A 114,131-nucleotide genomic window follows, 5' to 3' on the forward strand; every position below is an offset into this window, starting at 1 on the left:
GCTGGAGGGCGCTGGTCGTGTCCGCGCGACGTGCACGCCGCGACCGGACGGCCACGCTCGCAGCGATCGGCAGGACCGACACGAGGACGACGATGACGGCGAGCAGATCGATGTGGTTGCGCACGAGGGGAAGCCCGCCGAGCAGCGTTCCCGCGAGAGTCAGCCCGCCGGCCCAAAGGATGCCGCCGAGGGCATTCCACCGCAGGAACCGCTGGTGGTGCAGCGCCCCGACGCCGGCGGTGAGGGGGACGTACGTGCGCACGACGGGCACGAACCGGCCAAGTACGAGCGCGGCCGGTCCGTAGCGGGTGAAGAAGCGCTCCGCATCCTCGAGCCGGGACGTGCGCAGGACCCGCGCGCCCGGGCGGAACAGGCGGCGCCCGAGGCGGCGCCCGATGGTGTAGCCGACCTGGTCGCCAGCGATCGCGGCCGCCGTCGCGACGGCGGCGATCGTCCAGGGCGAGAAACCGAGCCCGGGCGCGAGGATCGCGGCGGCGACCAGTAGAGAGTCCCCGGGAAGGAACGGGAAGAGCACGCCGGACTCGACGAACACGGTCAGAGCGACGCCGAGCAGCGCCCACGATCCGAACGAGTGGAGCAGGGCGGCGGGGTCGAGTGGTCCTGCGGCTGGCAGAAGCGTGGCAGCGAGCATCGGATGGGGTTCCCTTCGTCACCGCGATGGTCTCGGACGGCGTCCGAAGAAACGTCGAAGGATGCGGCGTGGGCGACCCGCGCCGGGTTCACGCGGACGGGACGGTCAGGACGATCGTCGTGCCGGCGGCGGACGTGCTCGCAACGGCCACTGTCCCTCCGTTGCGAACGGCAAGGTCGCGTATCAGTGCCAGGCCGATCCCGAACCCCGGCCGACGCCCGGTGGTGCCCGGCCTCGACGGCGGTTCCGCATGGGCGAACCGGTCGAACACGCGGGACGGGTCGATCCCGCTGATACCCGAGCCGTGGTCGATCACCACCAGGTCGACGACGCTGCCCCGGCTTGTCAGGCTGACCACGACCTGGGCCCCGTCGTTCGAGTGGTTGACGGCATTGTCCACGAGCGCCGTGACGCAGCGGCGCAGACTCGTCGCGGGCATCGCGACGGCGGCCGCGTCGTCGTGCTCGACCAGGATCGAGATCCCTCGCGGCGCAGCGAGGGCCCGCATCGACTCGACCGCAGCCGTGACCGTGGCTACGGCGTCGGTCGGGGCCGCGGAACCCTCGGCGGTGTCCTCGCCCGCCGCCAGGAGCAGGTCGTTCACGAGATCGACGAGCGTGCGCGAGTCGGTTCGCAGCTCGGCGACGGACCGGCCGACGTCGGTCGTCGGGTCGGTGCGGAGCTGCAGGAGCTGAACGCGGGCGTCCAGCGCCGCGAGCGGCGTGCGCAGCTCGTGGCTCGCGTCAGCGACGAACGTGCGCTGGATGCGCAGCGCGTCGCCGAGCGGGCGCACGGCCCGGCGGGCGATGAGCCAGCTCAGGACGCCCGCCACGACGATCGCGCCCGCCCCGAGAAGCATGAGCGCCACAATCAGCTCCACGGAGTCGACGTAGATGCGCCCCGCGCCGGGCCGTACCGGCTCCAGGAGCTCGCTGGGGCGCGACTGGCGAACGACCACGAGGACGGCACCCGCGACCACGGCCAGCACCAGGACGGACGTCGCGACGGTGATCTGTCGTGTCACTGTCCACGCCGCGCTGCGGACCGCAGCGGCGTCGCCGTCCGTGGCCCGACCGCGACGGAATCGGCGGATCACAGCGTCCCCAGCCGATAGCCCTGGCCACGGACGGTGACGACGATGCTCGGCTCGGTCTTGCGGCGCAGGTAGTGGACGTAAGCGTCGACGGCGCCCACCTGCGCCGCGCCCGCGAACACGGCCTCGGCGACCTGCCCGCGAGAGAACGTGCGGTGCGGCTCGCCGACGAGCAGGCGCAGCAGGTCGTTCTCCTTCGGCGTGAGCACCACGGGCGCGCCATAGGGGGAGTACAAGCAGCGGCTGGCCGGGTAGTAGTCCCAGACGCCGATCGGGACGGCATCGGACTCCTCGCCGAACGTGCGCCGCAGCGCGCGCAGGCGCGCGAGCAGCTCGTCGAAGTCGAACGGCTTGACCAGGTAGTCGTTCGCACCGGCATCGAGGCCGGCTACCTTGTCCGGGACGGTGCCCAGCGCCGTGAGCACAAGGATCGGTGTGGCGATGCCGGCCCGCCGGATCGCGGCCACGACCTCGATGCCGTCGAGGCCCGGCAGCCTGCGGTCCACGACCATCGCGTCGAACACCCCGCCGAGCGCCGCGTCCAGACCAGCCGCGCCGTCGACGCACAGGGTGACGTCGTACGTGTCCGACAGGTAGTCGGTCATGACGGGACCCAGACGCGGGTCGTCCTCGATCAGCAGCAAGCGCGGTGCCGGGCCGGCCGTTCGGGGAGTGACGTCGTTCATGGGGCCGAGCGTGCACCATCGCGTCGAAGAAACAACGAAGGACCATCTGTGACGCGGGTGGACCATGAGCCACCCTCCTTCGAAGATTCTTCGCGCCCGGCCGCGAGGCTGACGCGCATGAATCTGCTGTCCGCGATCCTGCTCGGCGTCGTCGAGGGTGTGACCGAGTTCCTCCCCGTGTCCTCCACAGGCCACCTGACGATCACCGAGAGGCTGCTCGGTCTGCCGATCAACGACGCCGGTGTTACCGCGTTCACCGCGATCGTGCAGATCGGGGCGGTTGCCGCTGTCGTGTCCTACTTCCGGCGCGACATCGTCCACCTCGCCGCGACAGGGGTGCGCGGTCTGCGGGATGCCAGCGCCCGCGGGACCGACTACCGGCTCGCGTGGTGGGTGGTCGTCGGGTCGGTCCCGGTGGGTGTCGTCGGGCTCGCGACCCGGCACGTCGTCTCTGGACCGCTGCGCAACCTGTGGGTGGTCGTCGCGGCGCTCGCCGGCTGGAGCGTCGTCATGTGGCTGGCCGAGCGTGCGGCGACGCTGAACCGGACCGAGGGAGACCTCACGCTCACCGACGCCGTCGTGATCGGGCTGGTGCAGTGCCTGGCCCTGGTGCCGGGTGTGTCCCGCTCGGGCGCCACCATCAGTGCCGGACTCTTCCGTGGCCTGGACCGCGTGGTCGCCACACGCGTCTCGTTCTTCCTGTCGATCCCTGCGCTGGTGGCCGCCGGCGGGTACGAGGCAGCCGCCAGCGCTTCAGACGTCGGCGCGTCGGTCGGCTGGGGTGCCACCGTTCTCGCGACGCTCGTGAGCTTCGCCGTCGCCTACGCGTCGATCGCGTGGCTCCTCCGGTTGGTCGTGCACCGCCCGATCAGCGTGTTCGCCGGGTACCGGGTCGGTCTTGCCACCGCGGTCGCGGTGCTGCTCAGCACCGGCGCCCTCAGCGCGACATGACCCGACGCACACTCCACCCCCGGCGCACGTCGGCGTACCGACCGGCGTCAGGATGTGGCCATGACTGAGACGCTCGTCCGTGCCGTGGCCGGAGTAGCACTCCTGGTCGTGATCACGGCGACGGTGCTGTGGTGGGCGCGGGTGCCGCGACCGTGGGCGCCTGGCAAGGCCGTGCTGCGCGGCACCCTGCAGCTCGCCGCGATCAGCCTGGTGCTGCGCGGCGTCATCGGCGACGCACGCTGGGTGGCCCTGGCGATGACCGTGATGTTCGCCGTCGCGTCCGTCACCGTGGCACGCCGTCTCGGACTGGGCCCGTCACGAGCCGTTCCCGTCGTCGCAGCGATGGGCGTCGGCGTGGCCGTTGCACTCGGCACGGCGTTCGGCACCGGCGCCATCGACGCGACACCCCGGTACACGCTCGCGCTCGGAGGCATCGTCATCGGCGGGTCCATGACGACGGCCACGCTCGCGGGACGCCGGCTGGCATCGAGTCTCCGCCTGCGCTGGGCCGAGGTCGAAGCCTGGCTCGCACTCGGGGCCACACGCCGACAGGCGACGGCGGTCATCGCACGCGAGTCTGTCGCCGAGGCCCTCGTCCCGGCCATCGACCAGACCCGCACCACCGGGCTGGTCACCTTGCCGGGGGCGTTCGTCGGCGCGATCTTCGGTGGCGCATCTCCGGTCGAGGCCGGACGCTTCCAGATCGTCGTGCTTGCTGCCATTCTCGCTGCAGGGGCCGTGACTGCCGTCCTGCTACTGACCGCCATCGCGCCGACCCCGACCAGACCTATGGCACCCCCGGGCTGAGCAGGCCCACTGCAATCTGGACAGCGCCTCCGCGACGCACACTCAGCCCAAATCCACCGCTCGGCGGCTGTCCGGGTGGGTCTGTCTTGTGCCCGAGAGCCGCGGGTGTGGCCGCTGATCTGCGAAAATGGGTACCTCTGGCATGGACTGGTCCGCGGTGAAGCCCTGTCACCTTGTGGGTGAAGAGGCTTCGGGCAGGCGATCGCGGCACTGGCGGTGCGGCAGGCTCTCGCCTCAGGTTGCCCAGTCGCTCTTGACGGATCATCTGAAGGCCGAGGTCGACCAGCGCGAGCGGACAACTGGCTGACCGCCACCGCGCCCGAGCGATCTCCCGCTTGTCGAACCGTTCGGTCAGCGTCAGCACGGCATCGGGCGGGCCGCGTGTCGGAGACTCGACCATGCTCCGTTCGATGCGCCGTCCGCCCATCCGCCTTCCTCGACTCGCCGCAGCCCTGCTTGTTCTGTGCACGCTGTCGTTCGGTCTTGCCTCCCCTGCGGCGGCATCTGCGCCGGAAGTGATGCCCTTGAGTTCGGCTTCGTGTGCTGCCGGTCGCTTCTGCCTGTGGTCGGGCAGCATGTATGCCGGTACGTTCTACGGCACGACTGGCAACCAGAACGTGACTGGATTGTCGAGCGCAAAGTCGGTGTGGAACCGGTCTGGGCGAGCCGTCCGCGTGTTCTCGGGTGCTGCGGGCACCGGCACGTCCCAGTGCTTCGCGGCCGGGGTGCAGTCTGCGTCGGTGTCGGTGCCCGCCGGATCGGTGCGGTTCTTGACCACGACGTCGTGCTAGATCGCTTCCGTCACGGCCCTGGTCCTCAGACTGAGTTCGACGGTTTCGAGGAGTTTGCGCGTTGCGTGTACTCCTGTCTTCACGGGTACGTGCTGCGCCAGGTCGGCCCGAACGATGTCGACGACGTCGTCTCTGAGGCACTCACGGTGGCGTGGCGTCGCTGGGGCGACCGCCCGCCAACGGGGGACCGGTGCCGGGCGTGGGTGTTCGGGATCGCCCACAAGAAGGTCCTCGAGTTGTACCGCGCCCGCGACCGGGACCGGTGCGTCGTGGATGCCGTCGCGGCCCAGCCGCCTGGCGCGTCTGCGGCCGTCGACGACGTCGTGGCCACGGACCGGGTGCAGCGCTGGCTCGGCGAGTTGCCCGTGCATGAACGGGCGTCGGTGTACCTGGTGGCGATCTGCGGGTTCACCCTCGCCGAGGTGGGGATGATCCTGGGGCACCCGACCTCGACGATCAGTGCGCGGGTCACCCGCGCGCTGCGGCGGATGCGCCCGCTCGCCGACACCGAGATGGCATCCGGCGACACCGAGATGGCGCTGGTCAACACGCAGATGGAAGGGAGCGGTCGTGGCCTCGGACGATGAGCAGGTTGTCGCCGAGCTGCGCGCGCTCCTTCGCGAGCAAGGCGTGTTGCCGTTGCCTGCCGAGCACCTCCCGGACCCCGACGACGTCGAGCGGATGCTGTGGCGGATCCGGGCCGCCGATCGGCGCCGCAAGGTCACGCGGGGGCGTGGCTGGCGTCGGCGGCCGCCGTGGTGACTGCGGTCACGCTCGCGATGACCATGGTGTTCGGGTCGGCTCCTGCGATGGCGTTCCCGGCGCCCCTGGAGTACACCATCGCTACCCCGCAGGGCGCGGCTGATGCTCCCGGCGCACACGAGGAGCTCCGCGAGGCGGCGCTAGCCGCACGGAACTACCCGCTGTCGGGCACGGGCGACGTGCACTATGTCGCACGTTCGGGATGGCTGATGTCCGTGGACGCGGGCGACGACGTCGAGGCCGACCTGGTCCCGACCGTCACGCAAATGTGGCTGGGACCAGACGGGTCGGCCCGCATGGACCAGTCACGCGGCGCCCCCTCGACCTGGACGGTCTGCTCAAGTCGACCGACACCCCAGCACCGGGTGTCCTGGAGTCCACCGACACCGCCGAAGCAGGGACCTTCGACCCGCACCTGCCCGACACGCTGCCCCGCGACCCGCAGACCCTTCGAGTAGCCCTCCTGGACCGTTCGGCGTTGCCTGCCACCGCAAGCGCTGCGGAGCGAGCCTGGACACTCGCCGCCCAGATCGCGGACCTTCATGGTCTTTACGTCATCCCGTCCGACCTCGCCGCCGCCATGTGGGAGGTCCTCGCCGACGAGCCCGCTGTCCGTCTCCTCGGGCTCACCACGGCACGCGACGGGCGACCCGCTCACGGGTTCGCCATCGCCTGGGACCGGCCCGACACGGGCGCGCACCAGGTCTTCGTGCTCCACGTCTCGACGACCACCGGTCAGCTCATTGGCACCGAGACCATCACCGTCACCGACCCGGCACTCGACGTCACGGAACCCACGGTGACCGGGTTCGAGGTCTGGCTGAGCACCGGGATGGTCGACACGATCGGGACACCCGGCCCGTGATGTGACGCACGCCATACGGAATCCTGCGTAAATCCGAGGCCCAGATGTCACGTACAGGGTGAGCGGGCCAACCGGCCACGCTCACACCGGGTCAGATACCCGGCGTCACTCGGCAAGGAGGGACAGCAATGAGCACCATCAAGAGACCGCTGCTCCGGAAGCCCCAACTCGTCGTTCTCGATGGAAGTCAAACTCTCCACCTCCCGCAACAAGATCAACTCCATCGTCAACAACGGCACCAAGAAGATGGCGTACTTCTACGACAACTTGGACTACAGCGGAGCCGTCGTCTTCCTGGGCAACCCGGTGATCGGGGGCCAGTGGCGGGATCCGAACCTCTCGAACGGGACGGACGCGACCCCGATCGCGTTCGCCAACCGGATCGAGTCTGCCCGGTTCCAGTAGGAGTCGGCCCAGGAAGAGGACAAGCAAAGACATGACACGGCACAGAGTCCCGGCCATTCTCGTGATGGCTGGGGCTCTGCTCGCAGGCGGTCTGATCACCGCGTGCGAGCAGAGTCCCGCATCGAGCAGCGAAGCTCTCACGGCCCAAGAGGTGGCGGCCCGCTACGGCTATGACATCGACCGTGAGACGACAACCCCCGTGTACGCGCTGGTCCCGCAGTTTCGTGATCCTGACGACATCTACGCCCGGGAGTTGCTCGGACGCGAGTGCCTGGCCGGGGTGGTCGAGTACCGTCCCTCTCGGCCCGGTGAGGACACGAACCCCACATTCGACGAACGCACGATGCAGATCGTGTTCACCGAGGAGATCGCACAGCAGTTCGGCTACCCGCAACTACGGACGATCCCGCAGCCCGACACTGCCATACCTGACTCGGTCACGATCACCGCTGAGATTCAGGCCCGGATGGTCGAGTGCGGGCAGCGAGCCGATGAGCGACTTGGCGTCGCTCCGCAGCGACTGCTCAACGCCATCGAAGCCACGGCCTGGATGGGGGTCGAGGACGACGACGCTGTGGCTCAGGCGACCACCCGATGGCGCGAGTGCATGGCTCCCGTTGGCCTGATCGACCTTCCGGATCGGCCTCAGCTCATGCCTACTGACTCGATCAGGAACGCTGCATCGCCGACGGGTCAGGACGAGTCGGACAGCGGTTCGGTCGCTGCCTCCGAGTGGGAACGCGGCATCGCAGTAGCTGACGCGCACTGCCGCACTACAAGCGGATACGACCGGGCGGTGCACGTCTCGCGGACAACCGCGGAACTGGCGGCCATCGGCGCCGACATCGAGGGGTTCGAGGCTGCCCGCGCGGAGTATGTCGAGTATCAGAAGGGCGTCGACGCCGTCATTGCGGAGCTCGGTGGTTGAGCTGTGGGCGACCCGGGCGGGCCCTGTCGGCGTGACGAGGGAGAGTTGAGTGCGTAGGTGGTTGGTGGCGCTCTTGGCGCTCGTCGTTGTCGGGGTGGGGGCGTGGGCTGCGGCGGCCCGCTTGGAGTCGCCTGATCAGGCGGCGGCGAACGCTCAGCCGCCTGCCCCGGCCCCGCTGACTGCCGTCGTGCGGGCCGGGTACTTGCACGGCGCGGTCACGATCGCGGTGACGGTGGAGCCGCAGCAGGTGCGTTCGCAGGTGGCGCCTGCGGCGCTCACGGGAGTGGTCACCGCCCAGGTGGTCGCCCCTGGTGATGTGCTGCGGCCCGGTGCTCCTGTACTGCGGGTGGATGGTCGGCCGTTGTTCGTGCTGCCGGGCGACTTCCCGTTGTACCGCGACATCGAGCCGGGTGATCAAGGCGATGATGTCGCCGCGTTGCAGGAAGGGCTGCGTGCTGCCGGGTTCTTCGCGGGGCGCACCGACGGGAGTTACGGGCCGCGGACGCAGGCGGCGGTCAAGGCGATGTACCAGGCTGCGGGGTACGAGGTGCCGCGGGCCACTGTGGAGGTCCCCGTCCCGCCCGCCGCTGACCCTCAAGCCGGCGCTGCGGCGGGCGGCGGCGACGCCGCGGAGGCCGAGGGCGTTCCGGCTGACGCCGTCCCGGCCGACGTCCCGGACCCGGCCGGGACGCGCACGGTGCCGGGCGGGCCGCGGGTGCTGCGCTCTGAGGTGCTCATGGTTGGCGGGCTGCCCGCGACGGTGCGGTCGTTGGCCGCTGTGGGCTCACAGCTGGCTGAAGGTGCCGCGGTCTTCGACGTCACCGTCGGGGACCTTGTCCTTGCCACGACCGTGCCGGGGGCGTCGGCTGGTGTGCTCGCTGTCGGTGCCGAGGCCGTGTTCGCCGGCGACGAGGGGGATGCCAGGGCGAGTGTCACGGCTATCGACCACGACGCGGAGACTGGTGATGCGCGCATCGTGCTGACCGTGTCCGAGGGCGTCATCAGTGCGGGCATCACCTACACGGTGACCATCGAGAACCCCGCAGGTGAGGATGAGGCCGGGTTGCTCGTGCCTGTGACCGCCGTCGTCTCGCGCGGCGGGGTGTCCAGCGTGTACGTCGCCGACGGGGACTCGTTCCGGGAGGTGGCCGTGACGGTCGCGGGGCAACAGGGCGGGGTGGCCGCGGTGGAGGCGCTCGACCCGGATGCCGGGCTGGTAGCGGGGGCGAGCGTGCGGATCGGCCCGGAAGCCGCAGGTGCTCCCGCGGACACGGCGGACGCCACCGATGGGTGAGGCACGCGGCGCCGACCTCGGCGAGGGTTGCCGCCAGGTACGGGCGGTGGACCAGGCGAGCGAAGCACTGATCCGGCTCGACGGTGTCACACGGCGCTTCGGGCAGGACACGGTCGCGCTGGACCGCGTGAGCCTGACAATCGCCCCTGGTGAGACCGTGGCGATCGTGGGGCGCTCGGGCAGCGGGAAGAGCACTCTGCTCAACATCCTCGGCCTGCTCGACGCCCCGGACGAGGGCACGGTCGTCGTCGACGGGCAGCCGCTGACCCGCACCGACGACGCGACCCGCACCGCGTGGCGGGCGGCGGCGCTCGGGTTCGTCTTCCAGCGCTCGCACCTCATCGGCGGGCTCAGCGTCCGCGAGAACGTCGCACTCGGGCTGCGCTACGCCGCCACCTGGGACGGCGACGAACGATCCCTCACCTCCCGCGTCGACGCCGCACTGGCCGACGTCGACCTCGGCCACCGCGCCGACGCGCGCGCCTCGACCCTGTCCGGTGGGGAGATGCAGCGGGCAGCCATCGCGCGCACGCTGGTGCGCGGAGCCCGGCTGTGGCTGGCCGACGAGCCCACCGGGAACCTCGACACCACGCAGTCCGCCGAGATCATCGAGCTGCTGCGCCTGCGCGCCCGCCAGCACGGCGCAGCGCTCGTCGTCGTCACCCATGAGCCCGACATCGCCGCCCTGCTGGACCGTGTGATCACGCTCAGCGACGGACGGGTGGTGTCGGACACCGGTGACCGCACCGGGGGCGCGCGGCACGAGAAGGTGCTGGCCTCATCGGGCGTCGTCCCCGAGCGCCACGCGGCCCTGCCCGCCGGTGCGAGAACGTCTCGCAGGATCCGTCGGCAGGTCGCCCGCACGGCACGCTTCGTGCGGCAGGGCTTCGCGGCGGGGCCGGGACGGACGCGGGCCGGGATGCTCGCCGCTGCCCTCGCCGTCGCCCTCACGGTGACCGCACTCGGGCTCTCGCAGAGCGCGGCCACCCAGGTCACGGCCATGTTCGACGCTCGCCGCGCCTCGCAGGTGACCGCGACGTTCACCCACGACACCGGCACCCCGCGCTGGGACCTCGACATCGACTCGGTGCGCGCCTTCCCCGGCGTGACGGCAGCCGAGCGGTGGCGGCAATGGGACTTCATCGCGATGAGCAACGGCGAGGTAGCCGCCACCGACGCCCAGCTCAACGCCGTCGACGCGACCCCGGCGTCGGGCTCGGACGCGCGGATCCGCTGGGCCACCTCGGCCGACACGCATCTGCGGCCCGGGGAGGTCGTGCTCGGCAAAGTCCTGGCCGAACGGCTCGGCGTCACACAGCTCGACCTCAGCCCCGAGATCACCATCGCCGGCCAACGGCTGCGCGTGTCCGGGATCCTCACCGAAGCCCGTCCCGGGACCGCCGTCGGCGCCGCCTTCGTCACCCCGGACACCGTCTCCGGGCTGCCACCGTCCTACACCACCACGGTGTTCGCCCTCACCGAGCCCGGCGCCGCCAGCCTGCTCGCCACCCGGATCGGCCTGCTCGCCGACCCCTTCGAAGAGCATCGCCTGACCGTCGACCCCGTACTCGGCGCAGACGCCTACCGCGGCCAGCTCGAAGCATCGGTGTCCGTGGCCCTGCAGGTGCTGGCCGTCGTCGCGTCCCTCGCCGGACTCGCCGGGGTGGTCCTCGTCAACATCTTGTCGGTGACGAGCCGAATCCCGGAGTTCGGGCTACGCCGAGCACTGGGATCCAGGCGCGGCGAACTCGTCGGGCTGGTCGTCGCCGAATGCGGGGTGCTCGGGCTGCTCGGTGCCGGACTCGGGTTCGCGGTCGGGTTCGCCGCCATCATGGTCGTCACCGCCGTCGCCCGCTGGCAGCCGGTCTTCGACCCCAAGTTGGCGCTCATCCCCCTCGCCGCGGTGCTTGTCTTCTCGCTCGCCGCTGCGTCCTTCCCGGCCGTCATCGCCGCCCGCACCCAGCCCGCCGACGCCGTCCGCATCTGACCGTCGAACCGGACGGATTGCGTTAGCTTCAGCCCCGATCCGCGGCGGGTCCGTGGACGGTGTGGCGCGCCGGGCCTAGATCGCCGGAGTGCCCCGCTGACTGGGATGATGTTGGTTGCGAAGACAGCATCAGTCCAAGCAGAGGGGCACCCGGTAAGTGAGAGCATGCCACGGCGTCGTGCCGGTGTTCGACGATCCCAAACTCGTGTCCGCAGCAGGCCTGGTACCGGTGCTGGAACTGGCCGAGTCGGCCGGGTTGTCCGAGGCGATCGACGAGGCGTGCACGCTGCCGGCCGCGAACCTGGCGGCGAAGGTGCGCACGGTGGTTGCGGGGATGCTGGCCGGGGCGGACAGCATCGATGACCTGAACCTGCTGCGCGCGGGTGGCACCGCCCGGGTGCTGGGTCCGGTGCGGGCGCCGTCGACGATCGGGACTTTCCTGCGTTCGTTCACCCACGGGCACGTGCTGCAACTGCACGCCGCGCACCGTCGCCTGCTGGGCGGGCTTGCCGCGAAGGTCCCCGCCCTGGTCGGGGAGGACGACCTGGTGTTCGTCGACGTGGACGACACGATCCGCGAGGTCCACGGGTACGCCAAGGATGGTGCCGGGTTCGGGTATTCCGGGGTGCGCGGGCTGAACGCGATGATCACGACGATCAGCACGCCGTCCACGGCGCCGCTGATCGCGGAGTGCTCGCTGCGTCAGGGGTCGACGAGGTCGGGCAAGAGCGCCGACTGGCACCTCAAGCGAACCCTGACGACCGTCAAGGCGGTGACCGGCCCCGCCCAGCGGGTGTGGGTGCGCGGGGACTCCGCGTTCGCCACGGCCAAGAACGTCGCAGCCGCGCTCAAGGCGGGGGCGTGGTTCTCCTTCACGATCCCGGCGTGGAGGACCGTGACCACGGCGATCTCCCAGATCCCCGAGCAGGCGTGGACCGCGATCCAGTACCCGAACGCGATCCTCGACGAGGAGACCGGGCAGTGGGTCTCCGAGGCCGAGGTCGCCGAGACCTCGTTCACCGCGTTCGTCTCCAAGAAGAAGTCCGAGCAGGTGGTCTGCCGGCTGGTCGTGCGGCGTGTGAAGCGGCTCGGGCAGGCGCCCGCCACCGGGCAGGGCGAACTGTTCGACGTCTACCGCCACCACGCCTTCATCACCAACACCACCCTGCCCGCGGTAGAAGCAGACCGGTATCACCGAGGGCATGCGATCGTCGAGCAGGTCATCGCCGAGCTCAAGGCCGGCCCCCTGGCCCACCTGCCCTCGGGGAAGTTCGCCGCGAACGCCGCCTGGCTCGCCTTCGCGGCCATGGCGTTCAACATCTCCCGCGCCGCGGCCGTCGCCGCCGGCACGGGCAAGGCCCGCATGGCCACCATGCTCCGCACGATCATCTCCACCCCGGCCCGCCTCGCGGCCACCGGGAGGCGGCTGGTCATGCACCTCCCCGACCGGTGGCCCTGGCAGGCCGCGTGGACCAGCCTGTGGGACCACGCCGTCGGCCCACCCGCCCCAGCAACGTCCTGACCACCCAGCCCCGACGGGCACGACCGGAGAACCGCAGTGGAAGAGCCGTCCAGAGCGGCGGGTTCCGCACGCCCATCTCCGGTTATCCACAACCACGCTCCCCGAAACGCCACCGACGACCATCAAGAACCATCGACGGTGGATTCAGGCTCAGGTCGAGGCGCGTCCTGCGCGAGCACCTCACGTACGGCGCCTGACCTGCACTGACGCCAGTCGGACGCTCCGTACGTGGTCCGTACGTGGTGCCGTACGCCGTGCGTTCGCGGTAACGGTGGCGGCCGAGCGTGGTGGGCATGTCAACACCGGCCGACCTCACCTCGTCGCGGCTCTCACCGCTGCGTCGTGCCGCCGCCGCGCCCTCGCTGCCGGCGGCCGCGGCCTCGCTGGCGCGGGCCGGGGTGCCTGTGTTTCCGTGCGCGCCGACGGGTAAGCAGCCGCTGACGCAGCGCGGGTTCCTGGACGCGACCACCGACGTCGACCAGGTCGCGGCGTGGTGGCGGCGTCGTCCGGACGCGAACATCGGCGTGCCGACCGGTGAGCGATCGGGGTTCGACGTCGTCGATGTGGACCTGCACCCGGGTTCGTCGGGGTTCCCGGCGTTCGAGCGGGCCCGCCGCGGCGGCCTGGTGGCGGGGTGGTCGGTGGTGGTGCGCACGCCCTCGGGCGGGATCCACGCCTACTTCCCGCACTCTGCGGGGGTTGAACAGAGGTCGTGGCAGTCGCCGCGCACGCACATCGACTTCCGCGGGGACGGCGGGTATGTGGTCGCGCCGCCGTCGTGGTGCCTGACGCCGGTCGGGCCGCGTCGGTACGAGCTGGTCGCGGTGTCTGGCCGCGACCCGCATCCGGTGGACGCCGGCGCGTTGCGGGCGTTCCTCGATCCCCCGCGCCCGACGCCGTCACCGTCGGGTGCGGGCGTACTGCCTGGGGTGGGTGCCTCGCCGGATCGGTTGGCGGCCTGGGTCGCGAGCCGCCCGGAGGGCGGGCGCAACGCCGGGCTGTTCTGGGCGTCCTGCCGGATGGTCGAGGGCGGGTTCGACCTGCCCTCGACGGTGGGCGCTCTTGCCGAGGCCGCGCAGCACGCCGGCCTTCCGCGGCGGGAGGTCGAGGCGACGATCCGCTCGGCCTTCCGCCGCACTGCTGCCCTGCCCGCTCCGGGCGGTCTGCGCCCGGCCCCGACCCCGGAGGTGTCGACGTGATCCCCGCCCCGTACCAGCCTGGCCGACCACCGCAGTTCCAGCCCTTCCCGACGATGACAGCCCCACACGCGGCGTCGAAGGTGAGCCTGCCCGACCCGATGGCCGTGCACCGCGACCCGTCCCGCCGCCGCCTGACCGGTGGGACGCTCGCGTCCCATGCCCGTGTCACGGGCGACTACCAGTGGACCCGGCTGGCGGACCTGTCGGTGCTCGGGTCCCAGGCGCTCGTCGGGCGAGGGATCTCGCTCGAACGGGCCGTCATGCGGCACGCCTACGCCATCCCCCGCACCTCCGTGCGCGCGATCCGTCAGCACCGCGCCGCCCGGACAGCACCGCAGGCGACGCCGTCGCCGTCCGCCGCGACCCGTTCGACGTCGGCGGTGGACCTGTGAACGGCGACGACGCCGGCCTCGCCACCGTGGACCGCGTCGGCGTGGATAGCGTCGGCGTGGATGGCGGCGGCGTGGACCTGACCGACGCCGAGCAGCTGCGGGTGGTGCTGGCGGACCTGGGCCGTGATGGTCGCCGGTCGTGGGCGTCGGATCCGCGGGCGGCAGAGCTGATGCGGGTGTGCGAGCGAAAGTATGCGTGGCTGGCGCGCCGGTACGGGCGGACCCCGCACGACGCTGTCGTGGCCGCGTTCCTGCAGCTGCGCAACCCGGCGACCGTGACCGCGACGAACCCGTGGGCGCTGGTGACGACGGCGGTCGGGTCGATGCTCAAGGCCGACGCGCTCGCCGAGGAACGCCTGTGCTCGGAGCGGTCCGCCCGCCACCGCAGCGAGACGCCCGTGCATGCCGCGCAACGCTGGGACGAGACGGCCTGGGACCTGCTCGGCGACAGCATCGCGGCCCCCGCCCTGGAACCGCAGGTGCTGCGCTGCCGTGTCGGGGATGTCGAGCCCGATGAGGTGCGGGCCGCGCTCGACACCGCCGTGAGCGTGCTCGTCGCGCACGGATGGCCGGCGGGAACCGCGGGGCTCGGCATCGACTACGTCGCCGAGCGTCTCGCGACGCTCCCCGACCGCAGAGGCGCGTTCGCGAAGCTGCGCCGCGACAGCCATGCTCTCGTCCTGCTCGACCTGGCCAAGCCGTCGTGGGTGGCGCTGCTGACCGCCGTGCTGGGCGACCCGCGCCGCCCCGAGGTCAGCGCCGCGGGCCGTGGGCTGCTGCTGCGGTGCCTGCTCGGCGAGAGTGTCGAGGAACTGGCTGCCGATCCGATCATCGCGGCCGTCTTGACCGGTTCTTCCCCGGCCCCGGCCACGCCGGGGGTGCGTCGTGGTTGAGGTGGTGCCGGGGATCGAGCGGGCCATCGACTCGATCCGGGTCGGGCGCCGGTACCGGGTCGACCTCGGCGACATCGACACCCTGGCCGCGTCGATCGGCCGGCTCGGGCTGATCCAGCCGATCACGATCACACCGGACGGCGTCCTGGTGTGCGGGCAGCGCCGCCTCGAGGCGCTCAAGCGGCTCGGGCACCGCACGGTGCGCGCGTGGGTGCGGTCGGGGATCTCCTCGGACCTGACCTTGTTGCTCGCCCAGCGTGACGACGTCGCCACCGTCAAGCCGCTGACCGTCCTGGAGAAGGCCGACCTGTACCGGGAGGCCAAGGCCGTGTTCGAGGAGGACGCCGCCCGACGGCAGGCCGCCACCCGGTTCGGCACCACCCCACACGCACCGGACCACGGCGACGACGCTCGCGGCGACGTCGTTGCTGGTGGCGGCGGTTCCGGCGAAACGCCGGAACCGCACGGGCACCTCGACTCGCGCCACAAGGCGGCCCACCTCGTCGGCGGCACCTCCGGGTACAAGCGGTACGAGCAGATCGCCTGGCTCACCGACCTGCGTGAGGACACCACCGGCGACGTCGTCGTCCGTGAGCATGCGGGCGAGGCGCTGCGCCGCATCCAGGCCGGCGCCCCGGTCGGGCCTTTGTACGAGCGGGTCAGGCGGGAGGTCGCAGGGATCGTCACCAGCCCGCGCCCCGCACCGGCGCCGTCGAGGCCGGCGTATCGGGCGGGGCGCCCGCGTCCGCCCGCAGCGCACCCGGCGAGGGTGCTGGGGCCGCGGGCGGGCACGATCCGGCAGTTCCTCGACACGATCACCGCTCTGGACGGGTGGACCGAACGGTTCGACGCCGACGCGATCGGGCGAGGCATGTCCGAGGTCGAGTGGGGCACGTTCGACCGGGTGCGTGAGGCGTTCGACAAGTTCGCCGTCGTCGCCCGCGCTGGCCGGGAGGCCGCCGACGCGCACCGGGTCCGGCCATGAACACCACCACCGGGCTGGGCACCCGCCGGGTCATCGTCGCCGTCGCCGCGGCCGTCGTCGTCGTGCTGGTGTTCACGGCCGCTGTCCTCTTGTGGCACAGCCACAGGGGCCACGTCCCCGCGGCCGATGCCGCCGCCACCGGCGCCCCCGACGGCAGCGTCGTCGACGGCGCGCCCGCCCCGGGGACCCCGGCCTTGGAGGTGGCGTCGTCGCCACCGGCGATGACGCCACCTCCCTGTCGCTGCCGCCGGTCGGATCGTCCACGGACCCGGTCCTGTTCGCCAGGACACTGGCGGCCGCCCTGTTCGCGTGGGACACCTCGGCGTCCGTGCCGCGGGAGGCGTACCGGCAGCGGATCCTTGACGTCGCCGACCCGTCCGGCATCGAGACCCCGGGGCTTGTCGATGACCTGATCGCCTACCTGCCTACCGCCGCCGCGTGGGACTTCCTCGCCGGGTACGCGACACGCCAGTGGCTCACCGTCACCGACGCCGTGATCCCCGCCTCGTGGGCGGGCATCGTCGCGAACGCCCCGCCCGGGTCGCTCGCCGATGGGACGAGCGCGGTCACCCTCACCGGGGTCAGGCACCGTGCCGGAGTATGGGAAGGCGACCCGGTGCAGGAGAGGTTCTCGGTCGAGCTCACCGTGTTCGTGGTCTGCGAGCCGACCTACCCGACCTGCCACGTGCTGCGCCTGAGCGCACCCGGCACGGCACTGCGGTGACCACCGTGCGCCGCCTCCTGCTTGCCACCGCCACCGCGGTCGTCCTGCCCCCGGCCCTCCTGATCGGGCTGCTCCTCATGGCGGCAGCCCAGGCCACCCCGACCTGCGGGCGCGGGCAGACCGTGACGGCGGTGCCGGACATGCTCGCCGCCCGCACCACGGACGGCACCCCGATCACGATGGGGCGGGTCCAGCTCGAGCACGCGGCCACCCTGATCGACGTCGGCGCCACCGTTGCCGGTGTCGGACGTGACGGCGTCGTGGTCGCACTGATGGCGGCCCTGACCGAGTCCGGGCTGCGCAACTACGCCAACACCACCGCCTACCCGGCCTCGGGCACCCTGCCCCACGACGCGGACGGGTCCGATCACGACTCGCTCGGCATCTTCCAGATGCGCCCGGCCGCCGGGTGGGGGTCCGTCGCCGAACTCATGGACGTCACCTACCAGGCCCGCGCGTTCTACGGCGGGCCTACCGGCCCGAACCACGGCACCCCGCGCGGGCTGCTCGACCTCCCCCGCTGGCGCGACCTCTCGCCGGGGCAGGCAGCCCAGGGCGTCGAGGTCTCCGCCTTCCCGGACCGGTACGCCCGATACGAGCCCGTCGCCGAGGCCATCCTCGACGCCCTCACCACCGCGTCCCATGCTCCAACTGCGACGTCGGGGGACACCGTGGCGGCGGGGCCGGCGCCGGTCCCATCTGTCGGGGTCGTGCGCTACCCGCTGCCCGACAACACGGGGGTGCGCACCAGCGGGTTCGGGATGCGCACCAACCCGGTCCTGCACGTGCGCCGCCTGCACGAGGGCGTCGACCTCGCCGCCCCTCAGGGCACCCCGATCCTTGCCACCGCGGCAGGCCGGGTCGTCGCCGCCGGGCCCCGAGGCGGGCTGGGCAACGCCGTCGCGATCGAACACCACCTGCACGCACAGGCCGTCGTGTCCGTGTACGGGCACATCGCCGCCGACGGCACCCACGTCCGCGTCGGGGACCTCGTCGCGGCCGGGGACTGGATCGCCGACGTCGGCTCGACCGGCAACTCGACCGGCCCCCATCTGCACTTCGAGATCCGCCCCGGCGGCCTCGACCACCCGGCCATCGACCCGACCGCGTGGCTGGCCTCCGCCACCGGCGGCACCACCCCCTCCCTTCCCGCCGGCCTCGCGGCGTGCACGACCCCAGCGGTGCGCGCATGAGCACCGGGGCGGGCGTCACCGGGGTGCCCGCGGGGAGGGTGAGCCCGGACTTCACCGCCGTCGCCGCCGACGACCAGCTCGTCTCGATGCTCGGCGCACTGCTCACCGTCGCCCTCCTCGTCGCAGTCGCGGTCCTGATCGTCTCGGCGACCGCGTGGGCCATCGCCACCGCCGCCGGGTCCTGGCAAGGCGCGGCGCGGGCCAGGGCCGGTGTCCTGGTCTCCCTGGCCGGTGCCGCGCTGACCGGCGGGGCCCTGGCCTGGACCAACTGGCTCCTTGACACCGGCGCCCACCTGTAGCCCGACATCCGAGAACGGAGTACCGCCATGACCCCCTCCCGTGCCACCACCGTGCTGGCCGACATCTCCATCGACCCGAACACCACCGGCCTGCCCGGCATCTCCGCGCTACGCGACATCGTCGGCGCCGTCATGACGATCGGCCTGATCCTCGCCGTGCTCGCGGTGATCGTCGCGGCGATCGTGTGGGCTTTCGGGTCCAACACCTCCAACCCCACCTACGCCAGCCGCGGCAAGACCGGCGTCATCGTCGCCGTCGCCGCAGCCGCCGTCTGCGGGGCAGCGGTCACCCTCGTCAACTTCTTCTGGGGAGTGGGCCAGACCGTCTGAACCCCGACCGCCTGAGAGGAGCTTTCATGGACCTGTGCTCGATCCCCGGGGTGGCGTCGGTGTGCGACGCCGCCGCAACCGCCGCCGCCGGCACCGTCGAGTCCCTCCTGATGGGCCTGACCGCAGCCGTCTCGACCGGAGCGGCCGACCTGATGCGCGGCATGTGGGCGGCGTTCGAGACGACGACGTTCGTCGACCTCACCACCGACGGCTTCACCCGCGTCTACAACATCGTGTTCGGCGTCGCCGTGTTCGTCATGCTCGCGTTCTTCCTGCTCCAGCTCATCACCGGCATGCTGCACCGCGAACCCGCCGCAATGACCCGGGCCGCCCTCGGCCTGGGCAAGTCGATCCTGGGGTCGTTCGTCGTGGTGACCGTGATCGCCGCCGGGCTGGAGATCACCGACCGGGTCGCCACCGCCATGATCGACGCTGCGGGCACCACCTTGACCGAGGTCGGCGACCGCATCACCCTGCTGACCACGGGCACCGCCCTGACCGCGGCCAGCGGTCCCGGCGGTGCGATCCTCGTCGTCCTGCTGCTGTCCAGCGTGACCCTGTGCGCGGGGCTGATCCTGTGGCTCAGCCTCCTGATCCGCAAGGCCCTCCTGCTGGTCGCCATCGCGTTCGCCCCCGTCGCCCTCGCGGGCGCCACCTGGGACTCGACCCGCGGATGGGTCGGGCGGTGGGCCAACGTCGTCATCGCGCTGATCGTCTCGAAGATCGTCGTCGTCGTCTTCCTCCTGCTCGCCACCGCGCAGATCACCGCCCCCGTCTCCGCCGACCTGACCTCCCTGTCCGACCCGCTGAGCGGGATCGTGCTGCTCCTGGTCGCCGGGTTCGCGCCCTACATGACCTACAAGGCCATCACCTTCATGGGCTTCGACATGTACCACGCCATGTCCGCCGAACAAGAAGCCAAGCAGGCCCTCAACCGGCCCGTTCCCGTCCCCGCCCGGTTCCTGAACCGCGCCGAGACACCGCGGATCCTCGGCACCCCTGGCGCAACCGCCGACGGCGGCCCGACCCCCACGCCACGGCCCGCACCCTCCTCACCGGGCGTGCCCACCGGGCACGCGGCCGCGCACGCCGCAACCACCGGGGCGAGCGCGGCGCCCGCCAGCGGCGGGACCTCGGCCGCAGCCGCCGGCGGCGGGGCAGCCGCGGCCGGTTCCGCAGGCCCGATCGTCGCCGGGGCGATGGCGGCCAAGGCCGCCGCGGACGCCGGACCCCGGGCCGGCGCGTGGGTCGCCGGGCAGTCCACACGCGGGGCCGACGCCGCACAGGACGGGGCGCACCGGTGAGCACCGAGCCCGAGATCCGTCCGGTCACGTTCTCCCGACTGCCGCGCCGCGGGATCATCCTCGGCCTGTCCGGACCCCGCCTCATCGCCGCCGGGACCGGCGCGACCCTCCTGGTGCTGGCCCTGTACACCGGCGGCGGCGCCCCGCTCCTGGCCGCACCCCTGGCCGCCCTGCTGGCCGGTGCGGCCATGGTCCCGGCGGGCGGGCGGACCGCCGTCGAGTGGGCGCCCGTGACCGCCCGCTGGATCCGGCGCACCCTGACCGGGCAGACCGCCTACCGCGCCCGCATCGGCCGCCCGCGCCCCGCCGGAACCCTCGCCCTGCCCGGGGACGCCGCAGCCCTGCGCGAGGTCACCGACCCCGACACCGGCGCCGTCTACGTCCACGACCCCCACCGCGGCACCCTGACCGCCATCCTCGAGGTCCGCCACCCCGCGTTCGTCCTCCTCGACCCCACCGAGCAGAACCGCCGCGTCACCGCCTGGGCCCGCACGCTCGCCGCCGCGTGCCGCTCCGGACGGATCGCCGACCTGCAGGTCCTCGAACGCACCCTCCCGGACTCGGGCAAACCCCTGCACGACTGGTGGCACGCCCACGGAGCACGCGACGGATCCTGGGCCGCCCAAACCTACGAACAGCTCATCGAACGTGCCGGACCCGCCGGGCAACGCCACACCTCGACGATCTCGCTCACCCTCGACATCCGCGCCGCCGCACGCACCATCCGCACTTCCGGCGGCGGCCTGAGTGGCGCCGCCGCAGCCCTGCGCCACGAGGTCGACGCGATGATCCTCGCCCTGAACGCCGCCGACATCACCACCACCGCCACCCTGACCCCCGGCGACCTCGCAGTGTCGTTGCGCACCGCGTACGACCCGGCCGTGGCCGCCACCCTCGAACGTCACGGCACCCTCGGGCGCGACCTCGCCACCGCCGGACCCCTCGCCGTCACCGAGACGTGGGCGCACCTGCGCTCCGACTCCGCGCACCACGCCGTGCTCTGGATCAGCGAATGGCCCCGCTCGTACGTCTCGCCCGGCTTCCTGCAACCCCTGCTCGCCGCCACCGGCGTCCAGCACACCTTCACCATGCACTTCACCCCCGTGCGCGCCGACGTCGCCGCCCGCACCATCCGCCGAGCCAAGACCGGCCACCTCTCCGACGCCGCCCAACGCGCCCGCCTCGGACAGACCGAAGACGCCGCCCACACCGCCGAATACACCGACGTCCTCCAACAAGAAGCCGACCTGACCGCAGGGCACGGCCTCCTGCGCGCCACCGGACTCATCACCGTCAGCGCGGCCGACCCCGCCGACCTCGAACACGCCGTCGCCGTCGTCGAGCAGGCGGCCATCCAGTCCTCGTGCGAGACCCGCCGCCTATGGGGCCAGCAAGCCCAGGCCTTCGTCTGCGCTGCCCTCCCCCTCGGACGCGCAACATGACCGCGCCGACGCACACCACGCCCGCCGCACACGACCCGGTAATGTGTACACATCGGTACACAGCCTGGGAGGCCCTCATGTCCGTCACCCCCGTCGGGATCCGCCGGTTCCGTGCGGACCTGGCCACCTACGTCGACTCCGACACGCCCGTCGCCGTCCAGCGTCACGGGCACACGGTCGGGTTCTTCATCCCCGTCAAGGTCGACCTGACCGCCGAGCGGGCCGTGTTCGCCGCCGCGACCGCGAAGCTGGACGCGCTCCTGGCCGACGAGGACGTCGAGGCCGCCCTGCGCGACTTCGAGGACCTGCGCGCATCGGAGACGTGATGGAGGCCGCCACGGCGGTCGTCCTGGACGCCAACATCGCCCTGCGTGCCGTGCTCGGCGCCGGCGCACGACGCATCATCGCCGAGCACGCCGGGCCGACCTGGATGTGCGCGCCCGCCGTCGCGTTCGCCGACGCGCGCCGCCACCTGCCGGTGATCGCAGGTCGGCGCGGCTGGTCACCAGACGCGCTCAAGGCCGCCCTCGACGCGCTCGACGCCCTGGAGCACCTCGTCCACCCGATCGACGCCGAGACCTACCACGGCGCGCTCGGCGAGGCGCACCTGCGCATCGACGTGCGCGACCCAGACGACGCGCCCATCCTCGCGACCGCGCTCACCCTGGCCTGCCCGGTCTGGACCGAGGACCAGGACTTCTTCGGCACCGGCGTCCCGACCTGGACCACCGACCGCGTCGAGCTCTACCTCTCTCCCGACCGCCCCGCCACCACCGCATAGCAGACGACCACGGCCGCACGACGCTCCGGGCCGACGGCGCGCCTGCCCATGCTCCCGACGGCGGTGTGGCGGGCGGCGCGTCGCCGGCGGGACCGGTTCGCGTTCGCGCCCGCGCTCGTCGCCGGGCTCTACCGCGCCGTCGCCGTCATGCACCTGACCGGCTGACGTGCTCACGGGCTGACGCGGCCGCTGGCAGGCACACCTTCCTGGTGACCACACCCTGGAGGCCGTCATGAACTACCCCGAGAGCCCCGTCACGTCCGCGGAACAGGCCGCGACGGCGATGAAGGCGCTGGCCCGCGCCACCCGCACCTTCGAGGACCCGGCAGACACGCACTGGACCGTGGGGAACCTGCTCTCGATCGCCGGGTCGTTCATCGAGGTGCTCGAGAACCTCGCCCATGCCCACCGTGCGAGCATCGAGGCAGCCCACGACGACGCGGGCCGCCACGCCGCCGGGCTCGCGTTCTGCCTGACCGCCGCCGACGACCTGCACAAGGCTGCCCTCGCGCACGCCGACGCCTACCGCAGGCTCGACGAGGCAGCCAGCGCGTCGAGCCGCATCGCCTGGCACACCGACCCACCCATCACCCACGGCGTCGACCACGCCCCGACGGCGACGATCACCCCCATGCGCCCCTACCGGCCGAACGTCACGGCGGACGCGACGGGGCCCATGCCGTGACCGAGGACCGCGTCCACGCCTCCGTGCTCGTGACCCCTGCCGGAGAACGCCGCGGCCGGCGACGAGCCCGCCGGGCCGCAGCCGACGCCGTCGCAGCCCGCAGCCTCGCCCAGACGCGAGCCGCAGCGCGCACCACTCACGCGGCCGACCTGGCCGCCCGACGCGCGACCCGCTACCTGCCCGCAGCCGGCGAACCCGGCCCCGCCGCGCTGCGCACCCCGGGCCGCTTGCGCCTCCCGCAGCACCAAGACACCTCCGCCACGTGGGCGGGCGCGTACCCGTTCCTCGCCGAGGGCGGCCTCGGCGCCGACGGCGTGTTCATCGGTCAAGACCACAACTCCGGGTCCGCGTTCGTCTACGACCCCTGGGTCCTCTACCAGCGCGGCCTGATCACCGCCCCGAACATGGTCATCGCGGGCATCGTCGGCGCCGGAAAGTCCGCCCTCGCCAAGTCCCTGTGCACCCGCTCGATCCCGTTCGGACGCCGCGTCTACGTCCCCGGCGACCCCAAGGGCGAGCACACCGCCGTCGCCCGCGCCGTCGGCGGCATCGCCATCGAGCTCGGCCACGGCACCACGAACCGCCTCAACCCCCTCGACGAAGGCCCCCGCCCCACCGGCCTCGACGACGAGCAGTGGCGCACCCAGGTGGCCGCGCGCCGCCGCGACCTCGTCGGAGCACTGACCGAGACCGTCCTCGAACGACGCCTGACCCCGCTCGAGCACACCGCCCTCGACGTCGCGCTCACCGACACCGTCGCCGCCGCGACCGTCCCGATCCTGCCCATGGTCGTCGACCGGCTCCTGACCCCCGACGACACCACCCTCACCGAAGACGGGCGCCTCGCCGGACACGCCCTGCGCCGCCTCGTGGCCGGCGACCTCGCCGGCATGTTCGATGGCCCCTCCACCGTCCGCTTCGACCCCACCGCCCCGATGATCACCCTCGACCTGTCCGCCGTCGCCGAGAACACCACCGCCCTGTCCCTGCTCATGACGTGCGCGTCAGCCTGGATGGAGTCCGCGCTCCTCGACCCCGACGGCGGCCAACGGTGGGTCCTGTACGACGAGGCCTGGCGGCTCATGGCCCACCCCGCCCTCCTGCGCCGCATGGACGCCCACTGGCGGCTCGCCCGCCACTACGGCATCGCGAACGTCCTCGTCTTCCACAAGCTCTCCGACCTCGACAACGTCGGCGACCACGGCTCCACGGCACGCGCCCTCGCGTCCTCACTTCTCGCCAACGCCGAGACCCGCGTCATCTACCGCCAAGAGACCGACCAGCTCGGCCCCACCGCGACCACGCTCGGACTCACCCGAACCGAGCGCGGACTCCTGTCCGAACTCGGGCGCGGGCAAGCACTCTGGCGGATCCGCGACAGATCCTTCCTCGTCACTCACCAGATGGTCCCCGACGAGCTCGCACTCTTCGGCACAGATGCACGCCTCGGCCAAGAACTCCGCAAGTTCCCGTGATTCTCGACGGTTTCCGGGCGAACATGAGCGTGGGCTTGCGGGGATCGGTGATCAGTCCTCACGTTCCCCCGAATACCAGTTCTGGGTATCTGCGTGAGTGAAGTCAACCGTCACCTGGTCCACGGTGGCGTTCGAAGAACCGCGCCCGTAGGCCTGTCCACAACGAGCCCGCATGTCACGGCATCGGCCGGTCCCGTGGCGGGTTGACGACCAAGGTCCACCACGCCGTCGACGGAAAGGTCGACCGCTGGCCGCGGTCGTCGCGGCCGGACAGTGCCACGACGGCAAGCAGCTCGAACCGGTGCTCGCCGACATCTGGGTCCCCCGGGTCGACGGCGGGCGCCCGCGGACCATGCCCGACGCGCTGCTGGGCGACAAGGCGTACTCCTCCGCAGCGATCCGGTACGAGCTGCGCGGGGCGCGGGATCAAGGCCGTGATCCCCGAACGGGACGACCAGAAGGCCAACCGCAAACGCAGAGGCTCGGCCGGCGGAGGCGACCAGGCCTGAACACCGAGAAGTACAAGAAGCGCAACGTCGTGGAGCGGTCCTTCAACCTGCTCAAGCAGTGGCGCGCCCTGGCCACCCGCAACGACAAGCACGCCACCATCTACCGCGGCGCCGTCGTCCTGGCCGCCATCATCGTCTCGCTACGCAGTGAAGAGACACGGCCTAGTGGCTGGGTGCGGCACGATGGTGCAATGCCAGCCGTGACACCCGGTGGCGTCGCCGTCCGTTGTGCTACGCCTGACGACGCGATCGCCTGCGCCTCGGTCCACTACACCTCATGGGTGGAGACCTACTCCGGTCTCCTGTCGGTAGCGCACTGGGAGACCGACACCCTGGAGCGCCGGATCGAGAAGTGGTCTCGCCGCCTTGACGACGGCGCGGTGGTCACGATCGCGGAGGTGGACGGCGCAGTAGTCGGGTTCGCCATCGGTGGGGCTGGGCGGCAGATCGGAGATCACTCGCCCGTGCGCGAGCACGAGTTGCAGTCGCTATACGTCCTGGCCGACCACCACGGCACAGGTGCCGGGCAAGCGCTGCTCGACGCGGTCGTCCCACCTGGCCCCGCGCAGCTGTGGGTCGCTGAGAAGAACCCCCGAGCGCGGCGGTTCTACGAGCGCAACGGCTTCTTGCCAGACGGCGAGCGCTTCTTCGACGAGCGGCTGGGCATCGCGGAGGTCCGCCTCGTGCGCTGAGCGCATGCCTGGTCGCGAACTCGGGCAGCCGAGCGGAAGTCGGTTGGCCGGGAGTCAGCGAAGGTTCTGCCGGCTGCTCGGCTTCGTGCCGAGATGGAACGCCGCGGTCAGGACGCCGATGAGCAGGAGGGCGGCGGGTCGCCCGTCGTTCGATGCGGCCAGCCGCCCGGGGAGGTCGTCCACCTGGTCCGAGATATGACCCAGGTACGCGATGGTCGTCCAGCCGTTGACTACCTGTTGCTGGGGCGCGCCTTCGGTGCGGGCGTTGTTGGCGTTGTCGTCTGCCTCGATGGCCGCGATCGTTGCATCATGGCGCGTCGCTTCGGGCTCGGCCGGGGCGCCTGCGACGAACACGACAATTGCGGCGAGGGCGGCCACGGCGAACCCGATGCGCCGCACAAGTTCGATCAGATGGGTCCCGGCGCCACGCGCGGATCCCCCGCCGTCCTGCTGCACCGAATGCGTGGCGTGATCCGTCGCCTGCGGAGCAGGCGTCGACGCGGCGTCCCCGGGCAACGGCTCAGGCTTGGGCGCTGTTGCCTTGTCGCCCTCGGGTACGGGGGTCGGCTCAGCCATCGCGGTTGTCCTCACTTGTCCGGGCCGTGCGCGAAGGTGCGCTGACCTCGCCGTCAGTGTCTCGAACACTCAGACCTGGTCCGGTCCTTTGGCGCCTGTCGCGTTCGGTTGCGTCGCTAAGAGGCGGTTGCCTGCACCGGGCGGCGCGCAGCAGCGCGGGCTTCTGCATGATCGGGCCCTGGAATGTGATCGGCACACCTACATGACGTCCCCGATCGTGGAGGCTCGTCATGGAGTTCGACCGTTCCTCGCTCTCGGAGCGTGATGCCAAACTCGATGCCGTTCACGAGCGTCTCGCGCGGGCTGTCGAGGACCTGACGTCGGCTGAGGACTGGCGTCGTATGGCGGTGTTCGCGGCGAGGTGGCCGGCCCGGTCGTGGGCGAACAACCTGCTGATCCTGGTGCAGCATCGCGCGGCGTTCGAGGCGGGCCTGGTCCCGTTCCCGGATCCGGTGTACCCGGCGGGGTACGGGCAGCTGAAGGCGATGGGGTATCAGGTTCGCCGCGGGCAGCATGGGTACGCGATCCTGGCGCCGGTCACGCAGCGGCTGGTGGCCCGTAATCCGGACACAGGCCCGTGGCGGGCACTGGAGCGTTCCGAGAAGCCTGCACCTGGGGAGACGGTGCGGACCCGGCTGGTCGGGGTGCGTCCTGCGACGGTCTTCGATGTCACGCAGACGGACTTCGACGTCGACTCGCTGCCCAAGCCTCCCCCGTTGTTGGTGGGAGCGGCTCCGCCCGGGCTGTGGGACGGCCTGGCCGTCCAGGTCGCCGAGCGCGGGTTCCGGCTCGCGCTCGTGGCGGACGCTGACGCGCTCGGCGGAGCGAACGGCCTGACGAGCTACCGCGACCTGGTCGTCTCGGTGCGCGGGGACATGGACGGTGCGGCGAGGGTCAAGACGCTGGCGCACGAGCTGGCGCACGTGATGCTGCACGGGCCGGACAACCCGGACGGGCTGGCGCACCGGTCGGTCGCGGAGGTCGAGGCGGAGACGGTCGCGCTGATGGTGGGTGCGGCGCATCAGATGGACACGAGCACGTACACGGTGCCGTATGTGTCGACGTGGGCGTCGCGGGTCGAGGGCAAGACGCCGGTCGAGGTCGTCCTGGAGACCGCGGAGCGGTCCCGCAGGGCCGCCGCCACCGTCCTGGACCGCCTCGACACCGTGCAGGTAGGCCGCATCGAGCTTCCCGCCCGGCGCCCGGCACCCCGGCCGCCCGATCCGGCGCAGGCACCGGCGGTCGCGCCGGCACCTGTCGTGGACGGAGCACAGCCATGAAGCACCCTGAGCAGTCCGCTGTCACGTTGCGTCGTGCCACGATCACGGTGCTCGACGACGGCTCCCTTGCCGTGACCCTGGACGGTGAACCGTTCGACGGGGCCGCCGAGTGGCTCGCGGTCGGGGAGCCCGCGATCCGTGCCGTGCTGCCCGCCCTGGCGGGCGCGGCCGGTCAGACGGTGCGGGTCGACATCCACCTGCCGGGCGGGCGCCACCTGGTCGAGTACCTCACCCCCGACGACGTCGGCGACGGGGATGCCCCGGCTTCGGCGTCGCCACCGGCCGGGGCGCAGCCTGTGCGCCGTTCGGGTGGCGGGACGGTGTTCGGGGTCGCGGAGCAGGGTTTCCGGCCGGGTGAGGTGGTCTCGGTCGCCGTTGTCGTCGCCGCGACGCACGCCGACGCGACAGGTCTGGCGACGTTGCGGATGCCGCCTGGGCTCCTCGCGGGTCGCCCGCTGGAGCTGATGCTCCTCGGGCACACCTCGGGTGTCGTCGTCGTGCACGACCCGCACGCCATCCCTCAGGTCGCGGCGTGAACGCCGGGCGGCCCGTGCCGGGCGGGAACGGCGCGCTGGGGAACGTCGCGATCGGCGTCGTGGTGGCCGGGCTCGCCCTGGCCGCGCTGCTGCGCGCGGCGGCATCAGTGGCCGCGTTCGTCACCGGTCGGGAGCCGCCGAGCGGGGGTCTTGCCGAGAGCCTGCACGTCCTGACCCGGCCCGGGGTGCCCGGTCAGGTGTTCGACGTGGCCGGCCTGGACCCGGTCACGTACTGGACGTCCGTCACCCTTCTTGCTCTGGCCGCGGGTGCCCTGCTCGCCGCCGGGTGGCGGGTCGTAGGCCCCGGTGCCCGGGCGGACGGGTTCGCGACCCGCGGCGACATCGCCCGGCACGCCTCGGCCCGCGCCCTGTTGAAGCGGTCAGCGCACCTGCGCCCCTCCGTGCACCGCCCGTCCCCGGGCGACGTCGGGTACCTGCTGGGGCGGGTGAACGGGAGGCGGGTGTGGGCGTCGGTCGAGGACTCCTTCCTGGTCATCGGCCCGCCACGCATGGGCAAGGGCGAGCACCTGGTCATCAACGCCGTCCTGGACGCACCGGGCGCCGTGGTCACGACCTCAACCCGCCCCGACACTCTCGCCGTCACCCTCGAGGCGCGCCGCCGTCGCGGCCCCGTCGCGGTGTTCGACCCGCAGGGCCTCGCTGCGGGGCTGCCGGCCGGGTTGCGGTGGTCCCCGATCCGCGGGTGCCAGGACGAGGCCGTCGCCTCGTTGCGGGCGCGCGGGCTCGCCTCGACGACGGGGTTCGGGGGAAACGACACCGACAACGGCGGGTACTGGCAGGGCCTGACCAAGACCGTCCTGGAGTGCCTGCTGCACGCCGCCGCGCTCGCCGGGCGCACGGCCGCCGACCTGTACATGTGGTCCAAGACGCCGTCCGCGGCAGCCGAGGCCGTCGCGATCCTGTCCGCGCACGAGCATGCCGCACCACGGTGGGCGGCAGCGTTGAACGCGCAGATCAACGCCGACCCGCGCACCCGCGACTCCGTGTGGGGCGGGGTGTCCCTGGCGTTGGCGTCCTTGAACACGCGCGCGGTCATGGACGCCGTGACCCCGCCGGCCGGGCAGGAGTTCGACCCCGAGACGTTCCTGGGCGCGAACGGCACCGTCTACCTGCTCGCCACCTCGGCCGGGTCCGGTGGGGTCGCCCCGCTGGTGGCCGCGTTCATCGAGGACCTCACCGAGACCGCTCGGCGCCTCGCGGCTCGCTCCCCCGGCCAGCGCCTCGACCCGCCCCTGCTGCTCGCGCTCGACGAGATCGGCAACCTCGCCCCCCTGCCCACGCTGCACCAGCTCATGTCCGACGGCGGAGGGTCCGGGATCACGGTCATGCCGGTGCTGCAGTCCTGGGCGCAGGCCCGCAACGCGTGGGGTGAGCACAGGGCCGGAGCGATCTGGGACGCCGCCATCGTCAAGATCCACCTCGGCGGTTCCGCCGTCGCACGCGACCTGCAAGACCTCTCCGCCCTCCTCGGCGACCACGACGAGACCACCCGGTCGCGCACCTTCGGCCCCGACGGCACCACCTCCTCCCAGGAGTCGGTGCGCCGCGTACCGGTCATGTCCCCGCAAGCACTGCGGGCCATCGAGCGCGGCAAGGGGCTCATCCTGCTGCGCTCGGTCGCCCCGATGATCGCCACCCTGCGCCCCTGGCGCCGCCGGCCCGACGCGAGACAGCTCCTGGCCGACCAGGCCGCCACCGAGGCCGCGCTGCGCGCACCCGCGTCATCCACAACCCCGTCCCAGCCCACCCCGCACCCCGTCACACGTGCGCTCACTGGACCTCGAGAGGACACACCATGACCCACCCGCTGAGCGTCGAGCACTACGCGACCTACGCCCGCGCCCGGTCCGCGCTGCGCGCCCTCGACCTCGGCGCCCCGACCCGACCCCTGGGGTGGGGGTACCGGGACGTCGTCCAGCTCCTCGACCTGCTCCACCTCGACGAGGGCATCACCCACATCTTCGAGGTCGACGCGCCCCGCCCCGACCTCGTCGCCGGCGCCCGCACCGCGATCACCGCACTGACCGCGTTCGGCAAGCCGCCCGCCGCGCTCGACGCCGTCGTCGCCGCGCTCGACGCCGCCTACGCCGCCGAGCTGGCCGCCCAGGACGCGTGATGTACGGGCAGCGCATCGACGAGCTGCTCGACGCGCTCGACGCGCTGACCCACGACTTCCGCGATGTCGGGCAGGACCTCGGCGGGCCGGGGAACCCCGTGCCCGGCCGCGCGGACCTCATCGCCCAGGTCACCCGGCTGCACCAGCCCATCGCGCGCGCCGTCGCGCTGCTGGCCCACCACGCCGCCGAGGAAGATGCCCGCCTCACCGCCGACGACACCTACCAGCGGCTCGCCCGCGCGGCTGCCGCACGTCACGGCGCCAGGGCCGCCGCGGGGGTCGCCGCCCGCCAGGCAGCCCCCGCCCCCCGCGAACCCGTCCGTGACCGAGCCGTCCCGGGCCGGGCCGTGGGTGCGGTCCCCGAGCACGACAGACCACCGGCACGCCCCGCGATCACCGATGAAGCCCGGATCGACGAGGCCCGCAAACGGGTCACGAACCAGTTCCTGACCGGGTCGGACCTGACAGCCGCGAACGCTGCCGCACGCACAGTGCGCGCCTACCCGTCCCTGGCCGCCAGGTCGACGACACCCCTGGCCGGCGCCGCCCGCGACCTGCGCACCGCCACGAGCAGCCCGGACCGGCCCGCGCTGCACGCGGGGGACCTCGACGTCGTCGTGCACCCGATGGTTGCCCGGTGGCGCGACGCGGCCCGCGCGGCGATCCTCCTGACCGACCAAGAGCTTCCCGCCCTCGGGCCCCTGACCAGCACACAGGTCGCCGCTCTCGCAGCCGACGCCGCACTCCTACGCGACGCCCTGACCTCCCTCGCCGCCGGGTGGGAGAAGAACCTGCACGACCACGGCGAGACCCTGACCTGGCCGGACCTGCCCGCCGTCCCGGCCCTCTCGGCCAGCCCGGACTGGGGCATCGACCGGCTCGGCTGGACCCCACCACGACCGCCGCGAACCCGCCCCGGCCGACGCGACGGCGTCGCCGAGACCCTCTGGGCGCTCGAGACCCTTGCCGCCGGCCTCCACGCGGCGACCCCGCACGCCCGCGCCGCCACCGAGGCCGCCGCATCCCTGACCCGCATCAGTGAGCACGCCACCACCCTCGGCCGGCACCCGCGCGTGTGGTCCGCCCGCGTCGGAGTCTTCGAGTCCCTGTGGCTGCGCCTCCAGGACGTCCACTCCGGGGCCGGCGCCCAGCAAGGCGTCCTGCTGGCCATCGACGCCGCCAACGCCTTCGCCGACGTCCGCGCCCTGGCCCCCGACGAGGAGACCGCACTGCTCGACGCCGTCGCGGCCACCAGCGCCGCCCTGCACGCCGCGGTCAGCCACGCGACCCGCACCCACCTGTACGCCGTCATCACCGACTACCGCATCGGCCCCGTCGTGCGAGCCACCCGGCAGCTGCTGCCCGTCTACCAGCTCGCGACCCCCGAACACGCCCCCGACCTCAACGACGCCATCGACGCCCTGCAACCCCTCCCCACGGTCGACCGCCCGAACCCCGACCCCACGGCAGGCCGAGCCACTCCGCAGGGAACCCGCGTCGCGGGTGGCGTCCGCGACCGCCTGAGCCGACGGCTTCGCACCTACGCCGAAGCCGTGCCACCGGCCCCCGTCCCGACCTCGCCGCCCACCGACCCTGCCGTCGCGCGCGCCTACCGGCGGATCCGCACGCGCATCGCCGACAACGCCCACCAAGGCCCGCTGCCTCCGCTGGCCACCCTCGCGCGCGACACCTCCGGGCGTCGTCCAGGCCGGAGCGCGGCGACGCTCGCTGTCGCCCACCTCGTCGCCGACGGCCACGCCACACTCACCGAGCACCACGCCCCCGACGGCGGCGCACTGGCCGTCACCATCGGCGCCCGCACCACCAAGGCCACCTACGCGACCATCTACACCCAGCTGCGCACCCAGATCGAGAACGGCCTCTACACCGGCCGCCTGCCGCGCACCAAAGACCTCGCGGCCGAGCACGGCGTCACCACGACAGTCATCCACCACGCCGCCGCAGCCCTGGCCCGCGACGGGCTCGTGTACCGCGTGCGCGGGTCCGTCGGCGGCGGCACCTACGTCGCACCCCGCCCCACCGCCGCCCCACCACCACTGTGGCGCATCATCCGCGACGACCTGCGCACCCGCATCACCACCGGCACCCTCACCGGCCAGATCCCGAGCCTGGACCAGCTCGCCCGCGACTACGGCGCAAGCACCTCGACCATCCACCGGGCCATCAGCCACCTGACCACCGACGGCCTGCTCTACCAGCGCCTCGCCGGCCCCGACCACGGCGGCACGTTCGTCATCGGCCCCGACGACCCTCTCCCCGAGCCGCAGTGGCGCCCACTCCACGACACCCTACGCACGGCGATCCTCGACCAGACCCTCACCGGAGACCTGCCCACACCCGCCACCCTCGCCCGCCAGCACGACGTCGACCCGCTCGTCGCCGCGACCGCCGTCGCCCGTCTCGCCGCCGAGGGCCTCGTCTACCACCGCATCAGCGGCAACCGGCGCGGCCTGGCCATCACCCCGCGCACCGACCGGCCGAACACCACCCGCGCCCACGCGATCTACACCGACCTGCGCGCCACCATCATCGACGGCACCGCCACCGGCCGCCTGCCGTCTCGCACCCAGCTCGCCCGCGAGTACGGCACCAGCACCGGCCCGCCCGGCGAAGCCATCCGCCGCCTCGTCGCCGAGGGCCTGGCCCGCACCGTCACCGGAACCGGCCCGAGCGCCGGAACGTTCGTCGCGACCGCACCACCCGAACCGCCGCGACCCGGCACGCCCTGGACAAAGATCCACGACCTCATCCGCGACCGCATCACCGACGGCACCTACACCGGCCGCCTCCCGCGCCCGCGCGACCTCGCCGCCGAACACCACGTCAGCACCACCACGATCTACAAGGCACTACGACGCCTGGCCGCCACCGGCCGCGTCCAGACCGTCAACGACGGCGCCCGCTCCGGCACCTACGCCATCACACCCGACGCCGAACCCGCACCGACGACCCGGTGGCGCATCTACGACGACCTGCGCGCCCGCATCCAACGCGGCGACCTCACCGGCCGGCTCCCCACGCACGCGACCCTCGCCGCGCACTACGGCACGAGCACCAAACCCATCGCGTTCGCCGTGCACGCCCTCGCCCACGAAGGCCTCCTCGACGTGCGCCCCGGCCACGGCACCTCCGTCGTGCCCCGCACACCACCGCGGCCCGGAACAACGCGCGGCCAGGCCTCACCGCACGACGGTCTCCCCCCGGCACCCGCTGCGGGTCCAGACCTGTGAGTGGCGAAACGACTCTGCGGTGGCTCTCAGCGTGTCTGTGAACGTGGTCAGCGGGTCAGGCGGCTGAGCTGCCAGGTGGAGGCGGCCCAGACCATGGCTTCATGGGTGACGGGGAGTGCTTCGAAGTCGCGCACGAGGCGGCGGTGCTTGACCAGCCACCCGAAAGTGCGTTCCACGACCCAGCGGCGGCGCAGCAGGACGAACCCCTTGCCAGCGTCTGGGCGGATGACCGGCCATGGTCAGCCCCCAGGTCAGTTTGGCGCCCTCGACGAACCGGCCGGCGTACACGCCGTCGGCTCAGACGAGCTCGATCGTGGAGAACGTCTCGCGTAGTGCCGCGGTGATCCTGAGCGCGCCGTCGCAGTGACCCGCCACTGTGCTTCGCCGGGCGAACCGTCCCCGGCGAGGGCGTCACGTAGCCGGGCGGCGTGGGCTGCCGGCGTGCAGAGCGCCGCGACAAGGATCGACCCCCGCACCGGCGAACTCGTCGAGCTGGGCCGACGGCGTGTCGATCGCACGCTCGCGGACCGGCTGGGGCAAGTCGATGAGCCGCGCGCGGACGGTGTCGAGGTAGTCCTTAGCCACAGGTCATCCCTTCCTCAGGATGTCGGGCATCGCGAAGCTCAGGTGGGACCACGCCGCTGCGCCGTCGGCCAGCAACGCGTCGCCATCGGCGGTCAGCCGGTAGTACTTGCGCGGCGGCCCGCCGGGCGACTCCGACCATCGGGTGCTCACCAGCCCCGCCTTGTCGAGCCGGGCGAGCAACGGGTACACCGTGCCCGGCGTCGCACTGAGCGCCGGATAGGCGCCGAGGCTCTCGATGATCTCGATCGCATAGCGCCAAGCGGACACGTCGCACGGTGATCGCACGTCGCCCGGCGATGACGGCGAGGGTGGCCGTGGTGGCCGGCGGGTCAGGACTGAGCGAGCGGGTCGCCGGCCCGGGCTGCGAGGAGTGCCGCCTCGACCCGGTTGCGTGCGCCGGTCTTGCGCAGGATCGCGGTGACGTGGACCTTCACGGTGCCCTCGGCGAGGAAGAGCAGGTTGGCGATCTCTGTGTTGGAGCGCCCGTCACCGATCAGGGCGATCACCTGCTGCTCGCGGTGGGTGAGCCGAGCGACCAGGCGCACGGCCTCCTCGCGGCGCGCGAGACCTCGCCCGAGTCCAGCGTCGAGGATCTTGCGGGAGATCGACGGGGAGAACCAGGCGCCACCGGTGGCGACCGCGTGGACGGCCAGGAGTAGCTCGCGCGGGTCCCCGGACTTGAGTACGAACCCGTCGGCCGCGTGACGCATCGCCCCCGCGACGTACTCGTCCTCGCCGAACGTGGTGACCATGAGGCAGGGCAGCGCGCCGAACAGCCGCCGGACCTCGGCCAGGGCCGAGAGCCCGTCCGCGGAGGGCCCGTCTTCCGAGGATCCACCGCCCATGCGCACGTCGAGCAGGACGACGTCGGGGCGGTATGCCTGGATCGCCGGGACCACCTCGGCGCCCGAGGCGCACTGGGCCACGACGCGCAGGTCGTCGTCGGTCTCGAGGATTGCGACGATCCCGGCGCGCACGAGCGGTTCGTCGTCGGCGACCAGGAGGCGCAGCGTCATCGGGCGGCTCCTTCCACCAGGGCCGTCGAGACGACCAGGTCCTGGTCCCAGCAGATCTCGTAGGCGTCCTCGAACTCGTCCGCGAACGGGTTGGTGGTGATGGCGAAGTAGTCGCAGCCGGGGCGGCCGCCGTCCGGCCGCGGCAAGGTGTACCTGGGCAGCAGGTGGCCGATGTCGGTGCGCGCGTCGCCGACGCGGATCTGCCCGAACTGTTCCGCCGTGAGCAGCGCGCGGTCGGCTTCTCGGCTGTTGGCCACCGCGAGCCCGACAGTCACCGCACCGAGGGTCACGGCCGGGATGGCGATCGCGGCGCCGACCAGGATCGTCCCGCGTCGTCGCGCCCGGCTCAGGCCCGCCACCAGCCCGCGCGCCGAGTCCGGGGCCGGAGACTGCACTTGCCGACCGGTCTCGCCGAGCATGCGGGGAACCTCGCTCGAAGAGTGAACCGGCCCTCACGGGCTTCGACGTCGAGCATGCCGCCCGCCGCCATGACCCGGGACTGGAGCGAACGAAGCCCCGTGCCACCCGTCCGGGGCGCCTGCTCCCCTCTGGCCGCTGAGGTCGGATTCGACACTGTGACCACCACCCACGGACCGTCGTCCTCGACCCGCACCGTCACGGGCTGCGACGGAGCATGACGCAGCGCATTCGTCAGGCCCTCGCGCACGACGGACGCGGCGAGGACTGCGGCCTGCTGCGCGACCCCGCCGAGCCTCTTCTGACCGGTCATGGTGACGTCGGCACCGGCGAGGCGGGCGTCACAGACCAGCCCAGCGACGTCGGGAGGATCCGCTACGACGCGACCCACCCGCCCCCGGGCTCGGAGGCACCGCGCAGGCTCCGCACGGACACGCCGAGCCGTTCGACGGCCTCGCCCACCTGAGACCGGGCCAGCCCGATCGAGCTCCTCGTGGCGCCTGTCAGAGCACGGTCGAGCTCGAGCCGTCCCAAGTTCAACGCCACCAGGCTCAATGCGTGTCCCACGTCGTCGTGAAGCTGCTCAGCGAGCCGCAGGCGCTCGTGCGCGAGCTGGGACTCCAGACGCTGCTCGCGCGCCTCATGCTCGCGCACGACGGCAGCCGCCGCGCTCGACTCCAGGTCCCGTCGCCCGCGCCACGCCACCGCCACCAGCCAGGGCAGCACCCCGGCGCACAACCCGCGGGCCACGGCGATCAGCACATCGCTGACCAGCACCGTGCCGCTCAGCGCGAGGACCGCCCCCGCCATCACCGCCACACCGCAGGCCGCAAGCCCCCATCGCAGGCCGGTGCCGAACCAGCCGATGACCACAGCCACGAAGGCCAGCGGCACAAGCCACCACGGCGCGACCCCCGCGAAGATGAACAACACGACGAGGGCGGCCGCCCCCCAGGGCTCGGCACGCGTCATAGACCCACGACTCACACCCCCATCGTCGGCGCCCGGCACCCACACTGCGTCATCCCGCGGCACGACATGACCGGCCAGCTGATACCACCACGGTCATACCCGGTTCCTGACCAGCGGCAGATGGATGCCCCGCGGACGGTTCCTAGCGTCGTTGACATGCCCAGATTCGCTGCTACCGCTGCCCCCGACACGGGCTTCGCGGCCCGCTCGCCTCCGCCGCCGTACTCACAATCCTCACCGCGATCACCTACGCGCCCCGGGCTTCGCTGTTCACCCATCTCACCGAATCGGTCAACGGGTCTCGCGTCGAGGATCTCGTCGTACGGCTCGCCGACAAGGGGTTGCTGCTTCTAGTTGCCACCGCCGGAATCCTCGCCGTGGTCACCTGGCTGCGCGACCGTCCCGGGTTCCTGCGGCTCGCCGTCGGCGGGCTCGGCGCGATCGTCTCCTACGCCACCAGCGAGGCCGTCAAGACCCTCGTGGCCCAGCCGCGCCCCTGTCACACCCTCGACGTCGTCACCGCGCTCACCTGCCCAACGGCCACCGACTGGTCCTGGCCCAGCAACCACGCCACGATCGCAGGGTCGATCGCCGTCGCGTGCCTCCTCGTCGCACCCCGCCTCTGGCCACTGCTGGTTCCACTCGCCGCAATCGTGGCCACCGCACGCGTCGGCGCAGGAGTCCACTACCTGCACGACATCACCGCAGGCCTCGCCCTCGGCACCCTCATCACCGCGCTCATCAGCACCTACGCCACCCCTGCGCTCGCCCGCATCCCCTTGGTGCAGCGGGCGACGCGTCGATCAGCGCCCCGCGCTGATCCTCCTCGTCGCCGCGCGATCTCGACAGGTGCACTGCACGTGCCACCCACCGCCCACCCAGAGGAAGGGTCGACGAGCCGGGGGCTGCTCGGCGGGTGACAGAGCCTGCCGCCGGAGGCTGACGGCTCGCGTCGCCCAGCCAACCTAGGGATGCCCGTGGCCGGATGGGGAGCAGCCTCCGGGGCGACGCCGGCGGTTGCCTGCAGTTCGCAGTCTCGTACCACCTTCACCCTTCCTCCCATTCCACCCGGAGCTATCTGTGGACACCACCGTGTTCGTCCCGTTCGGCGAGACCCTCGCCAGCAGCCGCGGCCTCGCCGCAGTCCGAGCCCGCTTGCTCGCCAAGACCTATGGTCATGGCGCCGCCGAGGTGCGTGCGCTCGACGCCGTCGACGTCGACTTCGAGGCCGGCAAGTTCACCGCGATCATGGGCCCCTCAGGCTCGGGCAAGTCGACCCTCATGCAACTGCTCGCCGGCCTCGACTCCGCCACCAGCGGGCAGGCGTTCATTGGTGCCACCGAGCTGACCGGGCTGGGCGACAAGCAGCTCACCCTGCTGCGCCGCGACCGCATCGGGTTCGTGTTCCAGCAGTTCAACCTGCTGCCGATGTTCACCGCCGAAAAGAACATCACCCTTCCGGTCGAGCTCGCGGGCGGCACGGTGAACCGCCAGTGGTTCGACACCCTGGTGCGCAAGCTCGGCATCGAGGATCGCCTCACGCACCGCCCCTCGGAGATGTCCGGGGGACAGCAGCAGCGCGTCGCCATCGCCCGTGCCCTGATCGCCAAGCCCGACGTCGTCTTCGCCGACGAACCCACCGGCAACCTCGACTCGCGCTCAGGCGCGCAGGTGCTCGCGTTCCTGCGCCGCTCGGTGCGCGACCTGGGCCGCACCATCATCATGGTCACCCACGACCCCGCTGCGGCGGCCTACGCGGACCGCGTCGTGCTGCTCGCCGACGGCCGGATCGCCGGTGAGGTCAGCGACCCGACCCCTGATGCGGTCCTCGCAGGCCTGGACGCCCTGCGCTCGCTCGAAGCCCCGCTGGACGAGTCCGCCGCGGGAGCCGTGGCCTGATGCTGACCCTGACCCTGGCGCAGATGCGCCGCTCGCTGCCCCGCCTCACGGCCGCCGGCATCGCCATCGTCATCGGCGCAGCGTTCGTCGCCGCCACCCTGCTCGCCGGCAACCTCATCACCCGCGCCACCTACGACGCGATCGCCGCGCAGTACGCGCACGCCGACCTCGTGATCGAGGTTCCCGACGGGGCAGCACTGACCGACGCCGACGTCGAGGCGGCCCGCACCACGCCCGGCGTAGCCGTCGCGGCCGGCACACTGCAGTCCCTCCAGTCGCTGGCGAGCGGCGCGCGCACCATCTATCAGGCCGTCATCCCGACCGCGCCCGACCCCCGCCTGATACCCCTGACGCTCGCCGACGGCGACTGGCCGGCAGGCCCAGGGCAGATCGCACTCCCGCCGGACGTGGCCGACCGGCTCGGCGTCGACGTCGGCGACGCCGTCAAACTGGACTCGACGAGCCAGGCCCAGGACTCCCAGGTGGTCACGGTCACCGGGCTGGTCAACGACCCGAGGAACGCCTACGGCGGCCAGGGCGGAGCCGCGGTGATGGACGCCGCCGCGCTGCACGCGCTGGTCACCGCTCAGGCCGGCGGCTACCCCGACGCCGTCGCCTACACCGACGTCGCCGTCGTCCTGGCGGGCCGCGCCGACATCGAGGCCGTCCGTACCGCGCTGCGCGACGCCGTACCGACGGCAAGCGGTGTCGTTACCCCCGACGAGCACGCCCAGGCGAAAGCCGACGCGATGACCGGGGCGACAACGTCATCTTCGTGGTGTTCGTCCTAACATTCGCTGCGATCGCGCTCGTGGTGGCCGGGCTGGTGATCGCCAACACGTTCCAGGTGCTAGTCGCTCAGCGCACCCGGACCCTCGCGCTCCTGCGCGCGGTCGGCGCCAGCAAGCGCCAGGTCGGCCAGAGCGTCCTGGTGGAGGCCGCGGCGCTCGGTCTCGCGGCATCGGCGCTCGGCGTGCTGGCCGGCTGCGGCCTGGGCCAGACCGCTCTGTCCATCGCCCGCCGGAGTGAGGCCGCGGTCTTCATGCCTGCCACGATCAATGTCACCTGGCAGGTGGTCGTCGCCCCGCTCCTGGCGGGTGTCGCCGTGACCGTCCTCGCTGCGCTCGCGCCCGCACTCGCCGCCACCCGAGTCGCGCCGCTGGCCGCAATGCGTCCCGACGACGGCCCCGCTGCCGACAAGAGGACGTCCGGCCGCGTCCGGCTCGTGGCGTCGCTGCTGGCGGTCGTCGCGGGGTTGGCCCTCCTGGGCCTGGGCGCGTGGCTCGGCACAGCGCGAGCAGAGGTGAACTCCGGGCTCGTCGCCGGTGTGACCGGCGGCACGATCTCCTTCGTGGGCGTCGCCGTCTCGGCCGTGTACTGGCTGCCACACGTGGCCTCATGGTCGGGGCACCTCATCGGCCTGACTGGGCCGACAGCCCAGCTCGCCGCCGCGAACACCCGGCGCAATCCGCGACGCACCACGGCGACGTCGACGGCACTGCTCATCGGCGTCACCCTCGTCACCACGATGTCCACGGGTGCCGCCAACGCCCGCGCGAGCCTGGACGGCGTCCTCGACAAGAGGTACCCCATCGACCTGCTGGTCCAGTCGAGTGGCTACGAACTGGACGGCGCGCTCACGGCGCTGCCGCCGGACGTCGTCGCGGCGGTCAGGAGGACCAACGCTGTGACCGCGATGGTGCAACCGCTCGACGCCACCCTCACGCTCGCTGGTGCAACCGCGATCGGTCGCGACCCAGCCGATATCACGGCGATGGGCATCGACCCAGCCGCCGGGCAGACGACGCTCACGGACGACTCGATCATCGCGGGCCTGGCACCCGGCGTCGTCGTCGTCCCGCCCTCCCAGGCTAAGGCGTGGCGCATCACGGCCGGTGACGACGTCACGCTGAGCGGGCCGGACGGGACGATTACGCTCACCGCTGCGGTGGCCGGCGAAGACGGCCCAGGCGCCTGGATCCTGGATCCGGCAGACCTCAATGTCGTCGCCGCACAAACCGCCTCCAGCCAAATGTGGGCGTCGCTGCGCAACGGCGCCGACGACGTCGCGGCCATCCAGGACGCGATCTCCGAGACCGGCAAAGCCGTCGTCGTCGCTGGAGTCGCGGTCCAGCGCGAGTCGTTCCAGGACGTCATCGACACTGTCCTCGGCGCGGTCCTGGGCCTGCTGGCGGTCGCCGTCGTCATCGCCCTGATCGGCGTGGCCAACACCCTGTCGCTGTCGGTCTTCGAGCGACGCCGCGAGTCGGCCACGCTCCGAGCCATCGGCGTCACCCGCGGCCAGCTACGCCGGATGGTTGCCGTAGAGGGCATGCTCATCTCCGGCGTCGGCGCAGCCCTCGGTATCACGACCGGACTGCTCTATGGGTGGTGCGGAGCAATGGCGGCACTCGGCGCCTTAGGAGACGTGCGCTTCGAGACACCGTGGCGCGACATTGCACTCACGATCGTCATCGCTCTGGTCGCGGGCCTTGTCGCCTCCGTACTGCCCGGCCGCTCAGCGGCCAAGCCCTCCCCCGTTGAGGCACTCGCCACCGAGTAGCACGCCCGGGCGGTTGGTACTGGTGTCAACGGCTGGTGAATCCGGGTTCGTCCTGCTGCGCCGCCGCTGGGTCGTGGAACGCACCTCTGGGTGGCTGGTCAACCAACGCCGCCTCCTGCGTGTTCACAGGCACGCTCTCAGCGGAGCCGCGCTCGCGCCGCGGACGCGAACCACGGGACCCCGGCAAGGTCGAGTGCCGTTCACACGTCGGCGACGCTGGCCGGCGGGCGTCGCATCACCGCGGCCTGCTCGACGATCACCGCCAGGCTGCCACGCGGATCCAGGTCGAGCTGATCGAGCAGGAACTCGTCCGGCGAGAGCGGATCGATGCCCAGCGGCGCGAGCGCCTCACGAGGGAAGTCGTCAAGGTTGCGCGTCACCACAGGGTCGGTGCGGCCCCGGACGGCGGCAGCCACACCGTGCCGGTCGTCCGGGTCGGGCACCGCAAGCCTGCCGCGAGCGGTTCCCATCCGTGCACGCACGCGTCATCGAAGACCTCGGTCAAGGCGCGCAGACGGGACTCGGTCCGGGACGGGGCCAGGTCCGGGCGCACGGCCCGCATCGCGCGCCGCACGTCATCAAGGACCTTTTCGCTCCACACCGGGCGGAACAGGTCCCGCGCGGCAAGCCGCAGAGGTGTGTCGGCGAGCGCGACGGGGACCAGGACGTTCGCGTCTAGCAGCGCGGTGAACGACGCCACGCCTCACCCCCGATGCCGGGCGCGGTCCAGGGCGTCCGCGTAGTCGCCCGCAGACTGACCGGAGAGGTCGTCCTCGCCCGCCTGACGCGTCATCTCCTCCAACCCGAGCCGGCGCGCGACCCGGCGCCGGTCCCGGAACTCCGGCACATCGCTCAGCCGCAGCCGGCGATGCCGCCCCACCCCCGCCGGAGGCAGCACCGGACGTTCCAGCCGCGCAGCGTCCTCGACGACACGAACCCACCCCAGCCACAACTCGCAAGAATCGAACCCCCGGTGCTGTCACCGGCATCGCGCCGCGTCCGCCGTCGCCTCGCACACCTGAAGCGCAACAGCGGCCGTCCGTCCTGGGCGCCGTGTGGCATCCAGGAGGTCGCGGTGTCCATCCCGACCAGGCAGTGCATCGTCGGCGAGATCGCCTCCGCACCGCACATGTCCAAGACCACCGACGGCGGTGAGCGGTACTTCGCCCGCATCAAGATCAAGGCCCGCCGACCGCGCCCCGACGGCACCTACGGACCCCCGGCCGAGACGTTCCACAACCTCGTCGCGTTCGGCCGCGCCGCCCAACGGGCCCGCACCCGCGTGCGCGAGGGCGACGTCATCGTCGCCGCCGGGTACGTGCGCGAGTACGTCCACACCGTGGCCGGCGTCGAGCGCCGCGACGAGGAGTTCGTCATGCGCTGGTTCGGGCACGACGCCTGGCGCACCACCTACCGCATCGCCCGCACCGGCCACCACCGCTCCGAGGCCGCTGCACGGCGCACCACCGCCCCGGCCGAGGTCGGGTACGCGACCCTCGCCGAGGGCCTCGCCGCCGCCGCCGAGGACGCCCTGCACGCCGGTGGTGCGCGATGAGCGGGCACCCGTTCGGTGACGACCTGCCCCCGGGCCCGGTCAACTGGAACGAGCTCCTCCCCGAGCAGGCCGAGGAACAGTGGTGCGCCCTGGACGCCTGGGTGACCTGGCTGCGCCGCGCCTACGGCCTGTCCCCCATGGAGATCCCGCCGTTCTGGCACCGCCACGACGAGCTCGTCTGGGAACTCTCCGCCCTGCACCAGCACTGGCTCGCCTGCTACGGCGACGGCGCCGCCCTGTCCGCACCCATCCAGTGGCACCGTGACTTCCGCGAGGCCCGCACCCGGCTGCGTGAATGGGTCGCGGCCTGCGGCACCGACATCGCCTCCGACCGGCCCACCCTCAACCCGACCTGGCCCGGCGAACCACCCACCGACGCCGACGCCGACGCCGACCCCACCCGGGTGCTCACGGACCGCGCCGCGGACTTCCGAGCCACCGTCGAGGCCGACATCGCCGTCCGTGAGGCCACCCTCGAGGTCTACCTCACCGCAGTCCGCGAAGCGGACGCGTGATGGAGCTCCACGCCGGCCAGTACCAGGCCCTCATCGCGGACCTCACCGCCATCACCGACCACCTGCAAACCAGCGCCCACGACGCCTACCGGTCCATCCACGGCCCCCTGTGGCACGGCCTGCACACCCTCGGCTTCACCGGCGGGCACGTCCTGGCCCAGGGCGACGGCGCCTCGACCCTCCTGCTACGCCCCGACGCCGCCGAACACCAGCAAGAGGACTACAGCGCCCGCATGACCACCCTCGACGACGTCGAGACCACCACCGACGCGGCCACCGTCATCCGCGGCGGGCAAGGCGACTACGACCTCGTCATCAACACCCTGCCCATCGCCGACGTCCACCTACGCGACCCCGCCCGGTGGAGCACCCGACTCCACCTCCACTACGCCCAGGCCCTCGCCTCCATCCGCCTCACCCGACCCGGCGGCATCGCCGCCATCCTGGCCACCCACGACCTCCTCGACGTCCCCAACGACGTCCTGCGCAGACACCTGAACCGCGACGCAGACTTCCTCGGCGCCATCCGCTTCCCCTCCGGGTTCTGGCGACCCCAAGCCGGGACCGACAACGTCGTCGACCTCATCCTGCTCACCCGAACCAACGACGGACCCCACCGCGCCGGACAGTTCCCACCGTCAGCGCCCGTGACCCTGCACGGGCACGAGATCGCGATCACCCGGCACTACACCGACACACCCCTGCACCTCCTCGGCACGCACGACGCCGAAACCACCCCCTGGGGCCGCCCCACCATCACCGTCACCCCCAACACAGGCCGCACCGTCGTACCGCGCCTGCACGAAGCGCTCCAAGACATCGCCACCACCGCCATCGAGCACGAGCTCACCACCGCGCCCACCGGCACCATCCAGACCATGTGGGCCATCAAGGCCGGCCCCTACGTCCCCGACCTGCTCCAGATCCCCGGCAACGCCATGAAGGCACCCAACCCCGACCTGTGGATGCGCCCCAGCGCACCCGGCCCCGACATCGACCTCTGACACCCCGAACCAGCAGCCCAGGAGGAGAACATGCCCGCCCAGCCGCACCACCGCACCGACCACGACCTCGTCCCCCTGCACGACGCCGCCGAACACTTCCACGTCTCCATCAAGACGCTCCGGCGCCGCATCTCCGACGGCACCATCACCGGCTACCGCATCGGCCGCCTCGTCCGCGTCGACCTCGACGACGTCGAAGCGAGCCTCCTCCACGAGATCCCGGCGGTCCGCAGCGCCTTCTAGTGGCGACCTCCACGACGGCCAGGGGGACTCGGGCACTGCCCGAGGCCCCCTGCCTCCTTCTAGGCGCTTCGCACGGCCGACTTCGCCGCGGCGGCGACTTGCTCCAGGGCGCGCTCGCTCATCCGGTTGGCGAGCTCGCGGTCACGCTCCATCGTCGCGTGCTGGTATCGGAGCACCACCTTGATGTCCGAGTGACCACCGCGGCGCATCAGTTCCGCGAGGGTCGCACCTTCCTGGGCGAAGAGCGTCAGGCCTGTGTGTCGAAGGTCGTGGAAGCGGAAGCCCGGCGGCAGCCCAGGAACGCTGTCGCGCGCCTCCGCCCAGACATAGCCGAATTTCGTGTTCGAGAGGGGCATCCGGCTGAGGCTCTTAGCCGGCACGACCGGAGACATCGCCTCGCGCGCGACGTTCTCGGCCAGGTGCGCGGCCAGCCGGTCACGCATGATCCTCGGGACGCTCATCGACCGCTTGCCTGCCTCCGACTTCGGATCGGTGTAGTCCCCGGTGTTTGCGTTGAGCTGGCGGCGCACGTACAGCGTGGCGGTGCCGTCGTCGTGCCACCGGATGTCCCGGCGCTGAAGCCCGAGCACCTCGCCCCGCCGCAATTGACACCACGCCGCCAGCAGCACGAAGACTCGCCATTGCGGTGGCGTCGCGCAGTAGACGGCCTCGACCTGGACTGGGTCGATGACATCCTCGCCCGGGTCGTGGTCCGCTCCGTGACGCACCGACTCCTGCTTGCGGATGCGCACGTCAGGAGCCTTGGGGATGATCCCGTCACGCGCGGCCTGGCGCAGGATCATCATGAGGACGACCAGCACGGGCCGCGTGACGCCGTTACGCGTCGCCTTCCGGTTCACCTCCGCCGGGATCTTGTCGAGTTTCGCCGTGAACTCACTGATTCGCTCGACCGTGATCGTACGCACCGGAGTGTCGCCGAACTCTGGGACGAGGTAACCGGTGACCTTGCTCCGATACGTTCGCACCGTGCCAGCCGCGCGCATCTTGCCCGACCGGTTCGGGGTCCCCTCGATCAGCGCCATCCAGCGTCCGGAGTACTCGCGGAAACCGGTCGACTGGGCTTCCGCGGCCGCCGCAACGGCTTGACGGCGCGCGGCGACCAGCGCCGGCGGCTCCCACACGCCCTGCGCGATCACCGTTTGGGTCCGAGCAAGCCAGGCCCGAGCGTCAGTCTTTGTCTGGAACGTGAGTGCCTTGTCGTCCTCGGTGCGGGCCGTATACGTCCGTCCGTCCGGGCGGGGTACCGAACCTGCCATCGCCCCGATGGGAGCTTGCGCAGGCTTCCCCAGGTCTCTCGTGCGGTACTCATCGCGCCCTCCTGGGCTTCCTGAGACGGCGGCCATCGGTCGTGCCACTCCGTGCCACGAACCGCGTGCCACTCGCAACTCCCGCGGAATTCTGCGGCTCGCAGGCGGTTGAAGCGGCTTGCTGTGGCACGAACGGGCACGCCGCGGGTGGCGCACCGGACCACAATGGCCGTCGGCGGGCTCTCCGTCGACACGTGGAAGGTGTGCGCGTGCCACCTGCGTGCCACATCGGGTGGGCGTTGCTGTCCATGTCTGTCCTCCTGGGTCTCGTTCAGGAGGCACGCAAAGAGGCCCGGAACCGCAGAATCCTGCGGTTCCGGGCCTCTGGCCAGCCGGTTCGGGCTTCTGGTCCTGAGAGGTCTCTCAGAAGTCCCAGTCGTCGTCGGTCGTGTCCACGGCCTTGCCGATCACGTAGGACGAACCCGACCCCGAGAAGAAGTCGTGGTTCTCGTCCGCGTTCGGGCTCAGCGCCGCGAGGATCGCCGGGTTGACGTCGGTCTCCTCCTTGGGGAACAACGCCTCGTAGCCCAGGTTCATGAGGGCCTTGTTGGCGTTGTAGCGCAGGAACTTCTTGACGTCTTCGGTCAGGCCGAGCTGGCCGTAGAGCGCCTCGGTGTACTCGACCTCGTTCTCGTACAGCTCGAAGAGCAGCTCGAACGTGTACGCCTTGATCTCGTCCTGCTCGGCCTGCGTCACGCGCTGCAGGCCCTTCTGGAACTTGTAGCCGATGTAGTACCCGTGTACGGCCTCGTCGCGGATGATGAGGCGGATCAGATCGGCCGTGTTCGTGAGCTTCGCCCGGCTCGACCAGTACATCGGAGCGTAGAAGCCCGAGTAGAACAGGAAAGACTCGAGCATGGTCGAGGCGACCTTGCGCTTGAGCGGGTCGTCGCCGCGGTAGTACTCGAGGACGATCTCGGCCTTGCGCTGCAGGTTCGGGTTCTCCTCCGACCACGCGAAGGCCTCGTCGATCTCGCGGGTGGAGATGAGCGTCGAGAAGATCGAGGAGTACGACTTTGCGTGGACGCTCTCCATGAACGCGATGTTGGTGTACACCGCCTCCTCGTGCGGCGTGAGCGCGTCGGGGATCAGCGAGACTGCGCCGACCGTCCCCTGGATCGTGTCCAGCAGGGTGAGACCCGTGAACACGCGGGTGGTCATGAGCTTCTCGGCCTCGCTGAGCGTGGCCCACGACTGGATGTCGTTGGAGACCGGAACCTTCTCGGGCAGCCAGAAGTTGCCGACCAGACGGTCCCAGACTTCCAGGTCCTTCTCGTCCTCAAGACGGTTCCAGTTGATCGCCGTGACGCGATCGATGAGCTTGAGCTTGCCAGTGGGTGCCATGTCTTCTTCCCTGAAGTCCAGTGATGTGCTCAGAGCATGCAGCTGACGCAGTTCTCCACCTCGGTGCCCTCCAGGGCCATCTGGCGGAGGCGGATGTAGTAAAGCGTCTTGATGCCCTTGCGCCACGCGTAGATCTGTGCCCGGTTGACATCGCGCGTGGTCACCGTGTCCGGGAAGAACAGCGTGAGCGACAGCCCCTGATCCACGTGCTGCGTCGCGGCCGCGTAGGTGTCGATGATCTTCTCGTACCCGATCTCGTACGCGTCCTGGTAGTACTCCAGGTTGTCGTTCGTCATGTAGGGCGCCGGGTAGTAGACACGACCCAGCTTGCCCTCCTTGCGGATCTCGATCTTGGCCGGCACGGGGTGGATCGACGACGTGGAGTTGTTGATGTAGCTGATCGATCCGGTGGGGGAACGGCCTGGAGGTTCTGGTTGTACAGGCCGTGCTCCATGACCGAGGCCTTGAGCGCGCGCCAGTCGTCCTGCGTCGGGATGGTCACCCCGGCGTCAGCGAAAAGCTGGGCTACCCGGGCGGTCGAGGGCTGCCACTCCTGCTCGGTGTACTTGTCGAAGTACTCCCCCGTCGCGTACGTCGAGTCCTTGAACCCGCCGAAGGAACGCCCACGCTCGATCGCGAGACGGTTCGACGCTGCGATGGCATGGAAGGCGACGGTGTAGAAGTAGATGTTGGTGAAGTCGACGCCCTCGTCCGAACCGTAGAAGACGCGCTCGCGGGCGAGGTAGCCGTGCAGGTTCATCTGGCCCAGACCGATGGCGTGGCCCAGCTCGTTGGCGTGCTTGACCGACGGCACCGACTCGATCGACGTCTGGTCGGACACGGCCGTCAGCGCACGAACGGCAGTGTCGATCGTCTTGCCGAAGTCGGGCGAGTCCATCGCCTTGGCGATGTTGAGCGAACCCAGGTTGCACGAGATGTCGCGGCCGACCGAGGCGTACGACAGATCCTCGTTGAACGTCGACGGCGTCGAGACCTGGAGGATCTCCGAGCACAGGTTCGAGTGGGTGATGCGTCCCTTGATCGGGTTCGCCTTGTTCACCGTGTCCTCGAACATGATGTACGGGTAGCCCGACTCGAACTGAAGCTCGGCGAGCGTCTGGAAGAAGTCGCGCGCACTGATGGTCGACTTGCGGATGCGATCGTCGGCGACGAGCTCGTCGTACCGCTCCGAGATCGAGATGTCGGCGAACGGCACGCCGTAGACGCGCTCGACGTCGTAGGGCGAGAACAGGTGCATGTCCTTGTTCTGCTTGGCGAGCTCGAACGTCACGTCCGGGATCACGACGCCCAGCGAGAGCGTCTTGATGCGGATCTTCTCGTCCGCGTTCTCGCGCTTGGTGTCGAGGAACCGCAGGATGTCCGGGTGGTGCGCGTGCAGGTACACCGCGCCCGCACCCTGGCGCGCGCCGAGCTGGTTGGCGTAGCTGAACGAGTCCTCGAGCAGCTTCATCACGGGGATGACCCCCGACGACTGGTTCTGGATGTGCTTGATCGGCGCACCGTGCTCGCGGATGTTGCTCAGCAGCAGCGCCACGCCGCCACCGCGCTTCGACAGCTGGAGCGCGGAGTTGATTCCGCGCGCGATGGACTCCATGTTGTCCTCGATGCGCAGCAGGAAGCAGCTCACGGGCTCGCCGCGCTGCGCCTTGCCGATGTTGAGGAACGTCGGGGTCGCGGGCTGGAACCGACCCGAGACGACCTCCTCGACGATGTCGCGTGCGAGCTGCTCGTCGCCGTCGGCGAGGCCCAGCGCGACCATCGAGACGCGGTCCTCGAAGCGCTCCAGGTACTTCTTCCCGTCGAACGTCTTGAGCGTGTACGACGTGTAGTACTTGAACGCGCCGAGGAAGGTGTCGAAGCGGAAGTCCTTCGAGTACGCGAGCTGGAACAGCTCCTTGACGAAGGCCGGCGAGTACTTCTCGAGGACGGCGGCCTCGTAGTACTTGTTCTCGACCAGGTAGGCGAGCTTGGCCTCGAGCGTGTCGAACTCGACCGTGTTCGGGTTGACGTGCTGGAGGAAGTACTGGCGCGCCGCCTCGCGGTCCTTGTCGAACTGGATCTTCCCGTCGGCGCCATACAGGTTCAGCATCGCGTTGAGCGCGTGGTAGTCGAGCTGAAGCGCCTGCAGCGGCACGCCGGCCCCCGCGACCGGTTCGCTCACGCTGAGATCAGTGACTGTCGTGGCCAAAATCGTCCCAATCCGTCACGGACGCGCTGCGCGTCCTCAGTTGTCCCCAGGAGCTCGAAGGCGTACAGGTACGGCACGTGGCACTTCGAGGCGATGATGTCACCGGCGATGCAGTAGGCAGCGCCGAAGTTGGTGTTTCCCGCGGCGATCACGCCACGGACGAGCGATCTGTTGTGCTCGTCGCCCAGGAACCGGCGCACCTGCCGGGGCACGGCCCCGCCCTCGTTCCCCCCGCCGTAGGTGGGGGCCATGAGGACGTAGGGCTCGTCGACGGTCAGGAAGCCGTCCGCCGGGCGGAGCGGGATGCGGTGGACCGAGATGCCGAGCTCGTCCAGACGTAGCTTCTGGACGAACCTGTGGGTGTTCTCGGACACGCTGGAGAAGTAGACGAGCGAGCCCATGTCACTCTCCCCGGGGCGCCCGCCCGTGGCGGGCGCTTCGCACGGTGGTGTCAGGCGGTCGCAGCCTGGCGGGCCATGGCGAGAGCGCCGATCTGGTCCGGGCGGAATCCCGACCAGTGGTTGTCACCGGCCACCACCACGGGTGCCTGCAGGTAGCCAAGGCCACGGACCATCTCCAGCGCCTCGGCGTCCTGCGTGATGTCCACGACCGTGTAGTCGATGCCCTTCTTGTCGAGGGCACGGTAGGTCGCGTCGCACTGCACGCAGGCCGGCTTGCTGTAGACGGTGATGCTCATGTTCGCTCCCTGACCTGGACTGACACCCGTGAAGTTACGTCGGTGTGGTTCACGCGAGGGCCTGAAGGTCCCGCAGGCCACAAACACTACACCTAGTGGTGCACGCACGCGCCACAACGAGATGTAGTGGTTCGCCGTGTCGTGTGACCATGCCCACGATCGTGCCACGAGCCACCGACATTGCCTTGGAACGACGCGGAACGCACCCGCCGGAGGACGCCTGGCACCGTGCCGCGCGTCACCGCAGTGGCGCCGATCGAGCACCCGGTCAGCCCGGATCGACCGCCGTGACGGGAGGCACGACCCCAGACGTCGCGAGCCGCCGGTACCAGTGGGCCGAGTCCTTCCAGACCCGCTCCCCCGTGGCGTAGTCCACACGGATGATCCCGAACCGGCGCGAGAACCCGTAGCCCCACTCGAAGTTGTCGAGCAGCGACCACGCGAAGTACCCGCGCACGTCCGCACCAGCGTCGATCGCCGCGCCCGTCGCCACGACATGGTCGTGCACGTACTGCACGCGACGCGCGTCGCGCACCCGGCGGCGACCCGCGTCGTCGACCGACTCCTCGTCGTCGAACGCAGCGCCGTTCTCCGTGACCGCGAGCGGCAGGCCCGGGTAGCGCACCGAGAGACCGAGCAGAAGGTCGGTCAGCCCGCCCGGCTCGATGTTCCACCCCATCGCCGTGGAGGGGCCGTCGTGCGGCACGAACTCGACGTCGTCGACGGCGATCCACGGCGAGTGCGCCGAGGCGCCGTGGCCGTCGGCCCCCGCGTCGGCGCTGCCCGGCTCCACGCCGCGCACGGTCACCGTCGAGTAGTAGTTGACGCCCAGCAGCGCCAGCGGCTGGTGGACCAGCGCCGTGTCGCCGTCCCGGACGAAGCCCCAGTCGGTCACCGCGGCGGTGTCGGCGAGCAGGTCGGCGGGGTAGGCGCCGTCGAGCAGCGGGCCCAGGAAGGCGCGGTTGGCGAGCGCGTCGATGCGACGCACCGCGGCGCCGTCGGCGTCGGAGGTGGCATCGGCCGGCCTGATCACGTGGAGGTTGAGCGTGACGGAGACCCGGGCTCCCGGCAGCACCTCGCGGATGGCGGCGGCCGCCAGGCCGTGGGCGAGGTTCAGGTGATGCACCGCGGCGAGCGCGGCCGCGGGCTCCGTCCGGCCGGGTGCGTGCACGCCCGAGCCGTAGCCGAGGTACGCCGAGCACCAGGGTTCGTTGAGCGTCGTCCATACCTCCACGCGATCACCGAGCTCGCGCGCCATCAGGCGCGCGTACCGCGCGAACGCCTCCGCCGTGGCGCGCACCGCCCAGCCGCCCTCGTCCTCCAGCTCCTGCGGGAGGTCCCAGTGGTAGAGCGTCACGAACGGCCGGACACCGCGTTCCCGCAGTGCGTCGAGCAGCCTCACGTAGAACGCCACGCCCTCCGGGTTGAGCGGCCCGCGCCCGCCCGGTTGCACGCGCGACCACGAGATCGAGAGCCGGTAGGCACCGAGCCTGAGGCGCGCAATGTGCTCCACGTCCTGCGCCCAGCGGTGGTAGTGGTCGTCGGCGACGTCGCCCGTGTCCCCGCCGTGGACGCGCCCCGGGGTGTGCGAGAAGGTGTCCCAGATCGACGGCGTGCGCCCGCCCTCGCCGGCACCGCCCTCGATCTGGTACGCGGCAGTCGCCGCGCCCCAGAGAAACCCGGGCGGGAACCCGCGTCCGTCGCCGTCCGTCACGTCGGTCTGCCCCTCTCGGAACGTCGCTCGGGACGCCGGCCCACCTGGCGCCGCCGGGTCCCCTGCCGAAGCACACCCGCGAAACGCTTCGACGTCAAGAGCCCCCGAGGGTCCGCGTCAGGAACCGGCTGCGGTCAGGCGACGTCACGCCCCGCACGGATCACGCGCACCGGCCGCAGCTCGTCGTCTGTCACCAGCACGTCCGCACGCCGCCCGGCGACGAGGCCGCCGACGTCGGTCAGGCCCAGCGCGCGCGCCGGAACCCACGAAGCGGCCCGCACGGCGTCGGCGAGCGGAACGCCCGCGGCGACCGTCGTCCGCACGACGTCGATCAGTCGCGCCGTACCGCCGGCGATCGCCCCGCCGTCGGTCAGCCGCGCGACGCCGCCGGCGACCGTGACGGCCATCGGGCCGAGCTCGTACGAGCCGTCGGGCATGCCGGCCGCCGCCATGGCGTCCGTCACGAGCGCGACCCTGTCGGCACCGAGCATCTCGATGACCGAGCGGATCGTCGCAGGGACCAGGTGGATGCCGTCGGCCACCAGCTCGGGGACGATGTCGCCGCGGGCGGCCGCCGCGAGGCACGCCGCGACCGGGCCGGGCGCACGGTGGTGCAGCGGCGGCATGCCGTTGAACAGGTGCGTGGCCGTCATCTCGAGTCCACGCTCGCGCAGCGCCGGCGCGACCTGGGCGATGAGCGCCTCGGCCTGCTCAGCCGTCCCCGAGGTGTGGCCCAGCGACGGGACCGCGCCCGCGGCGATGAGCGCCTCGGCCGCGCCGCCCGGCCCGGCCACACCCGGGACCTCGGGCGCCACCGTCATCGAGCGCAGGTGCCCACCCGATGCGGCCACCAGGTCACGGACCAGCGCCGGGTCGCCCGCGACCAGGTGCTCGGGGCTCTGCGCACCACGGCGCTCGTAGGACAGGAACGGTCCCTCGGCGTGGATGCCCGCGATCTCGCCCGCCTCGGCGAGCGCGCCGAGAAGCTCGGCGCGGGCCAGCAGCGTCTCCCTGCTCGCGGTGACCAGCGAGGCGAGCATCGTCGTCGTACCGTGCGAGCGGTGCTCGTGCACCGCCACGAGAGCATCCTGCGCGGTGGTCGCGTCGGGGAAGCTCGAGCCGCCACCACCGTGGTCGTGGACGTCCACGAGGCCCGGCAGGATCGTCGCCCCCTCCGACGGCGGTGGCGTCACGGGAGCGCTCGCGGCGGGACCGGCGTACGCGACCCGGTCACCATCCAGGACGAGGACGCCGTGGTCGACGACGGCGTCGGGCAGCACGAGGCGACCGCGGAGAGCAATGGGAGCGGGGGCGTCGGACAACGTCATGCCGCCCATCCTCGCGCACCCGGCCGCGTGGAGGTAGGGCAAGGCGTGCGTCTCGCCGCACCGTCGCTGACCGAACGATCAACGACGCAGCGCGCCGTCAGAACAGGCGAGCCTCGGCGTCGTCCAGGCCGCGCATCGCCGCGTAGTCGAGGACCAGGCAGCCGATCCCGCGGTCGGTGGCCAGCACGCGCGCCTGCGGCTTGATCTCCTGGGCGGCGAACACGCCACGCACCGGGGCCAGCAAGGGGTCGCGGTTGAGCAGGTCGAGGTAGCGGGTGAGCTGCTCGACGCCGTCGATGTCGCCACGGCGCTTGATCTCGACCGCGACGTGCCCGCCCCCGGGAGCCCGCGCCAGGATGTCGACCGGGCCGATGGCCGTCATGTACTCGCGGCGCACCAGCGAGTGACCGTCGCCCAGCAGCGCGATCTGCGCCGCGAGCAGCTCCTGGAGGTGTGCCTCGACCCCGTCCTTCACCAGTCCCGGGTCCACCCCGAGCTCGTGGCTCGAGTCGTGGGTCACCTCGTGCAGCTCGATCTCCAGCCGGTCGTCCGACTTCGCGTGCTGCACCGTCCACACCTGCGTCACCCCGCGGGCCGCCGCGTCGTCGTCAGGTTCGGACGCCTTGAGCGTGCAGGGCGGGCTCATCCAGTTGAGCGGCTTGTACGAACCGCCGTCGGAGTGCAGCAGCACGCTGCCGTCGGCCTTGACCACGAGCAGCCGTGTCGCGAGCGGCAGGTGGGCCGTCAGCCTGCCCGAGTAGCGGGCCGAGCAGGTGGCGACGACAAGGCGCACGAGTTCTCCTTGCGGGCGACGACGCGGGGAGGCGGATCGCTATCGGTGTTACAGGACCAGGTCGCGCCGCCCGGGCGGCGCCGCCTCGAGCCACGAGGCGAGGCCAGCGTACGCGGCCGCGGACATCGACAGCTCGAAGTCGATGTCGTCGTACCGGCAGCGGACCAGGTACTGGCCCGCCTGGTCGGCCTGGTCGAGCGGCACGCGCCCGGTGACCTCCAGCCGGTCACGCAGCCAGGTGCGCGCCGCCCGCGGCGACAGCGACCAGCACCGATACCAGTCGATACGCCCCACCGCGTAGTGCGCGATCCCCAGCGTGAAGGCCACGCGCGGGTTGCCCGCGGCACGCGCGTGACACGGAAACGAACCGACCCGGTGCGACAGCGAGCGCAGGCGAGACGCGCCGAGCGCCAGGACGAGCGCCACGATCACGACGACCGCGAGCACTCCCCAGACGACGGCAGGCACGGCGCTGGCCTCAGGCCTCGGACCCGGTGACCGGGGTGATCTCGTCGGCCACGACCGTCACGAGATTGTCGTCGACCGAGACGAAGCCGCCCGTGACGTGAACCTCGAACGCGACGCCGTCGTCGGGGATGACCCGGACGGTGCCGGGGCGCAGCACGGCGAGGATCGGCGTGTGCCCGGACAGGATGCCGATCTGTCCGTCCACGGACGGGGCGCTCACCTGGTGAGCGATCCCGGACCAGACCTTGCGGTCGGTGGCGACGAGGTCGACGCTCAGCTCTGCCACGAAGTGCTCCTCACAGTTGCGGGGACGAAGGGGACGGCGGCCCGCGCTCGCCCGGGCGGGACGGGCGCGGGCCGCCGGGACGCCGTCAGGCGCCGTACTCCTTCTGGATGCGGGCCCAGTTGCGCTCGAGGTCCTCAAGACCACCGATGTTGTAGAAGGCCTGCTCGGCGACGTGGTCGTACTCGCCCTCGGCGATCTTCTTGAACGCCTCGATGGTCTCCGTCAACGGCACCGTGGATCCCGCAACGCCCGTGAACTTCTCGGCCATGTACGTGTTCTGCGAGAGGAACTGCTGGATGCGGCGCGCGCGCGCCACGACCGTCTTGTCCTCCTCCGAGAGCTCGTCCACACCGAGGATCGCGATGATGTCCTGAAGCTCCTTGTTGCGCTGCAGGATCGACTTGACCTGCGTCGCGACCGCGTAGTGCTCGGCGCCCACGTAGCGCGGGTCGAGGATGCGCGACGTCGAGGTGAGCGGGTCCACGGCCGGGTACAGACCCTTCGACGCGATCTCGCGGCTGAGCTCGGTCGTGGCGTCCAGGTGCGCGAACGTCGTGGCCGGAGCCGGGTCGGTGTAGTCGTCGGCCGGCACGTAGATCGCCTGGAGCGAGGTGATCGAGTGACCGCGCGTCGAGGTGATGCGCTCCTGGAGGATGCCCATCTCGTCGGCGAGGTTGGGCTGGTAGCCCACCGCGGACGGCATGCGGCCCAGCAGCGTGGAGACCTCGGAGCCCGCCTGCGTGAAGCGGAAGATGTTGTCGATGAACAGCAGCACGTCCTGCTTCTGCACGTCGCGGAAGTACTCCGCCATCGTCAGGCCCGTCAGGGCGATGCGCAGACGGGTGCCCGGCGGCTCGTCCATCTGGCCGAACACCAGGGCCGTCTTGTCGAAGACGCCGGCCTCCTCCATCTCGTGGATGAGGTCGTTGCCCTCACGCGTGCGCTCGCCCACGCCGGCGAAGACCGACACACCGCCGTGGTCCTGCGCGACGCGCTGGATCATCTCCTGGATGAGCACCGTCTTGCCGACGCCGGCACCGCCGAACAGGCCGATCTTGCCGCCCTGAACGTACGGGGTGAGCAGGTCGATGACCTTGATGCCCGTCTCGAACATCGAGGTCTTGGACTCCAGGTCCTTGAACTCGGGCGCCCGGCGGTGGATGGGCCAGCGCTCGGTGACCTCGAACTGCTCGCCCTCCTTGAGGTTGAGCACGTTGCCCGTGACGTCGAAGACATGACCCTTGGTGATGTCGCCGACCGGCACCGAGATCGGCGATCCGGTGTTGGTGACGACGGCGCCGCGCACGAGGCCGTCGGTCGGCTTGAGCGCGATCGCGCGCACGAGCGAGTCGCCCAGGTGCTGGGCGACCTCGAGCGTGAGGGTGAAGCTCTTCTCGCCCTCACCCTGCGAGCTCAGGTCGATGTCGACGGTCAGCGCGTTGTAGATGTCGGGGATCGCGTCCTCGGGGAACTCGATGTCGACGACGGGGCCGATCACTCGGGCGACACGGCCGGTCGCGGCCGCTCCCGAGTTCCCGACCGGGGTGTCCACGGTGGTGGCGGTCATTGCTTGCCTCGCTTCGGAAGGGTCGTCATTTACTTCGATGCCGCGAGGGCGTCGGCACCCGAGACGATCTCGCTGATCTCCTGGGTGATGTCCGCCTGGCGGGCCTGGTTCGCCAGGCGCGTGTAGGTCCGGATGAGGTCCTCGGCGTTGTCGGTCGCCGTGTGCATCGCCCGCTGACGCGACGCCAGCTCGGACGCGGCGGCCTCCAGCAGGAAGCTGAACAGGCGGCTGCGCACGTAGCGCGGCAGCAGCGTGTCGAGCACGACCTCGGCCGAGGGCTCGAAGTCGTACAGCGGCTCGACGTCGTCGTGCTCGGCGACACCCTCGACCACTTCGAGCGGAAGCATCCGCACGACGCGGGGGCGCTGCGTCACCATGTTGACGAACTGCGTGTATACGACGTGCAGCTCGCCGACGCCGCCGGCGTCGGCATCAGCCTCGAACCGTGCCAGCAGCGCGTCCGCGATCTCGTTGGCGACCTCGGGGGTCGGATTGTCCGAGCCGTAGGCCCATTGACCCGCCAACGGGCGGCCGCGGTAGCGGTAGTACGACACCGCGCGACGGCCGGCCACGAACAGGTCGATCTTCTTGCCGTCCCGGGTGAGCTGGTCGAGCAACCGCTCGGTCTCACGGATGATCGACGCCGAGTACGAACCGGCCATGCCGCGGTCGGACGCGATGACGAGCACCGCGACGCGATCCGTGTCGTGGCGCGCCTCGGTCAGCGGGTGCTCGACGTGGGCGTGCGTCGCGACCGCGGAGACGGCCCGCGTGATCGCCTGGGCGAACGGCGTCGCCGAGGCCACGCGGGCGCGCGCCTTGCCGATGCGGGAAGCCGCGATCAGCTCCTGCGCACGGAACACCTTCTTGAGCGACTGCGTCGACTTGATCCGCTGCCTGTAGACGCGCTGGGATCCTCCGGCCATGTGTCAGGCCTTCTTGCCCGTGACGATCTGCTCCTGCTCGATCGTCACGTCGAGGTCGTCGGAGTCGGCACCGACGAGCGGGGTGCCGTCACCCTTGAGGAAGCCGCGGCGGAAGTCCTCGACGGCCGCCGACAGCGCGCTCTCCGTGTCGTCCTCGAGCTTGCCCGAGGTGGCGATCGTGGTCAGGACGTTGCCGGTGCGGCGCAGGTGGTCGAGCAGCTCGGCCTCGAACCGCTTGATGTCCTCGACGGGGACGTCGTCGAGCCGGCCCTTGGTGCCGGCCCAGATCGACACGACCTGTTCCTCGACCGGGTACGGCGTGTACTGCGGCTGCTTGAGCAGCTCCATGAGCGCGGCGCCGCGGGCGAGCTGGCCGCGCGAGGCGGCGTCGAGGTCCGAGGCGAACATCGCGAACGCCTCGAGCGAGCGGAACTGCGCGAGCTCGAGCTTGAGCGTTCCGGCGACCTTCTTCATGGCCTTGATCTGCGCGTCGCCGCCGACGCGAGACACCGAGATGCCGACGTCCACGGCGGGGCGCTGGTCGGCGTTGAAGAGGTCCGACTGGAGGAAGATCTGACCGTCGGTGATGGAGATGACGTTGGTCGGGATGTACGCCGACACGTCGTTCGCCTTGGTCTCGATCATCGGCAGGCCGGTCATCGAGCCGGCGCCCAGCTCGTCGGAGAGCTTCGCACAGCGCTCCAGGAGGCGGGAGTGCAGGTAGAAGACGTCACCGGGGTACGCCTCGCGGCCCGGCGGGCGGCGCAGGAGCAGCGACACGGCACGGTAGGCCTCGGCCTGCTTCGACAGGTCGTCGAAGACGATCAGGACGTGCTTGCCCTGGTACATCCAGTGCTGGCCGATGGCCGAGCCGGTGTAGGGGGCGAGGTACTTGAAGCCGGCCGGGTCGGAGGCGGGCGCCGCGACGATCGTCGTGTACTCCAGCGCGCCGGCGTCCTCGAGTGCGCCACGCACCGAGGCGATGGTCGAGCCCTTCTGACCGATCGCCACGTAGATGCAACGGACCTGCTGGGACGGGTCGCCCGTGGCCCAGTTGGCCTTCTGGTTGATGATCGTGTCGATCGCGATGGCCGTCTTGCCCGTCTGGCGGTCGCCGATGATGAGCTGACGCTGCCCGCGGCCGATCGGGATCATCGAGTCGATGGCCTTGATGCCGGTCTGCAGCGGCTCGTGGACCGACTTGCGCTGCATGACGCCGGGGGCCTGGAGCTCCAGCGCGCGGCGTCCGTCGATGCCGTCGATCTCGCCGAGGCCGTCGATCGGGTTGCCCAGCGGGTCGACGACGCGCCCGAGGTAGCCGTCGCCGACGGGCACGGAGAGGACCTCTCCCGTACGGCGGACCTCCTGGCCCTCCTCGACGCCGGTGAAGTCGCCGAGCACGACGACGCCGATCTCCCGCACATCGAGGTTCAGCGCGAGGCCGAGCGTGCCGTCCTCGAAGCGCAACAGCTCGTTGGCCATCGCGCCAGGGAGGCCTTCGACGTTGGCGATGCCGTCGGCGGTGAGGGTCACGCGCCCGACCTCTTCGGTCACGGGCCCGTCGGGCTCGTAGGACTTCACGAAGCTGTCCAGCGCGGCCCGGATCTCCTCCGGCCGGATCGTCAGCTCAGCCATGGCTTGTTCTCTCCTGTGGTTTCTCAGCCGGCCAGCCGACGGCGGGCGTCGGCCAGGCGGGACAGCACGGTGTTGTCGACGACGTCGGCGCCGATCTGGATGCGCAGGCCGCCCACGACGGCCGGGTCCTGGGTCACGTAGACCTGCACCTGGCGTCCGTAGGCCCGCTCCAGCAGCGAGCCGAGACGTTCTTCCTGGGCTGGGGTCAGCTCGACGGCACTGGTCACGGTCGCGACCAGGCGCTCACGCCGCTCGGCGATGATGCCGCCCACGGTCACGAGCGACGCGACGAACCGGCGGCCTCGCGGGGCCGCCGTGGCGCGCCGGGCGATGGCCGCGGTCGCGCGGTCCACCTTGCCGGCGAGCAGGGCGTCCACGAGGGCGATGCGCCGCTCGGGCTTCGAGGTCGGGTCGGTCAGCGCCCGCCGGGCCTCGCGCTGGCCCTGCAGGGCGCGGGTGATCCGGAAGATCTCGTCCTCGACCGTCTCGAGCGTGCCGCGCGCCTCGGCGTCGGCCAGCGTCGCTGCGATCGCGAGGCGTTCGACGGCGTCGGGCAGGTCCTTGTCCGCCGACCAGCGGGCGCTGGCCATCGAGCGGACGAGGTCGACCACGCGCGGGTCGAAGTGCGGGGCGAGCACGCCGCCGGCAACGGCCTCTTTCGACGCGGGAGGCAGCGACGGGTCGGAGAGCGTGCGACGCAGGGCGCCGGACGAGTCCAGCGCGTCGACGACGGCGAAGAGCTCGTCGCCGATCCTCAGCGCGCCCTCCCCCGCGGCACGCAGCACCGGCTCGAAGCGCGCCTGCGCCGCGGCCAGCGATGCGCCGCTCGTCCCGCGCATCAGCCCTCCCTGCCGGCCGAGCCGACGGTCTGCGACGCCTCGAGCTCGTCGAGGAACCTGTCGACGACGCGTGACCTGGCCACGCTGTCGGCGAGCTCCTCGCCCACGATCTTCGAGGCGAGCTGGGTCGCGAGGTCGCCGACGTCGGTCCGCAGCGACACGGCCGCGGCCTGCCGCTCGGCCTCGATCTGGCGCTGGGCGGCCTCCGCGATGCGCGTCGCCTCCTCGGCGGCGCGCACGCGGTGCTCGGCGACGATCGCCTTGCCCTCCTCGCGCGCCTGGTCGCGGACCTTGGCGGCGTCGGAGCGGGCCTCGGCCAGCAGCGCCTGCTGCTGCTCGAGCGCCTCGTCCGCGGCCTCCTGGGCCTGTGCCGCCTTGGCGATGCCGCCCTCGATGAGCGACGCGCGCTCGTCGAGCACGGCCTGGAACTTCGGCAGCGCGAACCGGCGGAAGACGACGGCGATGACCACGACGACGACCAGCGACCAGATGATGTCGGCCCACTCCGGGATGAGCATGTTGTGCTCACCCTCGGCGGCGGCGAGCACCGTACCGGCCTGCGCCAGCCCGGTCTGGATCAGCGCGGTCATCACGGGACGATGAAGCCGGCGACCAGGCCGAGCAGGGCGAGCACCTCGACGAAGGCGACACCGATGAACATGGTCGTGCGCAGCTGGCCGGAGACCTCAGGCTGGCGGGCCATGCCCTCGATCGTCTTGCCGATGAGGATGCCGAGACCGATGCCGGGGCCCACGGCCGCGAGGCCGTAACCGACGGTACCGATGTTGCCGGTCAGCTCGGCGAGGTTGGTGACGTCCACTGGCTTTCCTTCCGTTGGGCGCCGCCCCGGATGGGGTCGGCGTCGCTGTGTTTGTTCGACGTTGAGGTGGCGCGGAGCGAGGACGTCAGTGGTCCTCGACCGACAGGTTGATGTAGACGGCGGCGAGGATCGCGAACACGTAGGCCTGCAGTGCCGCGACGAAGGCCTCGAACAGGAAGAACAGGAACCCGGCGAAGAGGGTGCCCGCTCCGAAGAGCTTCATCCCGCCGTCGGAGGTGAAGAAGAAGTACTGCGTGGCCACGAAGCAGATCGCGAGCATGAGGTGCCCGGCGACCATGTTGGCCAGGAGTCGCACCGCCAGCGTCGCGGGCCGCAGGACGAAGACCTGGAGGAACTCGATGGGCGCGAGCAGGAAGTACAGCGGCCACGGGACGCCCGGCGGCAGGAGCGAGCTCTTGAGGAACCCGCCGACGCCGTGGTGGGCCTTGACGCCGGCCCACAGGTAGGTGACGTAGACCCACAGGGCCAGCACGAGCGGCAGCCCGATGACCGACGAGCCGGCGATGTTCAGGAACGGGACGATGCCCGTGATGTTCATGAACAGCACCGTGCAGAAGATCGTGGCCAGCAGCGGGAAGTACTTGCGGCCGAGCTTCTCGCCCAGCACCTCCACGGCGATCTGCTTGCGCACGAAGTCGAGCACGAACTCGACGGACGCCTGGAAGCGACCCGGGACGACCTTGGCCCGTCGCGCCGCCAGCGTCACGATCAGCACGAGCGCGATCGCCGCGATGAAGCGCACCAGCATGATCCGGTTGATCTCGAACGGCGTGCCCGCGAACAGCACCGCCGACGGGAAGAAGTCCGCGATCGTCGGCGCATGGAAGCCACCGTCGCTGTCAGATGCGGCGAGCAGCAGGGGCGTCAGTGACGTGAACAGGATGACTCCTGAGGATCGAATAGACCGATGCGGACCACAACCAGTGGGTACGTCGTCGGACCAAGCCGTCATGGATTCGCGCACAGCCTACCGGATGATTTGGCGTGGTCCGCTCGTTGAGATGGCCCCGGATGACTGCTATCAGGCGGCTTGTGAAGACCGGTACAAATAGTTGCCTCGGTAATCGGTCATGGCTGGACATACGGGACCCGACCCCGCGAGACCGCACGGTAGTCGAGCAGCGAGGAGCCGATCGCGCCGACCGCGACGACGACGAACAGCACCCACGGGTGATAAAAGTCGCGCCCGCGCAGCACCGCGAGCACCACGATCAGCACGGCGATCTTGGCGACCCACGTACCCATGACGATCCCCGCCATCGCCGTCGGGCTCGACCCCACCGAGCGCAGCATCGACCAGATGGTCGCCGCGCAGAAGAACCCCGCGAGGCCGACGCCGACCAGCGCCCCCCACACGCCCGCGGCACCGGCGACCAGCGCGCCGACACCGACGCCGACCACCGCCAGCAACCCCAGGAAGGCCACGATGTCCCGCAGCGCCTTGCGCAGCACCCGTCGCTCCGGAACTGCGTCGCCCGGCGGCGCGTCATGAGTGGGTGGGTTCGTCATCGCCTACGTCCTCCAGTCGCGAATTGGGCGTCACCTGTCGCGCCACGGGCACGGCGCCCGTCGCGACGTCGTCGTCGAGCAGCCGCCCGTGCGTGCGCAGCGGGCCGAGAGTGACCGCGAGCGCCGCCGCCGCCGCGATCGTCGTGCCGATCAGCACCTCGTGCCACTCCCACCACACCAGGGCGGCGCCCCCGAACGCGAACACCGCCGTCCACACGTAGAGGATGACGACGGCGCGGCGGTGGGAGTGCCCGAGCGCGAGCATGCGGTGGTGCAGGTGCATGCGGTCGGGGTGGAACGGGGACTTGCCGGACGCCAGGCGGCGCACGACCGCCATGCCCATGTCGACGAACGGCAGGAGCACGACGGCGACCGGCAGCAGCAGCGGCACGGACGCGGGCACGCTCTGGGCGGCCGAGGTGAGGTCGGTCCTGATCTGGCCCGTCATCGTGATCGTCGCACCGGCGAGCACCAGGCCCAGCACCATCGACCCGGAGTCGCCCATGAAGATGTGCGACGGGTGGAAGTTGTGCGGCAGGAAGCCGAGGCACGCGCCCACCAGCACCGCCACCAGGAGGGAGGCGAGCGAGGAGTAGTCCTGCGGGCTGGTCTGCGTCGTGAGCCCGTAGGTGTACAGGAAGAACGCCGAGCCGCCGATGGCGATGATCCCGGCCGCCAGGCCGTCGAGCCCGTCGACGAAGTTCACCGCGTTCATGGTCGCGACCACGACGAAGATCGTCACGAACAGCGACAGCCGCGAGCCGGGGATCAGGAGCTGGCCGGGAACGGGCCAGGTCGTGAGCTGGACGTGCATCAACGCCATGAAGCCGCCCGCCAGGATCTGCCCCGCAAGCTTCGTCATCCAGTCCAGGTCCCACACGTCGTCGGCCCAGCCCAGCAGGGCCACGATCACGGCGCCGCCGACGATGCCCCACACCTCGGGCTGGGTGAAGACGCCCCTCAGGAACGGGACGCGTGAGGCCACGAGCACCGCCACCACGATGCCCAGCAAGATCGCCAGGCCCCCGAGCCGGGGCGTCGGGAGGGTGTGGACGTCGCGCTCGCGCACCGCGGAGATGGCGTTCGTGCGGCGCGCAAGCCAGCGCGCCGCAGGCGTCGACAGGTAGGTGACGGCCGCAGCGACGAGGAGCAGGAGGAGGTAGACCCTCACCCGTCGGCCCCGTTCGCGGAACCAGCCGGCGCGTCGTCGTGCGGACCGTCGAGCGCGACGATGCCGGGAACCACCTCACGCAGCCGGTCGAGCCCGACACGCCCCGCACGCACCAGGCGCAGCGGCGTCACGGTCGCGTCCACGACGGTCGAGACCCCGCCGGGCACGGCACCGCCGTCGAGGTAGAGCGCGACGGCGTCGCCGAGCTGCTCGCGTGCCGAGGCGGCGTCGAGCGGGGCGTCCTCGCCGGAGCGCTGCGCGCCGGTGACGGCGAGCGGTCCGGTGCGACGCAGCAGCGCCAGCGCCGCCGGGTGGTCGGGCATGCGCAGCGCGACCGTGCCGCGCGCGTCGCCGAGGTCCCACCGCAGCGAGGGCTGCGCCGCCAGCACCAGAGTCAGAGGCCCCGGCCAGAACTCCGCGACCAGCGCACGCGCCTCGGCCGGGACGTCGGCGGCCAGCCCGTCCAGCGTGCGGACGTCGGGCACGAGCACGGGGACGGGTGTCCGGGCGTCGCGGCCCTTGGCGGCACCGATCGCGGCGACCGCGTCAGGGTCGAACGCCTCGGCGCCCACGCCGTAGACGGTGTCCGTCGGGATCGCCACGAGCCCACCGCGCCGGACCGTGTTGACGGCCTCGTCGATCGCGGGCCCCCACGCCTGGGGATCCGTGACGTCGTGGACGACGCCATGCACGCTGCTCACCGGGTCAGTGTTCCACGAGGGCGGCCGTCCTCCGTGCGACGACCATGCGCGGGCGCGCGGAGAGATCGGTCCTCGTCGCCGCGGGCGTGAACGCGCCCGACGCGTCGACCATCGCGCGGGCCGCCGCAGCCTGGACCTCCGCGTGCTCCATGACGTACAGGCCCCCGGGCCGCAGCAGGCGCGCTGCCGCAGCCGTCACCCCCCGCGGCACCTCCAGGCCGTCGGGCCCGAGGCCGTACAGGGCGACCGCCGGGTCGTGGCGTGCGACCTCGGGGTCGCGCGGCACCGCGTCGGGCGGCACGTAGGGCGGGTTGGAGACGACGACGTCGACGGTCCCGTCGAGCTCGTGCAGCGCCGTCCGGGCGTCGCCGCGCACGAGGTGGACGCAGCTGCCGGCAGTGTTGCGGGCCGCCCAGGCGTGCGCCGCGGCGTCGAGCTCGACCGCGTGGACGCGGGCGTCGGGCACCTCGTGGGCGACCGCGAGCGCGATCGCCCCCGAGCCGGTGCACAGGTCGACGACGACGGGACCCACGTGTCGTTCGGCGACCAGGCGCGACGCCTCGTCGATCGCGACCTGCGCGACGGTCTCCGTCTCGGGCCGCGGCACGAACACCCCCGGACCGACCGCCAGCTCCAGATGCCGGAACGGCGCCGAGCCCGTCAGGTGCTGCAGCGGCTCGCGTGCGACCCGGCGCGCGAGCAGGCCCGCGAACGCCGTCGCTGCGGCGTCGGGCACCGGGGCGTCGAGGACCGCGAGCCGGCGCACCTCGCTGCGGCCGGTGTGCAGGACGTGCGCGAGCAGCAGCTCGGCGTCGACGCGCGGGCTGGGCACGCCCGCCGCGGCGAGCGCCGTCGTCGCCTCGCGCAGGAACGTGGCCGCGCGCGGCCTAGGCACCGGCAGCCGCCAGACGCGCGGCCTCGTCCGCGTCGATCGCCGAACGGACGACGGGCTCGAGGTCGCCGTCGAGCACCTGGTCGAGGTTGTAGGCCTTGTAGCCGGTGCGGTGATCGGCGATGCGGTTCTCGGGGAAGTTGTAGGTGCGGATGCGCTCGGAGCGGTCCACGGTGCGCACCTGCGAGCGGCGCAGGTCCGCGGCCTGCGCCGCGGCGGCCTCCTGCTGCGCGGCCAGCAGGCGCGCGCGCAGCACGCGCATGGCCTGCTCCTTGTTCTGCAGCTGCGACTTCTCGTTCTGCATCGACACGACGATGCCGGTGGGAAGGTGCGTGATCCGCACGGCCGAGTCGGTCGTGTTGACCGACTGCCCGCCCGGGCCCGAGGAACGGTAGACGTCGATGCGCAGGTCGTTCTGGTCGATCGCGACCTCGCCAGGGTCGTCGACCTCGGGGAAGACGAGCACCCCCGCGGCCGAGGTGTGGATGCGGCCCTGCGTCTCGGTGACGGGCACACGCTGCACGCGGTGCACCCCGCCCTCGTACTTCAGGTGCGCCCAGACGCCGTCCGCGGGGTCGCGCACCGAGCGCGCCTTCACGGCGACCTGGACGTCCTTGTAGCCGCCCAGGTCGGTCTCGGTCGACTCGAGCACCTGGGTGGACCAGCCCTTGCGCTCCGCGTACCGCAAATACATGCGCAGCAGGTCGCCCGCGAACAGGGCGGACTCCTCGCCGCCCTCGCCCGCCTTGATCTCCAGGATGGCGTCGCGCCCGTCGTCGGGGTCGCGCGGGACCAGGACGCGGCGCAGGTGCTCGGCCGCGCCGGCCGCGGCGGCCTGGAGGCTGGGCAGCTCGGCCGCCAGCTCGGCGTCGAGCTCGGCGAGTTCGGCCGCCGCGGTCGCGTCGTCGCGCGCGGCCTTCCAGGCGCGGAAGGCGCCCACGACCTGGTTCAGCTCGGCGTACCGTCGCCCGAGCGTGCGCGCGCGCCCGGCGTCGGCGTGCACGGCGGGGTCGGCGAGCGCCCGCTCGATCTGCGCGTGCTCGTCCAGCAGGGCACGCACGCTCCCGAAGTCCTCAGTCATCCCCGTATCGCTCCCGCCAGTCGTGCCCGCGCTCACCGAGATCGTGCCCGCCCGGAGGCGGGAAGCAAGGAGCGCCGGTGGTCCGGCTTCCGAAGCGCGACTGCCCCTGGAGAGGTTGTCGTGCGAGTCGGGCGGACCACCGGCGCTCCCGGGGTGCTACTTGGCGGCCTTCTTGCCGTAGCGAGCCTCGAAGCGGGCCACACGGCCACCGGTGTCGAGGATCTTCTGCTTGCCCGTGTAGAACGGGTGGCAGGCGCTGCAGACCTCGACGCTGATCTGGCCGGCGGTCTCGGTGCTGCGCGTGGTGAAGGTGTTGCCGCACGTGCACGTGATCTGCGTGACCACGTACTCGGGGTGGATACCGGACTTCATGATGCTCCTTGGGATGGTTGCCGCCGGGTCGTCCCGCTGACTGCGGGCCGTGAACCGGCAGGCCGACAGATCATTGTGCCAGACAGCGCCCGCATCCGGGAAACCCGCCCCCGCGCCCCGTACGATCCGCAGCATGCCGAGGACCCTGATCGTCACCAACGACTTCCCACCCCGCCGTGGCGGCATCGAGTCCTTCGTGCGCGCTCTCGCCGACCGCCTCGGCGACGTCGTCGTCTACACCGCGTCCATGCCCGGGGACGGCGACGTCGACGCGACGCTCCCCTACCCGGTGGTCCGCGACCGTTCCGGGACGCTGCTGCCCACGCCCCGCGTGCGCGACGCCGTCGTGCGCACGCTGCGCGAGCACGGGTGCGACCGCGTGCTGATCGGCTCCTCGGTGCCGCTCGGGCTGCTCGCCCCGGCGCTGCGGGCGGCCGGGGCCCGGCGAGTCCTCGCCGTCACGCACGGCCACGAGGTGTGGTGGTCGCGCCTGCCCGGCACGCGGCAGGCGCTGCGCCGGGTCGGCGACGGCGTCGACGTGCTCACCGACATCTCCGACTGGACGCGCGCACAGATCGGCAAGGCGCTGTCGGACGCCGGCCGCGCACGTCAGACGCGCATGGCCCCCGGAGTCGACACCGACCGGTTCCGCCCCGGGTGCGGCGGCGTCGACGTGCGCGCGTCGCTGGGGTTCGACGACGCGACGCCCGTCGTCGTGTGCGCCGCCCGGCTGGTGCGACGCAAGGGGCAGGACATGCTCATCGACGCGTGGCCGCGCGTGCAGCGGGCGGTGCCCGGGGCGCGCCTGGTGATCGTCGGCGACGGTCCGTACCGGTCGCGGCTGGAGCAGCGCGCCGGTCGGCGCGGCGTGGCCGACGTCGTCACGTTCGCCGGGTCCGTGCCGTGGGAGCAGATGCCGGGGTGGATGGACGCGGCCGACGTGTTCGCGATGCCGTCCCGGTCACGGCTGCTGGGCCTCGAGCCCGAGGGGCTCGGGATCGTGTTCCTGGAGGCGGCCGCGTGCGAGAAGCCCGTCGTCGTCGGGCGCAGCGGCGGCGCGCCCGAGGCGACCGACGACGGCGTCACCGGTCACGTCGTCGACCCGCGCGACCCGGACGAGATCGCACGCCGCATCGTCGAGCTCCTGACCGACCGCGCGGCGGCCGCGCGGATGGGTGCGCTCGGGCGCGAGCGCGTCCTGGCGTCCTGGCAGTGGGACCAGGTGGGCGCCACGGCGCGCCGCCTGCTCGACCTGCCGCCGGCGGCCTGACGGTCTGGCGGTTTGTCGATCTGGCGGGACGCGTCGCTGCCCCGAAACGCCAGAAGCTCGCAGGCCCGGACGGGCTTGCGAGCTTCTGGACGGGACGCTCAGCGGCGTGACATCGGGCGGGTCAGATTGTCTCGCCCGCGGTCTCGTCGGTCAGGCTGCCCGGCGTCGTCTTCTGCACGTGGAGCAGGAACTCCACGTTGGTCTTGGTCTTCTTGAGCTGACCCAGCAGCAGCTCGATCGCCTGCTGCTGGTCGAGAGCGCCGAGCAGGCGCCGCAGCTTGTAGACGATCTGCAGCTCGTCGCGCGACATGAGGATCTCCTCGCGGCGCGTGCCCGAGGAGTTGACGTCCACGGCCGGGAAGATGCGCTTGTCGGCGAGGTTGCGCGACAGCCGCAGCTCCATGTTTCCGGTGCCCTTGAACTCCTCGAAGATGATCTCGTCCATCTTCGACCCGGTCTCCACGAGCGCCGAGCCCAGGATCGTGAGCGATCCGCCGTTCTCGATGTTGCGGGCCGCGCCGAAGAACTTCTTCGGCGGGTAGAGCGCCGCGGCGTCCACACCACCCGACAGGATGCGGCCCGACGCCGGCGCGGCCAGGTTGTACGCACGCGACAGGCGGGTGATCGAGTCGAGCAGCACGACGACGTCCTGACCGAGCTCCACGAGGCGCTTGGCGCGCTCGATGGCCAGCTCGGCGACGATCGTGTGGTCGGACGCGGGCCGGTCGAACGTCGAGGCGATGACCTCGCCCTTGACCGACCGCTCCATGTCCGTGACCTCTTCGGGCCGCTCGTCCACGAGCACCACCATGAGGTGGACCTCGGGGTTGTTGGCGGTGATCGAGTTGGCGATCTGCTGCATGATGATCGTCTTGCCGGCCTTGGGCGGCGCGACGATGAGGCCGCGCTGGCCCTTGCCGATCGGGGCGACGATGTCGATCACGCGCGGCGTGAGCTTGGTGGCCTCGGGGTTCTCCAGGCGCAGGCGCTCCTGCGGGTACAGCGGCGTGAGCTTGGTGAACTCGGGCCGCAGACGAGACTCCTCGGGCGTCATGCCGTTGACCGAGTCGAGGCGCACCAGCGCGTTGTACTTCGAGCGCGCGCTGTTGCCCTGCGGCTGCTGCTCGCCCTCGCGGGGCTGGCGGATCGCGCCGATGACGGCGTCGCCGCGGCGCAGACCGGCACGCTTGACCTGGTTGAGCGACACGTACACGTCGTTCGGCCCGGGCAGGTAGCCGCTGGTGCGGATGAACGCGTAGTTGTCGAGGATGTCGAGCACGCCCGCGACGGGCAGCAGCACGTCGTCCTCGCGGACCTCGACGTCCTCGCCGCCGACGACGTCGGGGGCGCCGCCGCGCGGGTTGCGCCCGCGCTTGCGGTCACGGCCGCGGTCACGACCACGACGACGCCGCGAGCCGCGGTCGTCGTCCGGGCCGAAGCCGCGGTCGTTCTGGCGGTCGTTCTGGCGGTCGTTCTGACGGTCGTTCTGGCGGTCGTTCTGGCGGTTCTCGGTGCGCTGCTGTCCCTCGCCGGACTCGCCCTGCGATCGGTTCTGGCCGCCCTGACCCTGCTGGCCCGAGCCCTGCCGGCGCTGACGCGGTGCGGCGACGGCCTCGGCCAGCTCGGCCAGGCGTGCTGCCCGGTCGGCGTCGGACGCCGGCTGCTCGCCGCGCGCCGGTCGATCCGCCCGCGGCTGCTCAGTGCGGGGCTGCTCGGTGCGGGGCTGCTCGGTGCGGGGCTGCTCGGTGCGAGGCTGCTCGGTGCGGGGCTGCTCGGCGGCGGCCGGCCGGTCGCCGCCGGTCGCTCGCGTGGCGCGCCGCGATCGGCGCGGCTCGGCCGACGTCGCAGCCGCGTCCGCCCGCACGGCCGGTGCCGCGGAGGTAGCCGACGTGGCGGCTGCCGCCGGCGCGCTGCCGCCCGCACGGCTCGCGCGGATCGCCTCGGCGAGCTCGCCCTTGCGCATCCGGGACGTGCCCTTGACCCCCATCTGGGAGGCCAGCGCCTGGAGCTCGGCAAGCTTCATCGAGCTCAAGGCCCCGGACGTGTTCGCCCGGGTGTCGGTGGTGTCTGTCACGAAGGACCCTTCCCCCTCGTTCGCGGGGCGTCCGGCGGTGTCGCCAGGACGCATGAGCCTCGCGTCAGCGGTACATCGACGTCACTGGCGGGGCTCGTCGGCCTTCTTCTCGGCACCGCGTCAGCGTCCACGTGCGGGTACAGGGCAAGAGATGCGCTGAAACCTGCGCGGTTCGATGGGGGGTGGCTCCGAGTTCGACCGGGAAACGCCTTGCGCGAAAACGCCTTGCGCGCTTGGCCGATGCTTGAAGGCTTACTGAATCGTACCACTCGGTGTCCCGCGGGCACTGACCACTCGACGCGCTCGCGCACCCTCGGCGGCGACGCCCGGCCGCAGCGCCCGCCATCCGGCGACGCCGTCGACCAGCCCGGCGAGCACGCGGTCGAGCGCCGGCACGTCGTCGTCAGGAGCGAGGACGAGCACGGTGGGGCCCGCTCCCGAGACGGTCGCGGCGAAACCCTCTGCACGCAGCGCGTTCAGCAGCTCGGCCGACGACGCCATGACCTCCGAGCGGTACGCCTGGTGCAGCCGGTCCTCGGTCGCCGCGAGCAGCAGCTCCGGCCGCCGCGCGAGCGCCTCGACCAGCAGCGCGGCCCGGCCTGCATTGAAGGCGGCGTCGGCGTGCGGCACGTCGGCGGGCAGCACGGCCCGCGCACGCGACGTCGCCAGGCGCGCGTCGGGCACCAGCACCGTCGCGACGATCGACGGGTCGACCTCCAGACCCACGGCTCGCGGGCCGTCCGCCTCCTGCCACGCCACGGTCGCGCCGCCGGTGATCGCGGGGGCCGCGTTGTCGGGGTGACCCTCGAACTCGGTCGCGATCGCGAGCACGGCACGCGAGTCGAGCACCCGCGGGTCGGCGAGCAGCGCCCGCGCCGCGACGACGCCCGCGACGACCGCGGCGGCCGACGACCCGAGCCCGCGACCGTGCGGGATCGCGTTCGAGCACGTCATCCGCAGCCCCGTCTGCGACGCCCCCACGAGGTCGAGCGTGTGCCGCAGCGCGCGCACCACCAGGTGCTCCTCGTCGGTGGGCACCTGGCCGGCGCCCTCCCCGTACACGTCGACCACGACGCCGTCGCTCGCCACGAGGCGCACCTCGAGCTCGTCGTAGAGCGCCAGGGCCAGCCCGAGCGCGTCGAACCCGGGGCCCAGGTTGGCGCTGGTCGCCGGGACCCGGACGACCACGTGGTCGGCTCCGAACTGCACGGGCGGGCTCCTCTCAGTCCGGTCGGGTCACTCGAGCCCGAGCGCGTCGGCGATCGAGACGACGTCGGCGGTGACCCGCACCGGCTCGACCTCGTCGCCGTCGAGGGTGCGCAGCGCCCAGCCCGGGTCCTTGAGGCCGTGCCCGGTGACCGTGATCACGATGCGGGCACCGGCCGGGACGAGACCCGCCTCGGCCCGGGCGAGCACTCCCGCGACACCCGCCGCGGACGCAGGCTCGACGAACACGCCGACCTCGCTCGACAGCAGGCGGTGTGCGGCGAGGATCTGCGCGTCCGTGACGGCCTCGATGACGCCGCCCGACTCGTCGCGCGCCGCCACGGCCTGGTCCCACGAGGCGGGGTTGCCGATGCGGATCGCGGTCGCGATGGTCTCGGGCTGGTCGATCGGGTGGCCCTTGACGATGGGCGCCGCGCCCGCGGCCTGGAAGCCCCACATGACCGGCGCCTTCGACGCCGGACCGTCGGCCGCGTACTCGACGAAGCCCTTGCGGTAGGCGGTGATGTTGCCGGCGTTGCCCACCGGCAGCGCGTGGATGTCGGGGGCGTCGCCGAGCGCGTCGACGATCTCGAACGCGGCGGTCTTCTGGCCCTCGATGCGGTCGGGGTTGACCGAGTTGACGAGCTCGACCGGGTAGGCCTCGGCGAGCTTGCGCGCCGCGACCAGGCAGTCGTCGAAGTTCCCGTCGACCTGGAGCAGCACCGCGCCGTGCGCGATGGCCTGCGACAGCTTGCCCATCGCGATCTTGCCGTCCGGCACCAGCACCGCGCAGGTCATCCCCGCGCGCGTGGCGTAGGCGGCGGCCGACGCCGACGTGTTGCCCGTCGAGGCGCACACCACGGCCTTCGCGCCGCGGCCCGCGGCGGCCGAGATCGCCGTCGTCATGCCGCGGTCCTTGAACGAGCCGGTCGGGTTCATGCCCTCGACCTTGACCCAGACCTCGGCGCCCGTGCGGGCCGAGAGCGCCGGCGCCGGAACGAGCGGCGTGCCGCCCTCCCCCAGCGTCACGATCGTCTGCTGCACGTGCGCAGGCAGACGGTCGGCGTACTCGGCGATGACGCCGTTCCATTGCTTGGCCACTGGGCTCCTCAGCTTCCCTCGACTCGCAGGACGGAGATGATCTCGCGCACGGCCTCCAGCCCCGCGACGGCGTCGACCGTCGCGGCCAGGGACGCCTCGCGTGCGGCGTGCGTGGTGATGATCAGGTGCGCCGTCTCGGCCTTCTCGTCCGACGGCGCCTGCCGCACCGTGTCGATCGAGACCCCGTGGTCGGCGAGCACGCCCGCGACCTGGGCGAGCACGCCCGGCCGGTCCGCGACGGCGAGGCGCACCTGGTAGCGGGTGACCGCCGCCTGCGACGGCAGCACCGGGAACGCCTGATCCTTCGACTCGCGCAGGCCCTTGCCACCCGTCAGGCGCCGCCGCGCGACCGACACGACGTCGCCGAGCACGGCCGACGCCGTCGGGCGTCCGCCCGCACCCTGGCCGTAGAACATGAGCGGGCCGGCGCCGTCGGCCTCGACGAACACGGCGTTGAACGCGCCGCGCACCGCCGCCAGCGGGTGGCTGTCGGGCACGAGCGCCGGGTGGACACGCACGGAGATCTCCCCGTCGTCGACCGGGCCGATGACCTCGGCGACCGCGAGCAGCTTGATGACGTGACCGGTGCGGCGCGCCCAGGCGACGTCGGCGGCGCTCACGCCGCGGATGCCCTCGCGCGCGACGTCCTTGAGCGCGACGCGGGTGTGGAACGCGAGGCTGGCGAGGATCGCGGCCTTGGCCGCGGCGTCGAACCCGTCGACGTCGGCGGTCGGGTCGGCCTCGGCATACCCGAGCGCCTGCGCCTCCTTGACCGCCTGGTCCAGGTCGAGGCCCTCGGTCGCCATCTTGTCGAGCACGTAGTTGGTGGTGCCGTTGACGATGCCGAGGACGCGGCGCACGTGGTCGCCGGCGAGCGACTCGCGGATGGGACGCACGATCGGGATCGCCCCGGCGACCGCGGCCTCGTAGAGCAGGTCGACGCCCGCGGCGTCGGCGGCCTCGAACAGCTCGGGGCCGCGCTCGGCCAGCAGCGCCTTGTTCGCGGTGACGACGGCGGCCCCGGCGCCGAGCGCCCGGACGATGAGCGTGCGCGCCGGCTCGATGCCGCCCATGACCTCGACGACGACGTCGGCGCCGTCGACCAGCGCCTCGGCGTCCGTCGTCAGCAGGTCGTGCGGGATCACGAACCCGTCGTCCGTGACGCGCTCGGTGTCGAGCGAGCGCACGGCGATGCCGGTCAGCTCGACGCGCGTACCGACGCGGGCCTCGAGGTCGATCGGGTTGGCGAGGATGCCGCGGGCGACCTCGGTGCCCACCACACCACAGCCCAGCAGCGCGACACGCAGCGGGGCAGGGCTCGACGTCTCGGGCACGGGGCACCTCCGGTCAGCAGGGGGATGTCGGCCCCAGGATAGGGCGTCGGCGCGGTCGGGACGCCCGACGTCCGCCACACGAGCGCCGCCGGTGTCGCCCCGTGTCGCGACACCGCGGGCCCCGATCAGCCGACGTCGAGCGCGAGCAGGTCCTCGACCGTCTCGCGGCGCACCAGGACGCGCGAGCCGCCGTCGGCCACCCCGACGACGGGCGGGCGCGTGAGCAGGTTGTAGTTCGAGGCCATCGAGCGGCCGTAGGCACCGGTCGCGGGCACCGCGAGCAGGTCGCCTGCCCGCACGTCCTCCGGCAGGTCGACGTCGTGCACCACGATGTCCCCCGACTCGCAGTGCTTGCCGACGACGCGGGCACGCACGCGGGCGGCGTCGCTGTCGCGGCCCACGATCTCGGCGTGGTAGCGGGCGTCGTACAGCGCCGGGCGGATGTTGTCGCTCATCCCGCCGTCGACCGAGACGTACAGACGCGTCCGTGTCGTGCCGTCCTGGTCGGTGACCAGGACGGGCTTGACGGTGCCGACCGTGTAGAGCGTGATGCCCGCGGGGCCGACGATCGCGCGCCCCGGCTCGATCGAGATGCGCGGCAACGCCGTGCCCTCCTGCGCGCACACCGCGGCCACGGCCTGCGCGACCGACGCCGCGACGCCACGCGGGTCGAGCGTCTCCTCCCCGGGCAGGTAGGCGATCCCGTAGCCGCCGCCCAGGTCGACCTCGTCGACCAGCACGCCCGTGCGTGCCGCCAGGTGGGCGCGCAGGCGCAGCACCGACCGGGCCGCCTCGACGAACCCGGCGGCGTCGAGGATCTGGGAGCCGATGTGGCTGTGGATCCCGAGGAGGCGCAGGCTCGGACGCGCGAGGACCCGCAGCAGCGCCTCGACCGCGGGCGCGTCGCCGCCGCCCGGCCCCGCGTTGACCGACAGGCCGAACTTCTGGTCCTCGTGCGCCGTCGAGATGTACTCGTGCCCGCCCGCGTGCACGCCCGTCGTCACGCGCACCATGACGGGCGCGACGACGCCGCGCGCGGCCGCGAGGTCCGCGACCCGGTCGATCTCGACGAGCGAGTCGACGATGATGCGCCCGACGCCCGCGTCGAGCGCGGCGGCGATCTCGGCGTCGGACTTGTTGTTGCCGTGCAGGCCCAGCTCGGCGCCGGGCAGGCCCGCGCGCAACGCCACCGCGAGCTCGCCGCCCGAGGCCGTGTCGACCCGCAGGCCCTCCTCGCGCGCCCACCGCGCGACGGCGACCGTCAGCAGCGCCTTGCCGGCGTAGTACACGTCGACACCCGTGCCCACCTGCGCGAACGCGTCCTCGAACGCCGACCGGTAGGCCCGCGCGCGCTCACGGAAGTCACGCTCGTCGAGCAGGTAGGCGGGCGTGCCGTGCTCGGCCGCGAGCGCCGTCACGCTCACCCCGCCCAGCACCAGCACGCCGTCGTCCCCGCGCCCGGCCGACGACGGCCAGGGCGCGCCGAGCGGCGCGGTCACATCCGCTCCGGGGCGGACACGCCGAGCAGGCCCAGGCCGTTGGCCAGCACCTGGCGGACGGCGTCGTTGAGCCACAGGCGGGTGCGGTGCGTGTCGGTGACGGGCTCGTCGGGGTAGGGCAGCACGCGCCGCTGGCCCTCGGCGTCCTTGGCCTGGTACCAGGAGTGGAAGTCACCCGCGAGCGCCTCGAGGTAGCGCGCGACGCGGTGCGGCTCGCGCAGCGCGGCCGCCTCGCCGACGACGCGCGGGAACTCGGCCAGGCGCCCCAGCAGCACGGCCTCGGCCGGGTGGTCGAGCAGCGACGGGTCGAAGCCGTCGGCGCGCGCCACGCCGCGGTCGGCGGCGTTGCGGTCCACGGCGGCCGTGCGCGAGTGCGCGTACTGCACGTAGTAGACCGGGTTCTCGTTCTTCTGGCTGGTCAGCAGGTCGAGGTCGAGGTCGATCGTCGAGTCGGCGGCGAAGCGCGCGAGCGAGTAGCGCGCGGCGTCCACGCCGACGGCGTCGACCAGGTCGTCGATCGTGATGACGGTGCCCGCCCGCTTGGACATGCGCACCGGGGCGCCGTCCCTGACGAGGTTGACGAGCTGGCCGATGAGGATCTGCAGGTTCTTGTGCGGCTCGTCTCCGAAGGCCGCGCACACGGCCATCATGCGGCCGATGTACCCGTGGTGGTCGGCGCCGAGCATGATGATGACCTCGTCGGCACCGCGCTCACGCTTGTCGAGGTAGTAGGCGATGTCGCCCGCGATGTAGGCGGCCTCGCCGTCGGACTTGATGACGACGCGGTCCTTGTCGTCGCCGAAGTCGGTGGTGCGCAGCCAGGTGGCGCCGTCGGCCTCGAAGATGTGGCCCGCCTGGCGCAGGCGCTCGACGGCGCGGTCCACGGCCCCGGACTCGTGCAGCGAGTCCTCGTGGAAGTAGACGTCGAAGTCGACGCCGAAGTCGTGCAGCGACTTCTTGATCTCGCCGAACATCATCTCCACGCCGCGGGCGCGGAACGCCTCCTGCGCCTGGTCGTCGGGCAGCGTCGCCGGAACCGGCTCACCCGCGGCGACGGCCTGCGCGGTGACGGCGTCGGCGACCTCCTGGATGTAGGCGCCGCCGTAGCCGTCCTCGGGCGCCTGCTCACCGCGGGCGGCCGCGAGCAGGGAGCGCGCGAACCTGTCGATCTGCGTGCCGTGGTCGTTGAAGTAGTACTCGCGCGTCACCTGCGCGCCGCTCGCCTCGAGCACACGGGCGAGCGAGTCGCCGACGGCGACCCACCGCACGCCGCCGATGTGGATCGGTCCCGTGGGGTTGGCCGAGACGAACTCGAGGTTGATGTGCTTGCCGGCCTCGGTCGTGTTGCGGCCGTACGCCTCGCCCGCCTCGACGATCGAGCGGGCCAGCTCGCCCGCGGCGGCGGCGTCGAGCGTGATGTTGAGGAACCCGGGGCCGGCGATGTCGACCCGCTTGATGCCGGCGACCGTCCGCAGGCGGGCGGCGACATCCTCGGCCAGCGCGCGGGGCGTGGTGCCCGCCTTCTTGGCGAGCTGGAGGGCCACGTTGGTGGCCCAGTCCCCGTGCTCTCGCTGCCGCGGTCGCTCCACGTGCACCCGGGCCGGGACGGCCGCCGGGTCGAGGGCGAGGGTGCCGTCGGCCACGGCCGAGGCGAGGGCAGCGCTGAGGGCTCCAGAGAGCTCGTCGGGGGTCACCCGGCGATTCTACGTGGGGGGCGTAGCGGATTTCGGCGGCGCGCACCGGCGTCGGACGCGTGCACCCGGTGCGGTGCGCGAGCGGTGCCCGGGCCCGATGCCCGAGGAGGGCGGAGAGGCTGGTAGTCTCGGTTCGGCCACGCGGCAGGACGCTGCGTCGGTTCCGCGCCTGTAGCTCAGTGGATAGAGCGTCTGCCTCCGGAGCAGAAGGTCGGGGGTTCGAGTCCCTTCAGGCGCACCGTGCTGGTACGAGAACCTCGGTCCTCAGGGCTCCTGAGGCCGGGGTTCTCGGCAGACCAGCCATGACAGACCCGAGGAGGCCGTCCGCGAGGGCGGCCTCTCGTGCGTCGCCGGGGATTCCTGGGGTGAGCGGCATCCTCCTGGGAATCTCGACCGGCGGACCCAGGGAGTCGCACACGGCGACGGCCCGCACCTGGATGCCCAGGTACGGGCCGTTCTCGCGCCTGAGCGCGCTCACGCGGGTTGCCTCAGCCGCGCAGCACCGCGCCGATGACGTGGTTCCGCACGGACGCCGACCCGGCGGCGCCGCTGCGGGCGCCGCCGGGTCGTACCAGTGGAAGCGTCACGTCAGCCGCGGCGGCGTCGAGCGATCAGCATCGAGGCGGCGGCCAGGAGCAGCCCGGCCGCCCCCACCGTGGCGGGGACGAGCCACGACGGCGTCGGCTCGGCGACGCGGCCGCCGGCGGCCACGGACGCACCGTCCGGCTCGGGGGCAACGGTCTGCTCCGTCATGCAGCCCTGCTCGGTGCCGTCGACGCACGTGGACGGCACCGAGACGTCGGGTGCCGACGGGTCCACCGCCGTGCCCGTCAGGTGGTTGACCACCCGGCTGTGCCCCGGAAGCCCGTCCTTGACCGTGACCTGGTACGTGACCGTCACCGACGACCCCGGCGGCACACGGCCCGTCCAGGTCAGCGTCGTCCCCTCGAGGACGGGCGCATCGGCGGCCTGCGCGTCGACCGTGGCCGCCAAGGACCCCTCGACCAGCGTCGCGTCGTCGAGCACGTCCGCCAGGTCGTCGACCAGTGTCACCGGATCCAGCTCCGTGTTCCCGCCGTTCCGCGCCGTCACCGAGTAGGAGATCGTGTCGCCTCCCGCAACGACGGCTCCCGACGCGGGTGAGGACGCCTTGCCGACCTCCAGCACCGGCTGACGCTGGGCGTTCGTGATCGGGCCCAGGTCGAGGCCCGGGTTCTCGGCACCGACGACGAACCGGTGGGGCGTGGGGTCCAGGAGGTACCCGTCCGGGGCCCGCGTCTCGGTGAGGGTGTACGCACCTTCGGCGAGGTCCGAGACCTTGAGCACCCCGTCGTCGCCGTCCGTGTCGTTGTCGCCGTTGTCGACGACGGCCAGCGTGCCTTGGGGGCCCTCCAGCGACCACTGCGACCCGGCCAGCGGCGCGGACCCGTTCTCGCCCACCTTCGACCACGTGACCTCGCCGGCAACGACGGCCAGGTCCACCGAGACCTTGGCCATCGGGTAGAGCGAGAGGTTGTCGATCGCGAGGTCGTTGCCGAGCCCGCCTTCGGCGTAGTTGCGCACGCCGACCGTGATCGCCCCCGACGCGTCCGCGGTCACGACCGACGTCACGCGGGTCCACTCCGTCAGGTCGTTCAGGCACGACTTCTGCTTCGGTATCGGTTGTGAGGCTCCCACGACGGTGCCGGTGTCCTCCGGCGAGGTCTTGAGGTAGAAGCCCGTCCGGACGGGAAGGACCGTCCCGCCCGAGTCCGAGACGTTCGCGATGTACCCGGAGAACGTGTACAGCGAGCCTGGCTCCAGCCCGGTCACGGTGGTCCGCACGACCTCGTTGGGCAGGTCGGTCTTGGTCGAGCCGTTGACCACGAGGATCTTTCCGGCACGTCTCGACTCGTCGTCCGAGACCTGGAGCGTGTTCCGCGAGTCCAGCTTGCTGAGGGAGCCCGGCTCGTCCCAGTCCTCGCACACCGCATCCGTCGTCGGCTCCACCATCGGGTTGTCGATGCTGCGCAGGTCTGCCCAGTAGTTGTTGAAGTGCCGTCCGGCCTCGTTCCCCTCGCCGTTCATGTCGGACGTCGGCCAGATCGAGTAAGAGCCGTCGCACGGGCCGTACTGCAGCGTCGAGCACCCCATCCCGGGGTCGCTCATGAGCTCCGTCGGGTCGTGGTACTTGTACTCCGTGGCGGCCTGCGGCAGCTGAGGCTTGGCGTCGTCGAGGTAGTCGAACGTACCGTTGTCGAAGTCGGTGACCAGGTTGCCCTCCAACGACACTCGTCCGACCGCCACGTTCGAGACCGACCCCGAGAACCCGCTCGGAGCGACCACACGGATCGACGCGGCCAGCGCCGACTCCTTGTCCACCTCGTAGATCACCGGGTCCGGCGACGTCGGCGTCAGCTCGGTCTGGCCGTCGCGGACCGACCAGTCCGCGGGGATCCCGTACAGCAGGTAGGAGTCGAACTCCGCCTGCGAGTCGTTGGTGTCGGTGATCTTCAGGGTGAACCCGTCGGCGTCGCCGATGCCGATCACCGAGGGCTCGACGGCCAGCGACAGCCCGTCCTCGACCGAGCCTGGAGGCACCGCCTGCGCGACGATGCCGGCGCCCGCGCCGGCCATCCCGAGCGCCAACGCCGCCGTCAGCGCCCGGCGCGTCCGGCTGCGCACCCGCTGGCGTTGCACCTTTGATCCTGTCTGCACAACTGACTCCTCACCTGTGACCGGTTGAGAGCGGGCAGCCAGACGGTCGCCAGCCCGTGACACGCCTCGGGCGTTCCGCGGAGCCGTGCGGCTGTCGCGGGTCCTGCCGGCGTCGGGCGACATCGACGCCGACCGCCTCGCCTGCCGGGCTTCGGCGGCGTGGCCCATGCCCGCGGTCACCGCACCGAGCCACATCGGTGCGGTGACCGCGATCGAGCCTTTCCGTACACCACTCCACCCGGCAGACGAACTCCCTCGGCGGTTCTGAGCCAACCAGCCGGACCTCGGCCCGGGGGCACCTCTGCGCGCGCACCCACGTGACTTCGGTACGTGGGCCGCGCAGTCTCATGGGTCCACCCACTCCCGCTACGTGTCGTGCCGCACCGCTCTCGGTCCTTGGCGCCGGGCCGACGACGTGGGACGTACGGGTTTCTCGAAGGTGCCCGGTCGGCACGAACGCATCGGCGGCTGCCGCGCAGGAACGGTCTTTGTATACAGAACCCGGGTGGGGGTAGACCTGACGGCGAGCCGAGGCTAGGTTCTGCATACATGAGCGTCATCGAAGCCACTCCCCGCGCCAGCGAACGCGCGTACCGCGCACTGCGCGACGCGATCGTCGGCTGGGAGCTGCGCCCGGGCGACTCGCTCGGCGAGATCGAGCTGGCCGAGCGCCTCGGCGTGTCTCGCACCCCGGTGCGCGAGGCCCTCGCGCGCCTGACCGCCGACGGGCTCGCCGTCGCCGTCGGCGGGCGAGGGCTCGCCGTCGCTCCCATGGACCTCGGGCGCGTCCACGCGCTCTACGAGGTGCGTCAGGCGCTCGAGACGCAGGCGGCGCGGCTGGCCGCACGGCGCGGGGACCCCGCCGTGTTCCAGCAGCTCGCCGACGAGCTCGCGGCCTCGCCCAGCGAACGGGTCGCCTACTACGACCTCGTCGCGCGGCTCGACGCCGCGATCGACGCCGCCGCGGCCAACGACTACCTCGTCGCGGCCCTGACCACGGTGCGCACGCACCTGGCCCGCATCCGCCGGATCGCACAGGACGACCCGGCGAGGCTCGCGGAAGCCGCCGCCGAGCACCGCACGATCGCGAGCGCCATCGCCGCCGGCGACCCAGATCTGGCCGCCCACGCGACCCACGTCCACCTGCACCACAGCCTCGAGAACGTCGTGAGAACCGGAGCGCACCCCGCATGAGAACGCACCACGTCCGCGTCCACCGCAGCGACGAGAACCTGCCCCGCGAGGAGCAGCTCGCCTACGCCATCGCCGCCGTCGCCGCCGAGCAGCTCGACCCGACGCCCGAGGTCACCGACATGGTGATCAACCGCGTCATCGACAACGCCGCCGTCGCGACGGCGAGCCTCGGGCGGGCACCCATCCTCGCCGCCCGCGCCCAGGCCGAGGCGCACTGCGTCCCCGCGGGCGGACGGGGCGCGACCGTCGTCGGCTCCACGCACCGGACCAGCCCCGAGTGGGCCGCGTGGGCGAACGGCGTCGCCGTGCGCGAGCTCGACTACCACGACACGTTCCTCGCCGCGGAGTACTCGCACCCGGGCGACAACATCCCACCCGTGCTGGCCGTCGCGCAGCACCTGGGAGCCGACGGCGCCGCGCTCGTGCGCGGCATCGTCACCGGCTACGAGATCCAGGTGGACCTGGTGCGCGCGATCAGCCTGCACCGGCACAAGATCGACCACGTCGCCCACCTCGGGCCGAGCGCTGCCGCGGGCATCGGCACGCTGCTGAGGCTCGCACCCGAGACGATCGCCCAGGCCGTGGCCCAGGCCCTGCACACGACGACGGCCACGCGTCAGTCGCGCAAGGGCGAGATCTCGACCTGGAAGGCGTACGCACCGGCGTTCGCGGGCAAGGCGGCGATCGAGGCCGTCGACCGCGCGATGCGCGGGCAGACGAGCCCCTCCCCGATCTACGAGGGCGAGGACGGCGTCATCGCCTGGCTGCTCGACGGTCCCGACGGGGCCTACGACGTCGCGCTCCCCGAGCCTGGCGAGCCGCGCCGGGCGATCCTCGACACCTACACCAAGGAGCACTCGGCCGAGTACCAGGCCCAGGCCTTCATCGACCTCGCCCGGCGGCTGGGCACCGAGCGCCCCGAGCTGCGCGACCCGGCCGCCGTCGAGCGCGTGGTGCTGCACACCAGCCACCACACGCACTACGTCATCGGCTCAGGGGCGGGCGACCCGCAGAAGTACGACCCGAGCGCCTCGCGCGAGACGCTCGACCACTCGATCCCCTACATCTTCACGGTCGCGCTGCAGGACGCGGCGTGGCACCACGTCGACTCCTACTCCCCCGCGCGTGCGGCCCGCCCCGACACGGTCGCGCTGTGGCGCAAGGTCACCACGGCCGAGGACGCCGAGTGGACCCGCCGCTACCACTCGGACGACCCCGCCCAGAAGGCGTTCGGCGGCCGCGTCGAGATCACCCTGACCAGCGGCGAGACCGTCGTCGAGGAGATCGCCGTCGCCGACGCGCACCCGCTGGGCGCGCGCCCGTTCGCCCGCGCCGACTACGTCCGCAAGTTCCGCACGCTCGCGCAGGGCGTCCTCGCCGACGCGGAGACCGAGCGCTTCCTCGACGTCGCACAGCGCCTGCCCGAGCTGAGCGCCGACGAGCTGGGCGGCCTGACCGTGACGCCGCTGGCCGACCCGGCCGCGAGCGTGACCGCCACCCGGGGGATCTTCTGATGCTGTACTCCACCCTCACGCCGTCGGCCAAGCGGCAGGCCCTGCGCGCGCGCCTGCGCTCAGGTGAGCTGGTCGAGATGCCGGGGGCGTTCAACCCGCTGGCGGCCCGCCTGATCCAGGACAAGGGGTTCGGCGGGGTCTACGTGTCGGGCGCGGTGGTCGCCGCGGACCTGGGCCTGCCCGACGTCGGCCTCACGACGCTCACCGAGGTGGCGACCCGTACGGGCCAGATCGCACGCATGACCGACCTGCCCACGCTGGTCGACGCCGACACCGGGTTCGGCGAGGCGATGAACATGGCACGCACGGTGCAGACGCTCGAGGACGCCGGGGTCGCGGGCCTGCACGTCGAGGACCAGGTCAACCCCAAGCGCTGCGGCCACCTTGACGGCAAGCAGGTCGTCGAGGACGCGACGGCGCTGCAACGGGTCCGTGCCGCGGTCCAGGCCCGGCGCGACCCCGACCTGCTGATTATGGCCCGCACGGACGCGCGCGCCGTCCTCGGGTTCGGCGCCGCGCTCGACAGGGCGCGGGCCCTCGTCGACGCCGGCGCCGACGCCGTCTTCCCGGAGGCGCTCACGACGCCGGCCGAGTTCGAGGCGTTCGCGAGCGCGCTGCCGGTCCCGGTGCTGGCCAACATGACCGAGTTCGGCAAGTCCGAGCTGTTCACCCGCGAGCAGCTCGCCGACGCCGGCGTCGCGATCGTGATCTACCCCGTCTCGCTGCTGCGCGTCGCCATGGGCGCGGCCGAGCGGGCGCTCGACGCGCTGCGCGCCGAGGGGTCCCTGCGCTCGCAGGTCCCCGGCATGCAGACGCGCGCACGGCTGTACGAGCTGCTCGACTACGCCGGCTACGCGGCGTTCGACGGCAGTGTCTACGACTTCACGCTCAAGGAGGAGCCATGACCGAGGAGATCCGCCGCGGCCTTGCCGGCGTCGTCGCCGACTCGACCGCGATCAGCCGCGTCAACCCTGAGACCAACTCGCTGCTCTACCGCGGCTACCCCGTCCAGGAGCTGGCCGACACCCAGCTGTTCGAGGCCGTCGCGCTGCTGCTGTGGAACGGTGAGCTGCCGACCGACGACGACCTGGAGTGGCTGCGGGCCAACGGGCGCCCGCACCGCATGCTGCGCGACGACGTGCGCGCCGCCATCGACGCGCTGCCGCTGGGGTCGCACCCCATGGACGAGGTGCGTACCGCCGTCAGCGTGATCGGTGCCCGCGAAGGCGAGGGCGAGTCGCTCCTGGAGTCCGGGGCGTCACGCGAGGAGAACGTGGCACGCAGCCTGCGGTTGTTCGCCGCGTTGCCGGCGATCGTCGCCTACGGGCAGCGGCGCCGGCACGGCCTGGACCCGATCCCGTCGCGTGAGGACCTCACGTACGCCCAGAACTTCCTGTGGATGACCCACGGCGACCTGCCCGACCCCGTCGTCGTCGACGCGTTCAACCGGTCGATGATCCTGTACGCCGAGCACTCGTTCAACGCCTCGACGTTCACCGCGCGCGTCATCACGAGCACGCTCAGCGACCTGCACTCCGCGGTCGTCGGCGCGATCGGGGCGCTCAAGGGGCCGCTGCACGGCGGTGCCAACGAGATGGTCATGCACACGTTCGACGAGATCGGCACCGCCGGCAACGTCCGTCCGTGGCTCGACACGGCGCTCGCCGAGCGCCGCAAGATCATGGGGTTCGGCCACCGCGTCTACAAGCACGGCGACTCCCGCGTGCCGACCATGCGGGCCGCCCTCGGCGCGCTCGTCGAGCACTACGACCGGCCGGACGTGCTGGCCCTCTACGAGGCGCTGGAGCGCGAGTTCGTCGAGCGCAAGGGCATCTACCCCAACCTCGACTTCCCGTCAGGCCCCGCGTACCACCTCATGGGCTTCGACACCCCGACCTTCACCCCGCTGTTCGTCGCGGCACGCGTCACCGGCTGGACGGCGCACATCCTGGAGCAGCAGGCCGACAACTCCCTGATCAGGCCGCTCGCCGCGTACAACGGCGTCCCCGAGCGGCACGTTCAGGCGGCCGAGCCCGTGAGCTGAGCCACGAGCTCGCGCGTCCCACCCCGCCATGGCGTGCCGTGACCGGGCAGCACCCACGTCGCGTCGACCTCCGCGAGGCGGGCGTACGACGCGAGGGCCGCGGCCGGGTCGTCCGTGAAGGGCGCCGGCTGCGGCCCGCTGACCCCGGTGAGCACGTGCAAGGTCGTCAGGGCGTCGCCGACGCAGACCGCGTCGAGACCCGGCAGGTGGACGCCGACGCTCCCCGGTGAGTGGCCGGGCAGCCCGACGATCCGCGGGGAGCCCGGCAGGTCGAGCACGTCGCCGTCGTGCACCGGCGTGACCTCGGTGACGTGGACGGGCCGCAGGCCGCCGTGGCGGGCCGCGTACCAGAGGAATCGCGCGACGGGACCGAGGCGCATGCTCCCCACGCCGGATGCGTGCGCTCCTGCCCGCGGGCGCGCGCGGCGTCGGCCTCGTGGACGTACACCGGCACGCCGTGGTCGCGGCGCAGACGCTCGGCGTAGCCGAGGTGGTCGGTGTCGCCGTGCGTCAGGACGACGCCGCGCAGGTCGGCGAGCGAGCGACCCATGGCCGTGAGCTCGCGCAGCAGGTCGCGGAACTGGCCCGGCAGGCCCGCGTCGACGAGGGTCAGGCCGCCCTCGCCCTCGACGAGGTAGGCGGCGACGATGTCGTTCCCGACACGATGCAGACCAGGCGCCAGCAGCATGGCAGGCTCCCTTCCCGTGGCAGGTGGCGCGGACGACCGCAACCCTACCCAGCGCCCGCGCGCCCGCGCCTGGGAGCACCGTTCGTCGCTGCGGGCCTCCGCCGCAGCGCCGTCGATCGCTACGCTGGCGCGATGACCGACGAGACCACCGGGTATGCGGACTTCGAGTTCGAGCGCCGCTTCCTCGTGCGCGAGCTGCCCGCCGCGCTCCGGGACACGCCCGCGCTCATCGTCCAGAGCTACTTCCTGTCCGACGGCGGGTACGCGCTGCGGGTGCGCTGCCAGGCCTCGGGGATCGAGGCGCGGCTGGGGGCGTCGTCGGACGCCCGCGACGTGCTCGACCGCCACCAGGGCGACGTCGACTTCGCCGCCGTCACGGTCAAGGGCCCGAGCGTGGGCGGGACGCGCTACGAGGCCGAGCGGGAGATCGAGCCGAGCGTCGGCGTCGAGCTCGTCCGGCGCGGTGGCGCGCAGATCCTCAAGACGCGGTACGCGGCGTGGCTCGGCGCCGACGGGTGGGTGATCGACGTGTTCGGCGGGGCGAACCACCCGCTGATCGTCGCCGAGTGCGAGCGCTCAGGGCCCGTGACCGACCTGCAGATCCCCGAGTTCTGCGTCACGGAGCTCACCGACGACAGGCGGTTCTCGAACGAGTCGCTCGCCGTCGACCCGTACAGCGCATGGGCCGCGCCGTTCGCGCGCGAGCTGACCGCGCAAGGACCGCGGTTCCGGCAGGACTTCGGCCCCAACGGGCGGCTGACGCTGTAGGCGGCACGCGCGCCCGGCCGTCACTTCCCGGTCGTGAGCTTCTCGACGCCCGGCCGGAACTCGAAGTGCCACGGCTCGTAGTTGCCCGTGCCACCGCGACGGGCCCACGGCGGGTTCTCCCAGCCATACGCGGCGCCGTTCTCCACGAGCCACCTGTAGGCGGCCGGACTGCCCGTGACCGCCGACGACAGGTCGATCGCCAGGCCGAGGCCGTGCATCGAGGTGCCCGGCTGGGCCGCGAGATACCCGCGCGTCTCCTTGACCGAGTACTGCCGGTTCAGCGATCGGTAGCTGTCGACGAGACCGATGTTGGTGCCGAACTCCGCGCGGAAGGCCTCGTTGAGCGCCGTCAGCGCCACCGCGGCGCTCGGCTGCAACCGCATCCCGGGGGCGAACGGCAGGTCGCAGAGCTCGGCCGCGGTCAGGTGCCCGTTGGGGCTGGTGACCGTGACGTCGGCGGAGCAGCCCGGCAACGGGTCGCGGTCCGCCGACCGCGACGCCGCGGACGCCACCCGGGCCACCGTCGGCGGCGCCGCGATGCCAGGGGCAGTGGCCGGGGTGGCCACGCGGGCGCGGACGACGTCGAGCGTCGATGGCCCCGAAGGCGCGTGATCGAGGCCGAAGGGTGATGCTCCGCGCCCGTTCGCGACCGAGCTGAGCGGCGTCAACGGTGCGGCGATCGTGGCGGCCGCGAGCGTTCCGAGCACCGCGACACGCGGCAGCCAGGCGCCGCGCCTGCGGCCATCGGTCTCGGGCTGAGCCTGGCGCTCGGGGCGTCCCGCGCGCGCGGCCCTGCTGGCCGGGGCCGCCGGGCCCGCGCTGGTGCCGCGGGCGGCACGCTCGGCCTGCAGGCGTAGCTCGCGGCGGGAGGGCAGCGGCTGAGACGTGCGCGCGAGCGGTGCGTCACCTGGTGCGGTCGGCACGGTGGCCGGACGGCTCTGCGCCGTGCCCTCGTGGCCCTGGCTGGTCGCGGGCGTGACCCGCGTCGCGGGGGCACCGCCTTGCGTCGCACCGCCGGCTGCTCGGCTGCGCTGGGCGGCGCCGGGAGCGGCGCGGCGTACGCCGTGCGTCGCGCCGGCGCGGCTGCGGGCGTCAGGGGCGGGAAAGGGCTGGCGGGCGCCTGGGCGACGGGCTTGGCCGGCGTCTGGCGCGCAGAACTGTCGAGCGTCCGGACGACGGGGTTCCCGAGCACCGGGCTGATCGGCGCCGGCCCGGCGAACGTGATGCCGCCTACGACGACGGTGTCCCCCGAGGGGCCGGCCGCGGCGAGCGTGGCCTCACGCTCACGAGCCTCGGCCTCACGGCGCTCTCGTCGTGTCATCAGCACCGGGCGGGGCGCAGACGTGGTGCTCGTCGGCTCCACGTCCACCTCCCGTTCTCGCGCCGTTCGTCCGGCGCGGCGCCCCACGGCGCACGCTCTGGTCCTGGGAAACGGGCGGGGGCGACAACCCCGGCCCGTCCGTCAGGGACGATAACGGGATCGGGAACCGCCGCCAAGCCCCCAAGAGAGACATCGACCCCGAAAGGGGCGCGAGATGCGACAAGGGGCGCCCGATGTGACCAAGGTCATGCGCGTTCAGATCCGTCGTTGGCGCTTCTGCATCGCATCGCGCACCTCGCCGACGAGCTCCTCGAGGATGTCCTCGAGGAAGACGACGCCGAGCACGCCGCCCGGCCCCTCGACCTTGGCCAGGTGCGCGCCCGTGCGCTGCATGGCCCGCAGCGCGTCCTCGACCTCGTCCTGCGGGTGGACGGTCGCCAGCGCGCGCACGCGGAAGGCCGGCACGGGCAGGTGCCGGTCGCCGTCGGACGCGTAGAGCACGTCCTTGAGGTGCAGGTAGCCGGTGAGTTCGCCGGGCCCGCCGCTCACGACCGGGAACCGGGAGAAGCCGGTGCGCGCCACGAGGTGCTCGACGTCGTCGGGTGTGACGGCGTCGGTCACGGTGACGAGCTGCGCGACGGGCACCATGACGTCGCCCGCGGTGCGCGCCGAGAACTCGATGGCCGAGCCGAGCAGGCCCTGCGCGTCGAGCAGCAGGCCCTCGGCCTGCGAGTGCTCGACGATCGACTGCACCTCCTGGGCCGTGAACGCCGAGGCGACCTCGTCCTTGGGCTCGACCCCCGTCATCCGCACGGCGTGGTTGGCCAGCCAGTTGAGCGCGCCGACGACCGGCCTTACGGCGCGGGCGAACACCACGAGCGGCGGCCCGAACCACAGCACGGCCGCCTCGGGCCCCGCGACCGCGAGGTTCTTGGGCACCATCTCGCCGAGCACGACGTGCAGGTAGACGACGACGGCGAGCGCCACGACGAACGACGCGGGATGGACCAGCCCGTCGGGGACGCCGGCGGCGTGGAACGGGCGCTCCAGCAGCGCGGCCACGGCGGGCTCGGCAACGATGCCGAGCCCGGTGGAGCACACGGTCACGCCGAGCTGCGCCGCGGCGAGCATGAGCGAGACGTGCTCCATCGCCCACAGCACCACCTGGGCGCGGCGCTCGCCCGCGGCCGCGCGCGGCTCGATGGCCGACCGGCGCGCGGAGATGATGGCGAACTCGGCGCCGACGAAGAATGCGTTGCCGGCCAGCAGCAGCACGCCGATCACGATCGCCATGGGCGTGCTCATGGGTGCTCCGCGGGGAGCTCGCGCACCCGGACCCGTTCGGCCCGCCGCCCGGTCATCGACTCGACCCGCAGCCGCACCGTGCGTCCCCGCGCGCTCACCTCGACGACGTCGCCGACGACGGGCACGCGGCCCAGCAGCGCCATGACGAGGCCCCGAGCGTCTCGTACGCCGGGTCTTCGGGGACGGGAATGCCGGTCGTCTCCTCGAGCTCGTCGGGCCGCATGACACCCGGCACGACCCACGAGCCGTCGGCGGCGCGCACCGCGCCGGCGCGGCGCGGGTCGTGCTCGTCGGCGACGTCGCCGACGAGCTCCTCGACGACGTCCTCGAGCGTGACGACGCCGGAGGTGCCACCGTACTCGTCGACGACGACGGCCATCTGGAGCCCGAACGAGCGCAGCTCGACGAGCAGCGGCCCCAGGCGCACCGTCTCGGGCACGCGCGGGGCGTCGCCCATGAGCGCCGCCACCGGCACCTCGGACCGCCGTTCGAACGGCACGCCCACGGCGCGCCGCAGGTGGACGATGCCGACGACGTCGTCGCGGTCCTCGCCGATGACCGGGAAGCGCGAGTGCCCCGTGCGGCGGGCCAGCGCGATGACCTCGTCCGCGGTGTGGTCGCGTTCGACGACGACCAGGCGCATGCGGTCGGTCATGACGTCTCGCGCCGAGAGCTCGTCGAGCTCGATCGAGTTGGTCAGCAGCGTGGCCACCGACTGCTCGAGCGTGCCCTCTTGGGCCGATCGCTTGACGAGGGAGAGCAGCTCGGGCGCCGAGCGCGCGCCCGAGAGCTCCTCGCGCGGCTCGACGCCCACGCGGCGCAGCAGCCCGTTCGCCGACCTGTTGAACAGCACGATCAGGGGCCGGCCGACGCGCGTGAAGCCCCGGACGAGCGGCACGACCCACAGCGCCGTCCGGTACGGGGCCGACAGGGCGTAGTTCTTGGGGATGAGCTCGCCCACGAGCATCGAGAACACGTTGACGACGACGAGGCCGAAGACCGCCGCCAGCACGCCGGCCACCGCGGGGCCGACGGGTGCGGACCGCAGCCCCGCGGAGAACAGGTTCAGCAGGGCGGGCTGCGTGGTGTAGCCCAGCAGGATCGTGGTGACCGTGACGCCGACCTGGGCTGAGCTGAGCTCGATCGACAGGTGCTTGAGCCCGGACCGCACCGAGCGGTGCCGCCAGCCGTGCTGCTCGCCGAGGATCGCGGGGTCGAGGGTGACGAGAGCGAACTCTCCGGCGACGAACACGGCGGTCCCGGCCGTCAGGACGACGCCGAGGGCGACCATGAGCCAGTCACCCGTCATCGGAGGCTCCACGCGGCGCGGCGGGCAAGGCGCTGGGATGTCGGGGTCGGTCCATCGTGGCCGATCGTATCCACAGGCGGCGACCGTCAGCGGCCCGGTATCAGGCTTTCGCCAACGGTGTGTGCCAACCTGATCCCATGGCACCCGAGGTCACCCAGCAGACGGCAACCATCCTGGTGGTCGAGGACGAGCCCGCGATCGCCACGGCCGTGGCGCAACGCCTGACGGCCGAGGGCTGGCGTGTCGAGGTCGCGCGCGACGGCCTCGCTGCGGTGGATGCGGCAGCCCGCCTGCGGCCCGACGTCGTCGTGCTCGACGTCATGCTGCCCGGCATCGACGGGCTCGAGGTCACGCGCCGCATCCAGGCCGACCAGCCCGTCCCGATCCTCATGCTCACGGCGCGCGACGACGAGACCGACATGCTCGTGGGCCTCGGCGTCGGCGCGGACGACTACATGACGAAGCCGTTCTCGATGCGCGAGCTCGTCGCCCGCGTCAAGGCGCTGCTGCGCCGCGTCGAACGCGCACAGCAGGCGGCGGTCGTCGCGCCGGCCGACCCGCCGCTGGTCATGGGCGACGTGGCGATCGACAGGGCGCAGCGTCGCGTCCACCGCAACGGCACGGAGATCCACCTGACGCCCACCGAGTTCGAGCTGCTGGTCATGCTGGCCTCCTCCCCCAAGACGGTGCTCACGCGCGAGCGCCTGCTGGCGGAGGTCTGGGACTGGGCCGACGCGTCCGGCACACGCACGGTCGACTCGCACATCAAGGCGCTGCGCCGCAAGCTCGGACCGGACCTGATCCGCACGGTGCACGGCGTGGGCTACGCCTTCGAACCGCCTGCCTCCTGAGAGGTTCGGGGCTGCGTCGTGGCGATCCGGCCGCTCGACCCGCTGCGGTCGATCAAGATCAAGCTCGGCGTGCTCGTGGTCGCGGCGACGTCGTTCGCCGCCGCGCTGACGTGGCTCGGCCTGCGCGTGCACCTGGGCCCGACCCGCACGGTCCCGCTCGTCATCGTGCTGTCGCTGGTCCTGACGCAGGTGCTCGCGCGCGGCATGACGTCGCCGCTGCGCGAGATGAAGGCGGCCGCCGAGGCGATGGCGGCGGGTGACTACGGCCAGCGGGTGACCGCGACCAGCAGCGACGAGGTGGGGGCGCTCGCCGCGGCGTTCAACCATATGGCGGAGGACCTCGCGTCAGCCGACCGCACCCGCCGCGACCTGATCGCCAACGTCTCGCACGAGCTGCGCACGCCCGTCGCGGCCCTTCAGGCCCAGCTCGAGAACATGGTCGACGGCGTCACCGAGCCCACGCCGGCCGCGCTCGAGCTCTCGCTCGCGCAGACCGAGCGCCTGACCCGGCTCGTGACCTACCTGCTCGACCTTTCGCGCGTCGAGGCCGGCGCCTCGGCGCTCACGATCACGCGCATCGACGTCGGTGACTTCCTGGAGGACTGCGCGCAGGCGCTCAGCATGGTCGAGGCGGCGAAGAACCTGCGCTACGTCGTCGACGTGACGCCTCCCGACCTTGTTCTGGAGGCCGACGCCGAGCGGCTGCGCCAGATCGTCGTCAACCTGTTGCAGAACGCGATCAGGCACTCGCCGCACGGCGGCGAGATCCGCCTCGACGGGTACCCCGAGGCCGACGACGTCGTGATCGAGGTGTCCGACGACGGTCCGGGGATCGCACCGCAGGATCGCGAGCGCGTCTTCGAGCGGTTCGCCCGGGGCGGCACCGCGCCCGGAGTGGGCACGGCGAGCGGGGGCACGGGCATCGGCCTGGCGATCGTGCGGTGGGCCGTCGACCTGCACGGTGGCCACGTGTCGGTCACGGACTCGCCGACCGGGGCGGGGGCGACCATGCGGCTGGTGCTGCCCGCGCGGGCGCACCCGGCGGCGGGGGTGTCCACGACACCAGCGGACACGTGAGCACCGTTCCCAGATGTGACCTTCCTCACATTTCGCGCCTCGCGGGGAACCCGGCGGGCATCCGGATGCCGATAGTTGACGGTTCACCCGAGGGCGCCGGAAGAGGCTTGCCCGACCTTTTGCCTCCCGTCGACCGGGGCGCGAACGGGCGCTGGACGGCCCGGGGAAGGCCGCCTCGCAAGGCATAGGCTGGGCGCGTCCGGGGGTGTGCCACGAATCACTCTCGGCGACAACAAGAGACCCGATGCAACACGTGAAAGTGGGCGAAACACGCGTGGTGTCCCCAAGGCTGAGTCGACGTCGATCAGCGAGAGCGCCGGTGCCGAGTTCGGAGCCAACGCCGGGCTCGTGGACGAGCTGTACGAGCAGTACCTGAAGGACCGGAACGCGGTGGACCCCGCGTGGTGGGACTTCTTCGACGGCTACGTCCCGTCGTCCGGGGCGACCCCGGCACCCGCGCGGCCTCCAGCGCCACCGACGCCGGCCCCCGCCGCCACGACGGCACCAGGGCCGGCCTCCCCCGGCCCCACGCGCACGGTCGACCCCCTGCCGGCCGAACGCCCCGTCGCGACAGCGCAGCCGACCACCGCGCCCTACGCAGAGGCCGCCGTCGCGACCGTCAGGCCACCGGTGGTGGCCGAGGACGCCGTCGCGAAGCTGCGCGGCCCCGCCGCGCGCGTGGTGACCAACATGGAGTCCTCGCTCGAGGTCCCCACGGCGACGTCGGTGCGCGCCGTGCCCGCCAAGCTCATGGTGGACAACCGCATCGTCATCAACAACCACCTCGAGCGCACGCGAGGCGGCAAGGTGTCGTTCACGCACCTGATCGGCTTCGCGCTCGTCGAGGCGCTGTCCGACATGCCGGTCATGAACGCGCACTACACGCTCGTCGACGGCAAGCCCGGCATCGTGCAGCCCGCGGGCATCGGGTTCGGCCTCGCGATCGACCTCGCCAAGCCGGACGGGTCACGCCAGCTCCTCGTGCCGTCGATCAAGGACGCCGGTGCGCTCGACTTCAAGGCTTTCGTCGCCGCGTACGAGGACCTCGTGCGCAAGGCGCGCAACGGGCGGCTGACCGTCGAGGACTTCCAGGGCACCACGATCTCGCTGACCAACCCCGGCGGCATCGGCACCGTCCACTCTGTGCCACGCCTCATGCAGGGGCAGGGCACGATCATCGGCGTCGGCGCCATGGACTACCCCGCGGAGTTCGCGGGCGCGTCGGTCGAGCAGCTGTCCAAGATGGGCGTCTCGAAGGTCATGACGCTCACCTCGACCTACGACCACCGCATCATCCAGGGCGCGCAGTCGGGCGAGTTCCTCAAGAACATCGCCGACAAGCTGCTCGGGCTCGACGGCTTCTACGACCGCGTCTTCACCTCGCTGCGCGTGCCGTACGAACCGATCCGCTGGGTGCGCGACAACACGCACGACGCCGACGACGAGGCCGCCAAGCCCGCGCGCATCTCCGAGCTCGTCCACGCCTACCGCTCGCGCGGCCACCTCATGGCCGACACCGACCCGCTGGCCTACCGCCTGCGCAAGCACCCCGACCTCGACGTGCAGAACCACGGCCTGACGCTGTGGGACCTCGACCGCACGTTCCCGACCGTCGGGTTCGGCACCAAGCCCAAGGCGACGCTGCGCGAGACGCTGGGCCTCCTGCGCGACTCGTACTGCCGCAGCATCGGCGTCGAGTACATGCACGTCGCCGACCGCGCCCAGCGCAAGTGGATCCAGGACCGCCTGGAGACCGGGTACGCCCGCATGCCGCGCGAGGACCAGCAGCGCATCCTGCGCCGTCTCAACTCCGCCGAGGCGTTCGAGACGTTCCTCCAGACCAAGTTCGTGGGCCAGAAGCGCTTCTCGCTCGAAGGCGGAGAGTCACTCATCCCGCTGCTCGACGCGATCCTGTCGAAGGCGGCCGAGGGCGGCCTCGACGAGGTCGGCATCGGGATGTCGCACCGCGGCCGCCTCAACGTGCTGGCGAACATCGCCGGCAAGAGCTACGGCCAGATCTTCAAGGAGTTCGAGGGCCAGCTCGACCCGCGCTCCGTGCAGGGCTCGGGCGACGTGAAGTACCACCTGGGCACCGAGGGCACGTTCACCTCGGAGTCGGGTGCCACGACGAAGGTGCACCTGGCGGCCAACCCGTCGCACCTGGAGGCCGTCGACCCGGTGCTCGAAGGCATCGTGCGCGCCAAGCAGGACCGCATCGACCTGGGCGGGGACGGCTTCTCGGTGCTGCCGATCCTCGTGCACGGCGACGCCGCGTTCGCCGGCCAGGGCGTCGTGCCCGAGGTGCTCAACCTCGCGCAGCTGCGCGGCTACCGCACCGGCGGCACGATCCACGTCATCGTCAACAACCAGGTGGGCTTCACCACCGGGCCGTCGAGCTCGCGCTCGACGACGTACGCGACCGACATCGCCAAGGGCTTCCAGGTCCCGGTGTTCCACGTCAACGGGGACGACCCCGAGGCCGTCGTGCGCGTCGCCGAGCTCGCGTTCGCCTACCGCGAGCAGTTCGACCGCGACGTCGTGATCGACATGATCTGCTACCGCCGCCGCGGCCACAACGAGGGCGACGACCCGTCGATGACGCAGCCGCTCATGTACAACCTCATCGAGAAGAAGCGCTCGGTGCGACGCCTCTACACCGAGAGTCTCGTCGCGCGCGGCGACATCACGGTCGAGGAGGCCGAGCTCGCGCTGCAGGACTACCAGCAGCAGCTCGAGCGCGTCTTCACCGAGACCAAGCAGGGCGTCGGCGCCCAGCCCACGGCCGAGCACGTCGGCGGCCTCGAGCGCCCCGAGGCGCAGCGCGAGGACGCCGGCACGATGGTCGGCTGGAAGACGGCCGTGTCGCACTCGATCGTCGAGCGCATCGGCGAGGCGCACGTCGCGCCACCCGAGGGCTTCACGGTCCATCCCAAGCTCGGCAAGCTGCTCGAGACGCGCCGCCTGATGGCCAAGGAGGGCGGCATCGACTGGGGCTTCGGCGAGATCCTCGCGTTCGGCTCGCTGCTCATGGAGGGCACGCCGGTGCGTCTGGCCGGCCAGGACTCGCGGCGCGGCACGTTCACGCAGCGCCACGCCGTGTTCCACGACCGCACCAACGGCGCCGAGTGGACCCCGCTGAACTACCTCACCAAGGACCAGGCGAAGTTCTGGGTCTACGACTCCTCGCTCTCGGAGTACGCCGCGCTCGGGTTCGAGTACGGCTACTCGGTGGAGCGTCCCGACGCCCTGGTCATGTGGGAGGCGCAGTTCGGCGACTTCGTCAACGGCGCCCAGACGGTCATCGACGAGTTCGTGTCGTCGGCCGAGCAGAAGTGGGGCCAGTCGTCGTCGCTGGTCATGCTGCTGCCGCACGGCTACGAGGGTCAGGGGCCCGACCACTCGTCAGCGCGCATCGAGCGGTTCCTCCAGCTCGCCGCCGAGGACAACATGGTCATCGCGCACCCGTCGACCCCGGCGTCCTACTTCCACCTGATGCGCCGCCAGGCCTACCAGCGCCCGCGCAAGCCGCTCATCGTGTTCACGCCCAAGCAGCTCCTGCGGCTCAAGGCGGCGGCGTCGAGCGTCGAGGACTTCACGTCGGGCACGTTCCGCCCGGTCATCGCGGACACCAGCGTGCCGGCCGCGGGTGTGTCACGGGTGATCCTCTGCTCGGGGCGCGTGTACTACGACCTGCTCGCCGAGCGCACGCAGCGCGGCGACACGACGACGGCGCTGGTCCGCCTTGAGCAGCTCTACCCGCTGCCGGAGGCAGAGATCGTCGCCGAGCTGGCCGCGTACCCGACCGACGACGTCGTGTGGGTCCAGGACGAGCCCGAGAACCAGGGCGCGTGGTCGTACCTGCACCTCGCGCTGCCGGCAGAGCTGCGCCGCACGGTCCGCGTGGTCTCGCGACCGGCGTCGGCGGCGACGGCGGCGGGCACCCATCGCCTGCACGCCGCCCAGCAGCAGACGCTGATCGCGGAGGCGTTCGCCCGCTGAGGAGCCCGCGCACGCCGTCGGGACGGTGCCTGAGGCACTCTCTCGACGGCGTGCGCCGTCACGTCACCAGCGGTCGTGGACCTGGGCGCGGAAGTGGCGGTCGTACAGGTCCTTGACCTTCGACGCGAACAGCGGGCCGAGGGCCGGTACCGCGCCCGCGGCAGCGTTGGCGCGCGCCTGGTCCGGGTTGCGAGCACCGGGGATGACCGTCGAGACGCCCGGCTGCTGCCAGATCCAGGCGATGGCTGCCTGGGCCGGGGTGAGGTCCTCGGGCAGCGCGCCGACGAGCTCGGCGAACTCTGTCGCCGCCGTCACGCCCGTGTCGTAGTCCACGCCCGAGAACGTCTCGCCGACGTCGAAGGCCTCGCCCTTGCGGTTGTAGGTGCGATGGTCCTCGGCGGCGAACGTCGTCTCCTTGGTGTAGCGGCCCGAGAGCAGGCCCGACGCGAGCGGCACGCGGGCGATGATGCCGATCCCGGCCTCCGACGCCGCGGGCAGCACCTGCTCGAGCGGCTTGAGCCGGAACGCGTTGAGGATGATCTGGACGCTCGCGACACCCGGGTGCGTCATCGCCTCGAGCGCCTCGGCCGTGGTCTCCACGCTCACGCCGTAGGCGGCGATCGCGCCTTCGGAGACGAGGGTGTCGAGGCCGTCGTAGACCTCGGCGGTGGAGTAGACGGCCGTCGGCGGGCAGTGGAGCTGCACGAGGTCGATCGTGTCGACGCCGAGGTTGCTGCGGGAGCGGTCCGTCCACTCGCGGAAGTGGGAGAGCACGTAGTTCTCGGGCACCTGGTCCATGCGGCGGCCCATCTTCGTCGCCACGGTGATGCCGGCGTCGGGGTGGTCCTTGACCAGCCTGCCGACGGCCTGCTCGGACCGGCCGTCGCCGTAGACGTCGGCCGTGTCGAAGAACGTCACGCCCGCCTCGAGCGCGGCCTCGAGGACGGCGCGGGAGTCGTCGTCGGTGACCTCACCCCAGTCCGCCCCGAGCTGCCAGGTCCCCAGGCCCACGACCGAGACCATCCTGCCGGTACGACCTAGTACCCGTCGTTCCATCGTTCCTCCCCTGTTAGTTCAACGGATACACACTACGGCGTGCCAGGTGCGCCCGGGCGGATACCGTGGGCACGTGACCACCAGCGATCCCACCACAGTGCCCGCGCCGTCCGGCACCCAGCACGTCATTTCCCACGGGCAGCACCGCGCCGTCGTCGCCGAGGTCGGCGCGATGGTGCGCGAGTACACGGTGGGCGGGCGCGACGTGTTCGTCCCGTTCGCGCAGGACGAGGTGGCGCCCGTGTTCAACGGCGCCGTCCTGCTGCCGTGGCCCAACCGCCTGCGCGACGGTGCCTACGCCGTCGACGGCACGCGCTACGAGCTCGCGCAGAGCGAGCCCGAGCGCGGCAACGCCCTCCACGGCCTCGCCTGCTGGGTTCGCTGGTCGCTCGTCGAGGCCACGACGGACGCCGTGACCCTCGAGCTTGCGCTGCCCGCGCAGAAGGGCTGGCCGTTCCAGCTCGTCTCGCAGGCGCGGTATTCGCTGTCCGACGCCGGGCTCGACGTGACGCTGACCACGCGCAACGTCGGCGCGGGCACGGCTCCCTACGGCGTGGGGTTCCACCCGTGGCTGTCCCCCGGCGGCGCGAGCCTCGACGCGTGCACCGTCCGGCTCGACGCGACGACGCATGTCACGGTCGACGAGCGCCTGCTGCCGACCGGGACCGAGCCGGTCGCCGGAGCGTTCGACCTGCGCACCGAGCGCTCGCTCGCGGGCCTCGACCTCGACGACGCCTGGGTCGACGTGACGCGCGACGGCGACGGGCTCTCCTGGTGCCGCCTCGGCTGCCCCGACGGCCGCACTCCGGCGGTGTGGATGGACGCTTCGATGGAGACGTGGCAGGTGTGCTCGGCGAACCACATCCCGCACTTCCCTCGTGCGGGGCTCGCGGCGGAGCCGATGAGCTGCGTGGCGGACGCCTTCAACACCGGGGAGCGGCTCGTGCGCCTCGCACCGGGTGAGCGCCACGTCGTGCGCTGGGGCGCCACGCTGCTCTGACATCCCCACGTCCGCGCCCTCGGCACGGAAGAATGTCGGCGCAGCGGAGGACATCTCGGGAGTCGGAAGGGTGAGGCCGTGACCGCACGATCCGTGCGCATCTGCGTCGTCGGCGACGAGCTGAGCGTGGGCGTCGGGGACCCTCGCGCGCTCGGCTGGGTCGGCCGCGTGATGGCCCGGTCCCACTTCGACCGCCCCGCGATGCATTTCACGCTCGCGGTTCCGGGCGAGACGACGTCGGGACTCGGGGCCCGCTGGGAGGCCGAGACCGGTCCCCGGTTCGGGCCGGACGCCGAGTACGACAACCGGCTCGTGGTCGCGCTCGGGCGGCACGACCTGGACGCCGGGTTGTCGATCGCGCGCTCGCGCCTCAATCTCGCCAACGTTCTCGACATGGCCTCGGCGAACGGCGCGGCCACCTTCGTGGTCGGGCCGCCTCCCGGCAGGCCCGAGGACGGCGACCACATCGCCGAGCTGTCCGCCGCGTTCGCCGACGTCGCCTCGCGACGCCGCGTGCCGTACGTCGACACGTACACGCCTCTCGCCCAGCACGAGCAGTGGCTGGCTGACCTCGCGCAGAGCGGCACGCTCTACCCCGGCCAGGCCGGGTACGGCCTCATGGCCTGGCTGGTGCTGCACACGGGCTGGCACGCCTGGCTCGGCCTGCCGGCCGAGGACTGAGCCGCAGCGCAGCGCAGGGTGGGGGCCGAGGCACGAGGCACCCGCCCGCAGCGCAGCGCAGGCCCAGTCCGACCAGCAGACCCGAGGACTGAGCCGGAGCGCAGCGCAGGGTGGGGGCCGAGGCACGAGGCACCCGCCCGCAGCGCAGCGCAGGCCCAGTCCGACCAGCAGACCCGAGGGCTGAGCCGGAGCCCCTGCCTGTGGCTCAGCCGTGGATCGTCGCCCGGATCGCGGCGCGGGCGCCGTCGAGCACGGTGCGTGCCGTCTCGACCGTGAGCGTCCCGACGGCCTCCGCCAGGTCGGCCTGGCGCAGGTCGGCCAGGACGTCGGCGCGGAACCGCTGGACGAGCGCCTCGACCTCGCGTCGGGCGGCGTACGACGCCGCCCGGCGCGGGTCGGGCGGCACGTCGGGGGCGGGGCGTGCGCGGACTTCTTGCGCGGCGGCGGCGAGCTCGGCGCGCAGGCCCTGCATGGTGGCGCGGACGTCGTCGCGCAGTTCGTCGGCGCGGGCGCGGACCGTCGCGGCGACGGAGTGCTCGAGCCGGCGCAGGTCGTCGCGCCGGGCGTCGAGCTCGGCGCGACCGGCCTCGGTGAGCACGTAGGGAGCGGTGCGCCCGGCGTCGTCGCGCCGTACGAGGCCTTCTTCTTCGAGCCGTGCGAGCCGCGGGTAGATGGTGCCGGCGCTGGGCCGGTAGGTGCCGCCGAACCGGTGGGTGAGCTCGGTGATGAGCTCGTACCCGTGGCGCGGGCCGTCTTGCAGAAGGGCCAGGAGGTAGAGCCGGAGCTCGCCGTGGGCGAAGACGGGGGGCATCAGCGTGCTCCGGCGGGTGCGCCGAGCACGGTCACGTCGCCGGTGACGACGTTGGCCTCCAGGGTGGTGGCGGCGGGCGCGGCGGCGCCGAGGGTCTTGGTGCCGAAGCCGCTGGCCTCGACGCCGCCGACCACGAGCCGGCCGCCGACGCCGGTGAGCTTGGCGCGGACGGTGCCGGGGTCGGGCACGCGGATCACGAACGAGCCGGAGACGGCGTTGCAGCGCACGGTTCGTGGCTGCTCGTGGAGGTCGAGCGTCACGGTTCCGGAGACGGTGCTGATGTCCACGGCCGGCACGACGCCGGTCACGGTGAGGTCGGCGGAGACGCTGTTCGCGTGGATGTCGCCGCGCAGGTCGCGCACGGTGACCTCGCCGGAGACCGTGTTGACGTCGAGCGGGCCGTGCACGTCGGTGACGAGCGCGGAGCCTGACACGGTGTGGACGCGCGCCTTGGCGCTGGTCCCGGCGAGCAGCGCTTCGCCGCGGACCATGCCGAGGCTCACGGGTGTGCCGCGCGGAACGGCCACCTGCAGGTCGGCGCGGGCGCGTCCGGTGAAGTCGCTGAAGTTCTCGAAGAACGCCTTCCACCCGCTGAGGGTCTCGTGCCCGACGACGAGGCGTCCGTCGTCGTCGAGGCTGACCTCGAGGGGGCGTCCGTCGACGGAGTGGACCTCGATGCGGGTGACGGGCTCGTCGTGGGCGACGACGTCGACGCGACCGTCGACGCAGCGCACGGACAGGGCGCTGACGCCGTCGAGCTCGATCGTCTGCGGGCCGGTGACGGTCCAGCGTTCCGTGGCCATGGTGTGCCTTCCTGAGAGGTGGAACGCGATATATCGCGATCAGGACACGATATATCGCGTTTCGCCACCTGCCAACACCGTGTGGGAACATGGACCGACATCCGTCCACCACCAGTGGGAGCAATCATGAGCAAGCGCGGTCGGAAGCGTCGCAGCCGCAAGGGCAACGGCGCGAACCACGGCAAGCGTCCCAACGCCTGATCCGCAGGCGCAGCGGAGGCGAGAGCCGAGTGCGCTCGCCCGCCGCGCAGCCAGGACGCACGAGAGGCCGCGACCCCACAGGGTCGCGGCCTCTCGTCATGTCCGCAGGACGGCGCGCTCAGTCCCCCGACGTCATCACCGTGAGCTGTGCGTGGATGCGTGCCCGCAGGGCCTCCGGGGCGCGTTCGGTGCACGTGCGGCGCACCAGATTCTTGATGATCTCCTCGGCACTCAGCTCGGCGAGGCACGGCGAGCAGTGCGCGAGGTGCGCGCGCATCCGCTGCTCGTCCTCCGGCGTCATCTCCGAGTCCAGGTACTCGCTGATGTGGATCAGGACGTGCTCGCACTCGTTCCCGCCCTCGACCTCGTGCGCGATCGGCTCGCTCACTTCGCACCTCCGTGCGCCTCGGCCGGGACTGCGGCGGGGACCAGCCCGCGCTCCGCGGCGTAGTCGGCCAGCAGCTCACGCAGCTGCTTGCGCCCGCGGTGGAGGCGGGACATCACGGTCCCGATCGGCGTGCCCATGATCTCGGCGATCTCCTTGTACGGGAATCCTTCGACGTCGGCGTAGTAGACGACCATGCGACGGTCCTCGGGAAGCTGGGCGAGGGCCCGCTTGACGTCGGAGTCGGGCAGGCGATCCAGCGCCTCGGCCTCGGCCGATCGCAGTCCCTGCGACGTGTGCGACGCCGCGCGGGCGATCTGCCAGTCCTCGACCTCCTCGGCCTGGGACTGCTGCGGCTCGCGCTGCTTCTTGCGGTAGTTGTTGATGAACGTGTTCGTCAGGATGCGGTACAGCCACGCCTTGAGGTTCGTGCCCGGCTTGTACTGGTGGAACGCGGCGAACGCCTTCGCGAACGTCTCCTGCACCAGGTCCTCGGCGTCCGCGGGGTTGCGCGTCATGCGCAGGGCGGCCGAGTAGAGCTGGTCGAGGTGCACGAGGGCGTCGCGCTCGAAGCGCGCGGCCCGGTCCCCTGCGCCCTCGCCCTGCGGGGCACGGTCGGTCCCGGGCTCGATGTCGACGCGCTCGCCAGGGGGCAGGACGTCTGGGCCGGACGCACCTTCGCCGGGCGTGTCGGGGCCGGGAACCTCGGGGCTCAGTGCGTCGCTCATCGCGCCCGAGCCTAGCCCTTGGGTCAACGTCACGGGCGGCCAGGACGGTGCGGCGCCCTTGGCCACGCCGTCGACGCGCGCGGGGAAGGCGAACAGGTGCACCGTCTCGACCGAGGCGGGCTGGACCGAGGCGGGCTGGGAGGGGCACGAGGCTGTGTACGACATCGTCCTGTGGAACGCCGCGCGACGGTGCGCGCATTCCCGCCGCCGCCGACCTGCACACGGTCGGCGGCTCTGCAAAGGTGGACCCATGCTGCTGCGTCGCGTCGCCCGTCCCCTGCTGGCCGCTCCCTTCGTCTACGACGGCGTCCAGGCGGCCCTGCATCCGGACGAGCACGTCGAGGCCGCGCGCGGGCTCGCCGACCAGGCGACCGACAGGCTCGGCGTCGCGCGGCTCACCGACGCCCACCTCACGCTCGCCGTGCGTGCCCACGGCGGGCTCACCGCCGTCCTGGGCGTCGCGCTCGGAGCCGGGTTCCTGCCACGCCTGGCCTCGCTCAAGCTCGCCGCGCTCGCGCTGCCGCTCGCCGTCGTGCACCAGCCGTTCACCGCCAAGGGGCCGGAGCGCGCCGAGAAGACGGCGAAGTTCGTGCGCGCGCTCGGGGCCGTCGGCGGTGCGCTGCTCGCCGGGCTCGACACCGAGGGCAAGCCCGGGCTGTCGTGGCGCGTGAGCAACGCGCGACGACTCAAGGCGCAGAAGGCGCACAAGGCCCACCCCGCCGCGTAGGCCCCGCCGCGTAGGCCCCGCCGCGTAGGCCCCGCCGCGCAGACGCCGACGCGCAGACCCCGACGCGCAGACCCCGCCGCGCAGACGCCGACGCGTGGCGACCGAGCGCCGGGGAGCGCGGCACGCGGACAGTAGCCTGAGCGCATGACGCCGACCGCTCCCGGAGCGCCCGAGACCAGCACCTCCGAGCTCTGGGACGCACCAGTCTCCTCCGGCCCCCTCGCCGCGCGCGTCGAGATCCCCGGGTCCAAGTCGCTGACCAACCGGCTGCTCGTGCTCGCCGCGCTCGCCGACGGCCCCGGCACCTTGCGCGGCGCGCTGCGCAGCCGCGACGCCGACCTCATGATCGGCGCCCTGCGCACGCTCGGCGTCGGCATCGAGCAGGGCGACGCGCCCTCGACGCTGCACGTCACGCCCGGCCGCCTGAAGGGCGACGTCGACATCTTCACCGGCCTGGCCGGCACCGTGATGCGGTTCCTGCCGCCCGTCGCCGCGCTCGCCGACGGCCCCGTGCGGTTCGACGGCGACCCGCAGGCGCGCGTGCGGCCCATGCGACCCGTGCTGCGCGCGCTGCACGCGCTCGGCGTCGGCGTCACGGGCCCCGAGGGCGACCTGCCGACGACGCTGCCGTTCACGATCGCCGGACGCGGAGGGCTGCGCGGCGGCGCCGTCGACGTCGACGCCTCGGCCTCCAGCCAGTTCGTCTCCGGGCTGCTGCTCGCGGCCGCCCGGTTCGAGCAGGGGCTCGCGCTGCGCCACGTCGGCACGACGCTGCCGAGCCTGCCGCACATCGAGATGACCGTGGCGACGCTGCGCGACGCCGGTGTCACCGTCGACGACTCCCGCGACGGCATCTGGGTGGTCTCGCCCGGCCCGATCGCCGCCCGCGACGTGCGCGTCGAGCCCGACCTGTCGAACGCGGCGCCGTTCCTCGCGGCCGCGCTCGTCGCAGGCGGTCGCGTCTCGGTGCCCGGCTGGCCGACGTCGACGACGCAGCCGGGCGCCCTCGTGCCCGGCCTGCTCGAGCGCATGGGCGGCTCGGCGTCGCTGTCCGACGGCGTGCTGACCGTGACCGGCGACAGCACCGTCCACGGCATCGACGTCGACCTCAAGGCCGCCGGAGAGCTCACCCCGACCATCGCCGCGCTCGCCGCGCTCGCCGACTCCCCCAGTCGGCTGCGCGGCATCGCCCACCTGCGCGGTCACGAGACCGACCGGCTCGCGGCGCTCGCCACCGAGATCACGCGCCTCGGCGGGCAGGCCGAGGAGACGCGCGACGGCCTGGTCATCACGCCGCGCCCGCTGCACGGCGGCGTCTTCCGCACCTACGCCGACCACCGGATGGCGACGTCGGGCGCACTGATCGGGCTGCGGGTCGCGGGCGTGCAGGTCGAGGACGTCGAGACGACCGCCAAGACCCTGCCCGGCTTCGCCGGCCTCTGGCAGGCGATGCTCTGATGGCGCGCCGGGGCGGGCGCGACGAGCACGACGCCTTCGCGCGCCCGTCCAAGCGCGGCTCACGGCCCCGCACCAAGCAGCGCCCCGAGCACGCGGACGCCGTCGTCGGGTTCGTCACGGGCGTCGACCGCGGGCGCTACACCCTGCTGCTCGCCGAGGGACTGCCCGACGAGCGCGCCGTGCACGCCATGAAGGCGCGCGAGCTCGCGCGCACGCGCGTCGTCGTCGGCGACCGCGTCGACGTCGTCGGCGACACCTCGGGGGGCAAGGACGCTCTCGCCCGCATCGTGCGGATCGGTGAGCGCACGTCCGTGCTGCGACGCACCGCCGACGACACCGACCCGTACGAGCGGATCGTGGTCGCGAACGCCGACCAGCTCGTCATCGTCACCGCGCTCGCCCAGCCCGAGCCACGCACCGGCATGATCGACCGCGCCGTCGTCGCCGCCTACGACGCCGGGATGGACGTGCTGCTGTGCCTCACCAAGGCGGACCTCGCGCCCGCAGACGAGCTGCGGGGGCTGTACGAGCCGCTCGGGGTGAGCGTCGTCGTGACCGCGACCCTCGCGGACCCGGCGTCGGTCGACGCCGTGCGCGAGCGGCTGCGCGGGCGCGTCTCGGTGCTGCTGGGCCATTCGGGCGTCGGCAAGTCCACGCTGGTCAACGCCCTCGTACCGAGCGCACGGCGAGCCACCGGGCACGTCAACGACGTGACGGGCCGCGGGCGGCACACCTCGACGTCGGCGGTCGCGCTACGGCTGCCCGGCGCCCAGGGATGGGTCGTCGACACCCCGGGCGTGCGGTCGCTCGGGCTCGCGCACGTCGAGGTCGAGCACGTGCTCGCCGCGTTCGAGGACCTCGACGAGGCCGCCGAGCGGTGCCCGCGCGGCTGCACGCACCTCGACGGGGCACCCGACTGCGCGCTCGACGACTGGCTCGCAGCCTCCCCCGACACCGAGACCAGAGCGACACGCGAGGTCCGCCTGACGAGCTTTCGCCGCCTGCTGGCCTCGCGCACCGCTAGCGTGTGAGCGTGACCCCCGCTCGCACGTACGAAGACGACCTGCGGCTGGCCCACGTCATCGCCGACCAGGTCGACGCCCTGACCATGCAGCGCTTCCGCTCGCTCGACCTGCACGTCGAGACGAAGCCCGACAACACCCCCGTCTCCGACGCAGACCGCGCAGCCGAGGAGTTCATCCGCGCGCAGCTCAAACGGGCGCGCACGCGCGACGCCGTCGTCGGCGAGGAGTACGGGTCGGCCGGCAACGGCGCCCGGCGCTGGATCATCGACCCCATCGACGGCACCAAGAACTTCGTGCGCGGCGTACCCGTCTGGGCCACGCTCATCGCGCTCGCCGACGGCGAGGACGTCGTCATGGGGCTCGTCTCCGCGCCGGCGCTCGGGCGGCGCTGGTGGGCGGCCCAGGGGCAGGGCGCGTGGACGGGCCGCGCGCTGTCCTCGGCGACGCGCATGAACGTCTCGGGCGTGCGCACCCTGGAGGACGCGTCGCTCTCCTACGCCTCGCTCGGCGGGTGGGAGGAGCGCGGCAAGCTCGACGGGTTCCTCGACCTGACCCGGCGCTGCTACCGCACCCGCGGGTACGGAGACTTCTGGTCGTACATGCTGGTGGCCGAAGGCGCCGCCGACATCGCCGCCGAGCCCGAGCTCGAGGTCTACGACATGGCCGCGCTCGTCCCCATCGTCACCGAGGCCGGGGGGCGGTTCACGTCGCTCGACGGCGCTCCGGGGCCGTGGGGCGGGAATGCCGTCGCGACCAACGGGTACCTGCACGGCGAGGTGCTGGTCTACCTCGGCTGACGCCTCGGCGACCCGACGGCCAGAGCCACGGCCGGTCCCGGTGCGACAGACGCCGGACGTCACGCGCCACGGACCGAGCAGCCGCCGCCTCCTCGCCGCTGCGCCCCGTCAGGGGGACGTGACGATGGAACATGGTGCGACGACGAGCCACTGCCGCCTTGCGTCTCGCCCTCGACCCCGCCGTCCACCCGGCCACCGAACGCGTGGTCCGAGGCGTGGTGCGGGCACTGCACGACGGGCAGCTCCAGGACGGTGACCCGATGCCGTCGTCGCGCGTGCTGGCCGACTCGACGGGCATCGCGCGCTCGTCCGTGGTCGCGGCCTACGAGCGGCTGGCCGGGATGGGCGTGCTCGCGGCGGTCCAGGGCCGTGCCACGGTCGTGCGCAGCGGCGCACGCCTCCTGGTCCGCCCGGCGGCGCCGCCCACACCGGCACCCGTCGCCCGGCGCCCAGCGCCGCCCTGCGTCGACCTGTCGGTCCCGGGCGGCGCCACGCCCGAGACGCTCGACGCCCAGGACTGGAACCGAGCCTGGCGCCGCGCCGTCGCACCCCTCACGGGGGGCGGCTGGCTCGACGAGCGCGCCTCGCCTCGCACGACGGCGAGCACACGCGAACACCCCCGACGGCCCGGCTCGGGCCCCGCCTGCGCCGACCCGAGCGCGATGCACGGCACCGACGAGCTGCGCCACGCCCTGGTCGACTTCCTGCGCACCACGCGCGGGATCGTCGCCTCGCCCGAGGACCTCGTGCTGCGCCCGAGCCTCAGCGCTGCGGTGGCCGACGTCGTCGACGGCTTCGAGCTCTCCGGGCGCGAGGTCGTGATCGAGGACCCCAGCCTGCCGGGCCTGCAACGCAGGCTCGCGCTCGCCGGGTGCCGCGTGCGCTCCGTCCCCGTCGACGACGAGGGGCTGCGCGTCGACCTCCTCGGGCACGACGTCGCGGCCGTCCACGTCACCCCCGCACGGCAGTGGCCGACCGGGGCGCCGCTCAGCCCGCGACGCCGCGACGCCCTGCTCGCCTGGTCGCGCCGCACCGGCGGCGTCGTCATCGAGAACGATCACGATGCCGTCTTCACCTTCGGAGCGGCGCCGCCCGTGCCGCTCGCCGCCCAGGCCCAGGGCGGGGACGACCGTGCCCGCGTGGCCTTCCTCGGGTCGTCGGCCAAGCTGGTCGCCACCGACCTGCAGGTCGTCTGGCTCGTCGCACCGCAGCGGACGGCGCGGCGCGACGACGCGGTCGCTCCCGTGTGCGGCTACACGGCGCGCGCCCTCGCCGACTACCTCACCTCGGGTGCCCTGTACCGCCACCACAACCGGACCCTGCGCCTGGTCGAGGACCGCCGTGACGCGCTCGTCGCCGCGCTCGCCAGCCACGCCCCGGCGGTACGCGTGCGGGGCGACGCGTGCGGCACCGAGGCCGTGATCGACCTGCCCGCCGGCATCGATGAGTGGTGCGTGCGCCGATCGGTCCAGGACGCCGGGTTCCGCTGCTCGACGCTCGGGGACTTCGCCGTGCGCGAGCAGCGCGCCGCGCTCGTGGTGCACTACGGGCCGCTGCCGGCGGCGTCCGCACGCCGGTTCGCGGCGGCGCTCGCTGCGGCGCTCGGACCCGCGGCGCGGTAGCCCGGCCAGGCACGTCGGGCCTTCCGTTCCCCCGGCTCGACGCCTGCCACCGCGCGCAGGGCCCCGGCGGACGGCAGCGCCCGCGGCGCGTCCAGGGCGCTTCGCCCCTCGGTCAGGACGCGGGCGCGGCGACCTGCGCCTGGACCGCCGTGACCGCGATCGTGGAGACGATGTCCTCGACGCTCGCCCCCCGCGACAGGTCGTTGACGGGTTTGCGAAGCCCCTGCAGCACCGGTCCCACGGCGAGCGCGCCCGCGGACCGCTGGACGGCCTTGTAGGCGATGTTCCCGGCCGAGAGGTCGGGAAACACGAGCACCGTCGCGCGTCCCGCGACGGGCGAGCCGGGTGCCTTGCGCTCCCCGACACCTGGGTCGACGGCGGCGTCGTACTGCAGCGGGCCGTCGACGGGCAGCTCGGGAGCGGCCGCGCGCACCAGCGCCGTGGCCTCGCGCACGAGATCGACGTCAGGCCCGGAACCCGAGCCGTGCGTGGCGTACGACAGCAGGGCGACGCGTGGCTCGATGCCGAGCTGACGTGCGGTGCGCGCCGACGCCACGGCGATCGCGGCGACCTGCCGGGCCGTGGGGTTGACGTTGACCGCGCAGTCGGCGTAGACGAGCACGTCACGGGTGCCGGGCAGGCACATGAGGAACACCGAGGAGACGAGCTCGGCGTCGTCGGCCGTGCGGATGATCTCCAGCGCGGGACGCACCGTCTCGGCCGTGGTGTGGACGGCACCCGAGACCATGCCGTCGGCAAGGCCCTCGGCGACCATCATCGTGCCGAAGCACGACACGTCCCCCATCGCGGCGCGCGCCAGGTCCGCAGTGACGCCCTTGCTGCCGCGCAGCTCCAGATAGCGCCGCTCGAAGGCCGCGCGATGCGGGGAGGTCTGCGGGTCCCAGATCGCGACGTCGCCGGGGTCGAGCCCCGCGGCGCGCGCGGTGGCCGCGACGACGTCGTCGGGGCCGAGCAGCACCAGCCGCGCGATGCGTTGTTCCCGCACGCTTGCGGCGGCCGCGCACACCCGCGGCTCGGTGCCCTCCGGCAGCACGATCGTGCGGTCGGCCTCGCGAGCGCGCGCGTACAGCGCGTCGAGGAACCCGGCGCCGGGGACGGTCGTGGCGCCGCGCTCCGGCACCGCACCGTCGCTCACCACGAGCCGCACCCCGTGGTCGCGCGCGAGGTCGCGCGCATCGGGAGTGAGGATCGCGCCCGCGGGCAGGCGCAGCTCACGCACACCGCGCCCGACGGCGTCCCGCACGCGCGAGCGGGTCACCACGGGCCGGCGCGCGGGGCCGGTCAGGTCGCGGCTCGTCATCCCGACCGCCTCAGCCGACGCCGTCGACGGAGGCGAGCGCCGTGAGCGCTGCGTCCCGTGCGGCCAGCACGTCGGCCTCCGTGCCCGACATCCACAGGCGACCGAACGCTCCCACCGACGAGAAGTGATTGAGGCGCACGGGCGCGGCCTTCTCGGCCTCGTTGGCGGCGAGGGTGACGTACGCGGCGGGCTCGACCTCCAGCACCAGCATGGTCTCCCCCGCGACGATCATGGTGCCGCGGTTGAACCGGTTGAGGAGCTGGCACTGGAACGGGTTGACGTTGGTGACGACCTGGACGGACGCGACGTTGGGCCGCATGCGGTCCGCGCGCACGAGGCCCAGCTCCTCGAGCACCACCTCGCCGGCGCGCAGCACGTCGGCCTGCGAGCCCGAGTGCACCTCGAACATGCCGTAGTGCCGTTCGACGATCTGGCTGCCGGGGCGCACGTCGGTCGACTTGACCACGCGGTCGACGATGGGGAACACCCAGTTGCCGGGGGCCATCTCGACATACAGCGCGGCCCAGCCCTCGACCACGGGGTCGCCCTGCGTGATGGTCCCGATGAACGCCGCGAACTGCGGCTGCATGCGGTCGATGTGGCAGTACGCACGCAGCTGGAAGTCCTCGTGCGGCACGCGGGCCGCCGGGGTCGCGGGAGGGTTCATGGCAGGGCTCCGTCATCGGTCAGGGGCGGGGCGAAGCAGGCGACACCAAGCGGCGTCACCAGGGCGGGCTCGGGCGCGACGGTGCACGGGACGCCCGTGACGCGCGCGATCACACGGTCGATGCCGGCGAACGCGCAGGTGCCGCCGACGAGCACGACGGCGGGTACGTCGTGCCCCGCGACGGCACGGGCCACGATGCCGGCCTGCCGCTCGAACACGGGCACGGCCAGGGGCAGGTAGCGCTGCTGGAACGCCGGGTCGCGCTTGAGCAGCTCGGCCTCCTCGAAGGGCACGCCGAGGCCGCCGGCGAGCACCAGGCTCAGGTGGGTGCCGCCGCCGGGCTCGTCGTCCGTCGCGACCACCACGCCGTCGCGCACCACGGCCGTGCCGGTGGTGCCGCCCCCGATGTCGACGACGGCGCCGTCGCGCAGCCGCAGGACGGCGTTGGCCGCGGTCGGCTCGTCGACGACGGTCGCGCACTCGATGCCCGCGGACTCCAGCACGTACCGGTGGGCGCGCGCGTCGGAGGCGTCGACGCCGGGCGGCAGGGTCACCGCGCCGCACGTCAGCCTCCGCCCGGTGGCCACTTCGAGCTCGTGACGCAGGCCGGAGACGACGCGGCTCGCGCCGGCGAAGTCCCACACGACGCCGTCGCGCACGACGTCGGCAAACGTCGTCGCGACTGCCAGCGGGTCGCCGTCGGCGTCGGTCACGGTGATGACGGTGTACGCGGTGCCGAGGTCGACGCCGACACGGATCGGCACGTCGGCGCCGATGGGGCGAGGCGTGTCGAGCGCGGCTCGCGCGCGCGCCATGAGCGCGGCGACATGCCCGCGGCGCCCGGCCTCGTCGACGGGGACGCCGGGGTTCGCGTCGTCCGGCGCCGGGGCGACGCCCGGAACGGGCGCGACGGCGGTCCGGCCCGCGCTCATGCCAGGCCCCCGCGGGCGAGCAGGAGCTGCACGAGGTAGCACGCCGACGACAACCGGTTCAGCCCCTCGCAGACCGACGCGCCGTACGGGTGGTGCGGACTGGGGAACACGCCCGCGGCCACGATCTCGACCTCGCGCGCGTGGGTGCGGCACGCGTTGACGCGGTGCTGGACCGGCGCCGACCGTTCGGTGAGGGTCACGTGCGCGACGCCGAGCGTGCCGACCGGGTCGTGTGTCGCGGCACGGATCTGCTCGGCGTCCCGGCCGTCGAGCACCAGGCCTGCGGCGGGCCGCTCGTTGTACTCGGCGCTGAGCAGCTCGCGGCAGTAGGCGGCCAGGGTGGCCAGGTCGGCGCCCGCGCCGTCGTGCCCCGCGGCGACGGCGTCGCCGGCCACGGCCAGGAGGTGCGCGCCGAGCGAGTCGAGCCGGCCGCGCAGCACGATGCGCGGGTGCGTCTTGGGCACGTAGTGGTTCCGGTTGAGCTGGGTCAGGCGGCTGGGCTTGGTGTCGACGGTCGAGCCGCACTGCGTGCACAGCGGCGCCGCGTCGCCGTCGACCGGGAACGACGCGTCCCGGTCCCAGCCCGGCCGGGCGGCGGCGTGCCCGCCCGGGTCGTGCCCGCCGGACGGGTCTGCCGGGGACCCCGCGTCGTCGAGCACGAGCCGCCACTGCGCTACGAAGTCGGCCGCCGCGGGCGACAGCCGCGCCCCCGGCGGCACGAGCACCACGGCGCCCGGGGTCGGGCGCCGCAGGCGGTCACGCAGGTCGGCCTCGGTGAGGATCACCGCAGGTTCTCCTCCCAGTCGGCGGGGAAGGTGACGTACACGAACTTGGCCCAGCCCGGCGTGCCGAACGTGATGCGCGAACCCCGCGGCACGTACAGGACGTCACCGGGGCGCCCGACCCGTTCGCCGTCGGGCGTGCCGATGCGCAGCTCGCCCTCGAGCACGACCTGCACCTCGTCATACGTGAGGGTCCACGGGAACGAGCCTTTGGTCAGCGTCATGTAGCCGGCCGCCATCGGGGCCCCGTCAGCGGACGTCACGACATCGGCGGTGCGGACGTCCTGCCCAGGCTCGGGGCCCGGGTAGCCGAACGGCGCGAGCGGCGCCTCGCTCGCGCGAGCGAGGACGACGGGGCGCGCGGGCAGCGAGGGCGCGGACGGCACCGGAGCGGTGCCCGCACCGAGCAACGACGCGACGATCGCCCGTACACGGGCCTCGACGGCGTCGGCGGCCGGCCCCGCGGACGGGCAGGGCGCCTGCGGGAGCGCAGGCACGACCGGCGCGGCGGGCGCCTGCGACGGGCGGAGTCCCGTCGCAGGCGCAGCCTCCACCAGGGTGACGCCAAGGTCACCGGCCACCTCGCGTGCCAGAGGCGTGACCACGGCACCGGCCGGCAGCTCGAGCCGTCCGCCCTCGCCGGCCGCACGGACGTCAGCAGCGCTGATCGCGATGCGACCCATCACCACTCACCCCCTACTGGGCCTGCGGCAGGATCTGCTCGACGTCCGTGTGCGGCCGCGGGATGACGTGGACGGAGACGAGCTCGCCGACCCTCCCCGCGGCAGCCGCACCGGCGTCGGTCGCGGCCTTGACCGCGCCGACGTCGCCACGAACCATCACGGTCACGTAGGCGGCGCCGATCTGCTCCTTGCCGATCAGCTTGACGTTGGCGGCCTTGACCATCGCGTCGGCCGCCTCGACGGCGCCGATCAGGCCTTTGGTCTCGACCATGCCGAGCGCGATCATCTGGACATCAGCCATGGCAGTGCTCCTTGCTGTGTGGGTGGTGGTGGAACGGGGCGCCGGCGCTGGGGCCGGAGCTGGCGTGGCCCTTGCTTGCGAGGGCTTGGCTTTCGAGGGCTTCGCTTTCGTGGGCTTGGCCTGCGAAGGCTTGGCTTGCTGGGGCTCTGCTTGCGAGGGCTCTGCCTGCGAGGGCTCAGCCTTCGCAGCGGCGGCCCTCGTCGTGCCCGCGAGCGGCTTGCTGCTCGCGGGCCGCCGCACGGGCTCATCGCGGCCTGCCTCCGCTACCTTCCTGCGCCTCGTGACCGCGGGCTGGGGGCCCGAGGGGACGGCGGCCGGTGATGTCGGCGGGGCCGGGGAGGCCGGTGGTCCCGGCGGCGGCACGTGATCAGACATGCGTCGTCCCTCCCAGGAGCTGCTCGACGACGCGGCGCACCATGCGCTCGACCGCCGCAGCAGCGGTGTCCGAATCGGACGCGAGCGGTTCCGTCGCGCGCCGCGCACCGGTGCCCGGCGTCCTTGCGGCGGCGGGAGGCTCGGCGCGGTGATACGCGACACGCTTGACGTTGAGCAGGTGGCGCACCGAGACGTTGTCGGAGACGGTGGCTCCGCCCAGCCCGCCGGGGGCCAGCGTGAGCGACGGCTCGAGGCCCGTCGTGGCTCCGATGCCGCCCAACGAGCCCCAGGTGTTGACCAGGATGCGGAACGCGGGCTTCTCGATGCCGAACGCGAGGATCGCCTCCTCGTCGCGCGCATGGATGACGACCGAGTGGCCGTCGCCGCCGAACCGCAGCAGCTCGATCGCACGCTCGCACCCGGCACGCCACCCGTCGACGACCATGAAGCCCAGCACCGTGGTCAGCTTCTCGCGCGACAGCGGGTGCGCCGCGCCCACGCCGTCGAGGTCCGCGACCAGCACGCGCGCCGAGGCCGGCACCGCGATCCCGGCGCGCTCGCCCAGGTACTGCGGGGTGCGGCCCACGTAGTCGGCGACCATGAGCCCACCGGGCCGGAAGAGCATGGCGGCGAGCCGGTTCGCCTCGTCGCGGCTGAGCCAGTGCGCGCCGTGGGCGCGCATGGCGTCACGCAGGTGCTCGGCCACGGGGGCGTCGGCGACGACGACCTGCTCGGTGGCGCAGATCGTCGAGCAGTCGAACGCCTTCGACTCGACGATCATCTGCGCGGCCCGCCCGACGTCGGCGCTGCGGTCCACGTAGGCGGGCACGTTGCCCGGCCCGACGCCGATCGCGGGCTTGCCGCACGAGTGCGCGGCGCGCACCATCCCCGGCCCGCCCGTCGCGAGCACGAGCGAGGTCAGCCGGTGGCTCATCAGGGCCTGCGTGCCCTCCACGCTGATCTCCGTGAGGCACGACACCAGGCCCGGCGGCATCCCCGCGCGCTCGCCCGCCTCGGCCATGACGCGCACGGCCTCCGCCGTCGAGCGCCGTGCCGACGGGTGCGGGGCCACGACGACCGCGTTGCGGGCCTTGACGCCGATCAAGATCTTGAAGATCGCCGTCGACGTCGGGTTGGTCGACGGCGCCAACGCCGCGACGACCCCGACGGGCCAGCCGATCTCCACGATCCCGCGAGCCTCGTCACGACCGATCACCCCGCACGTGGGCACGTCGCGGATCGACTCCCAGACGCTCGACGCCGCGAACTCGTTCTTGATCCGCTTGTGCTCGGCGTCGCCGAAGCCGGTCTCCTCGTGCGCGAGCACGCCGAGCCGGCTCGCCTCGCGCACGGCAGCCGCGACCATCGCCTCGCAGATCCTGTCCACCTCGTCCTGCGGGGCGAACTGGAAGGCATGCATGGCCTCGTTCGCGGCCACGACCCGGTCACGGGCGTGCTGAATCGCGACGAGGTCTGCGTCGAGCGTCATTGTCACCTCCTGGGTCGGTGCTCCCGGCCGCCGGTCGGCGGGCCGGTCAGTACTTGCGGGGCGAGGCCGCGACGTCGAGCACCGCGTCCTGGAACGCGGCACACGCCGCGCGGCACGCGCTCTGCGAGCCGGTCAGCAGGCCGCCCGCGAAGTTCGTCTCGGACGGCGGCTCGTAGAAGACCTTCATCTCGACCTCGGCCGCCTTGATGGCCGCGTCCAGGCCGTACGTCGCCTCGAGCGGCGGCGCGATGAGGTATGCCAGCGACTGACCGCGCGCGATGCCCGCGGCCTGCGACAGGTACGAGCCGGTCGAGCTGATCAGGTGCGGGAAGAACGCGAGGTCTCCGGCCTCGTTGGCCGTGTAGAACCACGCCTCCTCCGTGCAGTAGGCGATGGCGGCGTCCATCCCGGCCCGTACCTCCGCGGGGTCGGGCCCCGCGAGGATGCCGATGATCTCGCCCGACAGCGGGCCTGAGGCGTGCGCCGAGCCGGCGTAGAAGCTCTTGGCGTAGACCACGTCGACCTCGGCGAACTTGGTCGCCTCGTCGAGCGAGACGTACAGCGAGTCGTCGATGTCGCAGGTGAGCAGGCCGACGGAGCGTTGCGTGTCGCTCAGCCCGAGCTTGGCCGCGTAGCCGCGGTCGACGTTCGGGATCATGCGCGTGGCCAGGATGGTCGGCTTGACTGGTTCGAGGATGGGCATGGCGTGCTCCTTCGTCTCACTCGGCCCCGGCGACGTCCCGCAGCCGGACGCCGCTGGCGGAGTGCTGGATCATCTTCTTGACGAACTCCACGACGTAGGCGCCCGCCTCCAGCGGGTTCGTCCCTCCGTGGGTGGTGATCATGCAGATCAGGTCGCGATCGGCGTCCGACTTGCCGGGCTGCGGGTCGTAGCCCATGTAGGCGCTCATGGCGTCGGCGATGCCCAGGCCCGGGCGCTCGCCGATGAGCAGCACGACGACCTTGGCCCCGATGATCGCGTTGACGTCGTTCATGACGCCGACGCGCGCGTTCTCGATGAAGAACGGGGTGCCCAGGCTCAGGCCGGCCGCGGTCAGGCCCTGCTCGATGACCGGGTAGATGTCGGCCAGGTTGTTGCTGATCGCCGCCGCCGAGAGCCCGTCGCCCACGCAGATCTGCACGTCGGGACGCTTGACGCACCGCTCGGCGATGGTCGCCTTGCCGTGCTCGGACAGCCGCCGCCCCAGGTCCGGGCGCAGCAGGTACTCCTCGCGGTCGGCGACCTGCGTCGTGACCGTGAACAGCCCCAGCGCGTCCTTGGTGGCGTCGTCGACGACGCCGTAGATGGCGTCCTGGGTCACGGCGTGGTCGGCCTGGAACAGCAGCAGCGAGGCCGTGCGGGGGCGGGCCCCGGTGCGCCCGACGCCGAGCCGCGCCGTCGTCGTCGCGCACAGGTTGCGCAACCCGTCGGGGTCGTAGGGCTCG

Annotated in this window: 114 protein-coding genes, 1 tRNA gene and 4 pseudogenes (2 of these 119 running past the window's edge); 57 read left to right on the forward strand and 62 right to left on the reverse strand. The window is 72.3% G+C overall.

Annotated elements, in window-relative coordinates; translation table 11 throughout:
- The 3 genes from ET495_RS08145 to ET495_RS08155 all read right to left on the reverse strand — a co-directional run.
- A protein-coding gene (locus ET495_RS08145; RefSeq protein ID WP_129204113.1) for a DedA family protein crosses the window boundary here: on the reverse strand, positions 1-652 show its 5' portion. The gene continues 8 nt to the left of window position 1, outside the view; 652 of the gene's 660 nt are visible here — the first part of the coding sequence; it begins with the start codon at positions 650-652; the stop codon falls past the left edge of the window.
- Between the two features lie 88 nt (positions 653-740).
- Entirely contained in the window at positions 741-1,676 is a 936-nt protein-coding gene (locus tag ET495_RS08150; protein WP_129204115.1) for a sensor histidine kinase, read from the reverse strand.
- Between the two features lie 68 nt (positions 1,677-1,744).
- On the reverse strand, positions 1,745-2,431 hold the full coding sequence (locus ET495_RS08155) for a response regulator transcription factor (RefSeq protein WP_129204117.1): 687 nt from the start codon (positions 2,429-2,431) through the stop codon (positions 1,745-1,747).
- A gap of 117 nt (positions 2,432-2,548) precedes the next feature.
- Here ET495_RS08155 and ET495_RS08160 point away from each other — a divergent pair, with 117 nt between their 5' ends.
- From ET495_RS08160 to ET495_RS19395, 26 genes are all read left to right on the forward strand, one after another.
- Positions 2,549-3,382, forward strand: a complete 834-nt coding sequence (locus tag ET495_RS08160; RefSeq protein WP_129204119.1) for an undecaprenyl-diphosphate phosphatase — start codon at positions 2,549-2,551, stop codon at positions 3,380-3,382.
- A 60-nt stretch (positions 3,383-3,442) separates the two neighbouring features.
- Positions 3,443-4,189, forward strand: coding sequence for an ABC transporter permease (locus tag ET495_RS08165; protein WP_129204121.1), 747 nt, complete (start codon positions 3,443-3,445; stop codon positions 4,187-4,189).
- Between the two features lie 575 nt (positions 4,190-4,764).
- The gene (locus ET495_RS19675) at positions 4,765-4,980 is read left to right on the forward strand and encodes a hypothetical protein (RefSeq protein WP_425356581.1); all 216 of its coding nucleotides are present in this window, start codon (positions 4,765-4,767) and stop codon (positions 4,978-4,980) included.
- Between the two features lie 65 nt (positions 4,981-5,045).
- Complete coding sequence (locus ET495_RS17625) at positions 5,046-5,567, forward strand: RNA polymerase sigma factor (protein WP_162616409.1); 522 nt, start codon at positions 5,046-5,048, stop codon at positions 5,565-5,567.
- Positions 5,551-5,742, forward strand: coding sequence for a hypothetical protein (locus ET495_RS08180; protein WP_129188767.1), 192 nt, complete (start codon positions 5,551-5,553; stop codon positions 5,740-5,742). The genes ET495_RS17625 and ET495_RS08180 overlap by 17 nt, the downstream gene beginning before the upstream one ends.
- Before the next feature lie 268 nt (positions 5,743-6,010).
- The gene (locus ET495_RS08185) at positions 6,011-6,607 is read left to right on the forward strand and encodes a hypothetical protein (protein ID WP_129204123.1); all 597 of its coding nucleotides are present in this window, start codon (positions 6,011-6,013) and stop codon (positions 6,605-6,607) included.
- 180 nt (positions 6,608-6,787) lie between these two features.
- The gene (locus ET495_RS08190) at positions 6,788-7,012 is read left to right on the forward strand and encodes a hypothetical protein (protein WP_129204125.1); all 225 of its coding nucleotides are present in this window, start codon (positions 6,788-6,790) and stop codon (positions 7,010-7,012) included.
- 64 nt (positions 7,013-7,076) lie between these two features.
- Positions 7,077-7,940: a hypothetical protein gene (locus ET495_RS08195; RefSeq protein WP_129186046.1), complete on the forward strand. Its 864-nt coding sequence runs from the start codon at positions 7,077-7,079 to the stop codon at positions 7,938-7,940.
- A gap of 73 nt (positions 7,941-8,013) precedes the next feature.
- Entirely contained in the window at positions 8,014-9,234 is a 1,221-nt protein-coding gene (locus ET495_RS08200) for a peptidoglycan-binding protein (protein WP_162616410.1), read from the forward strand.
- The gene (locus ET495_RS08205; RefSeq protein ID WP_129186048.1) at positions 9,227-11,221 is read left to right on the forward strand and encodes an ABC transporter ATP-binding protein/permease; all 1,995 of its coding nucleotides are present in this window, start codon (positions 9,227-9,229) and stop codon (positions 11,219-11,221) included. The genes ET495_RS08200 and ET495_RS08205 overlap by 8 nt, the downstream gene beginning before the upstream one ends.
- Before the next feature lie 157 nt (positions 11,222-11,378).
- On the forward strand, positions 11,379-12,743 hold the full coding sequence (locus ET495_RS08210) for an IS1380 family transposase (RefSeq protein WP_425471222.1): 1,365 nt from the start codon (positions 11,379-11,381) through the stop codon (positions 12,741-12,743).
- A 293-nt stretch (positions 12,744-13,036) separates the two neighbouring features.
- On the forward strand, positions 13,037-13,942 hold the full coding sequence (locus tag ET495_RS08215; RefSeq protein ID WP_129204129.1) for a bifunctional DNA primase/polymerase: 906 nt from the start codon (positions 13,037-13,039) through the stop codon (positions 13,940-13,942).
- Positions 13,939-14,334 (forward strand): hypothetical protein, encoded by a 396-nt coding sequence (locus ET495_RS08220; protein ID WP_129204130.1) that lies wholly within the window; start codon positions 13,939-13,941, stop codon positions 14,332-14,334. The genes ET495_RS08215 and ET495_RS08220 overlap by 4 nt, the downstream gene beginning before the upstream one ends.
- The gene (locus ET495_RS08225) at positions 14,331-15,227 is read left to right on the forward strand and encodes a hypothetical protein (RefSeq protein WP_129204132.1); all 897 of its coding nucleotides are present in this window, start codon (positions 14,331-14,333) and stop codon (positions 15,225-15,227) included. Before ET495_RS08220 ends, ET495_RS08225 begins: the two co-directional genes overlap by 4 nt.
- On the forward strand, positions 15,220-16,212 hold the full coding sequence (locus tag ET495_RS08230; RefSeq protein WP_129204134.1) for a ParB/RepB/Spo0J family partition protein: 993 nt from the start codon (positions 15,220-15,222) through the stop codon (positions 16,210-16,212). Before ET495_RS08225 ends, ET495_RS08230 begins: the two co-directional genes overlap by 8 nt.
- 328 nt (positions 16,213-16,540) lie before the next feature.
- Positions 16,541-16,936 carry a hypothetical protein gene (locus tag ET495_RS08235; RefSeq protein WP_129204136.1) on the forward strand — a complete coding sequence of 132 codons (396 nt, stop codon included), beginning with the start codon at positions 16,541-16,543 and terminating at the stop codon, positions 16,934-16,936.
- Positions 16,933-18,129 (forward strand): M23 family metallopeptidase, encoded by a 1,197-nt coding sequence (locus tag ET495_RS08240; RefSeq protein WP_245993374.1) that lies wholly within the window; start codon positions 16,933-16,935, stop codon positions 18,127-18,129. Before ET495_RS08235 ends, ET495_RS08240 begins: the two co-directional genes overlap by 4 nt.
- On the forward strand, positions 18,126-18,428 hold the full coding sequence (locus tag ET495_RS08245) for a DUF6112 family protein (protein ID WP_245993375.1): 303 nt from the start codon (positions 18,126-18,128) through the stop codon (positions 18,426-18,428). The genes ET495_RS08240 and ET495_RS08245 overlap by 4 nt, the downstream gene beginning before the upstream one ends.
- 27 nt (positions 18,429-18,455) lie before the next feature.
- Positions 18,456-18,758, forward strand: coding sequence for a DUF6112 family protein (locus tag ET495_RS08250; RefSeq protein WP_129204138.1), 303 nt, complete (start codon positions 18,456-18,458; stop codon positions 18,756-18,758).
- 26 nt (positions 18,759-18,784) lie between these two features.
- On the forward strand, positions 18,785-20,062 hold the full coding sequence (locus ET495_RS08255; protein ID WP_129204140.1) for a conjugal transfer protein TrbL: 1,278 nt from the start codon (positions 18,785-18,787) through the stop codon (positions 20,060-20,062).
- Positions 20,059-21,504, forward strand: coding sequence for an SCO6880 family protein (locus tag ET495_RS08260; protein WP_129204142.1), 1,446 nt, complete (start codon positions 20,059-20,061; stop codon positions 21,502-21,504). Before ET495_RS08255 ends, ET495_RS08260 begins: the two co-directional genes overlap by 4 nt.
- A 77-nt stretch (positions 21,505-21,581) precedes the next feature.
- Complete coding sequence (locus tag ET495_RS08265) at positions 21,582-21,830, forward strand: type II toxin-antitoxin system Phd/YefM family antitoxin (protein ID WP_129204144.1); 249 nt, start codon at positions 21,582-21,584, stop codon at positions 21,828-21,830.
- Positions 21,830-22,285: a PIN domain-containing protein gene (locus ET495_RS08270; protein ID WP_129204146.1), complete on the forward strand. Its 456-nt coding sequence runs from the start codon at positions 21,830-21,832 to the stop codon at positions 22,283-22,285. Before ET495_RS08265 ends, ET495_RS08270 begins: the two co-directional genes overlap by 1 nt.
- A gap of 232 nt (positions 22,286-22,517) precedes the next feature.
- Positions 22,518-22,970, forward strand: coding sequence for a hypothetical protein (locus ET495_RS08275; protein ID WP_129204148.1), 453 nt, complete (start codon positions 22,518-22,520; stop codon positions 22,968-22,970).
- A complete protein-coding gene (locus ET495_RS08280; RefSeq protein ID WP_129204150.1) occupies positions 22,967-24,445 on the forward strand; it encodes an ATP-binding protein in 1,479 nt (492 codons plus the stop codon). The genes ET495_RS08275 and ET495_RS08280 overlap by 4 nt, the downstream gene beginning before the upstream one ends.
- 172 nt (positions 24,446-24,617) lie before the next feature.
- The gene (locus tag ET495_RS19395; protein WP_129204152.1) at positions 24,618-25,646 is read left to right on the forward strand and encodes a GNAT family N-acetyltransferase; all 1,029 of its coding nucleotides are present in this window, start codon (positions 24,618-24,620) and stop codon (positions 25,644-25,646) included.
- A gap of 54 nt (positions 25,647-25,700) precedes the next feature.
- Here the strand turns inward: ET495_RS19395 and ET495_RS08290 are convergent, their stop codons facing one another.
- Complete coding sequence (locus tag ET495_RS08290; protein ID WP_211340939.1) at positions 25,701-26,222, reverse strand: hypothetical protein; 522 nt, start codon at positions 26,220-26,222, stop codon at positions 25,701-25,703.
- 230 nt (positions 26,223-26,452) lie between these two features.
- On the opposite strand from ET495_RS08290, the gene ET495_RS08295 reads away from it, so the two are divergent.
- From ET495_RS08295 to ET495_RS08320, 5 genes are read left to right on the forward strand one after another with little or no spacing between them, the layout of a single operon-like run.
- Entirely contained in the window at positions 26,453-27,502 is a 1,050-nt protein-coding gene (locus tag ET495_RS08295; RefSeq protein WP_129204156.1) for a serine/arginine repetitive matrix protein 2, read from the forward strand.
- Positions 27,499-28,038, forward strand: coding sequence for a hypothetical protein (locus ET495_RS08300; RefSeq protein WP_129204158.1), 540 nt, complete (start codon positions 27,499-27,501; stop codon positions 28,036-28,038). Before ET495_RS08295 ends, ET495_RS08300 begins: the two co-directional genes overlap by 4 nt.
- Positions 28,035-29,858: a type IV secretory system conjugative DNA transfer family protein gene (locus ET495_RS08305; protein ID WP_129204160.1), complete on the forward strand. Its 1,824-nt coding sequence runs from the start codon at positions 28,035-28,037 to the stop codon at positions 29,856-29,858. The genes ET495_RS08300 and ET495_RS08305 overlap by 4 nt, the downstream gene beginning before the upstream one ends.
- Complete coding sequence (locus ET495_RS08310) at positions 29,855-30,175, forward strand: hypothetical protein (protein WP_129204162.1); 321 nt, start codon at positions 29,855-29,857, stop codon at positions 30,173-30,175. Before ET495_RS08305 ends, ET495_RS08310 begins: the two co-directional genes overlap by 4 nt.
- Positions 30,175-33,426, forward strand: a complete 3,252-nt coding sequence (locus ET495_RS08320) for a GntR family transcriptional regulator (RefSeq protein WP_162616412.1) — start codon at positions 30,175-30,177, stop codon at positions 33,424-33,426. The genes ET495_RS08310 and ET495_RS08320 overlap by 1 nt, the downstream gene beginning before the upstream one ends.
- A 110-nt stretch (positions 33,427-33,536) precedes the next feature.
- Here ET495_RS08320 and ET495_RS08325 read toward each other — a convergent pair.
- The 6 genes and pseudogenes from ET495_RS08325 to ET495_RS08345 all read right to left on the reverse strand — a co-directional run.
- Positions 33,537-33,647 (reverse strand): annotated as a pseudogene (locus ET495_RS08325) (IS5/IS1182 family transposase); the annotation flags it as partial.
- 190 nt (positions 33,648-33,837) lie between these two features.
- Entirely contained in the window at positions 33,838-34,011 is a 174-nt protein-coding gene (locus ET495_RS17630) for a hypothetical protein (protein ID WP_162616413.1), read from the reverse strand.
- Positions 34,012-34,014: 3 nt separating this feature from the next.
- On the reverse strand, positions 34,015-34,278 hold the full coding sequence (locus tag ET495_RS08330; RefSeq protein ID WP_245993376.1) for a PadR family transcriptional regulator: 264 nt from the start codon (positions 34,276-34,278) through the stop codon (positions 34,015-34,017).
- A gap of 62 nt (positions 34,279-34,340) precedes the next feature.
- Positions 34,341-35,027 carry a response regulator gene (locus ET495_RS08335; protein ID WP_129204170.1) on the reverse strand — a complete coding sequence of 229 codons (687 nt, stop codon included), beginning with the start codon at positions 35,025-35,027 and terminating at the stop codon, positions 34,341-34,343.
- Positions 35,024-35,446 carry a hypothetical protein gene (locus tag ET495_RS08340; protein ID WP_129204172.1) on the reverse strand — a complete coding sequence of 141 codons (423 nt, stop codon included), beginning with the start codon at positions 35,444-35,446 and terminating at the stop codon, positions 35,024-35,026. Before ET495_RS08340 ends, ET495_RS08335 begins: the two co-directional genes overlap by 4 nt.
- A 373-nt stretch (positions 35,447-35,819) precedes the next feature.
- Positions 35,820-36,431, reverse strand: coding sequence for a histidine kinase (locus ET495_RS08345; RefSeq protein WP_162616414.1), 612 nt, complete (start codon positions 36,429-36,431; stop codon positions 35,820-35,822).
- Positions 36,432-36,793: 362 nt separating this feature from the next.
- Between ET495_RS08345 and ET495_RS08350 the strand changes: the two genes are divergently transcribed.
- The 4 genes from ET495_RS08350 (at position 36,794) to ET495_RS08360 (ending at position 40,878) form a co-directional block, all read left to right on the forward strand.
- A complete protein-coding gene (locus ET495_RS08350) occupies positions 36,794-37,336 on the forward strand; it encodes a phosphatase PAP2 family protein (RefSeq protein ID WP_245993377.1) in 543 nt (180 codons plus the stop codon).
- A 160-nt stretch (positions 37,337-37,496) separates the two neighbouring features.
- Positions 37,497-38,315 (forward strand): ABC transporter ATP-binding protein, encoded by an 819-nt coding sequence (locus tag ET495_RS08355; RefSeq protein WP_129204177.1) that lies wholly within the window; start codon positions 37,497-37,499, stop codon positions 38,313-38,315.
- Positions 38,315-39,106: an ABC transporter permease gene (locus ET495_RS18610; protein ID WP_245993378.1), complete on the forward strand. Its 792-nt coding sequence runs from the start codon at positions 38,315-38,317 to the stop codon at positions 39,104-39,106. Before ET495_RS08355 ends, ET495_RS18610 begins: the two co-directional genes overlap by 1 nt.
- Positions 39,091-40,878, forward strand: a complete 1,788-nt coding sequence (locus ET495_RS08360) for an FtsX-like permease family protein (protein ID WP_245993379.1) — start codon at positions 39,091-39,093, stop codon at positions 40,876-40,878. Before ET495_RS18610 ends, ET495_RS08360 begins: the two co-directional genes overlap by 16 nt.
- Before the next feature lie 200 nt (positions 40,879-41,078).
- On the opposite strand, the gene ET495_RS17635 is transcribed toward ET495_RS08360, so the two are convergent.
- Positions 41,079-41,321: a VapC50 family PIN domain-containing toxin gene (locus ET495_RS17635; RefSeq protein ID WP_162616415.1), complete on the reverse strand. Its 243-nt coding sequence runs from the start codon at positions 41,319-41,321 to the stop codon at positions 41,079-41,081.
- Positions 41,322-41,581: 260 nt separating this feature from the next.
- A complete protein-coding gene (locus ET495_RS18105) occupies positions 41,582-41,776 on the reverse strand; it encodes a hypothetical protein (RefSeq protein WP_211340940.1) in 195 nt (64 codons plus the stop codon).
- A 177-nt stretch (positions 41,777-41,953) separates the two neighbouring features.
- Here ET495_RS18105 and ET495_RS08370 point away from each other — a divergent pair, with 177 nt between their 5' ends.
- Genes ET495_RS08370 through ET495_RS08385 form a run of 4 tightly spaced genes read left to right on the forward strand, consistent with a single transcriptional unit; the run spans position 41,954 to position 44,195 of the window.
- Entirely contained in the window at positions 41,954-42,433 is a 480-nt protein-coding gene (locus tag ET495_RS08370; RefSeq protein WP_129204179.1) for a single-stranded DNA-binding protein, read from the forward strand.
- Positions 42,430-42,948 (forward strand): hypothetical protein, encoded by a 519-nt coding sequence (locus ET495_RS08375; RefSeq protein WP_129204181.1) that lies wholly within the window; start codon positions 42,430-42,432, stop codon positions 42,946-42,948. Before ET495_RS08370 ends, ET495_RS08375 begins: the two co-directional genes overlap by 4 nt.
- On the forward strand, positions 42,948-43,952 hold the full coding sequence (locus ET495_RS08380; RefSeq protein ID WP_129204183.1) for a hypothetical protein: 1,005 nt from the start codon (positions 42,948-42,950) through the stop codon (positions 43,950-43,952). Before ET495_RS08375 ends, ET495_RS08380 begins: the two co-directional genes overlap by 1 nt.
- 30 nt (positions 43,953-43,982) lie before the next feature.
- Positions 43,983-44,195 carry a helix-turn-helix domain-containing protein gene (locus tag ET495_RS08385; protein ID WP_129204185.1) on the forward strand — a complete coding sequence of 71 codons (213 nt, stop codon included), beginning with the start codon at positions 43,983-43,985 and terminating at the stop codon, positions 44,193-44,195.
- Positions 44,196-44,254: 59 nt separating this feature from the next.
- Here ET495_RS08385 and ET495_RS08390 read toward each other — a convergent pair whose 3' ends face one another.
- The 24 genes and pseudogenes from ET495_RS08390 to rpmE form a co-directional block, all read right to left on the reverse strand.
- Positions 44,255-45,352: a tyrosine-type recombinase/integrase gene (locus ET495_RS08390; protein WP_245993380.1), complete on the reverse strand. Its 1,098-nt coding sequence runs from the start codon at positions 45,350-45,352 to the stop codon at positions 44,255-44,257.
- A complete protein-coding gene (locus tag ET495_RS19815) occupies positions 45,349-45,525 on the reverse strand; it encodes a hypothetical protein (protein WP_484455994.1) in 177 nt (58 codons plus the stop codon). The genes ET495_RS08390 and ET495_RS19815 overlap by 4 nt, the downstream gene beginning before the upstream one ends.
- Before the next feature lie 361 nt (positions 45,526-45,886).
- On the reverse strand, positions 45,887-46,867 hold the full coding sequence (gene nrdF, locus ET495_RS08395) for a class 1b ribonucleoside-diphosphate reductase subunit beta (RefSeq protein ID WP_129204187.1): 981 nt from the start codon (positions 46,865-46,867) through the stop codon (positions 45,887-45,889).
- Positions 46,868-46,896: 29 nt separating this feature from the next.
- Positions 46,897-48,977, reverse strand: a pseudogene (nrdE, locus tag ET495_RS08400) (class 1b ribonucleoside-diphosphate reductase subunit alpha).
- A 68-nt stretch (positions 48,978-49,045) separates the two neighbouring features.
- Positions 49,046-49,477 carry a class Ib ribonucleoside-diphosphate reductase assembly flavoprotein NrdI gene (gene nrdI / locus ET495_RS08405; protein WP_129204189.1) on the reverse strand — a complete coding sequence of 144 codons (432 nt, stop codon included), beginning with the start codon at positions 49,475-49,477 and terminating at the stop codon, positions 49,046-49,048.
- A gap of 50 nt (positions 49,478-49,527) precedes the next feature.
- Positions 49,528-49,773 carry a glutaredoxin-like protein NrdH gene (gene nrdH, locus ET495_RS08410; RefSeq protein WP_129204191.1) on the reverse strand — a complete coding sequence of 82 codons (246 nt, stop codon included), beginning with the start codon at positions 49,771-49,773 and terminating at the stop codon, positions 49,528-49,530.
- 268 nt (positions 49,774-50,041) lie between these two features.
- Positions 50,042-51,487 (reverse strand): GH1 family beta-glucosidase, encoded by a 1,446-nt coding sequence (locus ET495_RS08415; RefSeq protein ID WP_129204193.1) that lies wholly within the window; start codon positions 51,485-51,487, stop codon positions 50,042-50,044.
- 134 nt (positions 51,488-51,621) lie between these two features.
- Positions 51,622-52,815 (reverse strand): N-acetylglucosamine-6-phosphate deacetylase, encoded by a 1,194-nt coding sequence (locus ET495_RS08420; protein WP_129204195.1) that lies wholly within the window; start codon positions 52,813-52,815, stop codon positions 51,622-51,624.
- Positions 52,816-52,912: 97 nt separating this feature from the next.
- Complete coding sequence (nucS, locus tag ET495_RS08425; RefSeq protein WP_129204197.1) at positions 52,913-53,608, reverse strand: endonuclease NucS; 696 nt, start codon at positions 53,606-53,608, stop codon at positions 52,913-52,915.
- 48 nt (positions 53,609-53,656) lie between these two features.
- On the reverse strand, positions 53,657-54,076 hold the full coding sequence (locus ET495_RS08430) for a DUF2550 domain-containing protein (RefSeq protein WP_129204199.1): 420 nt from the start codon (positions 54,074-54,076) through the stop codon (positions 53,657-53,659).
- A 10-nt stretch (positions 54,077-54,086) separates the two neighbouring features.
- Entirely contained in the window at positions 54,087-54,362 is a 276-nt protein-coding gene (locus ET495_RS08435; protein ID WP_129204201.1) for a F0F1 ATP synthase subunit epsilon, read from the reverse strand.
- A gap of 85 nt (positions 54,363-54,447) precedes the next feature.
- Entirely contained in the window at positions 54,448-55,929 is a 1,482-nt protein-coding gene (gene atpD / locus ET495_RS08440; RefSeq protein WP_129204203.1) for a F0F1 ATP synthase subunit beta, read from the reverse strand.
- A gap of 29 nt (positions 55,930-55,958) precedes the next feature.
- The gene (locus ET495_RS08445; protein WP_129204205.1) at positions 55,959-56,855 is read right to left on the reverse strand and encodes a F0F1 ATP synthase subunit gamma; all 897 of its coding nucleotides are present in this window, start codon (positions 56,853-56,855) and stop codon (positions 55,959-55,961) included.
- Between the two features lie 3 nt (positions 56,856-56,858).
- Positions 56,859-58,490 carry a F0F1 ATP synthase subunit alpha gene (gene atpA / locus ET495_RS08450; RefSeq protein WP_129204207.1) on the reverse strand — a complete coding sequence of 544 codons (1,632 nt, stop codon included), beginning with the start codon at positions 58,488-58,490 and terminating at the stop codon, positions 56,859-56,861.
- A gap of 23 nt (positions 58,491-58,513) precedes the next feature.
- Positions 58,514-59,329, reverse strand: a complete 816-nt coding sequence (locus tag ET495_RS08455; protein ID WP_129204209.1) for a F0F1 ATP synthase subunit delta — start codon at positions 59,327-59,329, stop codon at positions 58,514-58,516.
- Complete coding sequence (locus ET495_RS08460) at positions 59,329-59,919, reverse strand: F0F1 ATP synthase subunit B (protein ID WP_129204211.1); 591 nt, start codon at positions 59,917-59,919, stop codon at positions 59,329-59,331. Before ET495_RS08460 ends, ET495_RS08455 begins: the two co-directional genes overlap by 1 nt.
- Positions 59,919-60,149, reverse strand: a complete 231-nt coding sequence (locus ET495_RS08465) for an ATP synthase F0 subunit C (protein ID WP_129204213.1) — start codon at positions 60,147-60,149, stop codon at positions 59,919-59,921. The genes ET495_RS08460 and ET495_RS08465 overlap by 1 nt, the downstream gene beginning before the upstream one ends.
- 85 nt (positions 60,150-60,234) lie before the next feature.
- On the reverse strand, positions 60,235-61,122 hold the full coding sequence (atpB, locus tag ET495_RS08470) for a F0F1 ATP synthase subunit A (RefSeq protein WP_129204215.1): 888 nt from the start codon (positions 61,120-61,122) through the stop codon (positions 60,235-60,237).
- A gap of 116 nt (positions 61,123-61,238) precedes the next feature.
- Positions 61,239-61,622: a Cg1360 family ATP-synthase-associated protein gene (locus ET495_RS08475; RefSeq protein ID WP_245993381.1), complete on the reverse strand. Its 384-nt coding sequence runs from the start codon at positions 61,620-61,622 to the stop codon at positions 61,239-61,241.
- Between the two features lie 34 nt (positions 61,623-61,656).
- The gene (locus tag ET495_RS08480) at positions 61,657-62,850 is read right to left on the reverse strand and encodes a glycosyltransferase family 4 protein (protein WP_129204219.1); all 1,194 of its coding nucleotides are present in this window, start codon (positions 62,848-62,850) and stop codon (positions 61,657-61,659) included.
- Entirely contained in the window at positions 62,847-63,551 is a 705-nt protein-coding gene (locus ET495_RS08485; RefSeq protein ID WP_129204221.1) for an L-threonylcarbamoyladenylate synthase, read from the reverse strand. The genes ET495_RS08480 and ET495_RS08485 overlap by 4 nt, the downstream gene beginning before the upstream one ends.
- A gap of 4 nt (positions 63,552-63,555) precedes the next feature.
- A complete protein-coding gene (prmC, locus tag ET495_RS08490; RefSeq protein ID WP_129204223.1) occupies positions 63,556-64,446 on the reverse strand; it encodes a peptide chain release factor N(5)-glutamine methyltransferase in 891 nt (296 codons plus the stop codon).
- Entirely contained in the window at positions 64,439-65,524 is a 1,086-nt protein-coding gene (gene prfA, locus ET495_RS08495) for a peptide chain release factor 1 (RefSeq protein WP_129204225.1), read from the reverse strand. The genes prmC and prfA overlap by 8 nt, the downstream gene beginning before the upstream one ends.
- Positions 65,525-65,680: 156 nt before the next feature.
- Positions 65,681-65,896, reverse strand: coding sequence for a 50S ribosomal protein L31 (rpmE, locus tag ET495_RS08500; protein ID WP_129204227.1), 216 nt, complete (start codon positions 65,894-65,896; stop codon positions 65,681-65,683).
- Positions 65,897-66,029: 133 nt separating this feature from the next.
- Here rpmE and ET495_RS08505 point away from each other — a divergent pair, with 133 nt between their 5' ends.
- Positions 66,030-67,166, forward strand: a complete 1,137-nt coding sequence (locus ET495_RS08505; RefSeq protein WP_129204229.1) for a glycosyltransferase family 4 protein — start codon at positions 66,030-66,032, stop codon at positions 67,164-67,166.
- Positions 67,167-67,287: 121 nt separating this feature from the next.
- Here ET495_RS08505 and rho read toward each other — a convergent pair whose 3' ends face one another.
- The 6 genes from rho to argS form a co-directional block, all read right to left on the reverse strand.
- The gene (rho, locus tag ET495_RS08510) at positions 67,288-69,240 is read right to left on the reverse strand and encodes a transcription termination factor Rho (protein ID WP_245993382.1); all 1,953 of its coding nucleotides are present in this window, start codon (positions 69,238-69,240) and stop codon (positions 67,288-67,290) included.
- A gap of 252 nt (positions 69,241-69,492) precedes the next feature.
- Complete coding sequence (thrB, locus tag ET495_RS08515; RefSeq protein WP_129204233.1) at positions 69,493-70,449, reverse strand: homoserine kinase; 957 nt, start codon at positions 70,447-70,449, stop codon at positions 69,493-69,495.
- A gap of 27 nt (positions 70,450-70,476) precedes the next feature.
- Positions 70,477-71,547 (reverse strand): threonine synthase, encoded by a 1,071-nt coding sequence (gene thrC / locus ET495_RS08520; RefSeq protein ID WP_129204235.1) that lies wholly within the window; start codon positions 71,545-71,547, stop codon positions 70,477-70,479.
- Positions 71,548-71,555: 8 nt separating this feature from the next.
- The gene (locus tag ET495_RS08525; protein WP_129204237.1) at positions 71,556-72,881 is read right to left on the reverse strand and encodes a homoserine dehydrogenase; all 1,326 of its coding nucleotides are present in this window, start codon (positions 72,879-72,881) and stop codon (positions 71,556-71,558) included.
- A gap of 125 nt (positions 72,882-73,006) precedes the next feature.
- The gene (lysA, locus tag ET495_RS08530; protein WP_129204239.1) at positions 73,007-74,380 is read right to left on the reverse strand and encodes a diaminopimelate decarboxylase; all 1,374 of its coding nucleotides are present in this window, start codon (positions 74,378-74,380) and stop codon (positions 73,007-73,009) included.
- Positions 74,377-76,074, reverse strand: a complete 1,698-nt coding sequence (argS, locus tag ET495_RS08535; protein WP_129204241.1) for an arginine--tRNA ligase — start codon at positions 76,072-76,074, stop codon at positions 74,377-74,379. Before argS ends, lysA begins: the two co-directional genes overlap by 4 nt.
- A gap of 165 nt (positions 76,075-76,239) precedes the next feature.
- Between argS and ET495_RS08540 the strand changes: the two genes are divergently transcribed.
- A tRNA-Arg gene (locus tag ET495_RS08540) sits at positions 76,240-76,312 on the forward strand.
- A gap of 350 nt (positions 76,313-76,662) precedes the next feature.
- Here the strand turns inward: ET495_RS08540 and ET495_RS08545 are convergent.
- On the reverse strand, positions 76,663-78,753 hold the full coding sequence (locus tag ET495_RS08545; protein WP_129204243.1) for a prealbumin-like fold domain-containing protein: 2,091 nt from the start codon (positions 78,751-78,753) through the stop codon (positions 76,663-76,665).
- A gap of 567 nt (positions 78,754-79,320) precedes the next feature.
- Here ET495_RS08545 and ET495_RS08550 point away from each other — a divergent pair.
- From ET495_RS08550 to ET495_RS08565, 4 genes are read left to right on the forward strand one after another with little or no spacing between them, the layout of a single operon-like run.
- Complete coding sequence (locus ET495_RS08550; protein ID WP_129204245.1) at positions 79,321-79,965, forward strand: GntR family transcriptional regulator; 645 nt, start codon at positions 79,321-79,323, stop codon at positions 79,963-79,965.
- Positions 79,962-81,479, forward strand: a complete 1,518-nt coding sequence (locus tag ET495_RS08555) for an MmgE/PrpD family protein (RefSeq protein WP_129204247.1) — start codon at positions 79,962-79,964, stop codon at positions 81,477-81,479. Before ET495_RS08550 ends, ET495_RS08555 begins: the two co-directional genes overlap by 4 nt.
- On the forward strand, positions 81,479-82,384 hold the full coding sequence (gene prpB / locus ET495_RS08560; RefSeq protein ID WP_129204249.1) for a methylisocitrate lyase: 906 nt from the start codon (positions 81,479-81,481) through the stop codon (positions 82,382-82,384). The genes ET495_RS08555 and prpB overlap by 1 nt, the downstream gene beginning before the upstream one ends.
- Positions 82,381-83,523, forward strand: coding sequence for a bifunctional 2-methylcitrate synthase/citrate synthase (locus ET495_RS08565; RefSeq protein WP_129204251.1), 1,143 nt, complete (start codon positions 82,381-82,383; stop codon positions 83,521-83,523). The genes prpB and ET495_RS08565 overlap by 4 nt, the downstream gene beginning before the upstream one ends.
- On the opposite strand, the gene ET495_RS18615 is transcribed toward ET495_RS08565, so the two are convergent.
- The gene (locus ET495_RS18615; RefSeq protein ID WP_245993553.1) at positions 83,499-83,903 is read right to left on the reverse strand and encodes an MBL fold metallo-hydrolase; all 405 of its coding nucleotides are present in this window, start codon (positions 83,901-83,903) and stop codon (positions 83,499-83,501) included. The genes ET495_RS08565 and ET495_RS18615 overlap by 25 nt on opposite strands.
- Positions 83,904-83,986: 83 nt before the next feature.
- A pseudogene (locus tag ET495_RS18620) lies at positions 83,987-84,211 on the reverse strand (MBL fold metallo-hydrolase); the annotation flags it as partial.
- Between the two features lie 132 nt (positions 84,212-84,343).
- Between ET495_RS18620 and ET495_RS08575 the strand changes: the two are divergent.
- A complete protein-coding gene (locus ET495_RS08575) occupies positions 84,344-84,979 on the forward strand; it encodes a CYTH domain-containing protein (protein WP_129204253.1) in 636 nt (211 codons plus the stop codon).
- A gap of 20 nt (positions 84,980-84,999) precedes the next feature.
- Here the strand turns inward: ET495_RS08575 and ET495_RS08580 are convergent, their stop codons facing one another.
- The 3 genes and pseudogenes from ET495_RS08580 to ET495_RS08590 form a co-directional block, all read right to left on the reverse strand.
- Positions 85,000-85,902, reverse strand: coding sequence for a M15 family metallopeptidase (locus ET495_RS08580; RefSeq protein WP_129204255.1), 903 nt, complete (start codon positions 85,900-85,902; stop codon positions 85,000-85,002).
- Between the two features lie 653 nt (positions 85,903-86,555).
- A complete protein-coding gene (locus ET495_RS08585; RefSeq protein ID WP_129204257.1) occupies positions 86,556-87,605 on the reverse strand; it encodes a hemolysin family protein in 1,050 nt (349 codons plus the stop codon).
- Positions 87,602-88,914 (reverse strand): annotated as a pseudogene (locus ET495_RS08590) (hemolysin family protein). The gene ET495_RS08585 and the pseudogene ET495_RS08590 overlap by 4 nt, the downstream one beginning before the upstream one ends.
- A gap of 137 nt (positions 88,915-89,051) precedes the next feature.
- Here ET495_RS08590 and ET495_RS08595 point away from each other — a divergent pair.
- The 3 genes from ET495_RS08595 to ET495_RS08605 all read left to right on the forward strand — a co-directional run bounded on the left by ET495_RS08595 (position 89,052) and on the right by ET495_RS08605 (position 94,841).
- On the forward strand, positions 89,052-89,765 hold the full coding sequence (locus ET495_RS08595; RefSeq protein WP_129204259.1) for a response regulator transcription factor: 714 nt from the start codon (positions 89,052-89,054) through the stop codon (positions 89,763-89,765).
- Between the two features lie 18 nt (positions 89,766-89,783).
- A complete protein-coding gene (locus ET495_RS08600) occupies positions 89,784-90,842 on the forward strand; it encodes a sensor histidine kinase (protein WP_129204261.1) in 1,059 nt (352 codons plus the stop codon).
- A 303-nt stretch (positions 90,843-91,145) separates the two neighbouring features.
- Positions 91,146-94,841: a multifunctional oxoglutarate decarboxylase/oxoglutarate dehydrogenase thiamine pyrophosphate-binding subunit/dihydrolipoyllysine-residue succinyltransferase subunit gene (locus ET495_RS08605; protein ID WP_129205946.1), complete on the forward strand. Its 3,696-nt coding sequence runs from the start codon at positions 91,146-91,148 to the stop codon at positions 94,839-94,841.
- Positions 94,842-94,904: 63 nt separating this feature from the next.
- Here the strand turns inward: ET495_RS08605 and ET495_RS08610 are convergent, their stop codons facing one another.
- Positions 94,905-95,897, reverse strand: coding sequence for an aldo/keto reductase (locus ET495_RS08610; protein ID WP_129204263.1), 993 nt, complete (start codon positions 95,895-95,897; stop codon positions 94,905-94,907).
- A gap of 73 nt (positions 95,898-95,970) precedes the next feature.
- Here ET495_RS08610 and ET495_RS08615 point away from each other — a divergent pair, with 73 nt between their 5' ends.
- Together ET495_RS08615 and ET495_RS08620 are read left to right on the forward strand one after the other, a co-directional pair.
- Positions 95,971-96,897 (forward strand): aldose 1-epimerase family protein, encoded by a 927-nt coding sequence (locus ET495_RS08615; RefSeq protein WP_129204265.1) that lies wholly within the window; start codon positions 95,971-95,973, stop codon positions 96,895-96,897.
- A gap of 78 nt (positions 96,898-96,975) precedes the next feature.
- Positions 96,976-97,578: a GDSL-type esterase/lipase family protein gene (locus ET495_RS08620; protein ID WP_245993384.1), complete on the forward strand. Its 603-nt coding sequence runs from the start codon at positions 96,976-96,978 to the stop codon at positions 97,576-97,578.
- Positions 97,579-97,783: 205 nt separating this feature from the next.
- Here ET495_RS08620 and ET495_RS08625 read toward each other — a convergent pair whose 3' ends face one another.
- Together ET495_RS08625 and ET495_RS08630 are read right to left on the reverse strand one after the other, a co-directional pair.
- Positions 97,784-98,389, reverse strand: coding sequence for a PadR family transcriptional regulator (locus ET495_RS08625; protein WP_129204267.1), 606 nt, complete (start codon positions 98,387-98,389; stop codon positions 97,784-97,786).
- Positions 98,389-99,192, reverse strand: coding sequence for a DUF4097 family beta strand repeat-containing protein (locus tag ET495_RS08630; protein WP_129204269.1), 804 nt, complete (start codon positions 99,190-99,192; stop codon positions 98,389-98,391). Before ET495_RS08630 ends, ET495_RS08625 begins: the two co-directional genes overlap by 1 nt.
- Before the next feature lie 126 nt (positions 99,193-99,318).
- Between ET495_RS08630 and ET495_RS19680 the strand changes: the two genes are divergently transcribed.
- Positions 99,319-99,393, forward strand: coding sequence for a 50S ribosomal protein bL37 (locus tag ET495_RS19680; RefSeq protein WP_375791718.1), 75 nt, complete (start codon positions 99,319-99,321; stop codon positions 99,391-99,393).
- Between the two features lie 118 nt (positions 99,394-99,511).
- On the opposite strand, the gene rsrA is transcribed toward ET495_RS19680, so the two are convergent.
- Positions 99,512-99,781: a mycothiol system anti-sigma-R factor gene (rsrA, locus tag ET495_RS08635; protein WP_129204271.1), complete on the reverse strand. Its 270-nt coding sequence runs from the start codon at positions 99,779-99,781 to the stop codon at positions 99,512-99,514.
- Positions 99,778-100,671: a sigma-70 family RNA polymerase sigma factor gene (locus ET495_RS08640; protein ID WP_281276188.1), complete on the reverse strand. Its 894-nt coding sequence runs from the start codon at positions 100,669-100,671 to the stop codon at positions 99,778-99,780. The genes rsrA and ET495_RS08640 overlap by 4 nt, the downstream gene beginning before the upstream one ends.
- An 85-nt stretch (positions 100,672-100,756) precedes the next feature.
- Here ET495_RS08640 and ET495_RS08645 point away from each other — a divergent pair, with 85 nt between their 5' ends.
- From ET495_RS08645 to ET495_RS08665, 5 genes are all read left to right on the forward strand, one after another.
- Positions 100,757-101,233, forward strand: coding sequence for a DoxX family membrane protein (locus ET495_RS08645; RefSeq protein WP_129204273.1), 477 nt, complete (start codon positions 100,757-100,759; stop codon positions 101,231-101,233).
- Between the two features lie 144 nt (positions 101,234-101,377).
- Positions 101,378-102,691 carry a 3-phosphoshikimate 1-carboxyvinyltransferase gene (aroA, locus tag ET495_RS08650; RefSeq protein WP_129204276.1) on the forward strand — a complete coding sequence of 438 codons (1,314 nt, stop codon included), beginning with the start codon at positions 101,378-101,380 and terminating at the stop codon, positions 102,689-102,691.
- Positions 102,691-103,722 carry a ribosome small subunit-dependent GTPase A gene (rsgA, locus tag ET495_RS08655; RefSeq protein WP_129204278.1) on the forward strand — a complete coding sequence of 344 codons (1,032 nt, stop codon included), beginning with the start codon at positions 102,691-102,693 and terminating at the stop codon, positions 103,720-103,722. The genes aroA and rsgA overlap by 1 nt, the downstream gene beginning before the upstream one ends.
- 2 nt (positions 103,723-103,724) lie before the next feature.
- The gene (gene hisN / locus ET495_RS08660; RefSeq protein WP_425471224.1) at positions 103,725-104,513 is read left to right on the forward strand and encodes a histidinol-phosphatase; all 789 of its coding nucleotides are present in this window, start codon (positions 103,725-103,727) and stop codon (positions 104,511-104,513) included.
- Positions 104,514-104,644: 131 nt separating this feature from the next.
- Positions 104,645-106,135: an aminotransferase-like domain-containing protein gene (locus ET495_RS08665; RefSeq protein ID WP_129204282.1), complete on the forward strand. Its 1,491-nt coding sequence runs from the start codon at positions 104,645-104,647 to the stop codon at positions 106,133-106,135.
- Positions 106,136-106,247: 112 nt separating this feature from the next.
- Here the strand turns inward: ET495_RS08665 and pta are convergent, their stop codons facing one another.
- The 9 genes from pta to eutC all read right to left on the reverse strand — a co-directional run.
- Complete coding sequence (gene pta, locus ET495_RS08670; RefSeq protein WP_129204284.1) at positions 106,248-107,456, reverse strand: phosphate acetyltransferase; 1,209 nt, start codon at positions 107,454-107,456, stop codon at positions 106,248-106,250.
- A gap of 10 nt (positions 107,457-107,466) precedes the next feature.
- A complete protein-coding gene (locus ET495_RS08675; protein ID WP_129204286.1) occupies positions 107,467-108,123 on the reverse strand; it encodes a hypothetical protein in 657 nt (218 codons plus the stop codon).
- A complete protein-coding gene (gene eutJ, locus ET495_RS08680; protein ID WP_245993385.1) occupies positions 108,120-109,055 on the reverse strand; it encodes an ethanolamine utilization protein EutJ in 936 nt (311 codons plus the stop codon). Before eutJ ends, ET495_RS08675 begins: the two co-directional genes overlap by 4 nt.
- A complete protein-coding gene (locus tag ET495_RS08685) occupies positions 109,052-109,840 on the reverse strand; it encodes a hypothetical protein (RefSeq protein WP_162616416.1) in 789 nt (262 codons plus the stop codon). Before ET495_RS08685 ends, eutJ begins: the two co-directional genes overlap by 4 nt.
- Positions 109,837-110,520 (reverse strand): cupin domain-containing protein, encoded by a 684-nt coding sequence (locus ET495_RS08690; protein ID WP_129204289.1) that lies wholly within the window; start codon positions 110,518-110,520, stop codon positions 109,837-109,839. The genes ET495_RS08685 and ET495_RS08690 overlap by 4 nt, the downstream gene beginning before the upstream one ends.
- A gap of 13 nt (positions 110,521-110,533) precedes the next feature.
- Entirely contained in the window at positions 110,534-110,821 is a 288-nt protein-coding gene (locus ET495_RS08695; protein WP_129204290.1) for a BMC domain-containing protein, read from the reverse strand.
- Between the two features lie 367 nt (positions 110,822-111,188).
- Positions 111,189-112,685, reverse strand: a complete 1,497-nt coding sequence (locus ET495_RS08700) for an aldehyde dehydrogenase family protein (RefSeq protein ID WP_129204291.1) — start codon at positions 112,683-112,685, stop codon at positions 111,189-111,191.
- A gap of 46 nt (positions 112,686-112,731) precedes the next feature.
- Entirely contained in the window at positions 112,732-113,388 is a 657-nt protein-coding gene (gene eutL, locus ET495_RS08705; protein WP_211340941.1) for an ethanolamine utilization microcompartment protein EutL, read from the reverse strand.
- Positions 113,389-113,404: 16 nt separating this feature from the next.
- Positions 113,405-114,131 carry the 3' portion of an ethanolamine ammonia-lyase subunit EutC gene (gene eutC / locus ET495_RS08710; protein ID WP_129204292.1) on the reverse strand. 203 nt of this gene lie beyond the right edge of the window, so only the last 727 of its 930 coding nucleotides appear in the window; its start codon lies off the right edge, out of view; the stop codon is at positions 113,405-113,407.

Origin of the sequence: Xylanimonas allomyrinae, from assembly GCF_004135345.1 — a bacterium.
Taxonomy (GTDB): Bacteria; Actinomycetota; Actinomycetes; order Actinomycetales; family Cellulomonadaceae; genus Xylanimonas; species Xylanimonas allomyrinae.

Bases quoted from the DNA above. Each gene is read 5' to 3' on its own strand.
- ET495_RS08155 (WP_129204117.1), bottom strand. From the start codon at position 2,431: ATGAACGACGTCACTCCCCGAACGGCCGGCCCGGCACCGCGCTTGCTG.
- ET495_RS08160 (WP_129204119.1), top strand. From the start codon at position 2,549: ATGAATCTGCTGTCCGCGATCCTGCTCGGCGTCGTCGAGGGTGTGACC.
- ET495_RS08165 (WP_129204121.1), top strand. From the start codon at position 3,443: ATGACTGAGACGCTCGTCCGTGCCGTGGCCGGAGTAGCACTCCTGGTC.
- ET495_RS19675 (WP_425356581.1), top strand. From the start codon at position 4,765: ATGTATGCCGGTACGTTCTACGGCACGACTGGCAACCAGAACGTGACT.
- ET495_RS08190 (WP_129204125.1), top strand. From the start codon at position 6,788: ATGGAAGTCAAACTCTCCACCTCCCGCAACAAGATCAACTCCATCGTC.
- ET495_RS08195 (WP_129186046.1), top strand. From the start codon at position 7,077: ATGGCTGGGGCTCTGCTCGCAGGCGGTCTGATCACCGCGTGCGAGCAG.
- ET495_RS08205 (WP_129186048.1), top strand. From the start codon at position 9,227: ATGGGTGAGGCACGCGGCGCCGACCTCGGCGAGGGTTGCCGCCAGGTA.
- ET495_RS08215 (WP_129204129.1), top strand. From the start codon at position 13,037: ATGTCAACACCGGCCGACCTCACCTCGTCGCGGCTCTCACCGCTGCGT.
- ET495_RS08245 (WP_245993375.1), top strand. From the start codon at position 18,126: ATGAGCACCGGGGCGGGCGTCACCGGGGTGCCCGCGGGGAGGGTGAGC.
- ET495_RS08250 (WP_129204138.1), top strand. From the start codon at position 18,456: ATGACCCCCTCCCGTGCCACCACCGTGCTGGCCGACATCTCCATCGAC.
- ET495_RS08255 (WP_129204140.1), top strand. From the start codon at position 18,785: ATGGACCTGTGCTCGATCCCCGGGGTGGCGTCGGTGTGCGACGCCGCC.
- ET495_RS08265 (WP_129204144.1), top strand. From the start codon at position 21,582: ATGTCCGTCACCCCCGTCGGGATCCGCCGGTTCCGTGCGGACCTGGCC.
- ET495_RS08270 (WP_129204146.1), top strand. From the start codon at position 21,830: ATGGAGGCCGCCACGGCGGTCGTCCTGGACGCCAACATCGCCCTGCGT.
- ET495_RS08275 (WP_129204148.1), top strand. From the start codon at position 22,518: ATGAACTACCCCGAGAGCCCCGTCACGTCCGCGGAACAGGCCGCGACG.
- ET495_RS19395 (WP_129204152.1), top strand. From the start codon at position 24,618: ATGTCACGGCATCGGCCGGTCCCGTGGCGGGTTGACGACCAAGGTCCA.
- ET495_RS08290 (WP_211340939.1), bottom strand. From the start codon at position 26,222: ATGGCTGAGCCGACCCCCGTACCCGAGGGCGACAAGGCAACAGCGCCC.
- ET495_RS08295 (WP_129204156.1), top strand. From the start codon at position 26,453: ATGGAGTTCGACCGTTCCTCGCTCTCGGAGCGTGATGCCAAACTCGAT.
- ET495_RS08300 (WP_129204158.1), top strand. From the start codon at position 27,499: ATGAAGCACCCTGAGCAGTCCGCTGTCACGTTGCGTCGTGCCACGATC.
- ET495_RS08310 (WP_129204162.1), top strand. From the start codon at position 29,855: ATGACCCACCCGCTGAGCGTCGAGCACTACGCGACCTACGCCCGCGCC.
- ET495_RS08320 (WP_162616412.1), top strand. From the start codon at position 30,175: ATGTACGGGCAGCGCATCGACGAGCTGCTCGACGCGCTCGACGCGCTG.
- ET495_RS08335 (WP_129204170.1), bottom strand. From the start codon at position 35,027: ATGACGCTGCGCCTCCTGGTCGCCGACGACGAACCGCTCGTGCGCGCC.
- ET495_RS08340 (WP_129204172.1), bottom strand. From the start codon at position 35,446: ATGCTCGGCGAGACCGGTCGGCAAGTGCAGTCTCCGGCCCCGGACTCG.
- ET495_RS18610 (WP_245993378.1), top strand. From the start codon at position 38,315: ATGCTGACCCTGACCCTGGCGCAGATGCGCCGCTCGCTGCCCCGCCTC.
- ET495_RS08375 (WP_129204181.1), top strand. From the start codon at position 42,430: ATGAGCGGGCACCCGTTCGGTGACGACCTGCCCCCGGGCCCGGTCAAC.
- ET495_RS08380 (WP_129204183.1), top strand. From the start codon at position 42,948: ATGGAGCTCCACGCCGGCCAGTACCAGGCCCTCATCGCGGACCTCACC.
- ET495_RS08385 (WP_129204185.1), top strand. From the start codon at position 43,983: ATGCCCGCCCAGCCGCACCACCGCACCGACCACGACCTCGTCCCCCTG.
- ET495_RS19815 (WP_484455994.1), bottom strand. From the start codon at position 45,525: ATGAGTACCGCACGAGAGACCTGGGGAAGCCTGCGCAAGCTCCCATCG.
- nrdF (WP_129204187.1), bottom strand. From the start codon at position 46,867: ATGGCACCCACTGGCAAGCTCAAGCTCATCGATCGCGTCACGGCGATC.
- nrdI (WP_129204189.1), bottom strand. From the start codon at position 49,477: ATGGGCTCGCTCGTCTACTTCTCCAGCGTGTCCGAGAACACCCACAGG.
- nrdH (WP_129204191.1), bottom strand. From the start codon at position 49,773: ATGAGCATCACCGTCTACAGCAAGCCGGCCTGCGTGCAGTGCGACGCG.
- ET495_RS08420 (WP_129204195.1), bottom strand. From the start codon at position 52,815: ATGACGTTGTCCGACGCCCCCGCTCCCATTGCTCTCCGCGGTCGCCTC.
- atpD (WP_129204203.1), bottom strand. From the start codon at position 55,929: ATGACCGCCACCACCGTGGACACCCCGGTCGGGAACTCGGGAGCGGCC.
- ET495_RS08445 (WP_129204205.1), bottom strand. From the start codon at position 56,855: ATGGCCGGAGGATCCCAGCGCGTCTACAGGCAGCGGATCAAGTCGACG.
- atpA (WP_129204207.1), bottom strand. From the start codon at position 58,490: ATGGCTGAGCTGACGATCCGGCCGGAGGAGATCCGGGCCGCGCTGGAC.
- ET495_RS08455 (WP_129204209.1), bottom strand. From the start codon at position 59,329: ATGCGCGGGACGAGCGGCGCATCGCTGGCCGCGGCGCAGGCGCGCTTC.
- ET495_RS08460 (WP_129204211.1), bottom strand. From the start codon at position 59,919: ATGACCGCGCTGATCCAGACCGGGCTGGCGCAGGCCGGTACGGTGCTC.
- atpB (WP_129204215.1), bottom strand. From the start codon at position 61,122: ATGACGGCTTGGTCCGACGACGTACCCACTGGTTGTGGTCCGCATCGG.
- prfA (WP_129204225.1), bottom strand. From the start codon at position 65,524: ATGACTGAGGACTTCGGGAGCGTGCGTGCCCTGCTGGACGAGCACGCG.
- rpmE (WP_129204227.1), bottom strand. From the start codon at position 65,896: ATGAAGTCCGGTATCCACCCCGAGTACGTGGTCACGCAGATCACGTGC.
- ET495_RS08505 (WP_129204229.1), top strand. From the start codon at position 66,030: ATGCCGAGGACCCTGATCGTCACCAACGACTTCCCACCCCGCCGTGGC.
- ET495_RS08550 (WP_129204245.1), top strand. From the start codon at position 79,321: ATGAGCGTCATCGAAGCCACTCCCCGCGCCAGCGAACGCGCGTACCGC.
- ET495_RS08555 (WP_129204247.1), top strand. From the start codon at position 79,962: ATGAGAACGCACCACGTCCGCGTCCACCGCAGCGACGAGAACCTGCCC.
- prpB (WP_129204249.1), top strand. From the start codon at position 81,479: ATGCTGTACTCCACCCTCACGCCGTCGGCCAAGCGGCAGGCCCTGCGC.
- ET495_RS08565 (WP_129204251.1), top strand. From the start codon at position 82,381: ATGACCGAGGAGATCCGCCGCGGCCTTGCCGGCGTCGTCGCCGACTCG.
- ET495_RS18615 (WP_245993553.1), bottom strand. From the start codon at position 83,903: ATGCGCCTCGGTCCCGTCGCGCGATTCCTCTGGTACGCGGCCCGCCAC.
- ET495_RS08575 (WP_129204253.1), top strand. From the start codon at position 84,344: ATGACCGACGAGACCACCGGGTATGCGGACTTCGAGTTCGAGCGCCGC.
- ET495_RS08585 (WP_129204257.1), bottom strand. From the start codon at position 87,605: ATGAGCACGCCCATGGCGATCGTGATCGGCGTGCTGCTGCTGGCCGGC.
- ET495_RS08595 (WP_129204259.1), top strand. From the start codon at position 89,052: ATGGCACCCGAGGTCACCCAGCAGACGGCAACCATCCTGGTGGTCGAG.
- ET495_RS08610 (WP_129204263.1), bottom strand. From the start codon at position 95,897: ATGGAACGACGGGTACTAGGTCGTACCGGCAGGATGGTCTCGGTCGTG.
- ET495_RS08625 (WP_129204267.1), bottom strand. From the start codon at position 98,389: ATGCCCCCCGTCTTCGCCCACGGCGAGCTCCGGCTCTACCTCCTGGCC.
- ET495_RS08630 (WP_129204269.1), bottom strand. From the start codon at position 99,192: ATGGCCACGGAACGCTGGACCGTCACCGGCCCGCAGACGATCGAGCTC.
- ET495_RS08640 (WP_281276188.1), bottom strand. From the start codon at position 100,671: ATGTCGTACACAGCCTCGTGCCCCTCCCAGCCCGCCTCGGTCCAGCCC.
- ET495_RS08645 (WP_129204273.1), top strand. From the start codon at position 100,757: ATGCTGCTGCGTCGCGTCGCCCGTCCCCTGCTGGCCGCTCCCTTCGTC.
- aroA (WP_129204276.1), top strand. From the start codon at position 101,378: ATGACGCCGACCGCTCCCGGAGCGCCCGAGACCAGCACCTCCGAGCTC.
- rsgA (WP_129204278.1), top strand. From the start codon at position 102,691: ATGGCGCGCCGGGGCGGGCGCGACGAGCACGACGCCTTCGCGCGCCCG.
- ET495_RS08665 (WP_129204282.1), top strand. From the start codon at position 104,645: ATGGTGCGACGACGAGCCACTGCCGCCTTGCGTCTCGCCCTCGACCCC.
- pta (WP_129204284.1), bottom strand. From the start codon at position 107,456: ATGACGAGCCGCGACCTGACCGGCCCCGCGCGCCGGCCCGTGGTGACC.
- ET495_RS08675 (WP_129204286.1), bottom strand. From the start codon at position 108,123: ATGAACCCTCCCGCGACCCCGGCGGCCCGCGTGCCGCACGAGGACTTC.
- eutJ (WP_245993385.1), bottom strand. From the start codon at position 109,055: ATGAGCGCGGGCCGGACCGCCGTCGCGCCCGTTCCGGGCGTCGCCCCG.
- ET495_RS08690 (WP_129204289.1), bottom strand. From the start codon at position 110,520: ATGGGTCGCATCGCGATCAGCGCTGCTGACGTCCGTGCGGCCGGCGAG.
- ET495_RS08695 (WP_129204290.1), bottom strand. From the start codon at position 110,821: ATGGCTGATGTCCAGATGATCGCGCTCGGCATGGTCGAGACCAAAGGC.
- ET495_RS08700 (WP_129204291.1), bottom strand. From the start codon at position 112,685: ATGACGCTCGACGCAGACCTCGTCGCGATTCAGCACGCCCGTGACCGG.
- eutL (WP_211340941.1), bottom strand. From the start codon at position 113,388: ATGCCCATCCTCGAACCAGTCAAGCCGACCATCCTGGCCACGCGCATG.